Annotated in this window: 94 protein-coding genes, 1 tRNA gene and 1 other RNA gene (1 of these 96 cut by a window edge); 55 read left to right on the top strand and 41 right to left on the bottom strand. The window is 70.9% G+C overall.

Annotated features, from left to right (window positions below; genetic code table 11):
* The 4 genes from fabF to ACUKCB_RS11100 form a co-directional block, all read right to left on the bottom strand.
* Positions 1-893, bottom strand: the 5' portion of a protein-coding gene (gene fabF / locus ACUKCB_RS11115; protein ID WP_473040434.1) for a beta-ketoacyl-ACP synthase II. It extends 346 nt beyond the left edge of the window; only the first 893 of its 1,239 coding nucleotides appear in the window; its start codon is at positions 891-893; its stop codon lies beyond the left edge, outside the window.
* A gap of 134 nt (positions 894-1,027) precedes the next feature.
* Positions 1,028-1,267 (bottom strand): acyl carrier protein, encoded by a 240-nt coding sequence (locus ACUKCB_RS11110; RefSeq protein WP_017589705.1) that lies wholly within the window; start codon positions 1,265-1,267, stop codon positions 1,028-1,030.
* An 83-nt stretch (positions 1,268-1,350) separates the two neighbouring features.
* On the bottom strand, positions 1,351-2,307 hold the full coding sequence (locus ACUKCB_RS11105) for a beta-ketoacyl-ACP synthase III (RefSeq protein ID WP_473040433.1): 957 nt from the start codon (positions 2,305-2,307) through the stop codon (positions 1,351-1,353).
* A gap of 2 nt (positions 2,308-2,309) precedes the next feature.
* Complete coding sequence (locus ACUKCB_RS11100; protein WP_473040975.1) at positions 2,310-3,218, bottom strand: ACP S-malonyltransferase; 909 nt, start codon at positions 3,216-3,218, stop codon at positions 2,310-2,312.
* A 330-nt stretch (positions 3,219-3,548) separates the two neighbouring features.
* Here ACUKCB_RS11100 and ACUKCB_RS11095 point away from each other — a divergent pair, with 330 nt between their 5' ends.
* Both ACUKCB_RS11095 and ACUKCB_RS11090 read left to right on the top strand, forming a co-directional pair.
* Positions 3,549-4,790 carry a PucR family transcriptional regulator gene (locus ACUKCB_RS11095; RefSeq protein WP_473040432.1) on the top strand — a complete coding sequence of 414 codons (1,242 nt, stop codon included), beginning with the start codon at positions 3,549-3,551 and terminating at the stop codon, positions 4,788-4,790.
* 302 nt (positions 4,791-5,092) lie between these two features.
* Positions 5,093-6,043, top strand: coding sequence for a hypothetical protein (locus tag ACUKCB_RS11090; RefSeq protein WP_473040431.1), 951 nt, complete (start codon positions 5,093-5,095; stop codon positions 6,041-6,043).
* Positions 6,044-6,155: 112 nt separating this feature from the next.
* Here ACUKCB_RS11090 and ACUKCB_RS11085 read toward each other — a convergent pair whose 3' ends face one another.
* A complete protein-coding gene (locus ACUKCB_RS11085) occupies positions 6,156-7,844 on the bottom strand; it encodes an alkaline phosphatase D family protein (RefSeq protein WP_473040430.1) in 1,689 nt (562 codons plus the stop codon).
* Between the two features lie 128 nt (positions 7,845-7,972).
* Between ACUKCB_RS11085 and ACUKCB_RS11080 the strand changes: the two genes are divergently transcribed.
* From ACUKCB_RS11080 to ACUKCB_RS11065, 4 genes are all read left to right on the top strand, one after another.
* The gene (locus ACUKCB_RS11080) at positions 7,973-8,383 is read left to right on the top strand and encodes a secondary thiamine-phosphate synthase enzyme YjbQ (RefSeq protein WP_473040429.1); all 411 of its coding nucleotides are present in this window, start codon (positions 7,973-7,975) and stop codon (positions 8,381-8,383) included.
* Between the two features lie 181 nt (positions 8,384-8,564).
* Positions 8,565-8,990 carry a DUF3052 domain-containing protein gene (locus ACUKCB_RS11075; protein ID WP_473040428.1) on the top strand — a complete coding sequence of 142 codons (426 nt, stop codon included), beginning with the start codon at positions 8,565-8,567 and terminating at the stop codon, positions 8,988-8,990.
* Between the two features lie 132 nt (positions 8,991-9,122).
* The gene (locus ACUKCB_RS11070; RefSeq protein WP_473040427.1) at positions 9,123-9,590 is read left to right on the top strand and encodes a peroxiredoxin; all 468 of its coding nucleotides are present in this window, start codon (positions 9,123-9,125) and stop codon (positions 9,588-9,590) included.
* A 53-nt stretch (positions 9,591-9,643) separates the two neighbouring features.
* Positions 9,644-9,717: transfer RNA gene (locus ACUKCB_RS11065), tRNA-Val, on the top strand.
* 445 nt (positions 9,718-10,162) lie between these two features.
* On the opposite strand, the gene ACUKCB_RS11060 is transcribed toward ACUKCB_RS11065, so the two are convergent.
* Complete coding sequence (locus tag ACUKCB_RS11060) at positions 10,163-10,741, bottom strand: hypothetical protein (protein ID WP_473040426.1); 579 nt, start codon at positions 10,739-10,741, stop codon at positions 10,163-10,165.
* Between the two features lie 155 nt (positions 10,742-10,896).
* Between ACUKCB_RS11060 and ACUKCB_RS11055 the strand changes: the two genes are divergently transcribed.
* Positions 10,897-11,349: a MarR family winged helix-turn-helix transcriptional regulator gene (locus tag ACUKCB_RS11055; RefSeq protein ID WP_473040425.1), complete on the top strand. Its 453-nt coding sequence runs from the start codon at positions 10,897-10,899 to the stop codon at positions 11,347-11,349.
* A 724-nt stretch (positions 11,350-12,073) separates the two neighbouring features.
* Positions 12,074-14,803 (top strand): pectate lyase family protein, encoded by a 2,730-nt coding sequence (locus ACUKCB_RS11050; protein WP_473040424.1) that lies wholly within the window; start codon positions 12,074-12,076, stop codon positions 14,801-14,803.
* Between the two features lie 113 nt (positions 14,804-14,916).
* On the opposite strand, the gene ACUKCB_RS11045 is transcribed toward ACUKCB_RS11050, so the two are convergent.
* The gene (locus tag ACUKCB_RS11045) at positions 14,917-17,352 is read right to left on the bottom strand and encodes a M14 family zinc carboxypeptidase (RefSeq protein WP_473040423.1); all 2,436 of its coding nucleotides are present in this window, start codon (positions 17,350-17,352) and stop codon (positions 14,917-14,919) included.
* A 372-nt stretch (positions 17,353-17,724) separates the two neighbouring features.
* On the opposite strand from ACUKCB_RS11045, the gene ACUKCB_RS11040 reads away from it, so the two are divergent.
* The 3 genes from ACUKCB_RS11040 to ACUKCB_RS11030 all read left to right on the top strand — a co-directional run bounded on the left by ACUKCB_RS11040 (position 17,725) and on the right by ACUKCB_RS11030 (position 24,752).
* Positions 17,725-18,390, top strand: a complete 666-nt coding sequence (locus ACUKCB_RS11040) for a GyrI-like domain-containing protein (protein ID WP_473040422.1) — start codon at positions 17,725-17,727, stop codon at positions 18,388-18,390.
* Positions 18,391-18,629: 239 nt separating this feature from the next.
* Positions 18,630-24,113: an ATP-binding protein gene (locus ACUKCB_RS11035; RefSeq protein WP_473040421.1), complete on the top strand. Its 5,484-nt coding sequence runs from the start codon at positions 18,630-18,632 to the stop codon at positions 24,111-24,113.
* A gap of 90 nt (positions 24,114-24,203) precedes the next feature.
* Positions 24,204-24,752 (top strand): VanZ family protein, encoded by a 549-nt coding sequence (locus ACUKCB_RS11030; protein ID WP_473040420.1) that lies wholly within the window; start codon positions 24,204-24,206, stop codon positions 24,750-24,752.
* 26 nt (positions 24,753-24,778) lie between these two features.
* On the opposite strand, the gene ACUKCB_RS11025 is transcribed toward ACUKCB_RS11030, so the two are convergent.
* Complete coding sequence (locus ACUKCB_RS11025) at positions 24,779-25,342, bottom strand: dihydrofolate reductase family protein (protein WP_473040419.1); 564 nt, start codon at positions 25,340-25,342, stop codon at positions 24,779-24,781.
* Between the two features lie 333 nt (positions 25,343-25,675).
* Between ACUKCB_RS11025 and ACUKCB_RS11020 the strand changes: the two genes are divergently transcribed.
* The 3 genes from ACUKCB_RS11020 (at position 25,676) to ACUKCB_RS11010 (ending at position 36,305) form a co-directional block, all read left to right on the top strand.
* Positions 25,676-29,158, top strand: coding sequence for a LamG-like jellyroll fold domain-containing protein (locus tag ACUKCB_RS11020; RefSeq protein ID WP_473040418.1), 3,483 nt, complete (start codon positions 25,676-25,678; stop codon positions 29,156-29,158).
* 80 nt (positions 29,159-29,238) lie between these two features.
* Positions 29,239-35,748: an RHS repeat domain-containing protein gene (locus tag ACUKCB_RS11015; protein ID WP_473040417.1), complete on the top strand. Its 6,510-nt coding sequence runs from the start codon at positions 29,239-29,241 to the stop codon at positions 35,746-35,748.
* Between the two features lie 185 nt (positions 35,749-35,933).
* On the top strand, positions 35,934-36,305 hold the full coding sequence (locus ACUKCB_RS11010; RefSeq protein WP_473040416.1) for a hypothetical protein: 372 nt from the start codon (positions 35,934-35,936) through the stop codon (positions 36,303-36,305).
* Positions 36,306-37,186: 881 nt separating this feature from the next.
* On the opposite strand, the gene ACUKCB_RS11005 is transcribed toward ACUKCB_RS11010, so the two are convergent.
* On the bottom strand, positions 37,187-37,375 hold the full coding sequence (locus tag ACUKCB_RS11005; protein ID WP_452543706.1) for a DUF397 domain-containing protein: 189 nt from the start codon (positions 37,373-37,375) through the stop codon (positions 37,187-37,189).
* 28 nt (positions 37,376-37,403) lie between these two features.
* The gene (locus ACUKCB_RS11000) at positions 37,404-38,258 is read right to left on the bottom strand and encodes a helix-turn-helix domain-containing protein (protein WP_473040415.1); all 855 of its coding nucleotides are present in this window, start codon (positions 38,256-38,258) and stop codon (positions 37,404-37,406) included.
* Positions 38,259-38,544: 286 nt separating this feature from the next.
* Between ACUKCB_RS11000 and ACUKCB_RS10995 the strand changes: the two genes are divergently transcribed.
* Positions 38,545-39,006: an ATP-binding protein gene (locus tag ACUKCB_RS10995; protein WP_473040408.1), complete on the top strand. Its 462-nt coding sequence runs from the start codon at positions 38,545-38,547 to the stop codon at positions 39,004-39,006.
* A gap of 199 nt (positions 39,007-39,205) precedes the next feature.
* Entirely contained in the window at positions 39,206-39,472 is a 267-nt protein-coding gene (locus tag ACUKCB_RS10990; protein ID WP_473040409.1) for a hypothetical protein, read from the top strand.
* A 108-nt stretch (positions 39,473-39,580) separates the two neighbouring features.
* On the opposite strand, the gene ACUKCB_RS10985 is transcribed toward ACUKCB_RS10990, so the two are convergent.
* From ACUKCB_RS10985 to ACUKCB_RS10960, 6 genes are all read right to left on the bottom strand, one after another.
* Entirely contained in the window at positions 39,581-40,243 is a 663-nt protein-coding gene (locus ACUKCB_RS10985) for an SRPBCC family protein (RefSeq protein WP_473040414.1), read from the bottom strand.
* Complete coding sequence (locus tag ACUKCB_RS10980) at positions 40,240-40,581, bottom strand: ArsR/SmtB family transcription factor (RefSeq protein WP_452543715.1); 342 nt, start codon at positions 40,579-40,581, stop codon at positions 40,240-40,242. Before ACUKCB_RS10980 ends, ACUKCB_RS10985 begins: the two co-directional genes overlap by 4 nt.
* 129 nt (positions 40,582-40,710) lie before the next feature.
* Entirely contained in the window at positions 40,711-41,811 is a 1,101-nt protein-coding gene (locus ACUKCB_RS10975; RefSeq protein WP_473040413.1) for a cytochrome P450 family protein, read from the bottom strand.
* Entirely contained in the window at positions 41,793-43,124 is a 1,332-nt protein-coding gene (locus tag ACUKCB_RS10970) for a cytochrome P450 family protein (RefSeq protein ID WP_473040974.1), read from the bottom strand. Before ACUKCB_RS10970 ends, ACUKCB_RS10975 begins: the two co-directional genes overlap by 19 nt.
* Positions 43,125-43,355: 231 nt before the next feature.
* Complete coding sequence (locus ACUKCB_RS10965; RefSeq protein ID WP_473040412.1) at positions 43,356-43,631, bottom strand: hypothetical protein; 276 nt, start codon at positions 43,629-43,631, stop codon at positions 43,356-43,358.
* 214 nt (positions 43,632-43,845) lie between these two features.
* Positions 43,846-44,004: a hypothetical protein gene (locus ACUKCB_RS10960; RefSeq protein ID WP_473040411.1), complete on the bottom strand. Its 159-nt coding sequence runs from the start codon at positions 44,002-44,004 to the stop codon at positions 43,846-43,848.
* A gap of 97 nt (positions 44,005-44,101) precedes the next feature.
* Here ACUKCB_RS10960 and ACUKCB_RS10955 point away from each other — a divergent pair, with 97 nt between their 5' ends.
* Entirely contained in the window at positions 44,102-44,254 is a 153-nt protein-coding gene (locus ACUKCB_RS10955) for a hypothetical protein (protein ID WP_473040410.1), read from the top strand.
* A gap of 128 nt (positions 44,255-44,382) precedes the next feature.
* Here ACUKCB_RS10955 and ACUKCB_RS10950 read toward each other — a convergent pair whose 3' ends face one another.
* Both ACUKCB_RS10950 and ACUKCB_RS10945 read right to left on the bottom strand, forming a co-directional pair.
* Positions 44,383-44,649, bottom strand: a complete 267-nt coding sequence (locus ACUKCB_RS10950; RefSeq protein ID WP_473040409.1) for a hypothetical protein — start codon at positions 44,647-44,649, stop codon at positions 44,383-44,385.
* A 199-nt stretch (positions 44,650-44,848) separates the two neighbouring features.
* Complete coding sequence (locus ACUKCB_RS10945; protein ID WP_473040408.1) at positions 44,849-45,310, bottom strand: ATP-binding protein; 462 nt, start codon at positions 45,308-45,310, stop codon at positions 44,849-44,851.
* Positions 45,311-45,536: 226 nt separating this feature from the next.
* On the opposite strand from ACUKCB_RS10945, the gene ACUKCB_RS10940 reads away from it, so the two are divergent.
* Together ACUKCB_RS10940 and ACUKCB_RS10935 are read left to right on the top strand one after the other, a co-directional pair.
* Entirely contained in the window at positions 45,537-46,397 is an 861-nt protein-coding gene (locus ACUKCB_RS10940; protein ID WP_473040407.1) for a helix-turn-helix domain-containing protein, read from the top strand.
* A 30-nt stretch (positions 46,398-46,427) separates the two neighbouring features.
* On the top strand, positions 46,428-46,616 hold the full coding sequence (locus tag ACUKCB_RS10935) for a DUF397 domain-containing protein (protein ID WP_473040406.1): 189 nt from the start codon (positions 46,428-46,430) through the stop codon (positions 46,614-46,616).
* Positions 46,617-47,089: 473 nt separating this feature from the next.
* On the opposite strand, the gene ACUKCB_RS10930 is transcribed toward ACUKCB_RS10935, so the two are convergent.
* Together ACUKCB_RS10930 and ACUKCB_RS10925 are read right to left on the bottom strand one after the other, a co-directional pair.
* On the bottom strand, positions 47,090-47,536 hold the full coding sequence (locus ACUKCB_RS10930; protein ID WP_473040405.1) for a hypothetical protein: 447 nt from the start codon (positions 47,534-47,536) through the stop codon (positions 47,090-47,092).
* 99 nt (positions 47,537-47,635) lie between these two features.
* Entirely contained in the window at positions 47,636-50,011 is a 2,376-nt protein-coding gene (locus ACUKCB_RS10925; RefSeq protein ID WP_473040404.1) for an RHS repeat domain-containing protein, read from the bottom strand.
* Between the two features lie 527 nt (positions 50,012-50,538).
* On the opposite strand from ACUKCB_RS10925, the gene ACUKCB_RS10920 reads away from it, so the two are divergent.
* From ACUKCB_RS10920 to ACUKCB_RS10910, 3 genes are all read left to right on the top strand, one after another.
* Positions 50,539-52,074 (top strand): flavin-containing monooxygenase, encoded by a 1,536-nt coding sequence (locus ACUKCB_RS10920; protein ID WP_473040403.1) that lies wholly within the window; start codon positions 50,539-50,541, stop codon positions 52,072-52,074.
* Positions 52,071-53,042: an alpha/beta fold hydrolase gene (locus tag ACUKCB_RS10915; RefSeq protein ID WP_473040402.1), complete on the top strand. Its 972-nt coding sequence runs from the start codon at positions 52,071-52,073 to the stop codon at positions 53,040-53,042. Before ACUKCB_RS10920 ends, ACUKCB_RS10915 begins: the two co-directional genes overlap by 4 nt.
* 171 nt (positions 53,043-53,213) lie before the next feature.
* On the top strand, positions 53,214-54,440 hold the full coding sequence (locus ACUKCB_RS10910; protein ID WP_473040401.1) for a PucR family transcriptional regulator: 1,227 nt from the start codon (positions 53,214-53,216) through the stop codon (positions 54,438-54,440).
* Positions 54,441-54,704: 264 nt separating this feature from the next.
* Here the strand turns inward: ACUKCB_RS10910 and ACUKCB_RS10905 are convergent, their stop codons facing one another.
* Positions 54,705-55,670, bottom strand: a complete 966-nt coding sequence (locus ACUKCB_RS10905) for an alpha/beta fold hydrolase (RefSeq protein WP_473040400.1) — start codon at positions 55,668-55,670, stop codon at positions 54,705-54,707.
* A 262-nt stretch (positions 55,671-55,932) separates the two neighbouring features.
* Between ACUKCB_RS10905 and ACUKCB_RS10900 the strand changes: the two genes are divergently transcribed.
* Positions 55,933-57,162: a PP2C family protein-serine/threonine phosphatase gene (locus ACUKCB_RS10900; protein WP_473040399.1), complete on the top strand. Its 1,230-nt coding sequence runs from the start codon at positions 55,933-55,935 to the stop codon at positions 57,160-57,162.
* A gap of 63 nt (positions 57,163-57,225) precedes the next feature.
* Here the strand turns inward: ACUKCB_RS10900 and ACUKCB_RS10895 are convergent, their stop codons facing one another.
* The gene (locus ACUKCB_RS10895; protein ID WP_473040398.1) at positions 57,226-58,026 is read right to left on the bottom strand and encodes a cyclase family protein; all 801 of its coding nucleotides are present in this window, start codon (positions 58,024-58,026) and stop codon (positions 57,226-57,228) included.
* Positions 58,027-58,233: 207 nt separating this feature from the next.
* Between ACUKCB_RS10895 and ACUKCB_RS10890 the strand changes: the two genes are divergently transcribed.
* From ACUKCB_RS10890 to ACUKCB_RS10865, 6 genes are all read left to right on the top strand, one after another.
* Positions 58,234-59,907, top strand: coding sequence for a glycoside hydrolase family 13 protein (locus tag ACUKCB_RS10890; protein ID WP_473040397.1), 1,674 nt, complete (start codon positions 58,234-58,236; stop codon positions 59,905-59,907).
* Positions 59,908-59,979: 72 nt separating this feature from the next.
* Complete coding sequence (locus ACUKCB_RS10885) at positions 59,980-61,131, top strand: FAD-dependent oxidoreductase (RefSeq protein WP_473040396.1); 1,152 nt, start codon at positions 59,980-59,982, stop codon at positions 61,129-61,131.
* Between the two features lie 263 nt (positions 61,132-61,394).
* On the top strand, positions 61,395-62,432 hold the full coding sequence (locus ACUKCB_RS10880; RefSeq protein ID WP_473040395.1) for an iron-siderophore ABC transporter substrate-binding protein: 1,038 nt from the start codon (positions 61,395-61,397) through the stop codon (positions 62,430-62,432).
* 10 nt (positions 62,433-62,442) lie between these two features.
* On the top strand, positions 62,443-63,459 hold the full coding sequence (locus ACUKCB_RS10875; protein WP_473040394.1) for a FecCD family ABC transporter permease: 1,017 nt from the start codon (positions 62,443-62,445) through the stop codon (positions 63,457-63,459).
* Positions 63,460-63,608: 149 nt separating this feature from the next.
* A complete protein-coding gene (locus tag ACUKCB_RS10870) occupies positions 63,609-64,628 on the top strand; it encodes a FecCD family ABC transporter permease (RefSeq protein WP_473040973.1) in 1,020 nt (339 codons plus the stop codon).
* Positions 64,607-65,458, top strand: coding sequence for an ABC transporter ATP-binding protein (locus tag ACUKCB_RS10865; RefSeq protein WP_473040393.1), 852 nt, complete (start codon positions 64,607-64,609; stop codon positions 65,456-65,458). The genes ACUKCB_RS10870 and ACUKCB_RS10865 overlap by 22 nt, the downstream gene beginning before the upstream one ends.
* A 32-nt stretch (positions 65,459-65,490) precedes the next feature.
* Here ACUKCB_RS10865 and ACUKCB_RS10860 read toward each other — a convergent pair whose 3' ends face one another.
* Positions 65,491-66,051 carry a GbsR/MarR family transcriptional regulator gene (locus tag ACUKCB_RS10860; RefSeq protein ID WP_473040392.1) on the bottom strand — a complete coding sequence of 187 codons (561 nt, stop codon included), beginning with the start codon at positions 66,049-66,051 and terminating at the stop codon, positions 65,491-65,493.
* A 37-nt stretch (positions 66,052-66,088) separates the two neighbouring features.
* Positions 66,089-66,703 (bottom strand): TetR/AcrR family transcriptional regulator, encoded by a 615-nt coding sequence (locus ACUKCB_RS10855; RefSeq protein ID WP_473040391.1) that lies wholly within the window; start codon positions 66,701-66,703, stop codon positions 66,089-66,091.
* A 75-nt stretch (positions 66,704-66,778) separates the two neighbouring features.
* Here ACUKCB_RS10855 and ACUKCB_RS10850 point away from each other — a divergent pair, with 75 nt between their 5' ends.
* Together ACUKCB_RS10850 and ACUKCB_RS10845 are read left to right on the top strand one after the other, a co-directional pair.
* Positions 66,779-67,192 carry a VOC family protein gene (locus ACUKCB_RS10850; protein WP_473040390.1) on the top strand — a complete coding sequence of 138 codons (414 nt, stop codon included), beginning with the start codon at positions 66,779-66,781 and terminating at the stop codon, positions 67,190-67,192.
* 124 nt (positions 67,193-67,316) lie between these two features.
* Positions 67,317-67,931, top strand: a complete 615-nt coding sequence (locus ACUKCB_RS10845; protein ID WP_473040389.1) for a TetR/AcrR family transcriptional regulator — start codon at positions 67,317-67,319, stop codon at positions 67,929-67,931.
* Between the two features lie 147 nt (positions 67,932-68,078).
* On the opposite strand, the gene ACUKCB_RS10840 is transcribed toward ACUKCB_RS10845, so the two are convergent.
* The 4 genes from ACUKCB_RS10840 to ACUKCB_RS10825 are packed head-to-tail and all read right to left on the bottom strand — an operon-like array spanning position 68,079 to position 71,844.
* Positions 68,079-69,290: an acyl-CoA dehydrogenase family protein gene (locus tag ACUKCB_RS10840; RefSeq protein ID WP_473040388.1), complete on the bottom strand. Its 1,212-nt coding sequence runs from the start codon at positions 69,288-69,290 to the stop codon at positions 68,079-68,081.
* Positions 69,291-70,304 carry a phosphotransferase family protein gene (locus ACUKCB_RS10835; RefSeq protein WP_473040387.1) on the bottom strand — a complete coding sequence of 338 codons (1,014 nt, stop codon included), beginning with the start codon at positions 70,302-70,304 and terminating at the stop codon, positions 69,291-69,293.
* Complete coding sequence (locus tag ACUKCB_RS10830) at positions 70,301-71,083, bottom strand: SDR family oxidoreductase (RefSeq protein ID WP_191271265.1); 783 nt, start codon at positions 71,081-71,083, stop codon at positions 70,301-70,303. The genes ACUKCB_RS10835 and ACUKCB_RS10830 overlap by 4 nt, the downstream gene beginning before the upstream one ends.
* A gap of 5 nt (positions 71,084-71,088) precedes the next feature.
* The gene (locus ACUKCB_RS10825; protein ID WP_191271263.1) at positions 71,089-71,844 is read right to left on the bottom strand and encodes an SDR family oxidoreductase; all 756 of its coding nucleotides are present in this window, start codon (positions 71,842-71,844) and stop codon (positions 71,089-71,091) included.
* Between the two features lie 150 nt (positions 71,845-71,994).
* Between ACUKCB_RS10825 and ACUKCB_RS10820 the strand changes: the two genes are divergently transcribed.
* From ACUKCB_RS10820 to ACUKCB_RS10805, 4 genes are all read left to right on the top strand, one after another.
* A complete protein-coding gene (locus ACUKCB_RS10820; protein WP_473040386.1) occupies positions 71,995-72,288 on the top strand; it encodes a GNAT family N-acetyltransferase in 294 nt (97 codons plus the stop codon).
* Positions 72,289-72,334: 46 nt separating this feature from the next.
* A complete protein-coding gene (locus tag ACUKCB_RS10815; protein WP_473040385.1) occupies positions 72,335-73,234 on the top strand; it encodes an LLM class flavin-dependent oxidoreductase in 900 nt (299 codons plus the stop codon).
* 94 nt (positions 73,235-73,328) lie between these two features.
* Entirely contained in the window at positions 73,329-74,120 is a 792-nt protein-coding gene (locus ACUKCB_RS10810; RefSeq protein WP_473040384.1) for a tyrosine-protein phosphatase, read from the top strand.
* A gap of 196 nt (positions 74,121-74,316) precedes the next feature.
* On the top strand, positions 74,317-74,904 hold the full coding sequence (locus tag ACUKCB_RS10805) for a helix-turn-helix domain-containing protein (RefSeq protein ID WP_473040383.1): 588 nt from the start codon (positions 74,317-74,319) through the stop codon (positions 74,902-74,904).
* 25 nt (positions 74,905-74,929) lie between these two features.
* Here ACUKCB_RS10805 and ACUKCB_RS10800 read toward each other — a convergent pair whose 3' ends face one another.
* Complete coding sequence (locus tag ACUKCB_RS10800; RefSeq protein ID WP_473040382.1) at positions 74,930-75,889, bottom strand: quinone oxidoreductase family protein; 960 nt, start codon at positions 75,887-75,889, stop codon at positions 74,930-74,932.
* A 285-nt stretch (positions 75,890-76,174) separates the two neighbouring features.
* Here ACUKCB_RS10800 and ACUKCB_RS10795 point away from each other — a divergent pair, with 285 nt between their 5' ends.
* Positions 76,175-77,677, top strand: coding sequence for a carboxylesterase/lipase family protein (locus ACUKCB_RS10795; protein ID WP_473040381.1), 1,503 nt, complete (start codon positions 76,175-76,177; stop codon positions 77,675-77,677).
* Between the two features lie 131 nt (positions 77,678-77,808).
* Entirely contained in the window at positions 77,809-78,552 is a 744-nt protein-coding gene (locus tag ACUKCB_RS10790) for a GTP pyrophosphokinase (protein ID WP_473040380.1), read from the top strand.
* A 21-nt stretch (positions 78,553-78,573) separates the two neighbouring features.
* Here the strand turns inward: ACUKCB_RS10790 and ACUKCB_RS10785 are convergent, their stop codons facing one another.
* The gene (locus ACUKCB_RS10785) at positions 78,574-79,269 is read right to left on the bottom strand and encodes a hypothetical protein (protein WP_473040379.1); all 696 of its coding nucleotides are present in this window, start codon (positions 79,267-79,269) and stop codon (positions 78,574-78,576) included.
* A gap of 225 nt (positions 79,270-79,494) precedes the next feature.
* Between ACUKCB_RS10785 and ACUKCB_RS10780 the strand changes: the two genes are divergently transcribed.
* The 7 genes from ACUKCB_RS10780 (at position 79,495) to ACUKCB_RS10750 (ending at position 86,385) form a co-directional block, all read left to right on the top strand.
* Entirely contained in the window at positions 79,495-79,998 is a 504-nt protein-coding gene (locus tag ACUKCB_RS10780) for a 2Fe-2S iron-sulfur cluster-binding protein (protein ID WP_473040378.1), read from the top strand.
* On the top strand, positions 79,995-80,984 hold the full coding sequence (locus ACUKCB_RS10775; RefSeq protein WP_473040377.1) for an FAD binding domain-containing protein: 990 nt from the start codon (positions 79,995-79,997) through the stop codon (positions 80,982-80,984). The genes ACUKCB_RS10780 and ACUKCB_RS10775 overlap by 4 nt, the downstream gene beginning before the upstream one ends.
* Positions 80,981-83,068 carry a xanthine dehydrogenase family protein molybdopterin-binding subunit gene (locus ACUKCB_RS10770; RefSeq protein WP_473040376.1) on the top strand — a complete coding sequence of 696 codons (2,088 nt, stop codon included), beginning with the start codon at positions 80,981-80,983 and terminating at the stop codon, positions 83,066-83,068. Before ACUKCB_RS10775 ends, ACUKCB_RS10770 begins: the two co-directional genes overlap by 4 nt.
* 177 nt (positions 83,069-83,245) lie before the next feature.
* On the top strand, positions 83,246-84,286 hold the full coding sequence (locus tag ACUKCB_RS10765) for an acyl-CoA dehydrogenase (RefSeq protein ID WP_473040375.1): 1,041 nt from the start codon (positions 83,246-83,248) through the stop codon (positions 84,284-84,286).
* Positions 84,270-85,037 (top strand): PIG-L deacetylase family protein, encoded by a 768-nt coding sequence (locus ACUKCB_RS10760; RefSeq protein ID WP_473040374.1) that lies wholly within the window; start codon positions 84,270-84,272, stop codon positions 85,035-85,037. Before ACUKCB_RS10765 ends, ACUKCB_RS10760 begins: the two co-directional genes overlap by 17 nt.
* Positions 85,034-85,645, top strand: coding sequence for a class I SAM-dependent methyltransferase (locus tag ACUKCB_RS10755; protein ID WP_473040373.1), 612 nt, complete (start codon positions 85,034-85,036; stop codon positions 85,643-85,645). The genes ACUKCB_RS10760 and ACUKCB_RS10755 overlap by 4 nt, the downstream gene beginning before the upstream one ends.
* Positions 85,642-86,385 carry a glycosyltransferase gene (locus ACUKCB_RS10750; RefSeq protein WP_473040372.1) on the top strand — a complete coding sequence of 248 codons (744 nt, stop codon included), beginning with the start codon at positions 85,642-85,644 and terminating at the stop codon, positions 86,383-86,385. Before ACUKCB_RS10755 ends, ACUKCB_RS10750 begins: the two co-directional genes overlap by 4 nt.
* A gap of 125 nt (positions 86,386-86,510) precedes the next feature.
* Here ACUKCB_RS10750 and ACUKCB_RS10745 read toward each other — a convergent pair whose 3' ends face one another.
* On the bottom strand, positions 86,511-88,937 hold the full coding sequence (locus ACUKCB_RS10745; RefSeq protein WP_473040972.1) for a Tex family protein: 2,427 nt from the start codon (positions 88,935-88,937) through the stop codon (positions 86,511-86,513).
* 366 nt (positions 88,938-89,303) lie between these two features.
* A complete protein-coding gene (locus tag ACUKCB_RS10740) occupies positions 89,304-89,648 on the bottom strand; it encodes a hypothetical protein (RefSeq protein WP_473040371.1) in 345 nt (114 codons plus the stop codon).
* Positions 89,649-89,828: 180 nt separating this feature from the next.
* Between ACUKCB_RS10740 and ACUKCB_RS10735 the strand changes: the two genes are divergently transcribed.
* Positions 89,829-90,512, top strand: coding sequence for a helix-turn-helix domain-containing protein (locus ACUKCB_RS10735; RefSeq protein ID WP_473040370.1), 684 nt, complete (start codon positions 89,829-89,831; stop codon positions 90,510-90,512).
* 34 nt (positions 90,513-90,546) lie between these two features.
* Positions 90,547-91,929 carry an MFS transporter gene (locus ACUKCB_RS10730; RefSeq protein WP_473040369.1) on the top strand — a complete coding sequence of 461 codons (1,383 nt, stop codon included), beginning with the start codon at positions 90,547-90,549 and terminating at the stop codon, positions 91,927-91,929.
* Positions 91,930-91,963: 34 nt separating this feature from the next.
* Here the strand turns inward: ACUKCB_RS10730 and ACUKCB_RS10725 are convergent, their stop codons facing one another.
* The 3 genes from ACUKCB_RS10725 to ACUKCB_RS10715 all read right to left on the bottom strand — a co-directional run bounded on the left by ACUKCB_RS10725 (position 91,964) and on the right by ACUKCB_RS10715 (position 95,242).
* Complete coding sequence (locus tag ACUKCB_RS10725; RefSeq protein WP_473040368.1) at positions 91,964-92,845, bottom strand: deoxyribonuclease IV; 882 nt, start codon at positions 92,843-92,845, stop codon at positions 91,964-91,966.
* A gap of 84 nt (positions 92,846-92,929) precedes the next feature.
* Positions 92,930-93,751 carry an alpha/beta fold hydrolase gene (locus tag ACUKCB_RS10720; RefSeq protein ID WP_473040367.1) on the bottom strand — a complete coding sequence of 274 codons (822 nt, stop codon included), beginning with the start codon at positions 93,749-93,751 and terminating at the stop codon, positions 92,930-92,932.
* A gap of 81 nt (positions 93,752-93,832) precedes the next feature.
* A complete protein-coding gene (locus ACUKCB_RS10715) occupies positions 93,833-95,242 on the bottom strand; it encodes an FAD-binding oxidoreductase (protein ID WP_473040366.1) in 1,410 nt (469 codons plus the stop codon).
* 53 nt (positions 95,243-95,295) lie between these two features.
* On the opposite strand from ACUKCB_RS10715, the gene ACUKCB_RS10710 reads away from it, so the two are divergent.
* The 6 genes from ACUKCB_RS10710 to ACUKCB_RS10685 all read left to right on the top strand — a co-directional run bounded on the left by ACUKCB_RS10710 (position 95,296) and on the right by ACUKCB_RS10685 (position 99,614).
* Positions 95,296-96,276 carry a helix-turn-helix transcriptional regulator gene (locus ACUKCB_RS10710; protein WP_473040971.1) on the top strand — a complete coding sequence of 327 codons (981 nt, stop codon included), beginning with the start codon at positions 95,296-95,298 and terminating at the stop codon, positions 96,274-96,276.
* 52 nt (positions 96,277-96,328) lie between these two features.
* Positions 96,329-97,201, top strand: a complete 873-nt coding sequence (locus ACUKCB_RS10705; protein WP_473040365.1) for a Nif3-like dinuclear metal center hexameric protein — start codon at positions 96,329-96,331, stop codon at positions 97,199-97,201.
* Between the two features lie 105 nt (positions 97,202-97,306).
* Positions 97,307-98,068, top strand: a complete 762-nt coding sequence (locus ACUKCB_RS10700; RefSeq protein ID WP_473040364.1) for a zinc ribbon domain-containing protein — start codon at positions 97,307-97,309, stop codon at positions 98,066-98,068.
* Positions 98,065-98,730 (top strand): histidine phosphatase family protein, encoded by a 666-nt coding sequence (locus tag ACUKCB_RS10695; RefSeq protein ID WP_473040363.1) that lies wholly within the window; start codon positions 98,065-98,067, stop codon positions 98,728-98,730. The genes ACUKCB_RS10700 and ACUKCB_RS10695 overlap by 4 nt, the downstream gene beginning before the upstream one ends.
* 10 nt (positions 98,731-98,740) lie before the next feature.
* Positions 98,741-99,123, top strand: an RNA gene (gene rnpB / locus ACUKCB_RS10690) — RNase P RNA component class A.
* A gap of 350 nt (positions 99,124-99,473) precedes the next feature.
* The gene (locus ACUKCB_RS10685) at positions 99,474-99,614 is read left to right on the top strand and encodes a hypothetical protein (RefSeq protein ID WP_191271220.1); all 141 of its coding nucleotides are present in this window, start codon (positions 99,474-99,476) and stop codon (positions 99,612-99,614) included.
* Here the strand turns inward: ACUKCB_RS10685 and ACUKCB_RS10680 are convergent.
* The 3 genes from ACUKCB_RS10680 to ACUKCB_RS10670 form a co-directional block, all read right to left on the bottom strand.
* The gene (locus tag ACUKCB_RS10680) at positions 99,572-101,932 is read right to left on the bottom strand and encodes a SulP family inorganic anion transporter (protein ID WP_473040362.1); all 2,361 of its coding nucleotides are present in this window, start codon (positions 101,930-101,932) and stop codon (positions 99,572-99,574) included. The genes ACUKCB_RS10685 and ACUKCB_RS10680 overlap by 43 nt on opposite strands.
* A gap of 382 nt (positions 101,933-102,314) precedes the next feature.
* Entirely contained in the window at positions 102,315-104,612 is a 2,298-nt protein-coding gene (locus ACUKCB_RS10675) for a hypothetical protein (RefSeq protein WP_473040361.1), read from the bottom strand.
* 506 nt (positions 104,613-105,118) lie between these two features.
* A complete protein-coding gene (locus ACUKCB_RS10670; RefSeq protein WP_473040360.1) occupies positions 105,119-105,730 on the bottom strand; it encodes a YbhB/YbcL family Raf kinase inhibitor-like protein in 612 nt (203 codons plus the stop codon).
* A gap of 257 nt (positions 105,731-105,987) precedes the next feature.
* On the opposite strand from ACUKCB_RS10670, the gene ACUKCB_RS10665 reads away from it, so the two are divergent.
* On the top strand, positions 105,988-109,275 hold the full coding sequence (locus tag ACUKCB_RS10665) for an ATP-binding protein (protein WP_473040359.1): 3,288 nt from the start codon (positions 105,988-105,990) through the stop codon (positions 109,273-109,275).
* A 48-nt stretch (positions 109,276-109,323) separates the two neighbouring features.
* Here ACUKCB_RS10665 and ACUKCB_RS10660 read toward each other — a convergent pair whose 3' ends face one another.
* Positions 109,324-110,151 (bottom strand): ABC transporter permease, encoded by an 828-nt coding sequence (locus ACUKCB_RS10660; protein WP_473040358.1) that lies wholly within the window; start codon positions 110,149-110,151, stop codon positions 109,324-109,326.
* Positions 110,148-111,122, bottom strand: a complete 975-nt coding sequence (locus ACUKCB_RS10655) for an ATP-binding cassette domain-containing protein (protein ID WP_473040357.1) — start codon at positions 111,120-111,122, stop codon at positions 110,148-110,150. Before ACUKCB_RS10655 ends, ACUKCB_RS10660 begins: the two co-directional genes overlap by 4 nt.
* Positions 111,123-111,257: 135 nt before the next feature.
* Here ACUKCB_RS10655 and ACUKCB_RS10650 point away from each other — a divergent pair, with 135 nt between their 5' ends.
* Both ACUKCB_RS10650 and ACUKCB_RS10645 read left to right on the top strand, forming a co-directional pair.
* The gene (locus ACUKCB_RS10650) at positions 111,258-111,839 is read left to right on the top strand and encodes a PH domain-containing protein (RefSeq protein WP_473040356.1); all 582 of its coding nucleotides are present in this window, start codon (positions 111,258-111,260) and stop codon (positions 111,837-111,839) included.
* Entirely contained in the window at positions 111,839-113,704 is a 1,866-nt protein-coding gene (locus tag ACUKCB_RS10645) for a PH domain-containing protein (protein WP_473040355.1), read from the top strand. The genes ACUKCB_RS10650 and ACUKCB_RS10645 overlap by 1 nt, the downstream gene beginning before the upstream one ends.
* Before the next feature lie 167 nt (positions 113,705-113,871).
* On the opposite strand, the gene sepH is transcribed toward ACUKCB_RS10645, so the two are convergent.
* Positions 113,872-115,272 carry a septation protein SepH gene (gene sepH / locus ACUKCB_RS10640; protein WP_473040354.1) on the bottom strand — a complete coding sequence of 467 codons (1,401 nt, stop codon included), beginning with the start codon at positions 115,270-115,272 and terminating at the stop codon, positions 113,872-113,874.
* Positions 115,273-115,343 lie beyond the last annotated feature (71 nt).

Raw genomic sequence — 115,343 nt, 5'->3', positions numbered from 1 at the left:
ACGTGCACGATGTCGCTGGGCTCGAGGTCGGCGTCGGCCAGGGCCTGGGTGATGGCGCGGGCCTGGCCGGCGCCCTCCGGGTCGGGCTGCACGATGTCGTAGGCGTCGTCGGTGTAGCCGACGCCCGCGGCGTGGGCGTACACCCGCGCACCGCGCTTGGCCGCGTGCTCGGCCGACTCCAGGATCAGGATGCCCGCGCCCTCGCCCATGACGAAGCCGTCGCGGTCGGCGTCCCAGGGGCGGGAGGCGCCCTGTGGGTCGTCGTTGCGCGTGGACAGGGCCCGCATCGAGGCGAAGGAGGCGATGTTCAGGGGGTGGATCGCGGCCTCGGTACCGCCCGCGATCACCACGTCGGCCCGGCCTGCGCGGATCATGTCCACACCGTTGGCGATGGCCTCGGCACTGGATGCGCAGGCGCTGACCGGGGCGTGCGCCCCCGCGCGGGCGGTGAACTCCAGGGCCACGGCCGCGGCCGGGCTGTTGGGCATGAGCATGGGCACGGTGAACGGGGAGACCCGCTTCCAGCCCTTCTCACGGAAGGTGTCGTACTGCTCCAGGATGGTGAGGATGCCACCGATCCCGCTGGAGACCACCACTCCGAGGCGGATGGGGTCGATCTCGGGAGCGCCCGCGTGGTCCCACGCCTCCTGAGCGGCGATGAGCGCGAACTGCTGGGTCCGGTCGAGGCGGCGCAGGCGCGGGCGCGGCAGCTTCTCGGAGGGCTCCTGCGCGATCTGCCCCGCGAAGTGCACCGGGAGCTTGTCGTGCCAGTCCTCCGGCAGGGTGCTGATCCCGGAGCGGCCGTCGAGGAGCGCGGACCATGTGGTCGCGACGTCACCCCCGAGGGGGGTGGTGGCGCCGAGGCCGGTGACGACGACATCGGTCTTGGACATGATCCGATCGCCCTTCTCGTGGGTCGTTCCCGGCCGTGTGCGCCGGGAGGCGTGGCGGATGGTTCGGTCTGGGTGTCCGGGGTGCGGACGGGTGGGCCGCCGGGACCGGGTGGGCCCCGGCGGCCCGGACACAGCTACTTCTGGATGAAGTTGATGACGTCCTGGACCGTCTTGAGGTCCTTGAGCTGGTCGTCGGGGATCTCCACGCCGAACTTGTCCTGCGCGGCGACGGCGATCTCCACCATGGACAGCGAGTCGATGTCCAGGTCGTCCACGAAGCTCTTCTCGGGCGTGACGTCGGAAGGCTCGGTGCCGACGATCTCCTCGACGATTTCGCCGAGGCCGGCCAGGATCTCCTGCTCGCTGAGGGCCATGTCTTGTTTCTCCTTGCTTGACGAATGTGGTGTCGGGAAACGGTCCCGTGTGGAACGGGCGCACCCGGGCTGCCGGGGTCGGATCAGGGGATACGGATCACCTGTGCGGCGTAGACCAAGCCCGCACCGAATCCCAGGGTGAGCACGGTGCTCCCCGACGGCAGTTCCCCGCGTTCGATCATGCGCGACAGCGCCAGAGGGATCGAGGCGGAGGAGGTGTTGCCAGCGGTGACGATATCGCGGGCCACGAGTGCCTGGGGCGCACCCAGCTTGCGCGCGATGGACTCGACGATCCGCAGGTTGGCCTGGTGGGGCACGAAGGCGGTGAGCTCGGAGGGCTCCACGCCGGCCCGCTCCAGGGCTTGCAGGGCCACCTTGTACAGCTCGGTGGTGGTCCACCGGAAGACTGCCTGGCCCTCCTGGTAGAGGTACTTGCCCTCACGCAGGTAGATCTTGTCGGCGCGCTCGCCGGAGGAACCCCACACGACCGGACCGATGCCGTGGTCCTCGGTGGCGGAGACCACGGCCGCCCCGGCACCGTCGGCGAAGATCACACAGGTGGAGCGGTCCTGCCAGTCCACCCAGTCGCTGAGCTTCTCCGAACCGATCACCAGGACGTTGCGCGCGCTGGCGGCCCGGACGGAGTCCGAGGCCAGCCCCAGGGCGTAACAGAAGCCCGCGCAGGCGGCGTTGACGTCGAAGGCGCCCGGGGCGGTGATGCCGAGCCGGGCGGCGACGGTGGCGGCGGTGTTGGGGATCTGGTCCTGCACGGTGCAGGTGGCCACGATCACCAGGTCGATGTCCTCGGGGGAGAGCCCGCCGGCCGCCAGGGCCTTGCCTCCGGCTGCCACGGCCATGCTCGCCACGGTGTCCTCGGGGCCCGCGATGCGGCGCTCCTTGATGCCCACCCGGCTCTGGATCCACTCGTCGGTGGTCTCGACACGGGCCTCCAGGTCGGCGTTGGTCACCACGCCGGACGGCTGGTACTCGCCGAAGGAGAGGATCGCGGCGCCGCCGGGCACGTTCGGGGACTTGAACATGGTCAGCCTTCCTGCTGGGTGCTCGCGGAGGAGGCGGTTCCCGCGTGCTCCTTGATGAGGGCGCCTGCGCGATCGAGGTCGTCGGGGGTCTTCACCGCGAGGAGTTCGACACCGCGCAGCGCGCGTTTGGCGAGGCCGGTGAGCGTGCCCGCGGGCGTCAGCTCGATGAGCGCGCTCACCCCCAGGTCGGCGAGCGTCTGGGTGCAGGCGTCCCATCGGACGGGGGAGGAGACCTGGGCGATCAGGCGCTCCAGGTATTCGGAGCCGCTGCCGACCACGGCACCGTCGGCGTTGGACAGCAGCCGCACCGCGGGGTCGGCGGGCTCCAGCCCCCGGGCGGCGGCCCGTACCCGTTCCACGGCCGGGGCCATGTGCTCGGTGTGGAAGGCACCCGCGACGGACAGGGGGCGGAGCCGGGCCCGTTCGGGCGGGTTCTCGGCGAAGGCGGCCAGTTGCGCGGTGGTGCCCGCGGCCACGATCTGGCCGGAGCCGTTGTCGTTGGCCGGGGTCAGTCCGGCGGCCTCGACGGCGGCCAGGACGTCCTCGCGTTTGCCGCCCAGGACCGCGGTCATGCCGGTCTCGGCCTGCGCGGCGGCGTCGGCCATCCCCCGGCCGCGTTCGGCGACCAGCGCCAGCGCGTCCTCGGGGGAGAGCACGCCCGCGATCGCGGCGGCGGTGAACTCGCCGACGCTGTGCCCCGCCGTGGCGTCCACGAGCGAGGGGTCGGCGGGCAGCGGGGCCCCGGGGACGGACGGCGGGCCGAGCACGGCGGAGGCCGCGGCGAGGCCGGCGCTGACCAGCAGGGGCTGGGCGACGGCGGTGTCACGGATCTCTTCCGCGTCCGCGGTGGTGCCGTAGCGCACCAGGTCGAGGCCGGTCACCTCGGACCACGAGGCGAACTTCTCGGTCATGCCGGGGAGTTCGAGCCACGGTGAGAGGAAACCGGGAACCTGGGCGCCTTGGCCGGGAGCAACGATTACAAGCACGACATCAACCTTGCCCTGTAGGAGATCACCAGTTGGATAGGGAGAGACACGAAGTTAGGAGGAGACCGTTTGTAGGTACTCCACAAAACGGCGTCCGAGCTGTGCCCGCAAGCCCGAAACGGGTGGAGGAGATCACTTTCCGACGTTACGCGGGCCCCTCCGGGCGCCGTCCGCGGACCCCGCTCACCTGGAGGGTGACGGCCGACACGGGGGTGAACCCCGGGGCGGGACCGGAGAGGATGCGAACCTGGACGGGTGAACACCGAATCCCAACCGACTGAGGACGGCCCGGCCGCGCCGTCCGCCTCCGAGGCCGCACAGGACCAGACCCGCGCGGAGACCGTCCGGCGCCTGGAGCGCTCCATGGGCGTACTGGGCACCGCCGCCGTCAACCGGATGGAGGAGCGGCTCGGCTGGTTCCGCAGGATGTCGGCCCAGGACCGCTCCTGGATCGGGTTGGTGGCCCAGTCCGGGGTCGCCGCCTTCGTGGACTGGTTCCGCAACCCCGGGCGGGGCCGGCCCGCGATCACCGTGGAGGTCTTCGGCACCGCCCCGCGCGAGCTCACCCGCTCGGTCTCCCTCCAACAGACCGTCGACATGATCCGTGTGGTCATCGACGTGGTGGAGAGCCAGGTCGAGGAGCTGGCCGCACCCGGCGGTGAGCAGCAGCTGCGCGAGGCCATGCTCCGCTACACCCGCGAGGTGGCCTTCAGTTCCGCGAAGGTCTACGCCCGCGCGGCCGAGGCGAGGGGGGCCTGGGACGCGCGCCTGGAGGCACTGATCGTCGACGCCCTGCTGCACGGCGACCAGGTGGAGGGCCTGCAGACCTGGGGTTCTGCGCTGGGCTGGTCGCACACCCCGGTGATCGCGGTGGCCGGGGACGTCGGCGAGGACACCGGCGGCAAGGTCCTCGACGATCTGCGCTCGGCCGCCCGCCGCCTCGGTTACGACGTGCTGGCGGGCACGCAGGGGCGTCGCGTGGTCGTGGTGATCGGCGTGGGCGACCGGTACCCGGTCGACGAACTTCCGCTCGCCGCCGCCGAACCCCTGGCCGGGCTCTTCGGGGACGGGCCCGTGGTGGTGGGGCCGACCGTGCCCGACCTGCACGCGGCGGGGGCCTCGCTGCGCGCGGCCGTGAGCGGTCTCCGGTCCGCCGTGGCCTGGCCCGACGCGCCGCGCCCGGTGCTCGCGGACGACCTGCTGCCCGAACGCGCCCTGGAGGGCGACGCCGAGGCCCGCCGCCAGCTCGTGACCGAGGTCTTCCTCCCGCTGCGGAGCGCGGGCTCCCCGCTCCTGGACACGCTGTCGGTGTACCTGGAGCACGCCTCCTCGTTGGAGGCCACCGCGCGGATGCTCTTCGTGCATCCGAACACGGTGCGCTACCGGCTCAGCCGTATCTCGGAGCTCACCGGACACATCCCCTCCGACGGTCGGGGCTCGTTCGTACTCCGGATCGCGGTGGCCCTCGGAAGGCTGTCCGAAACCCGGGAGGGATGATTCGCCTCACCGGTATCAGGCATAACCGTGACGGAGCCCGCCGGGACGTCGTAATCTTATCGTTGCCTGCTATTTCGGCTGCCTTATGGAAGTTTCACCAGCGCCGGGTATGCCTGTAACTGACCGTGTGCGCCCGGGGACCAGGCGAAAGAGATAGCTTTGATACGGGCGGGCTGCAGGTGGAGCCAAGAGGCGACGAAAACCCTCGGGCGACGCTCCCCGCACCGCCTCGTCACGACGTTCTTGGGGGGTCCAACGCTGTGGTCGAGCGACCGAGGAAGAGGTTCCGGATACTACGCCCGGTGATCGATTTCGTTCTCCAGCCCACTCAGGAGGGCGAGCTGCGCAGACGGGTGCTGTTCTGGGTCCCCGCGCCGATCCCGGTCCTGGGGCTGGTCTACCTCATGGTGGGAGGGACGTTCTCCGCCGCCGGATGGACGATCCTGCTCGCCGCCAGCGTGGGGGTGGGAACGATGCTGCTCGCCATGCTCGTGCAGCCCACACCGCTGCCGGAGGGCCTGGCCCCGCCGGTGTCGGCCCGCCGTTCCCTGCACCGCTTCCGCCAGTTCACCCAGCTGCGGGTGGCGCTGGCCCTGGTGCCGATGGCGATCGGTGCGGCCGCCGCGGTCGCGGGCGGCGGCATGTACCCGCTGTTCGCCGCGCTGGCCCTGGCCTGGCCGCAACTGCTGCTGGCCGTGCCCACCTTCTTCACCATCACCAAGGCGCGCCGCGCCATGGAGGCCTGGGGCACCACGGCCTACCTGTGGCACGCGCTGTCCCGACCGGCCAGGGTCACCTGGCCGGTCGCCACCCCGCTGGCCCGCTCCTACCGTGCCTGGCGGGCCGACCGGGACCGCCGTCTGGCCCAGCAGAAGGAGCAGGACCAGCAGCAGGAGAAGGCGTGGCAGGAGGCCGTGCGGGAGGAGAAGCTCAACCCGACCGGGACCGCGGCCCCCGAACCGGAGGCGTCCGGCAGCGAATCCGGCACCGGGGAGTCCGGGCTCCAGCGGACCCGCAGGCTCCACGCGCTGCCGGAGGAGACCGGTAACGAGGACAACGAGCCCACCGCGCTCCTTCCCAAACCCGAACCGGCCGCTTCCGAGGGCGCTCCCGCACCGGCCGCCGGGACCCGCGGCACGGTGCACCGGGCCGCCCGGCAGATCCTCGAACAGGGCGGCGCACTCGGCCTGGGAGTCCGGCGCAGGCGCCGCGGCCCCCACACCACCCGGCCTCCCCGCTCCAACAAGCCCTGACCGGTCCGGCGGCGCCCCGTCCGGGCGCCGCCGGGCGTCGTCCGCCGACCGGTCGTCCTCGGAGTCCCTGGCGTCGGTCGGCGGGAGAGCGGTTCCGGCCAGGCGGCCGCGATCACACCCGGGCGCGGCGGTGCACCTCGGGCAGGGCTTCGCCGCCGCCCTGCGGGCAGTGGTACCAGCGCGCCTCGGCCTCACGGCCGTCGAAGGCCACCTCACCGATGGTGTTGCCGAAGTACGGGCGCCCGGCCAGACGCCACGACAGCGGGCTGCGGCGCACCCCGGCCAGCCTCGTCATGACCAGTCCGGCCAGATGGAAGGGCCGGCTCGCGGACAGGGCGGCGGCGCGGCGGAAGTTCAGCGGGAGCTGGTTGCACAGCGCGGAGGAGACCAGCTGGGTCACCCGGGACGTCGTCCCTCCCGCGCGGGCACGGGCGCGGGCCAGGTAGGAGAAGTGGACGTCCCCGCCGAGCAGGAGGACGGTGGCGGGGGCCGGGCCGCGTCCGCCCCGGGCGACGTCGAGCAGCGCGTCGGCGAGGCGGTGGAAGGAGTACTGGAAGGCGCCCCAGTGCTCCAGGTCCAGGGCCTGGCGGAGCCTTTCCGCGGGGCCGCGCGCCGCCGCACCCCAGGCGCCGCCGCAGACCGCCTCGTTCCAGGCCTCCAGGTGGTGCACCGGCGGCGGCAGCAGGACCGGGACGGTGGAGGCCACGACGATGTGCTCCGGGCCGCCGGTGAGGTTCTCGTCGAGCCAGTCGTGTCCCTCGGAGCCGAGGATGGACCGGGAGCCGTCGGAGGGGTCGCCCTCGCCCAGGGCCCGGTTGCAGCGGGTGTCGGCCACCAGGATCCGGACGCCGCCCACGTCGTGGCGGTGGCTCCACCGGTAGGAGGACGGTTCCTCGTGGGCCCGCCAGGCGAAGGAGTCGAGGGTGTCCCCGGCATCGGTGCCGCGCTCCCGGTGGTCGCGGACCGCGGCCCACAGCGGGTCCTTGGCCCGCGCGTCGGGGGAGAGGTTCCCCACGTGCTGGTACACCCAGTAGGCGCCGAGCCCGCTCGTCACCCGGGTACGCCACCACGGATGCTCGTCCATCTCGCGCCGCCAGGCCGCCGAGGTGTTCCAGTCGTCGCGGATGTCGTGGTCGTCGAAGACCATCAGGGTGGGGACGGTCGACAGCAGCCACCGCACCTGGGGATCGGACCAGGCCTGCCGGTAGAGCTCGGCGTACTCGTCGTAGCGCACCACCTCGTCCTCGGGTGCGTCGTCCCCGGACGCGTCGTCACCGGAGTCGGTGCGGCGCACCTGCCCGAGGAAGGCGCGCATCGGCTCCTGGACCTCGTCGGCGTAGACCTGGTCGCCGATCAGCAGCAGCGCCAGGTTCTCGTCGGCGGAGTCGAAACCCTCCCGTGCCAGCCGGCGCGCGCTCGCGCGGAGCATGTCGGGCCCGTAGCGGACCAGCCCCTCGGGTGTGTCCCCGGTGGGGGTGCGGCAGGAACCGTACAGGAGCCGGGTGGGCGCCTGCGGGGAGAGCGTGCGCAGGACGCTCGGCGGCAGGGGGCTGTCGGGCTCGGGCCAGACCCGGTCCTCGCCGAGGAAGACCTCGTAGGGAAGGACCGCACCGGTGGGGAGGCCGTCGATTTCGCACACGGCGTAGTGGTGGCCGTGGACCGTGAAGGTCCGGGCGGTGTGGACCGCCCCGCCGTCCACACGGATCCGGACGTCACAGGGCGCGTCCGTCTCCACCCACACCGTTGCGGTGGTGGGTCCCACATGCCGCAGCATGGGGCCCAAACATAACGAGACAGTCACCCTTTTCCCTTCTTTCGACCAGTTTCACACACGTCGACGACGAGTATGGACCCTCCGCGCAGCTCGCGGCCACGCACGGTTGACATGGGATGGTTGCGCCCGGGGCCCGGCTGCGCGAAGGTGGCGCTATGCGGACACAGATCCTTGAGCTGCACACCGGCGGATCGGAGAGCATCACCGACATCACCGGGCAGTGCAGCGACTTCGTCGCCAGTAGCGGAGGCGACGGCCTGCTCAACGTCTTCGTCCCGCACGCGACCGCGGGTGTGGCCATCATCGAACTCGGGGCGGGGTCCGACGACGACCTCCTGGCCTCCCTGGACGACCTGCTGCCGGCCGACGACCGGTGGCGCCACAAGCACGGCTCCCAGGGACACGGGCGTTCGCACGTGATGCCGGCGTACGTCGCTCCCCAGGCCACGGTGCCCGTCCTTTCCGGCAGACTCGAGTTGGGAACGTGGCAGTCCATCGCGTTCGTCGACCTGAACGTGGACAACCCGGACCGACGGGTGCGGTTGTCCTACCTGAGGTCGGAATGAACGGAAGCCGACGCGTGCCGGGTTCGGCCGCGCGTTGACGGGAGATGCCAGTAGCGTGTGAACTAGGCCATCAGCGATGGTTACGGACCCACGTGACGGGCGACCGAAAAGCCCGGCATCGTTGTGACAACTGCTTCGTGCAGGCAAGATTGAGAAAAACCATCTGTGGAGGAGAACTTTCGTGAGCGCGACCGCGGGCCAGGCACAAAGCGAACGCGGCTTGGCTGACCGACTCGGAATCAAGCCGGGTCAGGTGGTGCAGGAATTCGGGTTCGACGACGACGTCGACGAGGGACTGCGCGCATCCATCGCCGAACTCACGGGCGAGGCGCTGGTCGACGAGGAGTACGACGGCGACGTCGACGCGGCCCTGCTGTGGTGGCGGTCCGACGAGGAGGGCGACCTCACCGACGCACTGATGGACACGGTGACCACCATCGCCGACGGCGGGACCATCCTGGTCCTGACCCCGAAGGCCGGGCGTGATCTGCACGTGTCCCCCAACGACGTCGCGGAGGCGGCCAACACCTCGGGGCTGTCCCAGACCAGTGCGGTCAGCATCGGCGCCGACTGGTCGGGCACCCGCCTGGTCGTCCCCAAGAGGTGACGGTCGGCACCCGCACCGGGTGAGACGTCCGGTGCCGCGCGTCCCGGCAGAACAGACGCGCGGCGCTGAAGGGCGCCCGCTGAACGGCGGGCGCCGATACCGGCCTGTACGCCGACGAACGCGAACGCGAGTATGACCGACACCGTCTCCGCGGGTGCCAGCGCACCCGAGATCGCCCTCCGGGACCAGTACGGCCAGGAGGTCCTCCTGAGTTCCCTGCGCGGCGGGCCCGTGCTCGTGGTCTTCTACCCGCTGGCCTTCTCCGGTGTGTGCTCCGGCGAGCTCGCCGAGCTCAGCGAGCACCACGCCGAGTTCAAGGAACTGGACGTCACCGTCCTCACGGTGTCCGTCGACTCCACCTTCGCCCTGCGCACCTGGTCCGACCGGGAGGACTTCCCGTTCGCGCTGCTGTCCGACTTCTGGCCGCACGGCGCCACCGCCCGGGACTACGGGGTCTTCGACGAGCAGCGCGGGGTCGCCCGCCGGGGCACCTTCCTCATCGACGGCCACGGCACCGTCCGCTGGACCGTGCACACCCCCGCCGGCGAACCCCGGGACGTCACCGAGTATCTTCGCCAGGCCCGGGAGCTGGCCGGATAAATCAGGCGCGAGGACCACCGAGAAGCGGTATGATCGCTCGCGACGCACACACGGGGCGCGTAGCTCAGTTGGTTAGAGCAATTGCCTTACAAGCAATAGGCCAGGGGTTCGAGTCCCTTCGCGCCCACTCCACTCAGGACGACCCTGCTCGGGGGCCTTCGGCCGCCTCGCCGGGTCGTCCTTCGTATTTCCCGGGGGAGACCCCCCGACCCCCCGAGGTACCCCCCTGTGGCCGGGGCCGCGCCGATCGGCAGGGCGGGCGGGGCATTCTCTTGCATCGCGAGGCTGTGCCTCGGGGGTTGTAGTTGGCTTGCCCAGGGCCTACTCCACTCCGGGACGACCCTGCTCGCGCGTGACCGCGCTCGCCGGGTCGTTCCGTCGTTTCTTCTGGGGGGGCGACCCCCCCAGACCCCCGGTGTGGGGCTTCGCCCCACGGGTTGTAGTTACGTTGCCCAGGGTTCACTCGACTCTGGGACGACCCGGTTCGGGGGGCTTCATCCTCATCGCCGCGGTCCGCTCCTGCTTTCCGGGGGAGGCCCCCGGTGTGTACTCGTCATCACCCCCGTTCGGACTCACCGCGTCCACGGGTAGCGCGTCGTCACCGGCTCGGGGGCCGGCAGCGCCTGGGGCGTGGCTGAACCGCTCGGTCGCGGAGCGGGGCCGACCCGCAGAACGGACGTGCGTTCGCCGACCCGTACGCCGATGAAGGACCCCCGGTCCGGTACCTCCTCGGGGATCGCGATGGCATGGGTGCCGGGCGACCGTTCGCCGCTGCTCACCGTGATCTCGTGGGGGATCGGCTCGGGCGGCACAGCCTCCGTCCAGAGTCCGGTGACCACGACGCGGGCCGCGCCGGAGAGCGTCAGGTGCAGTGTTCGCCTGTCGTGGTCGTAGACGGCTCCCGGTGCCGCTCCGTGGGTGTACTCCTCGACCTGTGCGGCCAGCAGCGGTGCGAGGCCGCCCAGTCCGCTGAGGAACCGTGCCCGCGGGTTGCGCTCACTGATCGCCGTTTCCAGATGTGCTCGCACCGCGGGCGGTACCTGGCCGCCGAAGATCACGAGATCGAGTTCGGTGGTGTCGTAGTCGTCGAGGACCCGGTCGAACTGGTTCGTGGCGTTCGCGGCGTAGCCCCGGGCCCGAAGTAGTTCCACGGCTCCGGTCAGCGGCAGGGCGCTGCGTCCGATGATGAGTGTCCGCGGTCTTGCTTCAGTGGTGATCAGGAACTCCTTATGTTGGCCAAACCAATATTGGCAAGGCCAACATACACTGTTGGGCTTGCCAACATAAGACGCGTAGGATGACCGGAATGAGCGACTACGGTGAACCCGGCCGCACCCCGGACCGGCTCAAGGACCGCCCGAGTTGGCTGCTCGGCCGCGCGGCCGCGCGCTCTTCGGCGCTGCTGAGAGAAGGCTTCGCCGAGCACGGCGGGGGACTGCGCGGCTACCACTACCGACTGCTGGCCGCGCTCGAGCAATGGGGGCCGGCGAGCCAGGCGGAGCTCGGGCGCGACACGGGCATCGACCGCAGCGACGTCACTGCCGCGCTGCTGGAGCTGGAGTCGCTCGGGCTCGTCGAGCGGGAGGTGGATCCGTCGAACCGTCGGCGCAAGATCGTTTCGATGACGGCCTGCGGAGCCGACCGGTTGCAGAGCCTCGATGCCGTGCTCGACGGGATCCAGGAGTCGTTGCTCGCCCCGTTGACCTCGACACAGCGTCGCCAGCTCGTGACGATCCTGGCGAGTCTCACCGGTCGGTGAGTACGGCGCTTGACCACCGGTTCGGGCAATGACCGCAGCCGTACAGCGTCAGCGCCGGTCGGTGCCGTTGGGGAGCCGGGTGCCCGTCGGCGGCAGAACCGGACGGGGCCGCGGGTTCCGGATCGTCGCGTGCTCCGGTGGCCAGCACGGGCGGCCGGCGCCTGTGCGCGGCGGCCCGGCGTCCGAGGGGTGGCGCTGTCGGTGCGGGCAGCTCACGAAGAACAGCTTCGAGCTTGGCAGTGAGCCATGCAGGGTTGTCGTCGGTTTGCCCAGGGTCCACCCCATTCCGGAACGACTCTGCTCGGGGGCTTCGGCCGCCTCGTTGCGTCGTTTCCCGGCTTGTTCTGAGCTCAGGAAGCAGACTCGGGAAAGACCCTTTCTCAGGGTGTGCGTCACCCGCCGACGGCGCCTTCCCCGACCATCCGGGCGAGCACGGCTGTTCCGCTTCCACCGTGCTTCCGGGTGACCCCTGCCCGTTACCCGGACGTCCGAGTCCGGTCCGCCGTGTATCGGCGAGGTGTCCAAGCGGTTGCAGAATTTTGGGTACCCGGTTCCGAATTCGGCGCCCGATTCCGGTGAATCCGCAGTACACGGGCTTGTGAAGCCGTAGGGGCGTCCGATCGCTCTGCAAACGGTTGCATTAACACCCCTTGACATGGAAAGCGCTTTCTCTACTCTCAGGTAAAGCACTTCAAAGCTCATGCCCCACTACGAAGGGTAAGCAGTGAGACGAACAAGCACCCGTCGACTCCTGTCGACGCTGGCCGTCGCGGCCATGGTGGCGGCCGGTCTGGGCACGATGTCCTCGGCATCGGCGCAGACCGGCGACGCCACGGGTTACGCGAGCGAGAACGGCGGAACCACCGGCGGCGCGGGCGGGCAGACGGTCCGGGCCACGACCGGAACCCAGATCCACGAGGCCCTGTGCGAGCGGCCCGACACCGACACCCCGATCATCATCGAGGTGGAGGGGACCATCAACCACGGCAACACCTCCAAGGTGTCGGGCGACGGTTGCGACACCGCGGACGACGTGATCGAGCTCAAGCGGATCAGCAACGTCACGATCGTCGGCACCGGCGGCGGAGCCGTGTTCGACCAGCTGGGCATCCACATCCGCGAGTCCAGCAACATCATCATCCAGAACGTGACCGTCCGGAACGTCAAGAAGTCCGGCTCGCCCACCTCCAACGGCGGTGACGCCATCGGGATGGAGAGCGACGTCCGCAACGTCTGGGTCGACCACGTCACCCTGGAGGCCTCGGGCGGGGAGTCGGAGGGCTACGACGCCCTCTTCGACCTGAAGAACAACACCCAGTACGTCACCCTCTCCTACAGCACCCTGCGCAACTCCGGCCGCGGCGGCCTGGTCGGGTCCAGCGAGAGCGACCGCTCGAACGGCTACGTCACCTACCACCACAACCTGTACGAGAACATCGACTCGCGCGCCCCCCTGCTGCGCGGCGGCATCGGGCACATGTACAACAACCACTACTCGGAGCTGCACAAGTCCGGCATCAACTCCCGGGCCGGGGCCAGCGCGAAGGTGGAGAACAACTACTTCAAGGACTCGAAGGACGTCCTGGGCACCTTCTACACCAACGAGAAGGGCTCCTGGGAGGTCAGCGGCAACGTCTTCGACAACGTGACCTGGTCCGGCGAGGGCGACAAGAACTACCCCGCCGGCCCCGATCCGCAGTCCAACACCTCGGTGAGCATTCCGTACTCATACGAGCTCGACGACGCCGGCTGCGTGCTGGAGGTGCTGGAGCAGACCGCGGGCGCGGGCAAGGGCAACCGGACCTCGGACGGCGACTGCGAAGCGGAGGAGCCGACCGAACCGACCGACCCGGACCCCACCGACCCGGTCGACCCGGACCCGACCGACCCCTCCGAGCCGGAACCGACCGATCCCCCCGACGGGACCAACCTCAGCATCGGGGCCGGCGCCGACGGCTCCGGCAAGGCCGGCGGGACCAGCTACGGGAACGTCATCGACGGCGACATGAGCAGCTACTGGTCGCCGACCGGTTCGACCGGCCGTATTTCGGTCAAGTGGGGCTCCGACACCACGGTGTCCACGATCAACATCCGCGAGGCGGCCGGAGCCGAAGGCAACATCGGCTCCTGGCAGGTCGTGGAGCACGACAGCGGTGACGTCCTGACCACCGGTAGCGGAGCCGGCGTCATCACCTTCGATCCGACGGCGCTGCGAAAGATCAACTTCGAGATCACCAGCTCGAACGGCACGCCGCGCGTCGCCGAGTTCGAGACCTACGCCGGCTCGCCGCAGGACGGCGGAGGGGACACCCCGCCGGATGACGGCGGCGGCGACACGCCTCCGGACGGTGGCGGCGACACCCCGCCGCCCTCGGGCGACGAGCTCTTCGTGGCTCCGGGCGGCAGCGACGGCGCCGACGGCACCGAGTCCGACCCGACCACGCTCCCCTCGGCGATCGACCGGATCGAGCCCGGTGGGTCGATCTACATGCGCGACGGCACCTATGACTTCTCCGAGACGGTGCACATCGAGCCGGGGAACGACGGCCTGTCGAGCGACCGCAACGAGCTGTTCGCCTACCCCGGTGAGACCCCCGTACTGAACTTCTCCGCCCAGAGCGAGGACTCCGCCAACCGGGGACTGGCCATCGGCGGCGACTGGTGGCACATCAACGGCATCGTCGTCGAGCGCGCCGGCGACAACGGCATCCTGCTGGGCGGCAACGACAACGTCATCGAGAGGGTGACCACCCGCCACAACCGCGACACCGGACTGCAGCTGTCGCGGTACACCGCCGGCGCCCCCAAGGCGGAGTGGCCCTCGAACAACCTGATCGTCAGCTCGGTCTCGCACGACAACGCCGACTCCGACGGTGAGGACGCCGACGGGTTCGCCCCCAAGCTCACCGTCGGGGAGGGGAACGTGTTCCGCCACACCGTGGCCTACAACAACATCGACGACGGCTACGACCTGTACACCAAGTCGGACACGGGCCCGATCGGCGAGGTGACCATCGAACACTCGCTGGCGTTCGGCAACGGCTCGCTCTCGGACGGCTCCCAGCACTCGGACGGCGACCGCAACGGCTTCAAGCTCGGCGGTGCGGGCATCGAGGTGGACCACGACGTCCACCACAACATCGCCTTCGAGAACGGCAAGCACGGGTTCACCTACAACTCGAACCCCGGCACCATGACGGTCTCGAACAACCTGAGCATCGGTAACGAGGAGCGCAACTTCCAGTTCGACGGCGGCGACTCGGTGTTCCGCGGCAACACCTCGTGCGACAGCGGCTCGACCGACCGCTACAGCGGCGACGCCGACGGCTCGAACCAGTTCTGGGACGGCTCCAACGGTTCCCGCTGCGCCCAGTACTCCGGGGACCTGGACTGGAGCTTCGACTCCGACGGCCGCCTCGTGGTGACCATCGGCGGCAGCGAGGTCGACCTGTAACCGATCCCGGCCGACAGCGCCGAAGCAGCCTGGACGCCGGCCGGCCCGCCCGATGCATTCGGGCGGGCCGGCCGTTCCGGATGCGGCCCGACCGACCCCGGACCGCGACGGACTCAGTCCACGATCGTCCAGGTGCCCCTGCGGTGGTTCCGGGCCCTACCGTCGGGGTCGTAGCCGCCCTCGACGTTGCCCGCCACGTCCACCGCGAACCAGTGGACGGTGGTGGTCTCCTCGATCAGCAGGGTCTCCCGCTCCCCGCGCACGCCCGTCAGCTCCAGCTTGGGGGAGTCGAAGTCCGGACGGCTGCCGTCGAGGGTGTAGTGGATCTCGGCGGGTTCGCTGGTCTCGAAGACGACCTCCACCGGTCCGGTGTGCCCGCCGTGACGCGGCGAGACCCCCGAACGCGGGCGGAACCGGTCGTTCTGGTGCGCCAGGGCCACCTCCAGCATGGTGTACAGCCCGTTTGAGTACTCCATGCCCTGGGCGTGGGCCTCCTCCCACGGCGGCTGGAACCCCGCCTGGCCCAGTTCGAAGTTCCAGGCGAAGATCCCGTTCTCGTACCAGAGGTGGTCGCCGGAGTTGCCCGCCGCGGAGTACAGCACGTCGATGATCGGACCGGTGCGGGCCGGGGTCACCACGGTGCCGCGGTGCTCCTTGATCGCTCCCAGGATGCTCGCCGAGGACTCCCAGAAGTAGGCCTCCTCCATCGCCGTCGGCCGGGGGGTGGAGACGCGCCCGTCGGCGACGTAGGCGCCCGGGGACCACATGAAGTAGTCGCCGGAGGAGTGGATGTTCATCGAGAAGTCGATGTTGTCGTGGGTGTCGACCAGCCACACCAGGTTCTGGTTCTCCGGCTGCGACAGCGGCCCCAGCTCCTCGGGGCCGGCGAACGTCGTGGCGGTGCAGTTGAACGAGGCCCCGGAGTAGCCGTCCCACAGGGTGTAGGCGCCGTAGTTGCGGTTGTTGTCCACGCCCCACTGCGCCCCCCGTTCCACGGCCCACTGGTCGCGGGCGCCGTCGGTGCCGCAGTAGTTGGTCATGTTCTTGCGGTGCAGCGGTACGTCGTGGAACGAGTAGTTCGCGCCGTCGGGGTTGAACGAGGGCATCAGGAAGATGTCCAGCTCGTCCACCAGCTCGGTGGTGGTGTCGTGGACGCCGTAGTTGCGCACCAGGCGCTCGGCGGTCTCGATGGTCACCAGCGGGGTCTGCCACTCCCGTGCGTGTTCCTGGGCGTAACCCAGCACGCCGGTCCTGGAGCCGTCCCGGGTGGAGCCGATGCGCAGCGCGTAGACCGGCGCCGGTTCGCGGGAGACGTCCTCGGGGGCGTCGAGGAAGTCGCCGGCACGCACCATCTCCGGCTCCACCACCCCGTCTCCGGGGTTGCCCCGGAAGGTGAAGGCGCGGACCAGGTCGCCCGCCCCGGCGTTGACCGCGTCCACGACCTGGGCCGCGGTCGTGATGACCGCGCCGCTGTCGTCGGTGGCCAGGGACACGGTGATCTCCTCGCCCGCAACGCCCACCGACAGCTCGGAGTCCGGTGTGCCGGGGGCCGCCAGGTCCACGACGATCTCGTTTCCGCCCTCGTGGCCGTACGCGAGTGACTCCACGACGACGCCGCGGTCGGCGTTGCGGCCGTCGACGCCCACGCCGAGGATCGCCTGGGCGTGGCGGCGGTAGCCGTTGGTCCGGTGGGGCAGTTCGACGACCTCGGCGATGTCGGGGAACTCGTCGGCGATCTGGTGGATCCGGTCGTAGAGCTCGTCCGGTGTCATGTAGGCGTTGAGGAAGTCGGTGTGGGGCAGCGGGTCCCCGGGGCTGTCGGGGTCCGGCAGCCACTCGTTGACCTCAGCGACGGCGGTACCGCCGTTCGGGCTGGTGACGAGGATGCGTTCGGGCCGCTCAGCCACCTCCGCCTGGCCGCGGTGGTACATGTACACCCCGACGTCGACGAAGCGGTTCAGCGTCTGGGTGCCGCCGTCACCGATCTCGGTGCCGGGCCCGGCGTCGCGTTCCACGGTCAGCTGGAAGTTCCCGCTCTGCCCGGAGCTTGAGTCGACCTCCACGGACAGGTAGTCGCCGTTTCGGCCCTCGAAGTAGTCCGCCCGCAGGACCCGCAGCTCGTCGGTGTCGGAGAGCGTGCCCACCCCGTCGTCGGACCCGTTCTCGGCCCGTAGCCGTTCGATGGTCGCCTCGCGTTCGTCGAGGCGGTCCCGGGAGTCGGACTCGGTGAAGAGTACGTCGCCGAAGGTGAACCCGGCGTCGTTGTAGGTGTCCAGGTCGAAGGGGCCGATCACGGTCTGGGCGACGAACCCGTGCTCACCCGACGGGTCCAGGCGGGCGATGTCCCCGCCCAGCTCCACGAGCCGGTCGAGCTCGTCCCGGTCGTCGAGGAGGACCTCCACCACCGATGTCTCGTCGATTTCCAGTACCGTCGCGTCGGGTTCGGCCGCGGCCGGCACCGCCGTCGGCAGCAGCAGCGCGGCGGCCGCCCCGACGACGAGTCCGGTGCGGCGCGCACGCCGCGACCCGCTCCATGTCGCTTGTCCCATTCCGGTCCTTTGCGCTCAGCGCGGAGCGGGCGGGTGGCCCGGCGTCCGCGGCAAGTGGCGCCACCGCCGTTCGGGCGGGGGCGGACGGGTACGGTCGGACCGGCCGCGGGACCACTGGACAGCACTCACACCGTCGGGATCAACGTGCTCGGTGACGGGGGTTCGGGTCGGGGGAGGGGGTACGGGGGGAGGCGCCCGGGTGGACGGCGCGGCCGTCGTCACGTACCCGGATCTGGTTGTTGCTCAGAGGCTGTCGTGCTGCCAGGGTCGCGTCAAGGACGGTAAGGCGGGAAATGTTGACGGAGTGCCGGAGCGGACCCGGGATGGACCCGCTTCCTCCGGCGCCCCTCGGAGTAGGAGCGCGGACGGCCGATGACGGACAAGACCGACTTCAAGAGGAGCCTCGACTCCTACCGGGCCGGACGCGGCCGGTTCCGGATCCTGGACGTCCCCGACCTGCGGTACCTGATGGTGGACGGCCACGGCGATCCGAACACCTCGCCGGTCTTCACCGAGGCGGTCGAGTCGCTCTACCCGGTCGCCTACAAGCTGAAGTTCGCCAGCAGGCAGGAGCTGGGCCGTGACTACGTGGTCCCGCCCCTGGAGGGCCTGTGGTGGGCCCCGGACATGGACTCCTTCACCGTCTCGCGGGACAAGTCGCGGTGGCTCTGGACGCTGATGATCATGGTCCCGGACTGGATCGGCCAGGACATGGTCGCTGCCGCCGTCGAACGGGCCGGGGCGGGGAAACGGCCGCCGCGGCTCGACGACATCCGCATGGAAGCGCTTTTTGAAGGCCGCTGCGTGCAGACGCTGCACGTCGGGCCCTTCGACGAGGAAGCGGACGTACTCGCGCGGATGCACGACGAGTTCATCCCGGAGAACGGGCTGCGGATGGTCGGCAGGCACCACGAGATCTACCTCGGCGACTTCCGAAGGGCCGCACCCGAGAAACTCCGCACCATCCTGCGGCAACCGGTCGCCTCCGCCGCCTCCGGCTCCGGTGGCCCCCTCCGGGAGGATTCGGTCAACCCCTGACCGGGGGCGCACCGACCCCCCGCATCCGGCGGATTGTGGCAAACCTCGCGTGAAACGGTGGTCCGGCGGTGCGGTGCGGGGCACTTTTTGTGGAGATCCCACAAAGCAGCGGCTCCGGCGTGAGCAATTCGGGACATTGGTGTACCTGGAGGTAATCCAGCAAGCTGGATACCAGGCCAGGCGGCGCTCCGGGACCCGGACGTCGCCTTCTGTGTGTTGGTACTTGGGAGGGGCATCCGGTGTTCAGTCGTGTCGCCATCGTCAACCGTGGGGAAGCCGCGATGCGGCTCATCCACGCCGTCCGGGACCTCTCGGCGGAAACAGGGGCGCGGATCGAGACGGTCGCCCTCTACACCGACGCCGATCGCAACGCGACCTTCGTCCGCGAGGCCGACGTCTCCTACGACCTGGGACCGGCCTCCGCACGCCCCTACCTGGACCTCGCCGTCCTGGAACGGGCCCTGCTGGAGACCGGGGCCGACGCCGCCTGGGTCGGCTGGGGCTTCGTCGCCGAGGACCCGGCCTTCGCCGAGTTGTGCGAGAAGATCGGCGTCACCTTCGTCGGCCCGAGCGCCGAGGCGATGCGCAAACTCGGTGACAAGATCGGCTCGAAGCTGATCGCCGAGGAGGTCGGCGTCCCCGTCGCGCCGTGGAGCCGCGGCGAGGTCTCCACCCTCGAGGACGCCCTGCGCGCCGGGGACGAGATCGGCTACCCGCTGATGCTCAAGGCCTCCGCGGGCGGCGGCGGCCGGGGCATCCGGATGGTCGCCTCCGCCGAGGACCTGACCGAGGCCTACGAGCGCACCAGCCAGGAGGCGCTGCGCGCCTTCGGCTCCGGCGTGGTCTTCCTGGAGCGCCTGGTCACCGGCGCCCGGCACGTCGAGGTGCAGGTCATCGCCGACGGGCAGGGCACCGCCTGGGCGCTGGGCGTCCGGGACTGCTCGGTGCAGCGGCGCAACCAGAAGATCATCGAGGAGTCCGCCTCCCCGGTCCTGGAGCCCGACCAGGCCGCCGAGCTCAAGACCTCGGCCGAGCGGCTCGCCGTGGCCGTCGGCTACCGCGGCGCCTGCACCGTCGAGTTCCTCTACCACCCCGGCGAGCGGCTCTTCGCGTTCCTGGAGGTCAACACCCGGCTCCAGGTCGAACACCCGATCACCGAACTCACCACCGGCACCGACCTGGTCCGCATGCAGCTGCACGTGGCCGGAGGCGGCAGGCTGGAGGGCACCCAGCCGGAGGAGTCCGGGCACGCCGTCGAGGCGCGCCTCAACGCCGAGGACCCCGACCGCGACTTCGCGCCCGCCCCGGGCCGCATCGCCCGGCTGAGCATGCCCGCCGGGCCCGGCATCCGAGTGGACACCGGTGTCCGCGAGGGCGACAGCATCCCCGCCGACTTCGACTCGATGATCGCGAAGATCATCGCCTACGGCCGCGACCGCGAACAGGCGCTGGGCCGCCTGCGCCGCGCGATGGCCGAGACCACGGTGATCATCGAGGGCGGCGCCACCAACAAGAGCTTCGTGCTCGACCTGCTCGCCCAGCCCGAGGTGATCGACGGCAGCGCCGACACCGGCTGGATCGACCGGGTGCGCGCCGAGGGCCGCCTGGTCACCCACCGCCACTCCGCCATCGCCCTGGCCGCGGCCGCGATCGAGGCCTACCAGGACGAGGAGGAGGCCAGCCGCCAGCAGCTGCTGTCCACCGCGCACGGCGGCCGCCCGCAGGTGCAGCACGACACCGTCCGCCCCCTGGACCTCAAGCTCCGTGGCGTCGGCTACCGGGTGAACGTGGCCCGGACCGGGCACGATCGGTTCCGCGTCGGCGTCTGCGGCGGCGGCGACGTGTACCCCGCCGACGTCGAGGTGGAGCGGTTCGACACCCACAGCGGCAACATCACCGTCAACGGCCGCCGGTTCCGGATGGTCTCGGCCACCCACGGGCCGATCCACCTGGTCGAGATCGACGGCGTCACGCACCGGATCAGCCGTGACGAGGGCGGCGTCGTCCGTTCCCCCGCACCCGCCCTGGTGGTCGCCACACCGCTGGCGGTCGGCGACGAGGTCGAGTCGGGCGCCCCCATCCTGGTGCTGGAGAGCATGAAGATGGAGACGGTCCTGCGCGCCCCCTTCCGGGCCCGGGTCCGCGAGTGCCCGGTGGCGGTCGGCGGCCAGGTCGAGACCGGCGCACCGCTGATGCGGCTGGAGCCGCTGGCCGAGGAGGGCGCCGAGGACGCGCAGGCGGCCACCGAGGCCGTCGAGATCGATCTGCCCGAACAGCCCCCGGCCGCCTCCGCCGCCGCGCGCGCCGAACAGGGCCTGCGGGACCTGCGCGGCCTGCTGCTCGGCTTCGACTACGAACCCGCCGAACGCGAGCGGGTGCTCTCGGACTACCTGGCCGCGCGCGCCGAACTCGGTTCGCGGCAGGTCGAGGGCGAACTGGACCTGCTCACCGTGTTCGCCGACCTGTCCGAACTGAGCCGCAACAAGCCGGGCGGCGCCCTGGAGAGCGCGCAGGACAGCCGGGTGCACAGCCCGCGCGAGTACTTCCACAGCTACCTGCAGAGCCTGGACGTGGAGCGCGCGGGCGTCACCGAGGGCTTCCAGACCAAGCTCACCCGGGTCCTCGCCCACTACGGCGTCACCGACCTCGACCGCACCCCGGAGCTGGAGAACGCGGTCTTCCGGATCTTCCTGGCCCAGCAGCGCATGGGCGCCTGCGTCACCATCGTCTCGGAGCTGCTGCGCCGGTGGCTGGCCGACGCACCGCCCCAGGAGGCGGTGGGCGAACGCGCCGGGCTCGTCCTCGAACACCTTGTGGAGGCCACCCAGGTGCGCTTCCCCGCGGTCTCCGACCTGTCCCGGGGCGTGGTGTTCCGCTGGTTCACCCAGCCGCTGCTGCGCCGCAACCGCGCCAGGGTCTACGCGGCGGTCCGCGACGAACTGCGCCACCTCGACCGCGACCCGGACGCCCCGGACCGCGCCGAGCGGATCCAGACCATGGTCGCCAGCTCCGAACCGCTGGTCCGGCTGATCGGCCAACGCATCGGCCGCCCCGGCAAGGACCACGCACCGCTGCTGGAGGTGCTGACCCGCCGCTACTACGGCAACCGCGGACTGTCCGGGGTCACCGAGCTCCGGGCCGCGGGCAGCCAGCTGGTCACCGCCGAGCACACCGGCTCCGAGGGCACGGCCCGGGTGGTCACCACCGCCGTGGACATCGCCGCCCTGCCCGACGCGCTGGGGGCCGTCGCCGGACTCGCCGCCGACGCATCCGAGGGCGGCCTGGTCGCCGACCTGTACCTCACCTGGGAGGACCAGCCGGAGGCCGACGCCATGGCGGTGCGGCTCGGGGAGATCCTGGCGGAGCGCGTGCTGCCCGAGGGGGTGCGCCGGATCACCGCCACCGTCGCCGGTACCAGCGGCGCCGTCATGCACCACCACTTCACCTTCCGCCCGCAGGACGGCGGGCTGGCCGAGGACCGGCTGATCCGCGGCCTGCACCCGCAGATCGCCCAGCGGCTGCAGTTGGAGCGCCTGCGCGAGTTCGACCTCACCCGGCTGCCGTCCGCGGACGAGGAGGTCTACCTGTTCAAGGCCGCGGCGCGCAGCAACCCCGCCGACGAGCGGCTGTTCGCGATGGGCCAGGTCCGCGACCTGACGCCGCTGCGGGACGCCGAGGGCCGACTGGTCGCGCTGCCCGCCGTGGAGGGCACGCTCGCCGCCTGCCTGGACGCGATCCGCAACGTCCAGGCGCAGCGGCCGCACAACAAGCGGTTCGACACCAACCGGATCCTGATGTACGTGTGGCCGCCGGCCGAGCTGAGCATCGACGAGCTCAACGCGCTGGTCGAACGCATCCTGCCGACGACCGAAGGCGCCGGGCTGGAGGAGGTCCAGTTCGTGGCCCGCCAGCGCACCGACGAGGGCGAGCTCACCGAGACGGCCGTGCGGATCACCCTCGACCCGGGCAAGGGCGCGAGCGTGCACGTGGATCGGCCCTCGACCGAACCGGTCCAGCCGTTGGACGACTACCGGCAGAAGGTGCTGCGCGCCGCCCGCCGCGGAACCGTCTATCCGTACGAGCTGACCGGCATGCTCGCCGGGCCCGAGGGCACCTTCACCGAGCACGACCTCGACGAACACGGCGCGCTCGTCCCCGTGGACCGGCCCAGGGGCCGCAACACCGCCGCGATGGTGGCGGGCGTGGTCACGACCCCGACCGAACGGCACCCCGAGGGCGTCACCCGGGTGGTGCTGCTCGGCGACCCGACCAAGGCGCTGGGCGCGCTGTCGGAGCCGGAGTGCACCCGGGTGATCGCCGCGATCGACCTGGCCGAGCGGATGCGGGTGCCGCTGGAGTGGTTCGCGCTCTCGGCGGGCGCACGGATCTCGATGACCTCGGGTACCGAGAACATGGACTGGGTGGCGGCCGCCCTCAAGCGGATCGTGGAGTTCACCCAGGACGGCGGCGAGATCAACATCGTGGTCGCGGGCATCACCGTCGGCGCCCAGCCGTACTGGAACGCCGAGGCGACGATGCTGATGCACACCAAGGGCATCCTGGTGATGACGCCGGACTCGACCATGGTGCTCACCGGCAAGCAGTCGCTGGACTTCTCCGGCGGCGTGTCGGCCGAGGACAACTTCGGTATCGGCGGCTACGACCGGGTGATGGGCCCGAACGGCCAGGCGCAGTACTGGGCGCCGAACCTGCCGGCCGCCCGCGACGTGCTGATGGCGCACTACGACCACACCTACGTCGTGCCCGGCGAGGGGGCACCGCGCAAGGCGGTCACCAGCGACGCGGACGAGCGGGACGTCTCCGACTTCCCGCACGCCATCGAGGGCAGCGACTTCACCACCGTCGGCGAGATCTTCTCCGCGGAGCACAACCCGGACCGCAAGAAGCCGTTCGACATCCGCACGGTGATGCGGGCCCTGTCCGACCAGGACCACCCGGTGCTGGAGCGCTGGGCGGGCATGGCCGACGCCGACACCTCGGCGGTGCAGGACGTGCACATCGGCGGCTGGCCGGTCTGCCTGATCGGTATCGAGTCGAAGTCGGTGCAGCGGCACGGGTTCCCGCCCACCGACGGGCCGGACACCTACACCGCGGGCACGCTGTTCCCGCGTTCGTCCAAGAAGACCGCGCGGGCGATCAACGCGGCCTCCGGCAACCGGCCGCTGGTGGTGCTGGCCAACCTGTCCGGGTTCGACGGCTCCCCGGAGTCGATGCGCAAGCTGCAGTTGGAGTACGGCGCGGAGATCGGCCGGGCGATCGTCAACTTCGACGGCCCGATCGTGTTCTGCGTGATCTCCCGCTACCACGGCGGTGCGTTCGTGGTGTTCTCCAAGGCGCTCAACCCGAACATGACGGTGCTGGCGCTGGAGGGCTCCTTCGCCTCGGTACTCGGCGGCGCCCCGGCGGCGGCGGTGGTCTTCTCCGGTGAGGTGAACAAGCGCACCGCCACCGACCCGAGGGTCACCGAGCTGCAGACCCGGGTGTCGGAGGCCGGGGCCGGGGAGCGGGCCGAGCTCAGCGCCGAACTGTCCGAGGTGCAGTCCGCGGTCCGCGCGGAGAAGCTCGGCGAGGTCGCCGCGGAGTTCGACAGCGTGCACAGCATCCAGCGCGCGGTCGAGGTGGGTTCGGTGGACGCGATCATCAGCGCCGCCGAGCTGCGCCCGAGCATCATCGAGGCCATCGAGCGTGGCATGAAGCGCTAGGGGACCGGACAACGCACGAACGGCCGGCCCTTGCGGGGGCCGGCCGTTCGTCCGTGTGCAGGGGAGTGCGGGGACCGTTAGGTTGGCCCGATGGGTTTCTCCTCGGTCACCGGACTGTTCCCCCTCCTGCTCGTCCTGCTGCCCGTGGTCGCTGTCCTGGTCCTGGTGGTGTCCCTGGTCCGCCTCGGCCCGGGACACGGCTGGCGCGGGGCGCTCTCCCGCGCCGTGCCCGACGTCCTGGTGGTCTTCGCCCTGGTGCCGGTGGTCGTCCTCACCCTGGTCAACCCGGGTGGCCCGCACGGCGTGGAGCTGGTCCCGTTCGCCGACATGTGGAGCACGGGGGTCAACTCGACCACCCTGTACCAGAACGGCGGACACATCGCGCTGTTCGCCCCGTTCGGAGCCCTGCTGCCCCTGGCCTTCTCCGGGGCGTTCGCGTCCTTCGCCCGGGTGGCCCTGGCAGCCGCGGGGATCGCGATCACCATCGAGATCCTCCAGTACCTGAGCGAGGACAGCTGGGTGACGTCGACCGACGACGTCATCCTCAACGTTCTCGGCGCCCTGGCCGGGGCGGCGCTGACCTGGCTCTGGTGGCGTCCCGCCGGGGGCCGGGCGGCGGCCCGGCCCGGACGGTCCTGAGGCCGCGGCGCCCCGGCGGTCCGGGTTCAGCGCACGACGTCGAAGACCTGCTTCTGGACGCCGTTGGAGTACACCGCGTGCTCGACCAGGTCCAGTTTGGTGGCGTCCTTGTCGGTGTCGCTGAACAGGCGCTTGCCCGCGCCCAGGAGCAGCGGGAAGACCAGCAGGTGGTAGCGGTCGACCAGCCCGGCGTCGGCGAGTGAACGGCCGAGCGTGGCGCTGCCGTGCACGGAGATGGGGCCGCCCTCGGTCTCCTTGAGTTCGGCGACGTCATCCAGCGTCCGCAGGACGGTGGCGGGCCAGCGCGGGTCGTCCTCGGTGAGCGTGGTGGAGACGACGTAGCGGGGCATGGCGTTGTACCCGGCGAACTCGGACATGGAGGGCCACACGGGGGAGAAGGCCTCGTAGCTGCGCCGCCCCAGCAGGAGGGCGGTGGCCTCCTCCTGTTCGCGGCCCTTGATCTCGTAGGCCGCCTCGTCCATCTCGACGGCGTTGACGGTCCAGCCGGAGTTCCGGTACCCGGGTTCCCCGCCGGGAGCCTCCATGACTCCGTCGACGGACACGAACGCGGTGACGATCAGGGTGCGCATGCTCGGTTCCTCACTGCTCGGTTGCCCTTACATCCTCTCGACGAACGGCCTGGTCCGCGTTCGACACGTCGGGAGGTTCTTTTTCGTCCGGGGGCGGTCCCGGGGCTGTGCCATGGCTCTGTGGCCGGATGCGGACAGCAGAGTTTCCTCGCAGATCAGAAGTGGGTCTGAGTACCAGTTTTTTGCGGACGAGCTCCGTGTGAACTATGTCCTGTTTGTTGTGGTCAGGGTGTTTTTGTTAAGGTCCCTTCCGGATCACGGGTGTGAGTCATCACCCAGTGGTTCCCACATCCCCTGACAACTGACTGAACGGCATCCCCCATGCGTCGCTCCATGCCCCGCGCGACGGCGGTCTCGACCGCTGCTGCTGTGGCTCTCTCGTTGCTTTTCGTGCCCCCTGCGGCTGCTGAACCCGAACCGCCGGACCCGGCCACCTCCGAGGAACAGCAGGAGCTGGACGCTCTGGCGTTGGCGGAGCAGTCCGGTGAGCGGGTGGAGATTCCGGGGCTGACCGATGAGAAGACCCAGCACTTCGCCAACCCGGACGGGTCGTTGACCGCGGAGATCTCGGCCCTGCCGGCGCGGGTGCGCGCCGAGGACGGTTGGGTCGATGTGGACACCACTCTGGTCAAGGCCGAGGACGGGTCGGTGCGTCCCAAGGCGGCGGGGATGGACATCGCCTTCTCCGGAGGCGGGGATGACGCGATGGCCCGGATCGGGATCGGTTCCAACAGCGTCTCCCTGGGGTGGGAGGGTGAGCTTCCCGAACCGGTGCTGGACGGGGATCAGGCCACCTATGCCGATGTGCTGCCGGACGTGGACCTGGTGCTGACCGCGGGGGTGGAGGGGTTCACCCAGGTGCTGGTCGTGCATACCGCCGAGGCCGCCCAGCTGCCCGAGTTGGCTGAGTTGGACCTGCCGTTGGACACCACCGGTGTGACCATGACGGCGGACGAACACGGCAACCTCGACGCGACGGGTGATGCCGGTGGGCAGAGCGTGTTCTCCGCCCAGTCACCGTCCATGTGGGACTCGGCCGGAGAGGAAGAGCGGAGCCAAAGCGAGGATCCGACAGTGGCCGCCCCTTCGGGTGCTCGCAGGGAGCTGGTGGAGACCTCGGTGGAGGTCGACCGGCTCCGTTTGGTACCCGACCAGGGCATGTTGGTGGACGAGGCCACAGAGTTCCCGGTCTACATCGACCCCTCGGTGAGTGCCAGCCGACCTAACTGGGCCTACGTCGATCGGGCTTATCCCAACCAGCCCTACTTCAACCCCTCCGACGGCAAACCAGTAGCAGTGGGGCGATACTCCGATCACACCGGCACCTTCACCCGCCGTGCGTTCTTCCAGTTCACGATGATGGGTCGCACCATGCACCCGAACACCATCATCAACTCCGTCACGTTGCGCACCGAGGTTGACTGGGCCTACAGCTGCCACAGCGACTCCTACGTCCAGTTGCAGCGGGTCAGCGCGTTCAACAGCAAGACCACCTGGAACAACCAGCCCTCCACCCGGGGCGGTGTGCTGGACACCCAGAACGTCACCGGCGGCTGGGCGACCTGTCCCTCGACCAGCGGGGTGGAGTTCGACGCCACCGACGCCTACAAGTGGGGCCTGGACAACGACGCCTCGCACATCTACCTGCGGCTCAAGGAACGCGACGAGTCCGGTATCTCCGCCTGGCGCAGGTTCGATGTGAAGGACAAGCCCCCGGTACTGGTGGTGGACTACAACCACCCTCCGCAGAAGCCGGTCACCTCCACCCTCTCCGACTCCCTGGGCGGAGTGTGCTCGACCGACGCCGACCAGCCCAGGTTGGTCAACGACACCGAGATCAGGTTGAACGCCCAGATCCGCGACCGCGACTCCTACTGGGTCGGGCAGCAGGTCAAGTCCCGGTTCGAGTGGAAGAGCGTCGAAGACGACGCCCCCGTGGGCTCAGCGGACTCGGCCTATGTGACCGTGGGCAAGTGGTCGGGCGGCAGCTACCGACCGGTCACCGCCTCCGACCTGCCAGAGAAGGAACTACTCGCCTACCGGGTCCGCGGCTACGACCGGTCCGACTGGGGGCCGTGGTCGTCCTGGTGCTACATCAAGATCGACACCACCAAACCCGACTCCGGCCCCGAGGTGACCTCGACCGACTACCCGGCCGGGGACGAGGTGCACGGATCGGTGGGCCGCTCGGGCGAGTTCACCTTCGCCAACAACGGTGTCGAGGAAGCCACCAGCTACCACTACAGCGTCAATGACGCTTCCTGCTCCACCGAGGTCGAACTCGACGAGCCCGGCCAGAGCGTGACAGTGGCGCTCACCCCGACCCGGGACGGCCCCAACCTGCTCCACGCCCGCACCGTGGACGCCTACGGCAACTCCTCCGAGTGCGGTCTGGCCTACACCTTCACCGTGGATTCCCCAGCCGAACCGGTCTCCTACTTCCCTCTGGACGAGGGGCAGGGGGAAACCGTTGTTGACCTGCGTGAGTCCGGACGTACTGCGACAGCCTCCGGGAACCTGGACTGGACCCGAGGCCGAGTCGGTTACAACGACGCGGGTTCCTACCGGATGGAGGAAACGGCGGCGGACCTTGACGGTGACACGCTCCTCACCACTGAGGGACCGGTCATTGACACCACCGAATCATTCGCGGTCTCGGCCTGGGTGTTCCTGGACGAGCTCCCTCACGGAAATGCCACCGCGGTCTCGCAGGCAGGTGAATTCCAGTCCGGTTTCCATCTGGGCTACCAGGGCTACAACGCACAGGCATGGACCTTCAAGATGGCTCCGCACGACGACGAGCCCACCGAAGGTGACTCCGGGTGGACCTATGCCTACGCGAGCGATCCGGTGGAACTCGGGGTGTGGACTCACTTGCTGGGTACCTACAGCCCCGACACCGGAGAGCTCGCACTGTACGTCGACGGGGTGGAGCAGTCTCGGGTCCAGCACCCCACGGCTTGGAACGCTGAAGGCAAGCTCACCCTCGGTGGGGGCCAGCACCGGGGAGACCTGACCTACCACTGGCCCGGCGGCATCGATGACGTTCGAGTATGGGACCGCTCGATCCTGGACGATGTGGTGCATGAGGACGACGAAGAGCACCTTGAGGTGTGGGAGCTCGCCAACCGTCCTGCGGCTTTGGAAGGACGCTGGCGCCTGGACGAAACCGAGGGAACGGTCGCGGCCGACGCCTCCGACCACGCTCTGGACGCCACCTTGGAGGCCGACCCGCTCACCGCCTGGAACCAGGCCCTGAACGAGGTCACCTTCGCCCCCGGCGTCAGCCTGAACATGGACCACAAGGAACACCTGCACACCGACGCCCCGGCGGTGCGCACCGACCGCAGCTACAGCGTCGCCGCCTGGGTCCGGTTGGACGAGGTCGGCCACAACGCGGCCGCGGTGGCCCAGAACGGCACCGACCACAGCGCCTTCTACCTCAGCTACCAGCACACCTACGACTGGGACAACTGGGTGATGAAGCTGCCGCCCGAGGACCGGGCCGGGGCCAGCGGCTGGCACCGCTCCCTGTCCGAGCACGCCCCCGAGTTCGGCAGGTGGACCCACCTGGCAGCCACCTACGACCACACCCTGGGCGAGGCCACCCTCTATGTGGACGGTGTGGCGCAAGAGCCCGTGGAGGTCCCCGACGCTTGGCACGCGAACGGCCCGGTGGTGATCGGCGCCTCCCAGTTCGAGTCGAATCTCAACGGTGAGTGGGCCGGCGACATCAGCGACGTCCACCTCTACCAGGGCGTGTTGAACGAGGCCGATATCAGCGACGTCATGTTGGGATACCTGCCCGTGTCCTGACACCCCACCAGCCCCCGCCATCCCCCGAGCCCTGTGATCTGCCCGGCAGGCGCGCACCTGCCGGGCGGGAGGAACCCCCTGTGTCTGACATCCCCCAGGCCCCCGCGACCCGTCGTCGCCGGAAACCGATCGTCTCCTTCGTCTCGCTGTTGCTGGTGACCGGACTGGTCTCGGCGCTGCCCGCCTCCGCGCTGGGATACAACACCCGCCCGGAGGTGGATCTGGGGGAGTCGGTGGACGGCCATGCCGTTACCCAGGCCGCGATCGCCGCCGACAGTGCGGTGGCCGATGCCGCGGTGTCCTCGTTGGAGGAGGCCACCTGGCCTGAGCCCGGCAGCGTGGCCTTCGATGAGCGCAACCTCGCACCGCAGGCCCGCAGCGGCGCTGCTGGGGGCGAGCCCGTGCGGGTCGAGGGCACTGACGCTGAGGAGTTCGAGGACTGGGTCTCACCGATCCCGGAGGAAGAGGAAGCAGCGGCGCCTGAGCCGGAGGCCGACGCGGGGCGGACCAGTGAACGCAGGGCACCGGCCGAACCTGGGACGGAGGAGTCCGAGGACGCCGGGGACACCGAGGCACAGGTCCCCGAAGAGGAGGCCGGGGAGTCCGACGATCCTGATCCTGGAACACCCGAGTCGGACCCACAGACGGAGGACGGCTCCGACCAGGACGTCGAGTCCGAGCGCGAACCCGAACCTGCCCCGGAACCCGAAGAAGAGGAACAGCGGGAAGAGGAGCCACAGGAGAGCAGTGCCCCGGCGGGCCCTGTGACCTCGGCCGAGGTGGAGGTGTTGGACCGCGCCGAGGCCGCCGAGCTGGGGCTGTCCGGTCTGGCCCTGCGCGTGCGCCGCACCGACGACGCCGAGGAGGCGGGTCCGGTGCGCGTTGAGGTCGACTACTCCGGATTCGCTTCCGCCTACGGGGCCGACTACGGGGCACGGCTGGACCTGGTCGCGCTCACCGAGTGCGAGGCCGAAGAAGGCTCGGGGTGCTGGTCCACCCACGAGCTGGACTCGGAGAACGACACCGAGGCCCAGGCGCTGTCTGCTCTGGCTCCGGCCACCAGCGGCGGGGTCCTTCTGACCGCTGCGGCCTCGGGGGAGAGCGAGAGGGAGTCCACCGGTGACTACACCGCTACCTCCTTGAGCCCCTCCTCCACCTGGAACGTGGGCACCCAGTCCGGCGGGTTCTCCTGGAACTACCCGGTCCAGGCCCCGAACGTCGCCGGTGGCCTGAAACCCGAGGTCAGCCTCGGCTACTCCTCCCAGTCGGTGGACGGGCGCACCTCGAGCACCAACAACCAGACCTCCTGGATCGGTGAGGGCTTCGACTACCACCCCGGCTACATCGAACGCCGTTACCAGACCTGCCAGGAGGACGACACCGAGATCCCCGACCAGTGCTGGTCGCACCACAACGCCACGTTGAACCTGGGCGGCCGTGCCACCGAGCTGGTCTACGACGACGGCGAGTGGACCCCGAAGAACGACGACGGCGCCAAGATCGAACGCCTGACCGGGGCCACCAACGGTGACGACGACGGTGAGCACTGGAAGGTCACCACCACCGACGGCACCCAGTACTACTTCGGCCTCAACCGCCTGCCCGGGCACTCCTCGGGCGACGACGAGACCAACTCGGCCTGGACCGTGCCGGTCTTCGGCAACGACTCCGGCGAACCCTGCTACGAGTCCAACCTGGACGACGCCTGGTGCGACCAGGCATGGCGGTGGAACCTCGACTACGTCGTCGACGTCCAGGGCAACGCCCTGGCCCACTACTACCAGGCCGAGACCAACAACTACGGCCTCAACTTCGAGTCCGACCCGGTCGAATACGACCGCGGCGGCTACCTCAAGCGCACCGCCTACGGGCTGCGCGACGACGACGCTCAGGCCACCGCCCCGGCCCAGGTGCTCTACACCACGGGCGAACGCTGCGTGGACACCGACTTCGGCTGCAAAGCAGCCGACCGGGACGAGGATAACGCCGAGTACTGGCCCGACACCCCACTGGACCAGGAGTGCGACGACGACTGCGCCGGCCAGCACAGCCCGACGTTCTGGACCACCAAGAAGCTGAACAAGATCACCACCCAGCTCCACGACGGCGACGCGTACGTGACGGTGGACTCCTGGGAGCTGGAGCACTCCTTCCCCGAACCGGGGGACGGCACCGACCCCGCGTTGTGGTTGGACTCCATCACCCACACCGGGCACACCGGTGGGGACAGCAAGACCAAACCGGCGATCACCTTCGCCGGCACCCCGATGCCCAACCGCATCGACTCCACCACCGACGGCCTGGCGCCGATGAACAAGTGGCGCATCACCGCCATCTACACCGAGACCGGCGCCCAGGTGGACGTGTCCTACGCGGACCCGGGCTGTGACCCCGAGGACCTGCCCGAGGCGCACGAGAACACCGGGTTGTGCTTCCCGGTCATCCGCTCCCACCGCCCGGGGGCCGATGACATCACGGACTGGTTCGCCAAGTACGTGGTCACCGACCTGGTCGAGGTTGACCTGGTCGGCGGAGCCCCGGACGTGGTCACCAGCTACGACTACGTGGGTGACGGTGCCTGGGCGTACATGGACGAGGACGGGTTCGTCGACGAGGACAAGCGGACCTGGTCCCAGTGGCGGGGCTTCGACCGGGTGATCGAGCGCAAGGGCCACCCCGACGAGACGCGCACCGAGGTCGAGCACCTGTTCTACCAGGGCATGGACGGCGACCACCAGCCCTCCGGGACCCGCACGGCGAGCGTGACCGACTCCACCGGCACCAGCGTGGACGACGACCCGGTCTTCAACGGGCAGGTCCGCGAGACCATCGTCCGCAATGGTGTCGAAGGGGAGGTGGTCTCCAAGACCATCAGCACCCCCTGGAAGAGGCGCACCGCCTCCACCTCCCACGACTGGGACCTTGAGGCACACCTGACCAACACCGAGCAGGTGGACGCCTACACCGCCCTGGCCGACGGCGGGTTCCGCCAGACCCGCACGGTCAACACCTTCGACGAGTTCGGCATGGTCACCTCGGTCCACGACCAGGGCGATGTGGACGAAGCGGGTGACGACTGGTGCACCACCACCACCTACGCCCGTAACACCGACCTGCACCTGCTCACCCCCGTGGCCCGGGAACAGAAGGTGACCGCGGCCTGCGGGGAGGACGCCTCCTACCCCGGCGACGTCGTCAAGGACGAGCGCACCCTCTTCGACGGGGGCGACTTCGGCGACGCGCCGACCAAGGCCCGGCCGACCGAGACACAGCGGGTCGCTGACTACGACGGCGCCACCCCCGTCTACCAGACCCTCACCCGGACCACTTTCGACACCTACGGGCGCGCTCTGGAGATGACCGACGCCGAGGGCAACACCACGGTCACCGACTACACCTCCGACGTCGCAGGCGGCCCCGACACCGAGGTGAGTACCACCAACGCCCTGGGCCACACCAGCACGGTCGAATACGACGAACGCTCCCAGCCGGTGGCCGAGATCGACGCCAACGGCAACCGCAGCGAGATGGCCTACGACCCCCTGGGCCGGATGACCGAGGTGTGGCTGGCCGACCGGCCCCGCGACCGCGACTTCTCCCCCTCGATGCGGTTCGAGTACCACCTGTCCAAGGACGAACCCACCGTCGTGGTCACCCACGCGCTCAACGCCTCCGGTGACTACACCACCAGTCACAAGATCCTCGACGGGATGCTCCGCGAGCGTCAGAGCCAGGCCCCGGCCCCGGGCGGCGGGCGCGTGCTCACCGACACCTTCTACGACAGCCGCGGCAACGCCATCATCTCCCGGGAGCCCTACTTCAACGAGGGCGACCCTGGTGGGGAGCTGTTCGAGGTGGCCAACCACGACGAGGTTCCCCGCTGGACCCGTACCGTCCACGACGGTGCGGGCCGGGTCACCGATGCCGTCCAGATGGCCCGCGGGGTGGAGCAGCACCGCACCAGTACCCAACACCAGGGCGATCGCACCCTGGTGAGCGAGCCTGAGGGCGGCACCGGTACCACCGCCATCACCGATGCCCGCGGCAACACCGTGGAGCTGCGCAAGCACCATGGCCCCGCAGCCGAGGGCGAGTTCGACTCGACCTTCTACACCTACACCGCCCGCGCCGAACTGGAGACGGTCACCGACCCGGGCGGCAACACCTGGACCTACGACTACGACCTGCGTGGTCGAAAGGTCAGCGAGAGCGACCCCGACACCGGGGTGAGCGAGATGGTCTACGACGACCTGGACCGCCTGGTGGAGACCACTGACGCACGCGGCCAGACCCTGCAGACCGTCTACGACGAGCTGGGACGTCAGGTCGAGCTGCGTGATGGCGACGGAGACCTGCGGGCCGAATGGACCTTTGACAGCGTGGCCATCGGCCAACCCGCCGCCTCCACCCGTTACCAGGACGGACAGGCCTACACCACCCGAGTCCTGGGCTACGACCCGGTCAACCGGCCCCGCGCCCACCAGATCTCCATCCCCTCCAGCGAGGGAGAGCTCGCGGGCAACTACCTGTTCCGGACCCTCTACTACCCCGACGGCAGCGTGCAAGCCACGGACATGCCCGCAGCCGGAGGGCTACGCGCCGAACCGGTCAAGTACGGCTATGACGACCTGGGCAACCCCACCACGCTCTCGGGGTCGGACCACATCGTCACCGAGACCGTCTACTCCAAGATCGGCAACCTCGTCCAACGCGAGTTCCACCTCGGGTCCCTGGGCGCCAACCGCACCTGGCAGAGCTTCGACTTCGACGAGAAGACCAACCGGCTCGACATGGCCAGCGTCGTCCCGCAGTTGGGCGAGGGTTCGCTCTCGACCCAGACCTACGACTACGACGACCGGGGTAACCTGCTGTCCATCAACGATGAGCCCACCGACACCGAGCGCGCGTCCGACGTGCAGTGCTTCGACTACGACCACCTGCGCCGCCTGAACCAGGTCTGGACCCCCGATGCGACGGGGGAGGAGGCCTGTGCGGCCCAGCCGCAGGTGAGCGAGCTGGGCGGGGCGGCCCCGTACTGGCACGAGTTCACCTATGACGAGGTCGGCAACCGGGTTCAGGAGGTCCAGCACGGTCCCGGTGGGGGTATCACCCGCGACTACACCAGCCCAGAGGATGGTGAGGGGCCGGCGCACGCCGTCACCCAGGTCGCGGAGTCCGGCAGCTCGGGTAACAGCACCCATTCCTACGACTACGACCAGGCCGGGAACATGATCTCTCGGGCTGATGGTGAGCATGACCAGACCCTGGAATGGGGCCCTGAGGGTGAGCTGACCAAGGTCACGGGCGATCTGTCCACGACCGAGTACGTCTACGACGCCGATGGCGAACGTCTCTTGCGCCGCGCCAACGGTGCGACCACCCTGTACCTGCCCGGGATGGAGGTGACCTGGGACGAACCCGCGGGAACCGAGGAAGCGACCCGGTACTTCTCCCATGCGGGGGAGACGGTGGCGGTGCGGGAGAACGATGGTTCCCTGCACTGGACGATGCCGGATCACCATGGCACCGGTCAGATGAGTGTCGCCGCGGTGGGAGATGAGGTCACCCAACGGCGGATGACGGTGTTCGGCCAGGAGCGTGGCACCACGGGGACGTGGCCGGGCGAGCGCGGGTTCGTGGACGGCATGATCGATGCCTCCACTGGGCTGACCCAACTCGGAGCCCGAGCCTATGATGCTGATCTGGGCCGGTTCATCTCCGTGGATCCGTTGATGGACCTGGTCGACGCGCAATCGATGAACGGATACGCCTACGCCAACAACAGTCCGGCGACCTATTGGGATGGTTCGGGTCTCTCCGCTTGTACGCCTGCGGATGGGGTCTGCTTGACCCCTGGAGGCGGGGCGACCGTTGTTTGGTCGGACGGGAAAGGGACCGGCGGCCAGCAGAATTGGAACTACAGCAGTAGTAGCGGATGGAAGCAGACATCAGGAGTGAAGTACCGTCCGGCTTCGGGTGGTGCTCACCAGACGAACCACTACAATTCCTCCAGCGGATGGAGTGGGTGGAGTACGGTCAAGTCGGCCCCCAAAGAAAATCCTTTTGCGGGCGTAAGCGTAACCGTTTCGACAGAAGACCAGGCCCTAAACGAATCCAACTGGTTTCAGGAGCGATACTCAAACCAGGGAGATGGCCCGCACTGGGGAAATATTCTTGGTGACGCTGGTCTAGCTCTCGGTGTCGTTGGGATGGTTGCCTGCCCAGTTTGTGCCGCTGTTGGTGCAGGTCTTTCTATGGCCTCAGGGGCGTGGCACTTTAGTCAGGGTAATACTGGGGCAGGAATTTGGGGCCTCCTTGGTGGGGTGCCAATTGTAGGCGCGGCGGGCGTGCGTGTCGTATCTTCGGTTAGAGGTGTTAGGGCGCAAAGGTCATGGTGGTCTAATATTACTACGAATAACGGAGTTATTCGAAATAGACAGCGCGCCCACCAGTGGGCGGATAGGCAGCTGGTTTCCGCTGAACAATCGATCTCCAGGGCGTCGGATTCTTTTAATTCTGCTCTATCACATGTTGGTACCCACATCACCATTGGGGGTGTCGCATACAATGAAGCGAACGCATTTCGCTAAAAAACTAGCTCTCGCCCTGGCTGATTTTGGACTTAGGTGGGAATATGGGCTTGAGTCATAGTGTATGGATCCGGTTCCTGCTGAGTTTTTTTGGACTCCGTTGGGTTGGGGTTTTTCGGGTGGGGGCCGCCGCTACGGCTGCTCTTGTTCCGTCCTCACGTAGTTTTTTTGCTGATGTTCGGGAGATGAGAATAGAAGCCAGGTCGGGTGATCTTGATGCTGAAGAGGTAGGGCACTTGTGTGCCCTTGACGGAATTGCTTCCGCGGCATATGGAATATTTTTCTCTTTGGCCTCAATGTCAATCCACTTTCTATTGTTTGAAGTGTTTTATTTTCCTGGTTCGGAGGTGTACAAGACATTTTTTTGGGTTGTTCTCGCTGCTCTTCTTGCCACTGTGGCGGTTGAGTCTTTGGAGTATTTGAGGGTTTACGCAACGACATGGATTAAAGGCGAAGGGGTGGTCGTCCGGCTTGTTGGTCATAGAGTTTATTTGCTTCTTTATGTTGGTTCCTTCCTTCTTATCTCTCTGGTTTTCAGTTCATGGTTTTCTAGATGATGGAAATAATTTTATTTAAGAGATCATCTTAAAAGCCATCGGCATGACTGGTAAGGTGCTTGTAGCAGGTGCAGGCGATGTCGAGCATGGCCAGAAAGTTCGGGGCTTTGGGCTTCCCAAGGCCCCGGAGTTCTCAAGGTTCAGCTCCATGCAGGCTGGCCTGGGATGATGCTGTGGGGTTCGAGGACCTTGACTGGGCCGGTGTGGCTCTGCGCTCTGACGCGAGATTCTTCCACTCCGCGGCGGTCAGCGCCTGACGGACGATATCGTCAAATCCCCCAGTACGACCGGGGTGGCCCCGGTACGGGTGCGGCGGGCATCCTCTTTGGAGGTCAGGTCCCGCACGTAATACACCCGGTTCTCCGCCGCCCGAGGACCACGGACATGAACGGCCAACTTCGCAGGTCAAACCTGGTGAGCGTCCAGGTTGGGGGCGGCGAAGGCCATCTCGCGGCTGCCCTCTTCCTTGTCGTGCGGGCGGCGGTGGCACTCGATGTGCACCATTTGGCACGCCCCGGGGATGCCAGCCCACCCGCTGCAGTGACTTTGAGAAAGTGGTGTTCCTTCCTCCTATGGGCGTGGGTGGGCTCCTCGGCGTGGGCTGGTGGGCTGACCGGAAATGTTGCTGGTGTGAGCCAGGGGGTCTCCTCCCCAGTGACGCTTCTATGTCAAGCGGCGGGCTGAAGAGAGACAACAGCCCGCCGCTTGACATAGAAGCGTCACCGCAAGAAGGGCCCGGTCCGGCGAACCCTTGTGGCCACCGCACTAGGTTGCGCCAGTCGGCCTTGATGTCTTCGTTGCTGCTGCCGACGGAGTAGCTGGACGGCGCTGTTTCCGGAGGAAGGGGTACCCCGGATATGGCGCGGGGGTACCCGTTCGCGTCAGCGCTGGAGAGTGGTCAGGAGATTGGCCCACTCGGTGCTCTGGAAGGCGAGGTGTCCGTGCTCGCGGTGTTTGGTGTCGCGGACCAGGACGCGTTGGCCTTCCGCGACCTCCACGCAGTTCCCTTGGCCTCCGGTGTACGAGGAGACGTGCCACGTGAGCGGTGCGGGGTCTTCAAAGGACTTCATGTCACCATCCATCTTGTCTGCGGTGCTGCTAGTTGATGCGCTGAATCGCATCCTTGATGAGGCCTTCTGTCTCGGGCAGCGATGCCGCGTCCTGCCACAGGCTGTCGAAGATACGGCTGTGCAGGGAGATCTCGTCTTCCGCTTCGAGGTAGAGGGCGCCCCCGGAGTACTCGACATAGGCCAGGGCGTAGTCCTTGTTGACCACGGTGTAGTCGAGTAGGACGAACGCACCGTAACTGGCCGCGTGAGCGCCTGAGGCGAAGGGCAGCACCCTGACGTTGAGGTTGTCCCGCCGGCTCATCGCCAGGAGGTACTCCATCTGTTCACGGTGTGTGTCGGGGCCGCCCACCTGGCGGTGCAGGGCTGACTCGTTGATGACCGCCAGAAGGGCCGCGGGGTCGTCTCCGGTCAGTTTCTCCTGTCTGCGCTGACGAAGGCTCACCGCGTCCTGAACCTGCTTCTCGACTGAGGGGACCTGGACGTCCTTCTCGACGAGTGCTCGGGAGTATTCAGGGGTTTGCAGGATGCCGGGGACCAGCTCCGGTTCATAGGTGCGGATCTTGTGCGCGGCGCTCTCCACGCCGACGAACAGACTGAACCAGTCGGGGAGCGCCGACTTGTAGCGCTGCCACCAGCCCGGCTGCTTCGCGGCATAGGCCAGGTCGGCGAAAGATTCGATCAGATCCGAGGGGACTCCGTAGTGAGTCATGAGGAGCCTGGCGTCACCTGGGGAGACGGTGGTTTCTCCGCGCTCCACGCGAGACAGCGTGGCCTTGCTGAAACCGGCCACGGCGGCTGCTTCCGCGGAGGAGCGTTTGCCCCTGGCTTCCTTGAGGAAGTTGGCCAGGCCGAGCCTCGCCACCATCGGGCTTCCGACTGACACCGAAGTCCACCTCTCGACACGGACGCATGACCTCATCAGTCTCGCGCATCCAGTGAGCGGCGACAACTTTCTGCAAATCTCCTTGTGAGATTTTCACTATGAGGCTTGCAGTTCGTGCGGTCTCAGGGCACTATCGAAGCTAGCAGGGAGTAACGAGGTGCATACCGAAGTTGCGGAAACCTGTGCTGTGCCTGGCTGGGCGTGGCGTTGATCTGGGTGCTTCGTGTTCTTGGAGGGCGTTGTGAGTGGTGGTCGGATACCTGGGCCTCGGCGGCCTGGTGGTGGGGTGGGGTGGTCGTCCGCGGCGTGGTGCTACCTGGGTGGGACCTGCGCCGATGTGGCGCGGGCCCGTGCGTGGTTCGTGCGGGATCGGCGGCTCCAGGGCGGGCGCGGGTCCTGGGTGGAGCTGGTCGGCAGCGAGCTCGCGACGAACGCCGTGCGGCACACGGCGAGCAGTGAGAAGTGCGGGCGGATGGGGCTCTCGTTGGAGTTCCTGGGGGAGCGGACCGTGCTGTTGGGGGTGCTGGACCAGGGGCCCAGGTTCGGCGGGCCGGTGTTGGTGCCGCAGGTGGTGGACCGTCAGCCCGGGGAGCTGAACCCGGGCGGGCGTGGGCTGTGGCTGGTGGACCGGATCGCGGACTTCTGGTGGTGGGAGGGACAACGCGGCCAGCCGTTGTTCCTGCGGGCGATCATCCGTCTGGACCGGGAGCCGGACCTGGGCGAGATCGGCCTGGACCTGGCCAGCTGAGGGCACGGAGACGGTTCGCGGACTGGGCGGGAGCGACGGGAAGCGCAGCCCCGGGGCGCGCAAATGCGACGTGCACCGGGGCCATTGACACCCGGGCGCCCCCGTGGAACGCACCAGAACAAGAAGCAGTGTGCCCGGGCCGGTGCACCAATCACCGGCCCGGGCCGATCAACCACCTGAAAAGAGCAGGGGATCGACCATGCAGAACTCTAACGGTGGCCGTCACCGCAGGCCCCGGGAATCGATGACCGCACGCCTGTGGTGGGTGTTCGCCTCGGCACTGGCCTGGACCCTGGCCCAGGTGATCGGCGCCCCGACACGGAGCGAACCGAGGATCGCGCTGGCCCCGGCACCTCGGCGGCTGGAGCTGTCCGGCAGGGCCCAGGGAGCGGGATCGGGAAGTGACTGGGTCCACCCCGACCGGGTGGCGGGCGCCCTGGTGCGGCCCTACATGCTGCGGGAGTGAGCCGGGGTAGAGCACTGAACGCCGGGGCCCGGGCCCGCACGCGGGAGGCCGCCACGACAACGGGATCGTGGCGGCCTCCCTCCGTGTCCGAGCCCCGGCGGCCCCCGCTCAGCCCTCGGCGGGCGGTTCCTCGCCCAGGTAGAAGGCGGTGGTCCGCTCCCGGGCGGCCTCGGCGTCCGCACGCGGGGTGCCGAGTTCCACGTTCGCCTCGGCCCAGGCCGCGCTGCTCCCGGAGATGAACTGGCGCCCCTCCTCCGTGGCCTCCCAGCCCTCGGCCTCCTGGGGCTTGGCCGCCCCCGAGTGCAGGTGCTGCGCCAGCCCGAGGAAGGCCAGGTCCCAGCCCACCCCGGTCGCGCCCGGGCCGAACTGCTGCCAGAACTCCGACTCGGTGTCGGCGGGCGCGGTGTGCTTCAGCGTCAGCCGTGCCCCCTCGTCCTCCGGGTCCACCCGGACGGTGATCCAGCTCGTGTTGCCGCCGAACTCCCAGGTGGCGCTGAAGGAGTGGGGCGCCGTGCAGGCCTCGATCGTGCCGCTGGCGTTCCCCTCCACCTGGTACTCCCCGCCCAGGCGGAGGTCACCCGTCACCGGGGCGAACCAGCGGCGGAGGCGCTCGGCCGAGGTACACGCCTCCCACAGGTCCTCGACCGTGGTGTCGTAGCGCTGGCTGATCGAGGACACCATCGTCTGTTCCCCGTCGCGCTCCCCGGCCTTCAGCTCCCGGGACACGGCCCGGATCTGCCCGTCCACGTCGACGGCTGTGCTCTCGCTCATTGCTCCTCCTGGATGCGTCGTTGCCGCTTCCCCCGGGCGATCTCGGTCTCCAGCGCGGCCAGGCGCGGCCCCCAGAACCGGCGGAACGGGTCCAGCCATTCGTCCACCGGGCGCAGGGCCCGGGCGTCGACCGAGTACAGCCGCCGGGTGCCTTCGGCGCGCACGGTCGTGAACCCGTGTTCGCGCAGGACCCGCAGGTGCTGTGAGACGGCGGGCTGGCTGATCCCGAACTCCTCGCGGACCACCGCGGTCAGTTCGCCCGAACTGAGCTCGCCGTCGGCGAGGAGTTCCAGGAGGCGCCGCCTGACCGGGTCACCGAGAACGTCGAAGGCGTGCATGGCTCCACGGTATCAATGAGGACTTATATAAGCGAGGATTGATGGAATCTGTCCGTGGCCCCGGACAGGGAGGAGCCCCGCGCACGGGGTACGCGGGGCTCCGAAGGCGCGGCCGGGCCGGGAAACGGGTCAGCCGAGGACGACCGGCAGTCGGGCGCGGCCGCTGGCGACGATCGAGGGCGCCTCGGGGACCTCCTCGCCCTCGGCCAGACGGATGTCCGGGAACCGGGAGAACAGCGCCTCCAGGGCGGTGCTGCCCTCCAGCCGGGCCAGCCCCGCGCCCAGGCAGAAGTGCGGGCCGTGCGAGAAGGCCAGGTGCCCCTTCTGCTCCCGCTTCAGGTCGAAGACGTGGGCGTCCGAACCGTGCTGACCCGGGTCCCGGCCGGCGGCACCGAAGCCCACCAGCAGGGCCTCGCCCTTGGGCACGTGCACCCCGGCCAGGGTGAGGTCCTCGGCGGTGTAGCGCAGCGGCAGGTACTGGATGCTGGCGTCCCAGCGCAGCGTCTCCTCCACCACGTCGGCCCAGGACGCCTCGCCGCTCCGGACCAGCGCGAGCTGCTCCGGGTGGGTGAGCAGGGCGTGCGCCGCGTTGCCGATGAGGTTCATCGTGGTCTCGTAGCCGGCGCCGATCATCAGGATGAGCGTCCACACGAGTTCGCTCTGCGAGAGCCTCTCGTCGCCCTCGGCGCGTGCCGCCAACAGGGCGCTGGTCAGGTCGTCGCCGGGGTTCTTCGCCTTCTCCTCGGCCAGGCCGCCCAGGAAGGTCTGCATGTCGGCGTTGGTCCGCGCCGCCACCTCCGGGGTGGTGGTCGCGTCGAAGACCCGGTTGATCAGCGTGTGCAGGGCGTCGCGGTGCTCGGGGGCGACCCCGAACAGCTCGGAGATCACCGTCATCGGCAGGGGCAGCGCCAGCGCCGCCTTGAGGTCGACCGGCTCGGGCCCCGCAGCCTCGGCGGCGTCCAGCAGCTCCGCGGTGATCTCCTGCACGCGCGGGCGCAGGACCTCCACCCGGCGGGGCGTGAACGCCTGGGACACCAGGGTGCGCAGGCGGCGGTGCCGGTCCCCGTCCGCGGTGAGCATGTTGTCCGGGGCGACCCAGGAGATGAGCGGCCAGTCCATCGGGATCTCGCCCTGGGCCCAGGGGCGCCAGTGGCGCGCCTCCTTGCGCACGTCGGGGTGGGCGAGGGCCTCCATGATCACGTCGTGTCCGGTCAGCGCCCGAACAACCACGCCACCAGTGATTTCAACTTCGACGACGGGGCCTCGGTCGCGGAGTCCGGCTGTCTGCCGGTGGAGGTCGTAGGGGTGGAGGACGGGGATGTCTGCTGCCATGGCGGCGTGCTGCCTTTCGGGGAGTCGGGGGTGAAGGTGACCGGGAGCTGGGCCAGTGCCAGAGCGAAGGGGGCGGGGCGCCACTGGAGGGTGTCCTGGGCCGTCCGCAGACTGGGGAGCCGCTTGGTCAGGGTCTCGACCCCGACCTGGGCGATGGCGTAGGCGAACCCCTGGGCCGGGCAGCGGTGTGGGCCCACCCCGAACGCCAGGTGTGCACGGTTGCCCTGTTCGAGGTCCGGGCCGCCCCCGGACATGGCGGCGTGCGCGGCCGCGTAACCGAGCAGGATCGGCTCACCCGCCCTGATCAGGGTCCCGGAGCTGGTCCGCACGTCCTTCACCGGGTAGAGGACGGGGTAGTTGTTCACCGGGGGGTCGCGCCAGAGCACCTGGTCGATCGCCTCGCTGACCCCCACCCGGGCGCCCCGGAACGCCTGGCGGACCTCGTCGTCCACCAGGAGCGTGCGCGTGGTGCCGGAGATGAGGTTGGCGGTGGGTTCGGCCCCGGCCCCGATCGTCACGACGAGCTGGGCCAGCAGCTCCTCGTCGGTCAGGCCCGCACGGTGCTGGAGCATCCACGAGGTGATGTCGTCCCCGGGCGCGGCGTGCTTGGCGGAGATCGCGTCGGACAGGGCGCGCTCGTACTCGCCGTTGGCCTTGGCGGCGTCGACGCCGTCCCACAGGTCGCTGAGGGAGTTCAGCACGCGCTGGCCGACGTCGGGGGAGAAGCCGAAGAGGTCGCACAGCACCAGCAGCGGCAGCAGGCGGGCGTACTCGGAGACGAGTTCGGCGCGGCCCCGCGTGCAGAAGGCGTCGATGAGGGTGTCGGCGTGCTGGCGGGTGATGTCCCCGACCCGGCTCTCGGGGACCCGGCCCAGCGAGTCGACCACGGCGCGCTTGAGGCGGGCGTGCTCGTCACCGTCGGCGTAGAGCAGGTTGGGCCGGTGGCCCATCATCGCCAGTGCCGGGGCGTCGTCGGGTATTCGGCCCTCGCGCCAGTCGAGCCACAGGCGCGAGTCGCGGCGGAAGGTGCGGGTGTCCCGGCACCAGGCGGTGATCAGCGTGTAGTCGGCGACCACCCAGGCCCTGATCCCCGGGAAGATCTCGGCGGGGAAGACGGGCCCGTGGTCTCGGACCATCTGCTGGTTGACCGCGTGCGGGTCGGCCTGGAAGTCAGCGGAGTGGAGTTCGGCGTACGGGCAGCGGGGGGCCACAGGCATCCTGTCATGGGGAGGTTACGGGGCGCTCAGTCTAGTGACATACCAAGGGTTTCCGACACCTGGGGCCACACCTGGAACTCCTGTCCCGTAGGGCTTCCCGGACCCCGGAGTCGGCGCCGGGGCGCTGTCCGGGCCGGGCCCCGGGCACGGAGGAGGCCGCTGACCTGTGCGGGCGTCCGGGGAGGGCGGTTGCGGGCCTCGCCCGGCCACGGGGCCGCCCAGCGGTCAGGTGCGGGGCGGCGGGCTCAGGGAGACGGCGGCGGGAAGGGCGTCGAAGGCGGCCACCAGCTCGGTGACCAGCGTCTCGCCGTCCCCGGTCCGTTCCGCGGTCCGGTTGGCCCGGAGCCAGTTCTTGCTGCCGTAGCGCACGGCGGAGAGCGTCATGTCCGCGGCCAGGCGCAGTCGCACGTCCTGGCGGCCGTCGGCCCCGAACGCCTCCTCCAGCGCCTCGGTGATCCGTGCCCGCAGGCGGCCGTCGGCGTCCGTGTGCTGGTCGTGCACTGCGGGGCCCGGCCGCCAGACCCCCGGGCGGCGGGGTAGCGCCCGGCCCAGTCCCCGGGCATCTCCCGCACCGAACGGGGGTAGCGGTCCCGTAGTCGGGCGGTGTGCCGGGGGCGAACCCGGTCAGCCGCCGGTAGTCCTTCCACGGTTCGCCCACCGCGGCCATGGCGACCTCCTCCTTGGAGTAGTAGCGGAAGAAGGTCCGCACCGACACCTACGCGTGTTCGGTCAGCTCGTCGAGGGTGACGTTCTCGTAGCCGTGCCGGAGGAAGAGCCGGAGCGCGGTGTCGGCCAGGGTACGGCGCGTCCTGAGTTTCTTGCGCACGCGCAGGGGCAGGTGCTCTTCGGTCGGTCCGTGGGACTGCGTGGTCATCGGGCCAGGGTAGCGAGCCCGGAACGGAAAACCCCTTGCTTCCGGGCAAGCTCCGTGAAAAATTGCCAGTCGCTGGCATTTTATGAGGGGTGTTGTCATGACGGACGAACCGGACACGAACGAGGGCCAGCACATCGAGGCACTGGGCGACCAACTCGTCAAGGTCCACGACATGCTGCGCGGGCAGCTGGTCGGCGCTGGCGGGGTCGGGTATGGGACCAGGTGGCGGGCCCTCGGCCTGGACCTGTAGCTCCGCAAGCAGTGTCTGTCGTTCTGCGAGTTCCTGCTCGGACACGGAGGGAGGCCGCCACGATCCCGTTGTCGTGGCGGCCTCCCGCGTGCGGGCCCGGGCCCCGGCGTTCAGTGCTCTACCCCGGCTCACTCCCGCAGCATGTAGGGCCGCACCAGGGCGCCCGCCACCCGGTCGGGGTGGACCCAGTCACTTCCCGATCCCGCTCCCTGGGCCCTGCCGGACAGCTCCAGCCGCCGAGGTGCCGGGGCCAGCGCGATCCTCGGTTCGCTCCGTGTCGGGGCGCCGATCACCTGGGCCAGGGTCCAGGCCAGTGCCGAGGCGAACACCCACCACAGGCGTGCGGTCATCGATTCCCGGGGCCTGCGGTGACGGCCACCGTTAGAGTTCTGCATGGTCGATCCCCTGCTCTTTTCAGGTGGTTGATCGGCCCGGGCCGGTGATTGGTGCACCGGCCCGGGCACACTGCTTCTTGTTCTGGTGCGTTCCACGGGGGCGCCCGGGTGTCAATGGCCCCGGTGCACGTCGCATTTGCGCGCCCCGGGGCTGCGCTTCCCGTCGCTCCCGCCCAGTCCGCGAACCGTCTCCGTGCCCTCAGCTGGCCAGGTCCAGGCCGATCTCGCCCAGGTCCGGCTCCCGGTCCAGACGGATGATCGCCCGCAGGAACAACGGCTGGCCGCGTTGTCCCTCCCACCACCAGAAGTCCGCGATCCGGTCCACCAGCCACAGCCCACGCCCGCCCGGGTTCAGCTCCCCGGGCTGACGGTCCACCACCTGCGGCACCAACACCGGCCCGCCGAACCTGGGCCCCTGGTCCAGCACCCCCAACAGCACGGTCCGCTCCCCCAGGAACTCCAACGAGAGCCCCATCCGCCCGCACTTCTCACTGCTCGCCGTGTGCCGCACGGCGTTCGTCGCGAGCTCGCTGCCGACCAGCTCCACCCAGGACCCGCGCCCGCCCTGGAGCCGCCGATCCCGCACGAACCACGCACGGGCCCGCGCCACATCGGCGCAGGTCCCACCCAGGTAGCACCACGCCGCGGACGACCACCCCACCCCACCACCAGGCCGCCGAGGCCCAGGTATCCGACCACCACTCACAACGCCCTCCTCAACACACCAACCACACGACAACAGCTTGTTCTGCTGCCCTCCGCCCCAAGCATGGACCGCCAAAACTAAAACTGCAATACTGCAGAAAGAAGTCATGCTGTTTACGTAGATTGATTGTCGAATCATGCTGAGTGATACGGTTCACGAAGATCAAGGGAGGTCAGACAGCATGGCCGTACGTCTCAGCCCCACCGCCCGCCAGCGACGCCTCATGGCCGAACTGAACCGGCTACGCGACAACTCAGGCCTCTCCAGAGCCGAGGTCGCCGAACGAATCGGAAGCACCGACAGCACGCTGTGGCGCTACGAGACCGGCATGACCCGCCCCAAGCCCGGAGATGTGGCCATCCTCCTCGACGTCTACGGCGTGCACGGGGCAGAACGCGAAGAACTCATCGAGATGGCCAAGCACGCGCGCAAACGCGGCTGGTGGCACCGGCACCGTCAGACTCTGAAGCCCGGTTTCGACAGCTACATCGGCTTGGAGGCCGCCGCCTCGGTGGTGCGCACCTTCCAGACCGCTGTGGTACCCGGCATCCTGCAGACCGAGGCCTACGCCCGCGCCGTCATCGAACAGACCGCCATCACCTCGGCTCCAGACATGGTGGACGAAAAGGTCCTGGTCCGCCTGTCACGCCAGGAACTCCTCACCCGCGAGGACGCCCCGCTTCAGGTCGTCGCGATCCTGGACGAGGCAGTCCTGTGCCGCCAGGTCGGCGGGCCCGAAACGATGCGTGGACAGGTCCAGCACCTCATCGACCTGGCCCAGCGCCCCAACGTAACCATCCGCGTGGTGCCGTTCTCCCATGGTGCCCATCCCGGACTGGACGGACAGTTCAACCTTCTCGAGTTCCCCGAGCAAGCCGACCCGGATCTGGTCTACCTGGAACAAGCTGGTAGCGGTCTGGTTCCGGAGGACCCGGAAGAGGTACGCAGGTATACGCTGATGTTCGGGAGCCTGTTGGGCAAGGCCCTCAAGGCCGACGAAACCCTCTCCTTCATGCGCGGGCTCCTGCCAGACGACCAGTAAGCCCCCCTCGAACGATGAGGAGGCCCGGAGATGTCCGCGCCACGCACCCCCGCTCACACCTCATGGCACAAGAGCAGCTACAGCACCAACGGCGGCGACTGCGTTGAGGTGGCGGAAGGCCAAAACGTCCTGGTCCGCGACACTCAACACCGCGAGCACGGACACCTCGCCTTCCAGAGCACCGAGTGGGCCAATCTCCTGACCACTCTTCAGCGCTGACGCGAACGGGTACCCCGCCCCATATCCGGGGTACCCCTTCCTCCGGAAACGGCGCGTGCGTTGGGTCAAGGCCAGCGCGAGCACCAGCGCACAGGGCTACGCACAGGTCAGATCCGCCCGCGAAAGTGCGACCGAGATCGAGGACACCAAAACCCCGAAGGCCCCACCCTCACCGCCCCCACGCCGCCTGAGACCACTTCCTCGACCAGGTCTCCATCGGCCGCACCACCCACGGACGCCTACGCCCCGAGTCCCTGCCTGCCGGAGGCTTCACCCTCACCGCCACCCCGAACTCCCCCACCCTCGTCTATCCCAAGGCAGAGTGGGACGCCTTCAAGCTCGGAGCCCGGCCAGGAGAGTTGCGCGACCCCGTCCCCAGGGCGTCCCTGTGAACTGACGGGTAATCGACATCCCACCCTCGCCACCCTTAGAAGTCCACGAACCCCCGAGGGCTATAGTGCACCCATTCGCCATCAAATACCAGCAGCACCTTCATGTGAGACCCAAGAAATAAAGACCAAAGAGATAAAAATAAATGAAATTAGATAAAGCAGAATATAAACAGTGGGACCAGTCAGTTTGACCGGACGCGATCCCTCGTGGAAAAAATTCACACAAGAAATTTTTGCAAAATCAATCAGCTCCACCAAGGTCGTGGCCAAGAGCGTGGCACAGACAAGCAACAATGCAGTCTTGTAAGCCTCACCCCCAGAGAATTCTAGAAATTCAAATATCAGATAATGGAATACCATTCCAGGGATTAGGACGAATATCGAGTAACCCACTGAAAAAATTCCGTCAACGACACAGAGATTTCGAACCTCCTCTAAGTCCAGCTCACCCGACCTACCCTCCATCCTTAAATCTTGAACATCGGAAAAGAAATCACGCAGCCCGGAATGGAAAAACCCAACGACCATGGGAACTATCCGAACCACTCCCACCCACCAAATAAACGAGCGCCCCACTAAGAACCCCTAAGCACATAAGATCACAAATTTTCAGCAGATCAATCCCACCTAACTCACCTTAACTAGAGCCTTCCCTGGGCGATCAAATGCTCCTTCATTGTAGGCCACTCCGCCCACAGTAATATTCGTACCGACATGACCAAGCAAACTATTAACATCACTGGACATGCCAGCAATTGAATCCTCGGCAGCCTCAAGCTTTGCATTTGCCCATTTATGAGCCTTTGCCCTCTTCCTGACAACTCCATTGTTCGTGGTAATGCTTTTCCACCATTTGCTCTTCGCCGACGCTCCCCTAGCAAACGCCGCTGTACGAACTCCTACTGCACCAACGATTGGAACCCCACCTAGAACTCCCCAAATTCCGGCACCCGTATTTCCCTGAGTGAAATTCCACACGCCCGAACCCACAGAGAGAGCCGCACCAGCCATTCCACATACTGGGCAAGCAACCATTCCAGCAACCCCCAACGCCAGCCCAGCGTCACCAAGAATATTACCCCAATTTGCGCCGCCATCGTGGCTCAAATAGCGCTTCTCGAACCAATTAGCTTCTTCAAGCGATTTTTCCTCTGGAGTCTTCACAGGCTTCGGAGGTGCAGTTATTTCCTCAAACATCCTCTGGACATTCGAAGACGGTGGCGCATATCCGCGCGCAGGATGCCATGAAGGAGGCGATCCGTAATTCGGCATCGGTTCATACCCACGAGCCGGATGCCAAGAACGATTCGGTGTGGACACGCTACTGGAAACGCTGATAGGTGCATACCCACGAGCCGGATGCTTCGAAGACTCCGAACTATCGCCAGGCATAGGCGCGTACCCGCGAGCAGGATGCCAACTCAACCCTGAAGGGTCAGTGAAAACGGTCGGGCTATTGTTCGAATACACATACCCGTTCATCGATTGCGCGTCGACCAGGTTCATCAACGGATCCACCGAGATAAACCGGCCCAGATCAGCATCATAGGCTCGGGCTCCGAGTTGGGTCAGCCCAGTGGAGGCATCGATCATGCCGTCCACGAACCCGCGCTCGCCCGGCCACGTCCCCGTGGTGCCACGCTCCTGGCCGAACACCGTCATCCGCCGTTGGGTGACCTCATCTCCCACCGCGGCGACACTCATCTGACCGGTGCCATGGTGATCCGGCATCGTCCAGTGCAGGGAACCATCGTTCTCCCGCACCGCCACCGTCTCCCCCGCATGGGAGAAGTACCGGGTCGCTTCCTCGGTTCCCGCGGGTTCGTCCCAGGTCACCTCCATCCCGGGCAGGTACAGGGTGGTCGCACCGTTGGCGCGGCGCAAGAGACGTTCGCCATCGGCGTCGTAGACGTACTCGGTCGTGGACAGATCGCCCGTGACCTTGGTCAGCTCACCCTCAGGGCCCCATTCCAGGGTCTGGTCATGCTCACCATCAGCCCGAGAGATCATGTTCCCGGCCTGGTCGTAGTCGTAGGAATGGGTGCTGTTACCCGAGCTGCCGGACTCCGCGACCTGGGTGACGGCGTGCGCCGGCCCCTCACCATCCTCTGGGCTGGTGTAGTCGCGGGTGATACCCCCACCGGGACCGTGCTGGACCTCCTGAACCCGGTTGCCGACCTCGTCATAGGTGAACTCGTGCCAGTACGGGGCCGCCCCGCCCAGCTCGCTCACCTGCGGCTGGGCCGCACAGGCCTCCTCCCCCGTCGCATCGGGGGTCCAGACCTGGTTCAGGCGGCGCAGGTGGTCGTAGTCGAAGCACTGCACGTCGGACGCGCGCTCGGTGTCGGTGGGCTCATCGTTGATGGACAGCAGGTTACCCCGGTCGTCGTAGTCGTAGGTCTGGGTCGAGAGCGAACCCTCGCCCAACTGCGGGACGACGCTGGCCATGTCGAGCCGGTTGGTCTTCTCGTCGAAGTCGAAGCTCTGCCAGGTGCGGTTGGCGCCCAGGGACCCGAGGTGGAACTCGCGTTGGACGAGGTTGCCGATCTTGGAGTAGACGGTCTCGGTGACGATGTGGTCCGACCCCGAGAGCGTGGTGGGGTTGCCCAGGTCGTCATAGCCGTACTTGACCGGTTCGGCGCGTAGCCCTCCGGCTGCGGGCATGTCCGTGGCTTGCACGCTGCCGTCGGGGTAGTAGAGGGTCCGGAACAGGTAGTTGCCCGCGAGCTCTCCCTCGCTGGAGGGGATGGAGATCTGGTGGGCGCGGGGCCGGTTGACCGGGTCGTAGCCCAGGACTCGGGTGGTGTAGGCCTGTCCGTCCTGGTAACGGGTGGAGGCGGCGGGTTGGCCGATGGCCACGCTGTCAAAGGTCCATTCGGCCCGCAGGTCTCCGTCGCCATCACGCAGCTCGACCTGACGTCCCAGCTCGTCGTAGACGGTCTGCAGGGTCTGGCCGCGTGCGTCAGTGGTCTCCACCAGGCGGTCCAGGTCGTCGTAGACCATCTCGCTCACCCCGGTGTCGGGGTCGCTCTCGCTGACCTTTCGACCACGCAGGTCGTAGCGGAGGACGCGCAGGTGTTCCCGGGGCTGGCCGCCAGCCACCCCGGACTCGCGCCCGTGCTGGAGCGGCTGACGCGGGAGCACTCCGTGATCAGCCGAACCCTGGACCGGATCCAGGAACTGGCCTCCGGCCGGAACGGCTCGCCGCTGAGGTCGGGGCCCACCTCGACTACGAGGAGGCCCAGATCGTCGAGGTCCTCAACTCCTACGGCCCCGTGACGCTCCGACCCCCTGCCGGGGCGGGGCCGCCACGGCCGTCGTGTTCCGGCGATCCGGACGCCGTCGCGGAGTCTGATCGAGTCCTCGCCCCGCCGATGCCCGGCACCGTTCGATGACCGGGACGGCTGCGGTGGCGATCCGGTAGTGCACCTCGCACCATGTGGAGTTCGAGATGGTGCAGATCGCCACTGGCCGCTTGAGCTCCCATGCTTCACGATGGTGGAGTCCGCACGCCGTCGCCTGGAGTCGCCATGTCCTCTGCCCCGCCCTCCCCGGGTCCAGCCGCAGCCGAGCACCTCGACGTCCTGATCGTCGGCGCCGGGATCTCCGGGATCGGAGCCGGTCGCTACCTCAAGGCCGAACTCCCCTCGAAGTCCTTCGCGATCCTGGAGGCGCGGGCGGCCTCCGGCGGCACCTGGGACCTGTTCCGCTATCCGGGTGTCCGGTCCGACTCGGACCTGCACACCTTCGGGTACGAGTTCAAGCCGTGGCGGGACGAGGAGTCCATCGCATCGGCGCCGCGGATCCTGGACTACCTGCGCGAGACCGTGGCCGAGAACGGCCTGGACCGCCACATCCGCTACCACCACAAGGTGGTCTCGGTGTCCTGGTCGAGTGAGCAGGCGCGGTGGACCGTCCTGACCGAGCGCACCGACAGCGGCGAGCAGGCGACGCTGACCTGCTCGTGGCTGTTCGCGGCCGGCGGCTACTACCGCTACGACCAGGGGTTCACCCCGAACTTCGAGGGCCGGGAACGCTTCCGCGGCACGATCGTGCACCCGCAGCACTGGCCCGAGGACCTCGACTACGCGGGCAAGCGCGTGGTGGTCATCGGCAGCGGCGCCACCGCCGTCACCCTGCTGCCCGCGATGGCCGAGACCACCGCGCACGTGACGATGCTGCAGCGCACCCCCTCCTACATCATGGCGGTGCCCAAGAAGGACGCCGTCGCCAACGCCCTGCGCGGGCTCTTCGGGCCGGAGCGCGCCTACGCGCTGACCCGGCGCAAGAACATCGCCCAGCAGCGCCTCGTCTGGTCTCTGTGCCAGCGCTACCCCAAGGCCGCGCGCCGGTTCATCCGCTGGGCCAACACCAGGCAGCTGCCCGAGGGCTATCCGGTCGACGAGCACTTCAACCCGCCCTACGACCCCTGGGACCAGCGCCTGTGCGCGGTGCCCGACGGGGACCTGTTCAAGGCCATCCGGGAGGGGAGGGCCTCGGTCGTCACCGACCGGATCAGCACGTTCACCGAGAACGGGGTGCTCCTCGAATCCGGCCGCGAGCTGGAAGCCGACGTCATCGTCACCGCCACCGGCCTGAACGTGCAGGCGTTCGGCGGGATCGGGATCACCGTGGACGGCGAGCAGGTCCGCCTGCCCGACACCGTCGCCTACAAGGGCATGATGCTCTCCGGGGTGCCCAACCTGGCCTTCTCGATCGGCTACACCAACAGCTCCTGGACGCTGAAGGTCGGCCTGCTGTGCGAGCACTTCTGCCGCCTGCTGGCGCACATGGACGCCCACGGCCACGACGTGGCCCGACCCGAGGTCTCCGACCCGGCGATGCCGACCCGGCCCCTCCTCGACTTCGACGCGGGCTACGTCAAGCGGGCGATCGACCAGCTGCCCCGGCAAGGAGACCGGATGCCGTGGCTGACCTCGATGGACTACCGATCGGACGTCAAGCTGCTGCGCGCCGACAGCGTCCTGGACCCGGAACTGCACTTCAGCCGGGCCGGGGCCGCGCGCACCGGCTCCGCGCGCACCGGGACGGCGGCCACCCGATGAGCGCCGAGCACACCGAGAACGAAGCCGCTGACCCGGCGCTCGCGCCCGCGGAGGCGTCCGGTGACCGGTTCGCGGACCTGCCCGGCGGGATCCGGATCTGTTACCGCGTCGACGGCCCCGCCGACGGAACCCCGCTCCTGCTCGTCGCGGGCCTGGCCCTGGACCTGACCTCCTGGCCCCAGCGCATGGTTCAGGGTTTCGTGGACCGCGGGTTCCGGGTGATCCGGTTCGACAACCGCGACGCGGGCCGCTCCACCCGGATGGCCGCACCGCCGCCGGGGCGGCTGCGCCAGCTGCTGGCCCGGCCCCGGAGGGACGCCTACGACCTCACCGACATGGCCGCCGACACCCGCGGCCTCCTCGACCACCTCGGCGTCGACCGCGTCCACCTGGTCGGCATGTCCATGGGCGGCATGATCGCGCAGACCCTCGCGGCCCGGCACCCCGACCGTGCGGCCACCCTGACCTCCATCTTCTCCACCACGGGCAACCGCAGGGTGGGCCAGCCCTCGACCTCGACCCTGATCCGGATGGCCAGGCCCGCGGCCCGCACCGCCGCGGAGTCGGTGGAACGGCACCTGTCCCTGCTCGCGCACATCGGGTCCGCGGTCTACCCGCCCGACGAGCAGCTGGAGCGGACCTGGGCGCGCGCCGTCTGGGACCGCCGCGGCGGTCCCCGCAGCGGCGCGGAGGTGGCCCGTCAGATCGGCGCCATCCAGGCGTCCGGCGACCGCACCGCGCAGGTGCGCCGGATCACCTCGCCCACGCTGGTCGTCCACGGGGACGCCGACCCCATGGTCCACCCCAGCGGAGGCCGCGCCACGGCCCGGGCGATTCCCGGGGCCCGGCACGTCCTCATCCCGGGTATGCGCCACCATCTGGCCCCCGGGGTCCTCGACCATCTGGTCGACCTCACCACCGGCCTCGCCCGCACAGAGCGCGCCAGGGGCGAGGACCGCGAGGGCTGAGCTCGCCGACGCCCGCGCCCTCGATGCCCTCGTCCGTATCCTGCCCACCGGTCATCAGCGCCTCTTCACCGCCGCGGTGCGCTCGCGCCGTAGCAAGGGCTGAACGGCATGGGCGGATCATCATGGCCAAAACGCCTCATCCGAGCTGCTTGGGAGGTATAAAATCCACCGGTGAAAGACGACTGGGATCCGCCTTCCCCACGGGCGCGCGAGGTCATCCGCAAGGGTGCCGAACAGGCGCTGGACCCTCAGGAGGAATGGCTCGACGAGCTGTTCGACGCGGTCCGGCACGCCAGCGGCACGTCCCCCGCGCACGTGGACCCGGTGCTGGAGGACGGCGCCCGCCGGGCCAACCTCTCCAACCTCCTGCACTGGGCCGCCGCCAACATCCAGTGCCCGGGGGCCCGGGTCAGCGCCAACCTGAGCCCCGAGCTGCTGGAGTCCGTCCGGGACATGGTCCGCCGTGACCTGGACGAGAAGGCCCTCGACATCTGGCGGCTGGGCCAGAACGTCGCCTGGCGCCGCTGGATGGAGATCTGCTTCGGCCTCACCTGCGACGCCGAGGTCCTGCACGAGGTGCTCGCCCTCACCTCGCGGTCGATCTACACCTTCATCGACGACACCATCGACGCTGTCAGCGAGGTCATGCGCCAGGAGCGGCGGGAACTCGGCCAGGGCACCCACTCCGAACGGCTGACCACCGTGTCCCTGATCCTCGAAGGCGCACCGGTCTCCCGTTCCAGCGCCGAATCACGCCTGGGCTACCACCTGACCGGCAGCCACCTGGCCGCCATCATCTGGGGAAACGACGTCACCGGCGACCAGCTCGAACAGGCCGCCGAGCTGGTCCTGGCCGCCGCCGGAACACCGCGGCGCCTCACCGTGCCGGCCACCGGTTCGTCGATGTGGCTGTGGCTCCCGGTCTCCACCGCGCCGCGCACCGAGGACCTGGAGTCGGGGCTCGCCGCCGTTCCCGCGGTCCGGGTCGCCCTCGGCCGCCCGCGGGCGGACCTGGACGGTTTCCGGCAGAGCCACCTGGAGGCCGCGGCCGTCCAACGCATGATGGCCCGCCTGAGTACCTCTCGTCGTGCGGGCGGTTACACGGACGCCCAGCTGGTGGCGCTGCTCAGCCAGGACGTGGGCCGGGCGGACGAGTTCGTCGCGGACACCCTCGGCGAGCTGGCACGCGCCGACCCCGTCCTGCACCTGACCCTGCGTACCTACCTCGACCAGCAGTGCAACGCCGCCCGGGTGGCCGAGCGCCTGTACACCCACCGCAACACGGTGGTCCGGCGGCTCGCCCGCTGCGACGAGCTGCTGCCGCGCCCGCTCGCCCACGACCCGGTCAGCGTCGGCGCGGCCCTGCACCTGCTGTCCTGGAGCGGACCGAAGGAGTGATGGCCCGGGGCTGTGCGGGGCCTGGTCGAAACAGGCTTGGCGGAACACGGGTGCGGATCGCGGCTGAGATCCCAGCGCGGCGGGAAGCGCAGCTTCGGTGCACAGGGGCCCTTGACACCCGCGCACAGGATCACGGTGATCGGCGCACCCCTGAAAAGCACAGTGCCCGGGTCGGTGCGACAACCACTTGATCCCAGGGCGCCTACGTCGCTTCCGGTAGCAAGAACACCAAGAAGACCCCGCTGGGGAGAGGGACGGGAGCCTTCACAGGGTGGCGAGGAAGTCCAGCAGGGCGGCGTTGACCTCCTTGGGGCGCTCCTGCTGGGTCCAGTGGCCGCAGCCGGGCAAGGTGACGTCGGCGTGCAGCTTCGGAGCGATCAGCGGCAGCATCTCGCGCAGCTCCGGCACGCCCTCCAGGATGGTGACCATGTCCCTGTCGCCTGCCACGTACAGGGCCGGGACCTCGATGCGCAGGCCGTGGAAGGCCGACATCAGGCCCTGGTTGCGGTCGATGTTGCGGTACCAGTTGAGCGGGCCGGTGAACGCGTCCGGCGCCGAGTAGTCCTCGGCGAACACGGCGACGTCCTCGGCGGTCAGCCAGTCCGGTAGCTCCGCCGGTTCGGGCATGCCGTCCAGCAGCGCCTCGCCCTCGTCGACGATCCAGGGGCGGGGTGCGTCCTCGTCCGGGTTGTCGCCGGAGGCACCGACCAGCAGGCGGCGCACGGTCGCGGCCGGGTCCGCCGCCAGTTCGGCGTCGGCCCTGCCGGGCTCCTGGAAGTAGACCTGGTAGTACCCCTTCCCGTAGGTGCGCCGGGACGACCCGATCGAGGGCATCCCGGTGGGCGGAAGCGGCGGCACGCTCAACCCCGCCACGGCGCGCACCAGGTCCGGGCGGAGCAGCGCCGTGGTCCAGGCGACCGGGGCGCCCCAGTCGTGCCCGACCAGCACCGCGTCCTCGGCGCCCAGCGCGCCGATCAGCGCGGTGACGTCCCCGACCAGGTGCGGCAGGGTGTACTCCTCGACGCCGGCCGCCCGGTCGCTGCGGGCGTAACCGCGCTGGTCGGGGGCGACCACCCGGTACCCGGCGTCGGCCAGGGCGGCGAACTGGTGCCGCCAGGAGTACCAGCTCTCGGGGAAGCCGTGCAGCAGCAGGACCAGCGGGCCCTCGCCCTGTTCGGCGACGTGCAGACGGAGGCCGTTCACCTCGACGTGGTGGTGCTTGACGTTCAACTCGACTCCTCTCGCCGCCCCGCCGGGCGCCCCGCAGGGGCCGGGCCGAGGGGACGGCCCAGGTGGGTTGGACCGGCGGAGCCAGCGTAGGGGAGCGGGCACGGCGCGAACAGGGCCCGTGGGCCCGAGAGGGCGGCGCCCGCAGTGGAGGGTCCACCCGGCCAGGGCCGATACATCCGGTTTGACCTGCTAAGGGACACGCGGGCCGAAGGCTGGGCCGGAGCTTTCGCCGGTGTGACACTGAGACCTTCGGGGGTGGGACATGCAGGAGCCGGGAGTGGCGGAAGTGACACCGCTCAGCAGGAGTGAGCTGCTGTTCCAGGAGCTCGTCAGGTCCGTGCACGAGAGTGGGCCCATCGAGGTCCTGGAGGCCGCCGGCCGCTACGGCATGGCGATCGGCCTCACCAAGATCACCGTGCACCTGGTCGACCTGCAACAGCGCCTGCTCGTCCCGCTCACCGGCGGGCCCATCCTCGACGTCGACTCCAGCGTCGCGGGGGAGGCCTACCGCTCCGACACCCTGCGGCTGGCCGAGGGCGGCGCCGACGAGCTCAGCCTCTGGCTGCCGCTCAAGGACGGCGCCGACCGGGTGGGGGTCCTGCACATCCGCACGCCCCGGATCGACGAACCCATACTCCGCCGCTGCCACACACTCGCCTCGCTGCTGGCCCTGGTCGTCACGTCCAAACGCGCCTACAGCGACACCTACGTCCGTCGCACCCGAACCCGCGACGTGCAGCTCCGCACCGAGATGCTGCGCGCCTTCCTCCCGCCCCGAACCCTGGGGGCCAGGCGCGGGGTCTCCACCGCGGTCCTCGAACCCGCCTACGAACTGGGCGGCGACGCCTTCGACCACTCCATCACCCGCGACACCCTGCACGCCGTCATCCTCGACGCGATGGGGCACGACCTCGCCTCCGGGCTGACCGCGTCGGTGGCCATGGCCGGTGCGCGCAGCGCCCGCCGCAACGGCGCCGACCTGGCCGAACTCACCGACAACGTGGAACACGCCCTGGTCACCTGGCTGCCGGAACGCTTCTGCACGGCGGTCTTCGCCACCCTGGACCTGGCCACCGGGGTGTTCTCCTGGGTCAACTGCGCCCACCCCGCGCCCCTGCTGATCCGCGACAGGCGACTGGTCGAGGGGGCGATGGAGCGCACCCCCGAACTCCCGCTCGGCCTGGACGGGGTCTTCACCGACGTCTCCCCGCGCACCGTCCACGAGTTCGCCCTCGAACCCGGCGACCAGGTCCTGCTCTACACCGACGGCGTCACCGAGGCGCACGACAGCGACGGGCAGATGTTCGGTCTGGAACGCTTCACCGACTTCGTCATCCGGGCCGCCTCCGCCGACGAACCCGCCCCCGAGACCCTGCGGCGCCTGATCCACGCCATCCACGACCACCAGCGCGGCAGCTTCACCGACGACGCCACCATCATGCTGCTGGAGTGGACGCCCGACCGCGGTGTCCCGCGCCCGCGGGCCGACTGACCGGCCGGATCAGCCGACCGGCTGCCCCGACCCGGCCGACCGGCCGTCCCGTCCCCCGAAAGGTCACCACAGGGCGAGCACCCGGCTCGGGCCGCCGGAGGCGTCCAGACCGGGCAGTACCCCCACCGTGATCACCGCTCCGCTCGGCGGCAGCTGCTCCAGCCCGGTCAGGGCCTCCAGCCCCCACCGGTCGGCGCGCCCCACCACCTCGTGGGCGGGGAACTCGGTGGAGTTCCCGGGGTCGGTGCTCAGCGTGTCCACGCCCGTCCCGGCGATGCCGCGCCGGGAGACCAGGAACTCACAGGCCTCGGGGGAGAACCCGGGGAAGTGCCACGAACCGTCCTCGGCCGCGCCCCGGACCCGCTCGTCGCCCTCCGCCCAGCGGGCGCTCCACCCCGAACACATCAGGACCGCCGCCCCTGCCGGGATGCGGCCGTGCGCGCGCTCGAAGGCGCGGACGTCGTCCACGGTCACCGTGGTGTCGGGGTCCTGTGCGGCCCGGGCACGGATGTCGATCACGGCGGCCGGGGCGACGAGTTCACCCGGGTCGATGTCGGGCACCAGCCGACCACCGCCGATCACGTGCCCGGGGGCGTCCAGGTGGGTCCCGGTGTGCTCGGACATGCTCCACCGCTGCACGTAGAACCCGAACTCCCCCTCGGGGGCGGGCGGTGCGAGCGTCTCCCGGACCGGCTTGTCCTCGTCCCAGGACGGCATTCCGGGGGAGAGGGTGTGGCTCAGGTCGGCCACCCTGTGGAACCCCTTCGGCCAGGGGCGGTGTGCGGCGGGCGGGGCCGGTGGTCCGGCGGGCGCGGAGCCCTCGGCTCGGGCCCTGACGGTCTCACCGGTTCCGTGCAAGCACATGGGGTCCCCTTCGTCTGGTCTCTCCTGTGGTCCTATGCCTGGCGGGCCGGGTGCGTCAACTTCCACCCCGGCTCCGGCACGCGGCCCTTCCCGGGCCGCACGCGGCGCGCAGGAGGGCACCGAAGCGGATCCGCCACGCGTTTCCCCTGCCGTCACGGGCCCGGGAACGATTGAATGGTGAGCCGACCACGAGCGGAGAAGGAACCCATGCCCGAACCCAGCGCCGACTGGTGGAAGTCCAGCGTCGTCTACCAGGTCTATCCGAGCAGCTTCAACGACAGCGACGGCGACGGCGTCGGCGACCTGCCCGGAGTCATCGAGAAACTGGACTACCTGAAACTGCTCGGTGTGGACGTGGTGTGGCTGTCACCCGTCTACCCCTCGCCGTGGCACGACAACGGCTACGACATCAGCGACTACACCGGCATCGACCCCCGGTTCGGGACCCTGCAGGACTGGGACCGGCTCCGGGACGGGCTGCACGAGCGCGGTATGCGCCTGGTGATGGACCTGGTCGTCAACCACACCAGTGACCGGCACCCCTGGTTCACCGCCTCCCGGGCGGGCGACGACGACAAACGCGACTTCTACTTCTGGCGTCCGGGCCGGGACGGGGGGCCGCCCAACAACTGGGGCTCGGTCTTCTCCGGGCCCGCCTGGACCTACGACGAGGAGCGCGGCGAGTACTACCTGCACCTGTTCAGCCCCTCCCAGCCGGACCTGAACTGGGAGAACCCGCGGGTGCGCGCGGCCGTGCACGAGGTGGCCCTGTGGTGGCTGGCCCGCGGCGCGGACGGGTTCCGGCTGGACGTCATCAACTTCGTGTCCAAGAACCCCGAGCTCCCGGACGGGCCGGTGGTCGGCGACCACGGTGTCTTCACCGAACACGCCGTCAACGGGCCGCGCCTGCACGAGTTCCTGCACGAGATGCACGAGCGGGCCTTCGCCGGGCGCGACGTGCTCACCGTGGGGGAGATGCCCGGGGTGGGCGTGGAGCAGGCGCGCATCCACACCAACCCGGTCAACCGGGAACTGAACATGGTGTTCCAGTTCGAGCACGTGGACCTGGACCACGGCCCCGGCGGCAAGTTCGACCCCCGACCGCTGGACCTGGTCCGGTTGAAGGCCTCGCTCAACCGCTGGCAGGTGGGCCTGAACGACCGTGGCTGGAACAGCCTGTACTGGAACAACCACGACCAGCCGCGCGCGGTCTCCCGGTTCGGCGACGACGGCCGGTACCGGGTGGAGTCCGCGACCGCGCTGGCCACCACGCTGCACATGATGCAGGGCACCCCGTACGTCTACCAGGGCGAGGAACTGGGCATGACCAACGCCCACCTGGACGACATCGCCGACTACCGGGACCTGGAGACCCTCAACTACCACCGAGCCATGGTGGAGACCGGCAAGGTCGACGCCGACGCCGCCATGGCCGGCATCGCCCGGATGAGCAGGGACAACGCGCGCACCCCGATGCAGTGGGACGCCGGTGAGAACGCCGGGTTCACCACCGGGACGCCGTGGATCGGGGTGAACCCCAACCACACCGAGATCAACGCCGAGGCCGCGATCGCCGACCAGGGGTCGGTCTTCCACCACTACCGGCGCCTGATCGAGCTGCGCAAGGAGCACCCGGTCGTCTCGCACGGCAGCTTCACCCCGCTGCTGGAGGACGACCCCCGGGTCTACGCCTACACCCGCAGGTTCAACGGACAGGTGCTGCTGGTGCTGGCCAACTGGAGCGACCGGACGGCGCGGGTGGACCTGCCCGGGGACGTGGCTGGACCCGAACCCGAACTGCTGCTCGGCAACTACCCCGCGCCCGAACACGCCCTGGCCCCGCTGCGTCCCTGGGAGGCCCGTATCCATCTGGCCCGCTGACCGCGCCGCCCCTCGCGGAGCGGGGCCGTGAGTACTGTGTTGGCAGCCGAGCGAGCGGAATTGGGGCTTTTCATGAGGATCGTCATCATCGGAGCCGGTACGGGCGGACTCGCCCTGGCTCGTGGGCTCATCCGGCAGGGGCACGCGGTCGAGGTCCACGAGCGGGCGGCCGACCTCCGTTCCGACGGTGTCGGGCTCGGCCTCCACCCCAACGGCACCGCCGCCCTGAGCGCCCTGGGCGTGGACGCCGGGGGGATCGGACGCCGTCTCGACAGTGTGCGCAACCGTGACCCCTCGGGGCGGGTGCGCCGCACGCTCGACACGGACACGGCCCGCGACCACTACGGCTTCGGGAGCCGGACGGTGCCCGGGCACGCGCTTCTGGAGTTGCTCGCCGAGGGGCTGCCCGAGGGCACGGTGCGCTTCGGTCGGGCCTGTACCCGGGTACGGGTGAACCCCGACGGCACCGTGAGCGCGCTCTTCGGTGACGGCAGCAGCGCCACGGGTGACGTGGTGGTCGGTGCCGACGGGGCCCGCTCGGCGGCCCGGCGCGACCTGTGGGACCGGGATCCCGCCCGCCCCACCGGGTGGGCGAGCTGGCAGGTGCTCGCCCCGGTGCCCGTGGGCCTGGCGGCGGGCACCGACGCGGCCCTGGTCCAGGGGAGGCAGGGCACGTGCGGGATGGCCCCGGCCGGGGACGGGCTCGTGCGGTGCTGGTTCGACGTGCGCTGGCGTCCGGGCACCCCCCGCCCCGAGTCCCCGGCGGCCGTGCTGCGCAGGCTGTTCGGCGACTGGACGGACCCGGACGTGCGCACGGTGCTGGAACACGTCCGGGACGAGGACCTGGTGCTGACCGAACACGTCCGCCACCGGGTGCCCAGGGTCTGGGGCAAGGGCGGTGCGACCCTGTTGGGCGACGCCGCGCACGCCTTCCCGCCCTCCGCGGCGCAGGGGGCCGACCAGGCGTTGGAGGACGCGTGGGCGCTGAGCCTGGCGCTCGCGGAGGAGGGGGCCGCCGCCGATCCCGCCGCCGCGCTGCGCCGGTACGAATCGGTCCGCAAAGGGCCCGTCTCCCTGGCGCTGCTGGCCTCGGGGGCGGAGGCGGTCCTGCGCCTGTCCGCGCCCCGTGTCCTGGGCCGGGAGCGGGCCGGTGCCCTGGCCGCCCGCCGGTACGTCGGCTATCTGGGCGGGGTGAGCAATGTGCTCACCGACCGCCGTCCCTGAACCGCGACTCCCGAACCGCGACGCACGACGGGCGCCCCTCCCACCGGGACGGGCGCCCGTCGTGCGTGCGGGACCGGGCGAGTCGGCACGCAGGTTTCATATTTTTTGAAATCCTCTCAAGTGAGGTTAGACTAACCTATGTTCCTATTGGGGATTTGCCCCGATATGCCTGGATTTTGTGCTGCCCGTACCCGGGCGTCCCCCCTGCAAACGGCCCGCCGAAGACGACGCGGCCGCTCCCCGTGACGAAGAAAGCAGTGAGCATGAACCCCACCCTGCGCCGTGTCGGCGGTATCGGACTCACCGCGGCCCTGGCCCTCGGCCTGGCCGCCTGCGGCAGCGGCGACGAGAGCGCCGAGAGCACGGAGGGCGGCGCGACCTCCGCCGAGGGCACCTTCCCCGTCAGCATCGAGAGCGCCCTGGGCACCGCCGAGATCCCCGACCGGCCCGAGCGCGTGGTCACCCTCGGCCAGGGCTCCGCCGAGACCGCCATCGCCCTGGGCACCGTGCCGGTCGGTATCGAGAGCTACGAGTGGGGCAGCGATGACACCGGCTACCTGCCCTGGATCCACGAGGCCGTCACCGAGTCCGGCGAGGAGCTCCCCGAACAGTTCGCCGGCGCCGACGACATCGACTTCGAGGCGATCATCGAGCTCGCCCCCGACGTCATCCTCGCCCCCTGGTCCGGTGTCACACAGGAGCAGTACGACATCCTCAGCGACATCGCCCCCACGGTCGCCTACCCCGACCTGCCCTGGAGCACCGACTGGGACCAGCAGATCGAGATCATCGGCGAGGCGCTCGGCCGGCCCGAGGAGGCCGGAGAACTGGTCGTCGAGATCGAGGAGCGCTTCGAGCAGGCCGCCGCCGACCACCCCGACTTCGCCGACCTCACCTTCTCCTACATCTACACCGACGGCCCCGGGACCCTCGGGGTCTTCATGCCCGACGAGCAGCGCGTGGCCATGGTCCGCAGACTGGGCCTGGAGGTGGACCCGGTCGTGGAGACCCTCCCCGAGGCCGAGGGCACCGACTCCGCCATCATCGGTCTGGAGAACGCCGACAAGCTCGCCGACAGCGACCTCGTCTTCACCTTCTACAGCGACCCCGAGACCCGTGCCGAGATCGAGGGCCAGGACCTGTACGCGGCCATCCCCGCGATCGAGCGGGGCGCCGTGGTCACCAGCGACGACACCTCCTTCGTCACGGCCTCCTCACTGATCAACCCGCTCACCGTCCCCTGGGTCATCGACCGCTACGTGCCCCTCATCGAAGAGGCCGCAGACCAGCTCGACGACTGACACACCCCAGGTGAACGTGAAGACGACGACCCCGAAGGCCGGGCCCGCCCGCGCCGTGCTCGTGCTGAGCGCGGGCGCGGCGGCCCTGGCCGGGGCGGTCCTGCTCAGCCTGGTCGCGGGCAGCAAACCCACGGCCCCCGCCGAGGTGTGGCGGGCCCTGGCCGGCGGCGCCGACCCCTACACCGTCACCGTGGTGCAGAGCCGGATCCCCAGGACCCTCGTCGGGGTGGTCGCCGGGGCCGCCCTCGCGGTGGCCGGGACCCTCATGCAGGGCATCACCCGCAACCCGCTGGCCGACCCCGGGCTGCTCGGCGTCAACGCCGGGGCGGCCGCCGCGGTGGCCACCGCCACCGCCGTGCTCGGCCCCACCTCGGTCACCGGAACGGTCTGGTGGGCGCTGCCCGGCGCACTCCTGGCGGGACTGGCCGCCTACACCGTGGGCACCAGGGGCGGCGACGGCGGCATGGTCCGCCTGCTCCTGGCCGGGGCGGTGGTCTCGGCCGTCCTGACCGCCTACGTGCAGGCCGTCGCGCTGAGCATGCCCGAGGTCTTCGACAGCTACCGCTACTGGGTGGTGGGCTCCCTCGCCGGACGCGGCACCGACGTGGTGACGGCGGTCCTGCCGGTCCTCGTCCCCGGCCTGCTCATCGCCCTGGCCGTCATGGGCGGCCTCAACGCGCTGGCCCTGGGCGACGAGGCGGCCGTGGCCACCGGCGCCAACGTCACCGTCACCCGTGCCGGGGGGCTGGTCGCCGGGGTCCTGCTGGCCGCCGGGGCCACCGCGGCGGCCGGCCCCATCGCCTTCGTCGGCCTGGCCGTCCCGCACGTGGTGCGTGCCCTGGTGGGGGCGGACTTCCGGCTCCAGGTGCCCTTCGCGCTCCTGGCCGGCCCCACGCTGCTGTTGGCGGCCGACGTCCTCGGTCGCACCGTCGTGCGGCCGATGGAACTGATGGTCGGCGTGGTCACCGCCTTCGTGGGCGCCCCGGTACTGCTGTACGTACTGCGCAGGACGAAGGGGGCCGCATGAGCCGGACGATCCCGAGGCACCCGTCTCCCGGAGCGGAGCCCCCGGAGCCGGAATCCCCGGACACGAACCCCTCGGATACTGGCCTCTCGGGTACGGACCCCTCGGGCAGCGGACCCTTCCCGACCCCGGACGTGCGTCCCACCGGGCGCGTGCTGCGGATCGGTCGCGTCCTCGCCCTGCCGGTGCGCCCGCGCTCGGTCGCGGCGACCCTGCTGGTGCTGGCGGGCCTGGCCGCGGCTGCCGTCGCCACGCTGAGCCTGGGGCGCCTCGGCGTTCCCTTCGCCCAGCTGCCCGCGGTGCTCGGCGGACAGGGCGAGGCCACCCACCTCTTCGTGCTCGAACGCCTGCGCGGCCCCCGACTGGTCGTCGCGGCGGGCACCGGGGTCGCCCTGGGCCTGGCGGGCGCCCTCTTCCAGTCGGTCACCCGCAACCCCCTGGGCAGCCCCGACGTGATCGGACTCGCCCCGGGCGCCGGGGCGGGGGCCGCCGTGGCCGCCCTGATGCTGCCGGGCGTGGTCCCGGTGCCCGTGGGCGCCCTGGCCGGCGCGGTCCTGGCCATCGTCACCGTGTACCTGGTGACCGGCACCGGGCTGCGCGACCCCGGTCGGCTGATCGTCGCCGGGATCGGCGTGGCCGCCATGGCCACGGCCTTCACCCACTTCGTGGTCTCGGTGATGGCCCGCGACCAGGCCAGCGTCCTGTCCGCCTACGTCAACGGCAGCCTGGGCGCGCGCTCCTGGGACCATGCCGCCACGATCTGGCTGGCGGTGGCCCTGACACTGCCGTTCGTGCTGGCCCTGGCCGGGCCGATCACCGTGAACGAAATGGGCGACGAGCTCGCCGACTCCCTGGGCGCCCGCGCCACCGCCACACGCACCGGGGCGGTCGCCCTCTCCGTGGTGCTCTCGGCCGCCGCGGTGAGCGTCGCCGGGCCGATCGCGTTCCTCTCGCTGACCGCACCGCAGATCGCCCGCCGGCTGAGTGCCGCGCCGGGACCCAACCTGGTCCTGTCCGGGGCGGTGGGCGCCCTGCTGCTGGTCTGCGCCGACCTGGCCGTCCAGCACTCGCCCGTCGGGGACGGACTGCCGGTCGGCCTCTTCACCATGGCCCTGGGCGGCGTGTACCTGGGCTACCTGTTGATCCGTGAATGGCGAAAGGGAACTCTTTGAGCAGCGAGGACGTGCGTCAGGAAACCACACCGGTGCTGTTCGCCCAGGGGCTCACCCTCGGCTACGGGGGCGACCCGGTCGTGCGCGAGTTGGACCTGGGTATCGAGGAGGGCGAGTTCACCGTCATCGTGGGCCCCAACGGCTGCGGAAAGTCCACCCTGCTCAAGGCGTTGGGGCGGGTCAACAGGCCCGAATCCGGCCGGGTGCTCCTGCACGGCCGCGACATGCGCTCCCAACGGCCCAAGGCGGTCGCCCGCCGACTGGCGCTGCTGCCGCAGAGTCCCCTCGCGCCGGAGGGCATCACCGTCCGGGCTCTGGCCGCACGCGGCCGGTTCCCCCACCACACGCTGCTGCGCCAGTGGACCCCGCAGGACGAGACCGCCATCGCCCGCGCCCTGGAGCTCACCGGGCTGTCCGAGCTGGCCGGGGCCCGGGTGGGGTCGCTCTCCGGCGGTCAGCGCCAACGAGCCTGGGTGGCGATGGTCCTGGCCCAGGACAGCGAGACCCTGTTGTTGGACGAACCCACCACCTACCTGGACATCGCCCACCAGTACGACCTGCTGGAGCTGTTCGCGGAGCTGCACCGGCGCGGCCGCACGGTCGTCGCGGTCCTGCACGACCTGGCCCAGGCGGCCCGCTTCGCCACCCGCCTGGTGATGATGGACGGGGGAGCGGTGGTCGCCGACGGCGCACCCGCGGACGTCGTGACGGCCGAGCGGGTGGAGACGGTGTTCGGGCTCGCCTGCGACGTGGTCCCCGACCCCCGGACCGGCACCCCGTTGGTCATCCCGCACGAGCGCGCCCTGCGGGGTGAACGCGCCGGCCGGTGAGTCCTCCGGTCCCGCGCCCTCCGCGGACGGGGTCAGCGGGGAGCGGACCCCGGGCCCTCGCGCTCGGGCCGGGCCGCCTTGTACTCCTCCCAGCGCTCCAGGAGGACGTCGTGGTAGCCGTCCAGCCAGGTCATGTAGTCGTACATGTTGCGCAGCCGGGTGCGGGAGGACGCGCCCAGATCGGGGAGGCGTTCCAGGGCGCCGGCGGCGAGATCGCGCTGCCGGCGCAGGTAGGAGCGCTCGTTGCGGAGGAAGCCGCCCCACACGTCCTCGTCCATGCTGATCAGCCGGGAGCGCCGGCCGGGCACCTCGACCAGGGTCACGAAGCCCAGCTCGCGCAGGCGGCGCACCGACTGTGACACCGAGCCCCGGCTGACCCCGGCCCCCTCGGCGACCTCCTCGGCGCTGACCGCGTCCCGGTCGGCCACCAGGAGGTAGCCCACGATGCGCCCCTCGGTCCTGGGACGGCCCTGGGAGTTCCAGTACTCGGAGAAGCGTCCGACGAACTCGTCCCTGAACCGGTCCGCCTCCTCCCCGGACCCGCGGGCCGGATCCGCGCCCGACGGTCGTTCCTGTTGTGCCCCCTGCGCCATGGGGGCCACGATATCGCCCCGCCCGGGCGCTCCGGTGTCAGTCACGGCGCCGGGACTCCGAACGGCGCTGGGACTCCAGCAGGCGGGACAGCGCCGACCACACGTCCTCCAGGTCCTGTCCGTTCCCCGACTCGGCCAGCCACAGGGCCGCCTCGTTCATGGCACCCGACAGCAGACGGGCCAGGGGGGCGACCGGCTGGGGGCGCAGGATCCCCGACTCGGCCAGCGCGGTGAGCGACTCCTCCAGGTGGCGGGCGGAGGAGGACTCGTCGAGTGCGCGCCACTGGTTCCACCCCAGCACGGCGGGGCCGTCCACCAGCATGATCCGGCGTACGTCGGGTGCGGTGCTGGCGGTGAGGAAGGCCCGGCACCCGGCGATCAGCTGCTCCCACGGGTCGGTTCGGGCCTCGGCGGCCTCGGCCACGGTGGCACCCACCTCCTGTTGGACCTGTTCCAGGACGGCGCGGAACAGCGCGGGCTTGCCGTCGAAGTGGTGGTAGAGCGCGCCCTTGGTGACCGCCGAGGCGGCCACGATCTCGGCCAGGCCCACCCCGCCGTACCCGTGTTCGGTGAACAGGCGGCGGCTCTGAGCGAGCAGTGTCCGTCTGGTCCGGGCGCGCTGTTCGGCCCGGGCCCCGGTGTCCTTGGGCAACGGTCCTCCTCTTGACATACCGATGGTACGTCAATAGCGTAACTCGACATACCGTTGGTATGTAAAAGGAGAGCCATGAGACTCAAGAGCTTCTATCCCGTCCTGTGCACACCCCGGCTCCAGGAGAGCCACGCCTTCTACAAGGAGTGGTTCGGCTTCGAGGACGCCTTCGTGGCGGACTGGTACGTCAGCCTGCGCCACCCAGGGTCGCCCGGCTACGAGCTCGGTTTGCTGGAGGCGGGGCATCCGACCCTGCCCGGGGGCCACCGGGACGCGGCCCGGGGCGTGCTGCTCAACTTCGAGGTCGCCGACGTGGACGCCGAGTGGGAACGGCTCGTGGTCCGGGGCGGCCTCGAACCCGTGCTGTCCCTGCGCAGCGAGGACTTCGGCCAGCGGCACTTCATCGTGACCGACCCCGCCGGGACCCTGGTGGACGTCATCACCCCGATCGAGCCCTCCGGCGAGTACGCGGAGCAGTACCTCGACTGACCGCTTCCGATCCCCGTTCCCGAAGGGCCCGTGCCCGTACGTCGGGTACCATCCGGTCGGTATGCTGTCTCGGTCGGTGGCCGAATCACCACCGAGGGAACGGGGGCACGACGTGAGGCGGGACATGGTACGAGAACAGCGGACGGCCGAAACCGGAGCCGAGCGCGGGACCGTGCCCGAACGCCTGCTGGGGGCCGCCACGCGGCTCTTCGCCGAGAAGGGGTTCGAGAGCACGTCGGTACAGGAGGTCGTGGCCGCCGCGGGCGTCACCAAGGGCGCCATGTACCACTACTTCGGTTCCAAGGACGACCTGCTCCACGAGATCTACGCCCGGGTCCTTCGGATGCAGACCGACCACCTCGTCGAGATCTCCTCCCGCGAGGCGCCCGTCGCCGAACGCGTCCACGCGGCCGCCGCCGACGTCATCGTCACCAGCATCGCCAACCTCGACGACAGCAAGATCTTCTTCCGATCCATGCACCAGCTCGCCCCGGAGAAACAGCGCAGCGTCCGCGCCGAGCGCCGCAAGTACCACGAGCTCTTCCGGGCCATGATCGGGCAGGGTCAGAGCGAGGGCGTCTTCCGCGACGACGTGCCCGCCGAGCTGGTCGTGGACTACTTCTTCGGCTCGGTGCACCACCTTGGCACCTGGTACCGGAGCCAGGGAGAGCTCTCCGGCACCGATGTGGGCCGCCACTTCGCCGACCTGCTCCTGGCGGGCCTGCGCCCCGGGGTCTGACCTCCGGGGCCGCCCGGGCCCGGGCGGCCCCGGAAGAACGATCCGGCACCGGGCGGGGCCGGACCGGCACCGGGTACGGCCGAAGGGCCGGGGGCACCGACCACCCCCGACCCTTCGGACCGCGCCGTTCCCGGCCGTCGACGACCGCTACGCGTACTTGCGCAGCTCCGCACGGGCCAGCGAGCGCAGGTGCACCTCGTCGGGACCGTCCGCCAGTCGCAGCGAACGGATCCCCGCCTGCCAGGCGGCCAGCGGCAGGTCCTGGCTGACACCGGCGGCGCCGTGCGCCTGGACGCACTTGTCCAGGATCCACTCCACCGTGCGCGGGGTGGCGATCTTGATCGCCTGGATCTCGCTGTGCGCACCCTTGTTGCCCACGGTGTCCATCAGGTAGGCGGTCTTGAGCACCAGCAGGCGCAGCTGCTCGATCGCGACCCGGGCCTCGGCGATCCACTCACGGACCACCCCCTGCTCGGCCAGGGGCCGCCCGAAGGCCACCCGGTCCAGCACCCGCCTGCAGGTCAGCTCCAGGGCCCGCTCGGCGACGCCGATGGAACGCATGCAGTGGTGGATGCGGCCCGGGCCCAGACGGGCCTGCGCGATCGCGAACCCCTCACCCTCACCGCCGATCAGGTTCTGCGCGGGGACGCGCACGTCGTCGAAGAACACCTCGGCGTGGCCGCCGTGGTCGCTGTCGTCGAAACCGAACACGCTCATGCCGCGACCGATCCGCAGACCCGGGGCGTCGCGCGGTACCAGCACCATGCTCTGCTGCCGGTGCCGCTCGGCCTCGGGGTCGGTCTTGCCCATCACGATCAGGATCTCGCAGGCCGGGTTGAGCGCCCCGCTGATGAACCACTTGCTCCCGTTGATCACGTACTCGTCACCGTCCCGGACGATGCGGGTGGTGATGTTGGTGGCGTCGGAGGAAGCGACGTCGGGCTCGGTCATGGCGAAGGCGGAACGGACCCTGCCGTCCAGGAGCGGCTCCAGCCACTGCTTCTTCTGCTCCGGGGTGCCGAACATGGTCAGCACCTCCATGTTCCCGGTGTCGGGGGCGGCGCAGTTCAAAGCCATGGGGGCCAGGCGGGAGCTGCGCCCGGTGATCTCGGCCAGCGGCGCGTACTGGAGGTTGGGGAGCCCGCCGTGTTCGGGGTGCCCGGCCAGGAACAGGTTCCAGAGCCCCTGCTTGCGGGCCTCGGCCTTGAGGTCCTCGACGACCGGGGGGATCGCCCAGGGGTCCGTGCGCTCCTCCAGTTGGGCCTCGAACACGGGTTCCGCGGGGTAGACGTGTTCGTCCATGAAGGTCAGGAGCCGCTGGCGCAGTTCCTCGGTCTCGGCGTCGTAGGCGAAGTCCATCTAGTCCTCCTTGAGCATGGTGTGGGCGCGCTCAACCAGAGGGGCGACGACGTCGCCGATCCCGTCGAAGCCCGCTCCCACGGTGAGTCCCCGGCTGTGCCGGTAGTGGATGCCCTCGGCGATCACCGCGAGCTTGAAGCAGCCGAAGGCCACGTACCAGCCGAGCCGGGACACGTCCCGACCGGTCGCGGCCGCGTACATCTGGACCAGTTCGGGGGAGTGGGGGAAACCCTCGACCGAGGTGGCGGGCAGGCCGCCGCCGGTGACCGGCTGCTCCCGGTAGACGAGCATCAGGCCCAGGTCGACGAGGGGGTCGCCGAGGGTGGCCATCTCCCAGTCCAGTACCGCGGTGAGCCGTCCGTCCCCGTCGACGAGCACGTTGTCGAGCCGGTAGTCGCCGTGCACGATCGCGGGCGCGGACTGTTCGGGCAGCGAGGCGGCGAGCCGGTCGCGCAGCTCGTCGATCCCGGGGATGTCCCGGCTGCGGGAGGCCTCCAGCTGCTTGCTCCAGCGCCGCACCTGGCGCTCCAGGAAGCCGGCCGGGCGGCCGAAGTCGCCCAGGCCCACCTCCTCGGGGTCCACCGCGTGCAGGTCGCCCAGCGTGGTGACCAGCCCGTCGGCGACCCTGCGCACGCCCTCGGCCCCGAGCGGAGCGATCTCGTCGCGGGTGCGGAAGGGGGTGCCCCGCACGTGCTCCATGACGTAGAACGGTGCTCCCAGCACCTCGGTGTCCTCGCACAGCAGGTGGGTGCGCGGCACCGGGACGGCGGTCTCGTGCAGGGCGGTCATGACCCGGTACTCGCGGGGCATGTCGTGCGCGGTGGCCAGTACGTGCCCCAACGGCGGGCGGCGCACCACCCAGGATCCGGTGCCGTCGGTGACCACGTAGGTCAGGTTGGACTTGCCGCCCGCGATCACCTCCCCGCTGAGCGGACCCGAGACCAGCCCGGGGGCTTCGCCGTCCAGATGGGAGCGGAGTCGGTCCAGGTCCAGGCCGGGAAGTTCGTCGCTCATGCCTGCTCCTCGTCGCTGAACACCTTGGCCTGGAGGCGGCGCATCCCGGCCAGCCAGGCGTCGGTGTCGGTGGCCCTGGCCGCGTAGTAGTCGGCGGCCTGGGGGTGGGGCAGGATGAGGAAGCGCCCGTCGGCCAGCCCCGCCATCACGGCGTCGGCGACCTCCTCGGGGGTGATGGCGTCCCCGGACAGGATGGCCTGGCCTCCCGAACCCGAGTCGTCGAGCATGTTGGTGCGCACGCCCAGGGGGCACACGCACTGTGTGGTGATGCCGCGGTCCCCGTAGGTGGCCGACATCCACTCGCCGAAGGCCAGCGCCGCGTGTTTGGTCACCGAGTACGGGGCGCTGCCCAGCATGGTGAGCAGGCCCGCCGCGGACACGGTGGTGAGCAGGCGACCGCGGCCACGCTCCAACCAGCCCGGCAGCAGCTCCCGGGAGGCGCGTACGTGCGCCATCACGTTGACCTGCCAGGACAGGTCCCAGTCCGCCTCCGGGGCCTCGGGGCCGCCGCTGACGGCGACCCCGGCGTTGGCCATGTACAGGTCGATCCCGCCCAGGTGGGCCCCGGCCTCGGCGATCAGGGCGGTGACGCCCTCCTCGCTCGCGGCGTCCCCGGGGACGGCGATCCCGCCGATCTCGCTCGCCACGGCCTCGGCGGCGTTCGCGTCCAGGTCGTTGACCACGACGCGGGCCCCGGCCCCGGCAAGCCGGCGGGCGACCGCCGCGCCGATCCCGTTGCCGCCGCCGGTGACCACGGCTCCGATGTCGTTCAGCTCCATGCCGTTCACACCCCTCCGGTGAGGGTGACGCCGCCGTCCAGCACCAGGGTGCGGCCGGTGACCCACGCGGCGTCCTCGGAGAGCAGGAACGCGACCGCGCCCGCGACGTCCTCGGGCAGGCCCAGGCGGCCCAGTGGGTACTGAGCGGCGACCTTCTCCTCGCGCCCCTCGTACAGGGCCTCGGCGAAGCGGGTCTTGACCACGGCCGGGGCGACGCCGTTCACCCGGATGTCCGGGCCCAGCTCCACCGCGAGCTCCTCGGTGATGTGGCTGAGCATGGCCTTGGTGGCCCCGTAGAAGCCGATACCCGGGGCGGGCTTGGTCCCGGCGACGGAGGAGACGTTGACGATGGCGCCGCCGTGCTCGGCCAGCCAGGCCTTGTGGACCTTCTGCACCCAGGAGATCGCCGAGAGCGCGTTGACCTCGAAGATCTTGCGGGCGGCGTCCAGGTCGAGGTCGACCATGCGGCCGTAGACCGGGTTGATCCCGGTGTTGTTGACGAACAGGTCGACGCTGCCGAAGGCCTCCAGGGTGGCGGCGATCGCCGCGTCCTGGTGCTCGGGGTCGTCGGCGCGGCCGGGGACGCCGATGGCGTGCTCGGGGCCGCCGAGGGCCTGGACCGCCTCCTGGAGGGTTTCGGGCTTGCGCGCGGTGATACACACGCGGGCGCCCTCGGAGACGAGCCGTTGGGCGATGGCCAGGCCGATGCCGCGACTGGCACCGGTGATGATGGCGGTGCGCCCGCCGAACCGCGAAGTCATGCGTACTCCTTAGACCGACTGGTCGGTATGTCAGGGAGACTCTATGTCCGCGAAGGTGCGTGCCGCAAGGGGTACGCGGGCAGGTCAAGGGGCGAGAATGGCTCGGACGCGGGCAGGGGCGCCCGCACCGGACACACAGGAGGTGCCGCCATGGCCACCGAGGTCACCGACGTTCCCGACAAGCGCCGCTACGAGGTCAGAGCCGACGGTGAGGTCGCCGGATACGCCGAGTACATCCTCACCGACGACCTCATCACCTTCACCCACACCGAGATCGACCCCGCCTTCGAGGGCAAGGGGATGGGCAGCGTCCTGGTCCGCGAGGCGCTCGACGACGTACGCGGCCGCGAGCTGGCCGTGCTCCCGTTGTGCCCCTTCGTCAAGGGGTGGATCGAACGCCACCGCGACTACGCCGACCTGGTGTACCGCTCCCCGGACGAGTGAGTGCCCCGGGCCCCGACCATCCGTCACCCGTCACAGGAGGCCGAGAGTGAGCATCGACTACGGGCGCGAGATCGGCTTCGGTGTCTTCCCCTCACCCGAGGCCGCCGCGTTGGAACGCACCCTGGCCGTGGTCGACGCCGCCGAACGCGGCGGACTCGACTTCGCCGGAATCCAGGACCACCCATACCAGCGGCGGCACCTGGACACCTGGAGCCTGATGGCCACGGTCCTGGCCCGCACCGAACGGCTGCGGGTCTTCCCCGACGTGGCCAACCTCCCGCTGCGCCCGCCCGCGGTCATGGCCAAGAACGCCGCGAGCCTGGACGTCCTCTCCGGAGGCCGGTTCGAGCTGGGGTTGGGCGCCGGCGGCTTCTGGGAGGCGATCGAGGCCATGGGCGGGCCCCGGCGCAGCCCGCGCGAGGCCGCCGACGCCCTGCTGGAGGCGGTCGAGGTGATCCGCCTGCTGTGGTCGGACCAGCGGTCGGTGCGTTTCGAGGGCGAGCACTACCGCCTGGCCGGGGTCAAGCCCGGACCGCGGCCCGTGCACGACATCGGGATCTGGCTGGGGGTGCTGGGTCCGCGCCTGCTCGGGGAGGCGGGCAGGGTGGCCGACGGCTGGGTGCCCTCCTACGCCTTCGCCGGCCCCGAGAAGCTGCCCGGGATGCACGAGCGCATCGACGAGGGCGCGGCCCGGGCGGGGCGCGACCCCGCCTCGATCCGCCGGGTGTACAACCTGTGGGGGACCATCGGGGAGACGGGCGCCTCGGACAACCCCCTGGACGGCCCGGTGGGCAAGTGGGTGGAGCAGCTGACGGAGTTCGCGGTCGAGTACGGGATGGACACGTTCGTCCTGGGCCCCGCGCAGGACTCACCCGAGCAGGTGGAGCTGTTCGCCGCCGAGGTCGCTCCGGCGGTGCGGGAGGCCGTCGGCCGGGCCCGGGGCTGAGGGGCCGCGGTGAGAGCGCACGAAGGCCTCCCGGGCGGTGTTGCCGCGCCGTCAGGGGGAACGATCGCTCCCGCGTCCGGTTCCTACGGGGGGAGTGGCCCTGGTTTCCACGAGCGACAGCAGGCAGATCACCTGGGAAGGCTTCTTCAACACCCGTGACCTCGGCGGCCTCCCCACCCGCCACGGCCGGACCACCCGCCCCGGGGCCTTCGTCAGATCCGCTGACCCGCGTTTCGTCACCGCTCAGGGGTGGCGGGCCGCCCGTGCCGCCGGTGTGCGCACCATCGTGGACCTGCGCAACCCGGACGAGATCCGGCCGGCTCCGGGCGAGGGACTGACGGGCCGGGGAGGATCCGCCTCCTTCCCCGCGACGACGCCCCGGGCGCCCCTCCCCTCGGGGATGACGCGTCTGGAGGTGCCTCTGGACCACGTCGAGGACGTCGAGTTCTGGCAGGAAATCAACCGTGGGCGGCTGAACGGGACCCCGCTCTACTTCCGTCCCTTCCTCGAACGCAAGGCCGAACGGTGCGCCGCGGTGATCACCGCGCTGGCACGGTCCGGGCCCGGCGGCGTCCTTTTCCACTGCGGAGCCGGACGCGACCGCACCGGCCTGGTCACTCTGCTGCTGCTCGCCCTGGCGGAGGTCGAGGCCGACGCGATAGCCGAGGACTACGCGCTGTCCACCGCCGCGCTCGGCCCCCTGTTCGCCGCGATGGGGCGTAAGGACCAGGGGCCGGTGGTCGAGTCCCTGCTGGCCGACCGCGGACTGACGGTGCGCGGCAGTGTCCTCGACGTCCTCGGAGACCTGGACGCGTGGGCCCGCCTCCTGGAGGCGGGGGCCGCCGAGGAGGACCTCGCCCGGGTCCGGGACCGGCTCCTGGTCTGACCGGGCCTGCGGGACCAGCGTGAGCCGGATCCGAGAAATGTCGGATATGTGATCTACGTCGTCAAGGTGAAGCTTGTCGGTGTCTGACGGCAAGCTGAGGGGTCACCACACCGGCACCGGCGAACGCCCGCCCCCGGAATTGGGAAACCGACAACGGACTTTGCGCGGGCGGCAAGCCCGTGGTTACTGTCGAAGGGTGAACGACGACTTCGAGACCGTGCTGGACGCGGTCGGTCCGAGGCTCCGTGCGCTGCGCCGCCGGAGCGGAAGCACCCTGGCCGAGTTGTCCGAGGCCACGGGTATCGCCGTCAGCACGCTGTCCCGGCTGGAGTCCGGTCAGCGCAAACCGGGGCTGGAGCTGCTCCTACCCCTGGCGAAGGTCTACCAGGTGCCGCTGGACGAACTCGTCGGCGCCCCGGACAGCGGTGATCCGCGGGTGTTCCCCCGGCCTTTCACCCGCAACGGCATGACCGTCGTCCCCCTCACCCGCAAACCGGGCGGGCTGCAGGCCTTCAAGCAGATCCTTCCGCCAGGGCCGGACGAGCCCCTGGCGGAGCCCCGTTCGCACGAGGGCTACCACTGGCTCTACGTGCTCAACGGGCGCCTGCGCCTGATCCTCGGCGACCAGGACTTCGTGCTCGCCGCGGGTGAGGTCGCCGAGTTCGACACCCACCTGCCGCACTGGTTCGGCAACGGAGGCGCACAGCCGGTCGAGTTCCTGAGCCTGCTGGGCCCCCAGGGCGAGCGGTTCCACATCAGGGCCCGTTACCGGCCCTCACCGTAGCCCCGGGGGCACGCGGACCCCGACTCTAGGCCGAGGTGTCCAGGGTCAGTTTGCCGACGGTCCCGCGGCCGCGCAGGTCCTCGTGGGCGCGACGGGCCTCGGACAGCGGGTAGCTCTGGCCCAGGACCGGCCGCAGGCGGCCCTCGGCGACCAGGGCGAACATCTCGCGCATCGCACCGCCGACCACGTCGCCCGGCAGTAGCCAGGCGTGCGGCAGCCACATGCCGCTCACGGTGGTGGAGAAACGCATCAGGTTCGGCAGCTGTACGGACTTGGGCTGCTCGCGCGAGGCCATCCCGTAGAAGGCCAGCCGACCGAAGGGTGCCAGCGCACGCACGCTCTCGTCGGTGACGCGTCCGCCCACCATGTCGAGTACGACGTCCACCCGGCGGCCTTCGTTGGCCTCGATCAGGGCGGCGGTCATGTCGGGGGCGGCGGAATCCACGGCGGCGTCCGCGCCCAGGTCCAGGGCCAGCTTGCGCTTCTCCTCACTGCTGGCGACCGCGATCACCCGGCCCGCGCCGAAGTGCTTGGCCAGCTGTACGGCGAGCGTGCCCACACCGCCGGCGGCGGCGTGCACCACCACCGACTCACCGGGCTCCATGCGCACGTTCTTGCGCAGCAGTACCCAGGCGGTCGCCCCCTGCACGACCAGGGACAGCGCGGCCTCGTCGGAGACCCCCTCGGGGATCTCGAAGAGGGTGTTCGGGTCGGCGGAGGCCTTCTCGGCGTAGCCGCCGCCCCCGGTGAGCAGTCCCACGACCCGGCGGCCGTCCGCGGTCCGCCCCGCGATCTCGGCACCCGGGACCATCGGCAGGGTGGAGGGCGCCAGGTAGGTGTTCTCGGCCTGGTGGGTGTCCGCGTAGTTGACGCCGCTGCGGGCGACGTCGACGAGGATCTCGCCGGGGCCCGGTTCCGGGTCGGGCAGCTCGGTGGGGGTGAGGACCTCGGGTCCGCCGAACTCGGTGATCTGGATGGCACGCATGGTGGGCCCTTCCTACTGGTTGAGCGGCATCAGCAGGCATCATACCGACCAGGTGGTATGCCCTGGGGTGCGGCCTGGTGGTCGGATCGGATCTCGCTCGCACGGCCGGGACCCTCGCGGCTGCGGGTCCGTCCGTGCACCGCGGGGCCGCCCGTGGGCCCCTCCGCCGCCGCTGCGGCCCACCTGGTGACCGGGCCGGGTGCGCTCCCGGGTCGTGGCGAGGTCTTGCGCGGTCAAAACTAACGGTGTTAGGTGGATGTGCTACCGACTCCCAAGGAGGCACACGTGGACGCCGAACACACCGTGACGACCGTGAACGGCCGGGTCCGCGGGGTCCCCTCGCCGCGCTCCCGAGACGGTCGGGTCACGGTCTACCGGGGCATCCCCTACGCCGCCGCCCCCTTCGGCGAGCACCGCTTCGCCGCGCCCGCGCCCGCACCCTCCTGGGAGGGAACGCGCGACTGCGCCGAATTCGGCCCCCCGCCGCCCCAGGGCAACCAACTGATCGGCGCGGCCCACTGGGACCCGGACACCTCCCTGGACTGCCTCGTCCTCAACGTCTGGACCCCGGCGACGGCAGGGGAGGACGCCCCGGTCCTGGTGTGGATCCACGGCGGCGCCTACATCGTCGGCTCCGGGTCCGAGGCCCTCTACGACGGCACCCGGCTGGCCGAAAGCGGCCTGGTCGTGGTCAGCGTCAACTACCGCCTGGGCTTCGAGGGCTTCGGCCACGTTCCGGGCCGCCCCGACAACCGGGGCCTGCTCGACCAGGCGGCCGCCCTGCGCTGGGTACGCGACAACATCACCGGGTTCGGCGGGGACCCCGGCAACGTCACCATCGCGGGGGAGTCCGCGGGCGCCGGCTCCGTGGTCTGCCTGATGACCTCGCCCGAGACGCGCGGGCTCTTCCACCGCGTCGTCGCGCACAGCGTCCCCGGCGACATGGTCACCGTCGACGTCGCCCGCTCCGTCTCCGAGGCCGTGGCCAAGGCCGCCGGGGTGCCGCTGGAGGCCGAGGCACTGGCCGCCCTGGCACCGGAGAAGATCCTGGAGGCCACCGACGAGGTCCTGTCCGGCAGCGGCCAGGAGGGCAAGGGCGTGCGCACCAAGGCGTTCACCTGCTACGCGCCCGTCATCGGCGGCCCCGAACTCCCCGAACCCCCGCTGGAGGCGGTCGCCCGGGGCACCGTCGCCGAAACGGACCTGCTCGTCGGACACAACACCGAGGAGTACCGGCTCTTCACCGAACTCGGACAACAGGTGCAGATCGACGACGAAGAGGCCCTCGCGCACACCGCGAGCCGCCTCGGCCTGGGTGAGGGCGCGGTCGAGGCCTACCGGTCCGTGTACCCCGACGCCTCCCTGCGCGACCTCTTCAACGAGATCCGCGGCGACGCCCTGTTCTGCGAGTACTCCGTCCGGCTGGCCGAGGCGCACGCGGCGGGCGGCGGCAGCGCGTACTTCTTCCGGTTCGCCGCCCAGAGCCGGGTGATGGAGGGCCGACTGGGGGCCTGCCACGCCTTCGACCTGCCCTTCGCGTTCGGCAACCTGGACTGCGACCTGGCGGTGTTCCTCTGCGACGGGGAGCCGGACGCGGATCTGCGTGCGCTGTCCGAACGCATGGTGGCGGCCTGGAGCGGTTTCGCCGCCACCGGCGACCCGGGGTGGCCCGCGGTCCGTCCCGGCACGACCGTGGTGCGCATCTGGGACACGGAGGACTCGTTGGTGGAGGGTGACGCCTCCCCCGTGCGCGCCCTGTGGGCGGACGTGCCGATCCCCTCCCGTTAGGGCGCGGCCCCGACTCCGAGAGCGTGCGCGACGCCTCGCGGCAGCCCCCGTCGCACACCGGCTCCCGACCGGTATCCGGATCGATAACATGCGGATACGGGGTCGGTTACTGGTGTGACGGGGGTTGTTTCATGGTGGAGGACGTTCCGGAAGCGCTGCTGTCCGCCCGCGACGACGTCGCGCGCTTCCTCATGTCCTACAAGTTCGCCATCGACACGGTGATGGCGAAGGTGAACATCCTCAACGAGGAGTTCCGCTACACCCACGACCACAACCCGATCGAGCACGTCGGCTCCCGGCTCAAGACCCCCGCGAGCATCATGGAGAAGGCACGCCGGCGCGGGGTGCCCTACGACCTGAACCAGATCCGCGAAGCCATCCTGGACATCGCCGGAATCCGTGTGACGTGCAGTTTCATCTCGGACACCTACGAGATCCGGGACATGCTGGCCGGGCACGAGGACATCACGGTGATGGAGGAGCGCGACTACATCCGCAACCCCAAACCCAACGGTTACCGCAGCCTGCACCTGCTGGTGGAGACGGCCGTGCGGATGTCCGACCGCACCCTGGACGTGCCGGTGGAGATCCAGATCCGCACCATCGCGATGGACTTCTGGGCCAGCCTGGAACACAAGATCTACTACAAGTACGCCAAGTCCGTACCCCAGGGACTGCTCGACGAGCTCCGCGAGGCGGCCGAGACCGCCAACCGGTTGGACGTGACCATGGAGCGCCTGCACGCCGAGGTCCGGGAGCAGGGCGACCGCGCCGGAACCCCGCTGCCGGGGCCGGAGGAACTGCGCAAGCTGCCGCTGGCCGACGAGCTGTTGATCGCCCTGGCCGAGCGGGTCAACTCCGGGCGCTCCGACTGACCTCGGGCGCGGCGCCGGGGATCAGTCCGCCTCGGTGCGGGAGGTGACCTCGCGGGAGAGCAGGATCCGTTTCTCCCGGGTGTCGGCGGTGAGCACGGTGAGGAACTGGCTGCCGTTCTGCACGACGTAGGCGTGCACCACCTCGTCGTCGAGTTCGATGCGTTCGGCGGGCACCCACACCTCGTCGACGACGGCCGCCCCGAGGAGGACCGCGGCCAGGGCGAGGATCCCGACCCGGGCGACGAGGCGGTGGAAGAACCGGCGGACGGGGCCGCTGCGCAGGTCGACGAGGACCAGGAACGCGAACCAGGCCAGAGCCGCGGCCAGGGCGGGCCACGCGGAGAAGGAGAGCACGGCGGCCGCGAACACGACCGCGAGGGCCACGACGACCAGCAGGGAGCCGGGGGAGCGGTTGCCCTCGCGCAGGTGGCGCAGATGCCCGGCCGCGGTCAACGGTACGAAGAACGCCATCAGCCACAGGGTGATCCGCTCCGCGCCGAGGAAGGTCCCCACCACGATGGTGACCGCGTCGCCGAAGTCGATCGCGTCGGCCAGCCCGAACGCGGTCCGCCAGTCGTAGTGGGTGACGGCCATCAGACGCAGCAGGACGAACACGAAGGCGGCACCGGCCGCCGTGGTGCCCGCGGACCACAGGTGCGCGTCGCCCTGCTCCTGCCGCGGCTCGGTTCCGGTACCCGCCTCGCTCGTCCCGCCCATGGGCCCTCCGTGGTTCGTGTGGCGGACCGGCGACCGTCGGGGCGGCCCCGATCCCGGTGCTCACGCTAGTGACAGGCGGCCTGACATGCGTCGATGCCGCACCGGTGGAAGCGGTACCGACCGGTTGGCGCGCGGGATCGGGTTTCGGGGCGAGCGCACCCGGATAGTCGAGGGTCAGGACCGGGGCCCGCCAGGGCCGGGCAGCGCTGCGGAAGGTCATCACCGGTGGACACCACGATCACCCTGCACGTGGACGGCGAGGAGCGGGTGCTCACCGTCGACACCCGAACCACACTCCTGGACGCGCTACGCGACCGGCTGGGGGAGACCTCCCCGAAGAAGGGCTGCGACCACGGCCAGTGCGGCGCCTGCACCGTCCTGCTGGACGAGCGCCGCGTCCTGTCCTGTCTGAGCCTGGCTGTCGCACACGACGGTGCCCGGGTGAGGACCGCCGCCGGTCTGGCCGCCGGGGGCGGACTTCATCCGGTCGCCCGGGCGGTGCTCGACCACGACGGTCTCCAGTGCGGTTACTGCACGCCCGGTCAGGTCTGCTCGGCCGTGGGGATGCTGGCGGAGGTCGAGGCGGGGTGGCCGAGCCACGCCACCGAGGACCTGACCGCCACCGTCGAACTCGACGACGCCGAGATCCGCGAGCGGATGAGCGGCAACCTCTGCCGCTGCGGAGCCTACGCCGACATCGTCGCCGCGATCCGGGAGGTGTCCGGGTGAGACCCTTCGACTACGAGCGCCCCGCCCGCGCCTGTGAAGCCGTCGCCGCGGTGGCCGCCGACCCCGGCGCCCGCTTCCTCGCCGGCGGTACCAACCTCGTCGACCACCTCAAACTGGGGGTGAGCGCCCCCACCGCCCTGGTGGACGTGCGCGACGCCCTCGACGACACCGTCGAGACGCTGGGCGACGGCGGTGTCAGGATCGGCGCCGGGGTCCCCAACAGCGACCTCGCCGCGCACCCGGAGATCCGGCGGCGCTATCCGGTACTCAGCGCGGCCCTGCTCGCCGGGGCGTCCGGGCAGTTGCGCAACATGGCCACCACCGGCGGCAACCTGTTGCAGCGCACCCGGTGCGTGTACTTCCAGGACGTGACCACGCCCTGCAACAAACGCGAACCCGGGTCCGGCTGTTCGGCACTGGAGGGCCACGGCCGCGACAACGCCGTCCTGGGGGCCTCGGAGTTCTGCGTGGCCACCCACCCCTCCGACATGGCGGTGGCCCTGTGCGCACTGGAGGCCCGGGTCAGGGTCCTGGGCCCCGACGGGGAGCGCACCGTCCCCCTCGATCACTTCCACCGGCTGCCCGGTGCGGCCCCGGAGCGGGACACCGTCCTGTCCCACGGCGACCTCGTCACCGCCGTCGAACTCCCGCCCCTGCCGGAGGCCGCGCGTACCTCCTACCGAAAGGTCCGGGAGCGTGCCTCCTACGCCTTCGCGCTGGTCTCCGTGGCGGCCGTCGTCCGGGTGCGCGGCGGCCGGTTCGTCGACGCGCACATCGCCTTCGGGGGGCTGGCCCACGCTCCCTGGCGGGCCCGCCGTGCCGAGGAGGCACTGCGCGGCAGGCCGGTGACCGAGGAGGCCTTCCGGGTGGCGGCCGACACCGAACTCGCCGGGGCGCGTCCCGGCCGTGACAACGCCTTCAAGGTGCCGCTGGCCGTGAACACGCTCGCGTCGGTCCTGCGCGAACTCACCGAGGAGGTTCGATGACCGAACCACGGACACCGGCGGTCGGCGCCCCGACAGCCCGGCTCGAGGGCCGTGCCAAGGTCACCGGCACCGCACCGTACGCCTACGAGCACCCGGCCGCCGACCCGCTGTACCTGCACCCCGTGCTCTCGACCGTGGCCCGCGGCCGCGTCACCGTCGTGCACACCGCCGAGGCCGAGCTGCTCAAGGGCGTTCACGCCGTTCTGACCAGTGCGAACGCGCCGCGTCTGGCCGACACCGAAGACGCCGAGTTCGCCGTCCTGCAAAGTGACGAGGTGGCCTTCCGGGGCCAGTTCGTGGCCGCGGTCGTGGCGGACGGCCCCGAGACCGCGCGGGAGGCGGCCGCCCTGGTGCGGGTGGAGTACGAGGAACGGCCGCACGAGGTGGCGCTGGACCCCGGTCACCAGGACCTGCACACGCCGCGGGAGAGCGACATGGAGTCGCCTCCCGACACCCGTCAGGGCGACGTCGAGGCCGAACTGGCGCGTGCGGCGGTCCTGGTCGACGAGGTCTACCGGACGCCCCGGCAGGACAACAACCCCATGGAGCCGCACACCACGGTCGCCCTGTGGGAGACCCTTCCCGACCGGCTCACCCTGTACGACTCCACCCAGGGCGTGCACACCGTCCGGGAGACGATGGCCGCCGTGTTCGGCCTGGACCCCGAGAATGTGCGCGTCACGGCGCCCCACGTCGGGGGCGGGTTCGGCGCCAAGGGCGCGGCCAAGGCGCACAACGTCCTGGCCGGGCTCGCCGCGCGTGCCGTGCCCGGCCGCACCGTCAAGTTCGCGCTCACCCGGCGGCACATGTTCAGCCTGGTCGGCTACCGCTCGCCCACCGTCCAACGGATCCGGCTCGGCGCGGACGCCGAGGGCCGCCTGGGCGCGGTGGTCCACGACTCCACGGGGCTGACCTCGAGGGTCAAGGAGTACGTCGAACAGAGCGGGCTGTGCTCACGGATGATGTACGCCGCACCCGCCCGTGCCACCACCCACCGGTTGGCCGCCCTGGACGTTCCGATCCCGTTCTGGATGCGCGCGCCTGGCGAGGCGCCCGGCATGTTCGCGCTGGAGACGGCCATGGACGAGCTCGCCGAGGCGTGCGGGGTGGACCCCGTCGAACTGCGGGTGCGCAACGAGCCCGGGGCCGATCCGGAGACGGGGCGGCCGTGGTCGGGGCGCCGTCTGCTGGAGTGCCTGCGTGAGGGCGCCGAACGTTTCGGCTGGTACGGGCGGGATCCGTCCCCGGGGCCGCACCGGGACGGGCGGTGGCTGGTCGGCACCGGGGTGGCCTCGGCCGTCCACCCGCGGGCGAACAACCCGGGGTCGGTGGCCGAGGTCGAGTACGGGGCCGACGGCCGGTACACGGTCTCCATCGGTGCCGTGGACATCGGTACGGGTGCCCGGACGGCGCTGACCCAGATCTCCGCCGAGGCTCTGGACTGTCCCGTCGGGCGGGTGCGGCTGCGGATCGGTGACTCGGACCTGCCCAGGGCCACCGTCGCGGGCGGTTCCTCGGGGACCTCCTCGTGGGGGACGGCCGTCTTCGAGGCGGTCCGCGCCTTCCGTGACGAACACGGGGCCGATCCCGTGCCGGGGGCGCGCACCCGGGCCGAGGCCTCGCACAACCCGGACCTGGAGCGTTACGCGATGTACTCGTTCGGGGCGCACTTCGCCGAGGTGCGGGTACACGCCGACACGGGGGAGGTCAGGGTGCCCCGGATGTTGGGCGTGTTCTCGGTGGGCAGGGTGATCAATCCGCGCACGGCCCGCTCGCAACTGGTGGGCGGCATGGTCATGGGGCTGTCGGCGGCCCTGCACGAACACAGCGTGGTGGACCCGCGCCACGGCCATGTCGTCAACGGCGACCTGGCCGGATACCACGTGGCGACCAACGCCGACGTGGGCGATGTGCAGGCCCACTGGCTGGACGAGACCGACCCGCACCTGAACCCGATGGGTGCGGCGGGCGTCGGTGAGATCGGCATCGTGGGGATGCCCGCCGCCATCGGTAACGCCGCCCGCCACGCGACGGGTCTGCGGGTACGCGAGCTCCCGCTGACCCCGGACCGCTTCCTGCACTGACCCGCGGAGGACCGGCTCCGCACGGGTGCCGCGACGGTGTCGCCACCGGCTCGACCACCGCCATCGGCTCAGCGGCCACCACCGCAAGGCACGACCACCGCACGACCACCGACACCACTGCCGCAACGGCGACCGGGGCACGCGTTCCCGCTCCCGGGGCGTCGCACAGGAGGCAACATGAACGGAGCGACCTCGCGGGCGCCCGAGGCCGACCGGAGGACGCCACGACCCGGCGGGGCCGACGACGCCCACCACGCATGGGTCGCCGACGAACTCACCCGGGCCGTCGGCACCGGGGAACTCGACCTTCCGTTCCCGGGCGGAGGCGACACCCGGAAACGCTGGCGGGCACTGCGGGACCTGGCCGAACGCGACCTCTCCCTGGCGCGGTTGGCGGAGGGCCACACCGACGCCGCCGCGATCCTGGCCGAGCTCGGGGCGAGGCAGCCCGAACCCGGACAGGTGTGGGGGGTGTGGGCGGCACACCCTCCCGGTGCCGTGCTGACCGCGGTGCCCGCGGACGGCGGATGGCGCCTGCACGGCACCAAACCCTTCTGCTCCGGGGCGCACACGTGCACCCGCGCGCTGGTCAGCGCCGAGGTCGACGGCGGTGAACGACGGCTGTTCGCGGTGGACACCGGCGGTACCGAACCGGTCGAGGGGACGTGGGCCTGCGCGGGTATGGCCGCCGGCGACACCCTGACCGTCGCCTTCGACGGCGTCCCCGCCGATCCGGTGGGCCCCGCGGGCGCCTATGTCCGACGGCCCGGCTTCCACCACGGCGGCGCGGGGGTGGCCGCCTGCTGGTTCGGCGGCGCACTGGCCGTGGCGGCGCCGCTGGCGGCCCGCGCCGTCCGGGACTCCGCCGACGTGCACACCCGTACCGCGTACGGGGCCGTGGACCGTGACCTGCATGCCGCGGGCGCGGTGCTGGAGCTGGCGGCGGACGAGATCGACGCCGACCCGCAGGACACCGGGGGAGGGGCCGCACTGCGGGCCCGACGGGTGCGCGCGGTGGTCGCCCGCGTCTGCGGCGACGTCCTGCGCCGGACCGGTGAGGCGTTGGGGGCGGGACCGCTCGCCGCCGACGCCCGGCACGCCCGCGCCGCGGCCGACCTCGCGGTCTACCTGCGCCAACACCACGCTGATCGCGACCTGGCCGTTCTGGGCGGCCAGGCCGCAGGAGAGGAGGGGGACACACATGGGCTCCGAAGGTGACACACCCGCACAGGTGCATCCGATCGACGCCGAGGGCACGCCCGAGCGCCGATGGCGGGAGTGGGGCGACCTGGAACGGCTGCCGCGCCTGGACCTGGGCGGAACCACGCACGCGGTGGTCGTCGCTCCCCACCCCGACGACGAGACCCTGGGGTTCGGGGGAGGCCTCGCACTGCTGGCCGACCAGGGTGCCGCCGTCACCGTCGTGGCGGTGACCGACGGCGAGGGCTCCCACCCGGGCAGCAACGCCCTGACCAGGGCCGGAATGGTCGCCGCGCGGGCGGTCGAACGCGGGCGCGCGCTCTCCTCACTCGGTGCGCGCGGCGTCGAACTCCTCCGGCTGGGCCTTTCGGACGGGGACGTCGCGGCGCGCGAGGACGAGCTCACCGAACGCCTCGCCGCCGTGTGCGCCGACGCGGACCTGTGCGTGGCGCCCTGGGAGGGCGACCTGCACCCCGACCACGAGGCCACCGGTCGCGCCGCCCGCGCAGCCGTCCGGGACCAGGGCGCACGGCTGCTCTCCTACCCGGTGTGGATGTGGCACTGGGCGAGCCCGGAGGACGAGGCGGTGCCCTGGTCCCGGGCGTACCGGATCGACCTCACACCGGATGTCCAGGACCGCAAACAGGGGGCGGTCGGCGCCTTCACGACCCAGACCGCCCCGGTCGGAGCGTTGCCCGAGGACCGCGCCGTCCTGACCCCGGACATGCTCGCCCACTTCTCCCGCGATTACGAGGTGGTCTTCCGGTGAGCGTCGAAGGCGTCTACTTCGAGGCCGTGTACGCGGACTCCGAGGACCCGTGGGGGTTTCGCACCCGGTGGTACGAGCGGCGCAAACGGTCACTGACGCTGGCCTGCCTGCCCCGGGAGAGGTACGTGCGCGCCTTCGAACCGGGGAGTTCGATCGGTGTCCTGACCCGCGGCCTGGCCGACCGGTGCGACTCGCTCCTGGCCTGGGAGGGGGCGCCGGAGGCGGTCGCCCGGGCCCGTGCGGACCTGGCCGAGGTCCCCCACGTCGAGGTGGTGCGGGCCAGGGTCCCCGAGCGGTGGCCGCGGGGTGCGTTCGACCTCGTGGTCCTCTCGGAACTGCTCTACTACTTCGACGACGGCGACCTGGGCGTGTTGTTGGACCGCACGGTGGAGTCGCTCGCCGGCGGGGGGACACTCCTCGTCGTGCACTGGCGCCACCCGGTCGCCGACCACGTCCGTTCCGGGGACGACGTGCACCGGGTGGTCGCCGCGCGGGCCGAGCTGGCCCGCACGGCCCGCCACGAGGAGCGGGACTTCCTGCTGGAGGTGTACGAGGCCGTTGGCGGGGGCGCGCCGCGTTCGGTGGCCGAACGGGAGGGGCTGGTGTGACCGGCGCCGTCGTCGTGGTGGTTCCGGCACACGAGGAGGCCGCGTCGATCGTGCCGTGCCTGCGCGCCGTGCACGCCTCGCTGCGCCTGTGCGGTGTGGCCCCGGAGCGTCGCCACTCGGTGGTGGTCGCGGACGACTGCACCGACGCGACCGCCGCCCTGGCCCGGCGGGAGGGCGCCCGCGTCGTCGAGGTCGCCCACCGCAACGTGGGCGCGGCCCGGCGTGCGGGCGCGGCCCGGGCGTTGGAACTGGTCCGGCCCCGGGCGATGGAGGACGTGTGGCTGGCCACCACCGATGCCGACACCCTGGTCCCCGTGCACTGGCTGCCCGCACAGCTGGCCCTGGCCCGCGCCGCGGACGCGGTGGTGGGGACCGTGGAGGTGCGGGACTGGTCCGAGCGCCCGCCCTGGCTGGCCGAACACTTCGCCCGGACCTATCCGGTGGCGCGGGCGGACGGGCACCCCCACGTGCACGGGGCCAACCTCGGTGTGCGCGCCTCGGCCTACCTCGCCTGCGGCGGGTTCCCCGAGCTGGCCCGAGCGGAGGACCACGCCCTGGTGGCCGCGTTGGCCGCCGGGGGCTACCGGGTGAGCCGTCCCCGCGACCTGCGGGTGGTCACCTCCGCCCGCAGGGTCTCCCGGGCCGCCGGAGGGTTCGGGGACTGTCTGAGCCGGATCGGCGGTCCCGACCCCCTCCGTTCCGGGGCCGGGGCAAAGAGGGGGGAGCCTGGCCCGGGCTGAGCCGGTCCGGCGACGGAACCGCTCACGGGCCTTCCGGAGCCGGGCCTTCCGAGGCTGGGCGGGGCCGGGTCTTCCGGGAGGGAGGCGGAGGGGTGGGGCCCTCCGCCTCCTCGTCCGCGGCCCGGTCAGCCCTTGGTCAGACCGGCGCGGCGCAGCGCGTCGGCCATGGCGCCCGAGGCCGCCGGGGCGCTGTCGCGGCCCCCGCGGCCGCCGTTGCCTCGGCCACCGTTGTTCTGGCGGCCGTTGCCGCCGCCGCGGCGCTGCTCACCGCCCCTGCCGCCGTTGGCCCGGCGACCGTTGTCGCCCTGTCCGCCGCGGCCGCCGCGCTCACCCCGGCCGCCTCCCTGACCGCCGGAGGCCGGGGCCTCGTCGTCCAGGCGCATGGTCAGCGAGATGCGCTTGCGCGGGATGTCCACGTCCTGGACCTTGACCCTGACGATGTCGCCCGGCTTGACGATCTCGCGCGGGTCCTCCACGAACCTGTGCGAAAGGGCCGACACGTGCACCAGGCCGTCCTGGTGCACACCCACGTCCACGAAGGCGCCGAAGGCGGCCACGTTGGTGACCACGCCCTCCAGGACCATGCCCTGCTCCAGATCGTCCAGCTTCTCCACACCCTCCTTGAAGGTGGCGGTGGTGAAGGCGGGGCGCGGGTCGCGTCCGGGCTTGTCCAGCTCGCTGAGGATGTCGGTGACGGTCGGCAGCCCGAACTTGTCGTCGACGAACTCCTCCGGGCGGACGGCGGACAGCGCCTTGCTGTTGCCGATCAGCGACGGCAGGTCGCTGCCGGTCCGGTCCAGGATGCGCCGGACCACGGGGTAGGCCTCGGGGTGCACCGCGGAGGCGTCCAGCGGGTCGTCGCCGCCCGGCACCCGCAGGAAGCCCGCGCACTGTTCGAAGGCCTTGGGGCCCAGCCGCGGCACCGAACGCAGGGCCTCACGGGTTCGGAAGGGGCCGTTGGCGTCGCGGTGCGAGACGATGTTGCGGGCCAGGGTGGAGGTCACACCCGAGACCCGGGTCAGCAGCGGCACGGAGGCGGTGTTGACGTCCACGCCCACACCGTTCACACAGTCCTCGACCACCGCGTCCAGGGAGCGGGACAGCTTCGCCTCGGCCAGGTCGTGCTGGTACTGGCCCACGCCGATGGACTTGGGGTCGATCTTGACCAGCTCCGCGAGGGGGTCCTGCAGGCGCCGGGCGATGGAGGCGGCCCCGCGCAGGGACACGTCCAGGTCCGGCAGCTCCTCGGTGGCGTAGGCCGACGCCGAGTACACCGACGCGCCCGCCTCCGACACCATCACCTTGGTGAGCCCGAGTTCGGGGTGGCGTTTGATCAGGTCGCCCGCGAGCTTGTCCGTCTCCCGGGAGGCGGTGCCGTTGCCGATGGCGACCAGCTCCACACCGTGCGCGGCGCACAGCTTGGCGAGGCGGTCGATCGACCCGTCCCAGTCGCGGCGCGGGGCGTGCGGGAAAACGGTGTCGGTGGCCACGACCTTGCCGGTCGGGTCGGTGACGGCGACCTTCACCCCGGTCCGCAGACCCGGGTCCAGGCCCAGCGTGGCGCGGCTGCCCGCGGGGGCGGCCAGCAGCAGGTCGCGCAGGTTGGCGGCGAAGACGTTGACACCGTCGTCCTCGGCCTGCTGCCACAGGCGCATCCGCACGTCGATGTCGAGCCGGACCAGGATGCGGGTGCGCCAGGCCCAGCGCACGGTGTCCTGGAGCCAGCGGTCGGCGGGGCGGCCCCGGTCCACGATCCCGAAGTGGGCGGCGATGGCGTTCTCGTAGCTGCTGCGCGGCACGGTGCCGTCGGGGCCCGCCTCGGGGGTCTCCTCCGGCTCCAGGGAGAGGGTGAGGACCTCCTCCTTCTCGCCGCGGTACATGGCCAGGACGCGGTGCGAGGGGAGCGCGGTGAGGGGTTCGGAGAAGTCGAAGTAGTCGGCGAACTTGGCTCCGGACTCCTCCTTGCCCTCGCGGACCGCCGAACCCAGGCGCCCCTTCTTCCACAGGCGTTCGCGCAGGTGACCGGTGAGGTCGGCGTCCTCGGCGAAGCGTTCCACGAGGATCGCGCGGGCGCCGTCCAGGGCGGCCTTGACATCGGCCACGCCCCTGTCGGCGTCGACGTAGGAGGCGGCGAGCGCCTGCGGGTCCTGCTCCGGGTCCCCGAACAGGGCCTCGGCGAGCGGTTCGAGGCCGGCCTCGCGGGCGGTCTGGGCCTTGGTGCGGCGTTTGGGCTTGTAGGGGAGGTAGATGTCCTCCAGGCGGGCCTTGGAGTCGGCCGCGTTGATGCGGGCCTCCAACGCCTCGTCCAACTTGCCCTGGGAACGGATCGACTCCAGGATCGCGCTCCGGCGTTCGGCCAGTTCACGCAGGTAGCGCAGGCGTTCCTCGAGGGCGCGCAGCTGGACGTCGTCCAGCGCCCCGGTCGCCTCCTTGCGGTACCGGGCGATGAAGGGCACGGTCGACCCGGCGTCGAGCATGTCGACGGCGGAGCTGACCTGGTGCGCGCTGACGCCGAGCTCCTCGGCGATGCGCTGGTCGATCGTGGGTGTCACCATGTTTTTTGGGCGTGCAGACCCGGTCCCTCAGAACCGGGAGGAAACGCCCTCCTCCTTCTTCCAGGTGTAGGCATAGCCGTCCGCCCGCTGGAGCAGACGCACGTGCTTGTGGTTGATCCCGGCCCTCCATGACCGGTGGTGATATCAAAGCTCCCCCTGGCCCGCACGAGGACACGCCCGGTGTGAGTGCCCGCACGTTTCCCAGAAGGCACGACGGCGCGGACATTCTCGCGGCGCGCGGGGGCGTTGTCACTCCGGCGCGTCGCCGTCCGCACTCCCAGGTTCCCGTACGGCGGTGCGTGCTCGGGCCCGGGGTGCTCGGGGCGGGTGGGGAAGGGCTGGGCCGGAGCGGGGAGGATCCGCTCAGTTGGTGCCGTCGAGGTAGTCGGGGGCGTAGTACTCGTCGACGGGCACGGGGCCGCGGTAGCCCTGGCACATGCACTGGCGGTAGGTGGAGTTGGCCTGCCCGGTCCAGCGGCCGGGGATGACGACCTGGGTCTGGCAGCGCTTGGTCTCCTGGTCGTGGAAGACCAGGTTGTGGCCGCAACCGCAGATCGGCTGGGGTGTCTGCTGGCCCCGGGAGAGGGCCCTGCGGCCGTTCTGGTGCTGCTGGAGTTCCTGCCTGGCCCGGCGGTTGGCCGTGTGACGGCCGGCCAGGAACCCGCCGATCGCGATCGCCACCCCGATGACCATGGAGAACGGCTCCATGCGGCAACACCCTCCTTTGCTCCGGGTCCGGCCCCACGTCGGCCCCCGTTCATTGTCACCCATGGGACGGCTCTTCGGGGAGGGAGGTTCCCGGCGCTCCGGTACGCGGCACCGGAAGTTTCACAAAGGAACCTCTGCAAAGTTATTTTTGCAAAGAAAGCTTTGTAGTATGGTGCGAGTATGAGCGACGAAGAGGACACGACGGAGCCCGACCCCGGCCCCATGGAGGTCGGCGCCGACGCCCTGCGCGGACTGGCCCACCCCCTGCGCGCCCGGATCCTGGACGAACTCTCCGTCCACGGGCCCGCGACCGCGACCATCCTCGGCAAGCGGCTCGGGGAGAGCAGCGGATCCACCAGCTACCACCTGCGCCAGCTCGCCCGGTACGGGTTCGTCGAGGTCGAACCGGGCCCCGGCCAACGCGACCGCTGGTGGCGGCTCCGCCCCGGCGGCTGGCGCATGCGGGGAACCGAACTCCTGCGCAGCCCCGCCACCCGCGAGGCCGCCGGGATCGTCCTGGACCGCTACTACGGCGGGCGCCGTGAACGGCTCCGTCAGTGGCACGCCCTCAGCGGCGAACGACCCGACGATCCGGAGGTGCGCCGCTGGATCCAGGCGGCACAGGACTCGGTCGCGCACGTGCGGATGAACCCGGAGGAGACCGAGGAGTTCGCCAGGGACCTCCAGGCCTTCGTCCGGGAGCGCTCGCTCCCCTTCCAGGGGCGCACGGCCCGGAGCCACCCCGACACCGAGTCCGTCGAGCTCCAGACCGACCTGTTCCCCAACCTCCTCGGACCGGAGGAGGATCCCGTCGTCCCGGACGCGCCCGCGGACGGCGACGACGGCACCCCCGACGACCAGTAGCCACCTGAACCCCCGCCCTCTTCAGGAGCCCACTGTGCCCACAGCCCCCGCCGGCACCGCCGACGCCGCACTCCCGAACACCCCGCCTCCGGACACCCCGCCCCCCACCGCCGCAACCGCCCCCCGTGACCGGCGCCTCAGCGGCACCTTCCACCGTTTCTGGGGCGCCGGGGTCTTCACCAACCTGGGCGACGGCATGATCCTCGTGGCCCTGCCGCTGATCGCCACCACCCTCACCCAGGACCCCCTCCTGGTCGCCGGACTGACCGCCACCCGTTTCCTGCCCTGGCTGCTGCTGGCTCCCCTGTCCGGGCTGCTCATCGACCGGGTGAACCGGATGCGTGCCATGGCGGTGGCCAACGCGGCCGCGGCCCTGACCATGCTCGCCCTTGCGGGAGCGATGTTCACCGGCCACCTCTCCATCTGGCTGCTGTACGCGGCCATGTTCGTGGTCATCGCCTGCGAGACCGTCTCCGACCCGGCCAGTCGCATCGCCGTTGTCGAACTGGTCCCCGCCCGGTTACTGGACCGGGCCAACAGCCGGCTGGAGGGCGGACGCCTGGTCGCCCAGGACTGCCTGGGCCGCCCGGTCGCCGGTTTCCTGTTCGCCGCCGGTGCCGTCGCACCCCTGCTGGGGATCGCCGGGGCCTACGCGCTGTGCGCCGTGCTGCTGTGCGCCATCCCGCTGGTGTGGCGCAGGCACACCCCGCAGCCGGGCCCCGACGGGGCCGACACGAGCGCCGGGGCCGACGCAAGCGAGGACCAGGAACGGCAGAGCTTCCTCCGCTCGCTCGGTGAGGGGTTCCGGATGGTCTTCACCGACCGCATCCTGCGCGGCAACATGCTCTGCAACGCCGGACTGATGATCGGCATGAACATGACCGCGTCCCTGCTGGGCCTCTACGCCCAGAACGCCCTGGGGGTCCCCATCACCCTCTTCGGACTCTTCCTGCTCTCCAGCGCGGTCGGCGGCGTCCTCGGCTCCCTCGTGGCCGCCCGCCTCCTGCGACGTGTCGGCCGTCGCACGGTCGTGACCAGGGGTTACGCCGGAGCGGGGCTGTGCCTGATCACGGCGGGCCTCGCCACGGAACCCCGCCTCGCCTTCCTCGCCCTGGCCGGGGTCGGTTTCTGCGTGGTCGTGTCCAACGTCGCCGCCGGACTCTACTTCCAGACGGTGGTCCCGAACGCGGTCCGGGGCCGGATCGCCGGGGCCAGCAAGACGATCGGCTGGGGGCTGGCCCCGGTCGGCGCTCTGCTCGGCGGCCTGCTCGGCCGGGTCGACCTGGCCCTGCCCTACCTCGTGGGCGGTGCCGTGATCCTGCTGGCCACCTTCCTGGCCCGGAGGATCATCGCCGAGACCGCACGGCTGGCCGACGAGGCCGCCGCCCGGCTCACCACGGAGGCTGCCGGGCGGTGACCGCCCGCACCGGAAACCGGGGCGGGTCCGGGCGTCAGGCCTCGGCGCGCAGCTTCTTGAGGATGGTCACGTCCTCGGCGTGCGGGCCCTCCGGACCCGGGGTCTCCAGGGTGATGGGGATTCCGGCGGTCACCGGGTGCCGGAACAGCTCCGCGAAGGGCGCGGCGCCGATGTGGCCTTTGCCGATGTTCTCGTGCCGGTCCTTGTTGCTGCCGCACGGAGCTTTGGAGTCGTTGCCGTGGATCAGCCCGAGCCGGTCGGCTCCCACCACCTCGCCGAAGCGGTCCAGGGTCTCGCGCATACCCCCGACGGTGGAGATGTCGTGCCCGGCCGCGAACAGGTGCGCGGTGTCCAGGCACACGCCCACGTTCGGGTGCCAGTTCAGGGCCTCGAAGTAGGGGACGAGGTCGTCGACGGTGGCGCACAGGACCTGCCCCTGACCGGCCATCGGCTCCAACAGCACCGGGGGGACGTCCTCGCCGAGCCTGTCCAGGAGCGGGAGCAGCCGGGAACGGACGCGCTCCAAGCCGGCCTCGCGACCACCGGAGACGGCCGAACCGGTGTGCATGACCACGCCCAGGGCGCCGATCTGCGCGCCGCGGCGCAGGGCGTGCTCCAGGGAGACCAGCGACTTGGCGGCGGTCTCCTCGTTGGGGGTGCCGGGGTTGATCAGGTAGGGGGAGTGCACGAACTTCGGCAGGTCGTTGCGCTCACGCATCATCGCGTCCTGCGCCGGGTCGCCGTCGTTGGTGGCCCACCCGCGGGGGTTGGACACGAACACCTGGACCGTCTCGGCGCCGATCCTCTCCGCGTAGGCCAGTCCCTTGACGGCCATGCCGCCCGCCACGGGTACGTGTGCTCCGACCGGGGTCCGCTCGGCCGGGGGCCGGGGCCGCTGTTGCTCAGTGTTGTTCATAGCCAACCAACTCTAGGCGCGGGGCCGGGGTGGGTCGGGCGTGCCCCACGGGGTGAACGGCCTCCCGCCCGGACGGGGCGCCGCTCAGGCGCGGTCGCGGAGTTCGCTGAGCAGACCGGGCAGCTCCCACAGCACGGTGACGTGTCCGTGGCCGGGCAGCACGCGCAGCTCCGCCCCGGGCACCAGGCCGGCGGTGTGCCGGGAGTGCGCGATGGGGACGACGGTGTCCTGTTCACCGTGCACGACCAGGAACGGCGCCTCGGCGGCCGCCGGGTCGAAGGACCAGGGGCGGCCCTGCACCCATGAGTCCTGTGTGTAGCCGCCCACTCCCTGGGCGAAGGCGTCCTTGGCCGCCGCGGCCAGGTGCGGGACGTGCTGTTCGGCGAACAGTTCCCGGTCGGGCTCGGGCCACTCGGAAGGGCGGTCTCCGAGGTTGCGCTCACCCCACTCCAGGGCGGCCTGTTCGTCGGGCAGACGCATCATGGCCTTCTCGTCCTCGACGTAGTCCTCCCAGGCCGGTTCCCACGAGAAGTCGGTGACCCCGCCCAGTACGGCCGTACCGCGCACCCGTTCGGGCAGCAGCGCGGCGGTGACCACCCCGTAGGGTCCACCGGAGGAGTGCGCCGCCACCAGGAAGCGGCCCAGGCCGAGGGCGTCGGCGAATCCGGCCATGTCCCCGGCCCAGCCGGTGAGGGTGCGTCCGGGCGCGGGGGAGGAGCCTCCGTACCCGGGGCGGTCCGGGGAGATCACCCGTAGCCCCGCTGCCGCGAAGCCCTCGTCCTGGTCCCCCAGGTTCCTCCGACTCATCGGCGCGCCGTGGAAGAACAGGACGGGGGTGCCGTCCGGGTCGCCGATGTCGGTGTAGGCGACCTCGCGTCCGTCGAGGACGACCTTCGTGTCCAGCATGTTCCGCACACCCGCTTTCGTGGTCAGTGTCTGAACGCTAGGCGGCGTCCGGACCGCGGGCAAACGGATCGAAGCGGCGGTTCAGCCCACGGCCGGGATCGGACGGTTCGAGTGGATCCGACGGTGCGGGTCCATCCGGTCCCGGATCCGTGCCAGACGCCGCAGGGTCGCGGGCTCGTACATGGCACCCACCTCGTCCTCGCCCACCGGGCCGAAACTCAGGTTGGCCGAACGGCCCAGAGTGTGCTCGGTGAAGAGCCCCGAGACCCCGGCGCGCAGCTCGGCCATGGCTGCGGTGTCGACGCCCTCGGCACCGGCGAAGGTGAGGGTGCTCAGCGCGTGGACGGCGCCCCGGTGGCCGACCGCGTCGGGGACCCGGGGCGGCCGGGCCATGGCCCCGCCCAGGTGGCGCAGCCAGACCACGCTCATGAAGGGGCGTTCGGCGGCGACCAGCCCCTGGAGCGCGGTCAGGGCCTCGGGCTCCAGGGAGTCCACCAGGATCCCCTCACCGCGGAACCCGGCCCGGTCGTCGTGCTCGTCGAACACGGACCCGGACTCGGCGTAGGGGAGTTCGCGCAGGGTGTCCAGGAGCACCGGGGCGACCGAACGCAGCTGCTCCACCAGGTCGGGCCCCCGCTCCGCAGGGCCGGACCAGACCAGGGAGACCTGGACGACCAGCCGCCCGCGCATGGGTTCGGGGACCTCCTCCATGTCCGGGTAGACCAGTGCCGACACCCCGGAGGTCAGCTCCTCGGGGCTCTCCTGCGCCCACCGCCGCCAGCCGTCCAGGGCCCGCGGGGCGTGGGTCGCGTCCAGGTACAGGCTGCCGCCGTACAGGCGCGCCACCGGGAACAGGTCGAGCTCCACCCCGGTGACCAGACCGAAGGAGCCTCCTCCGCCGCGCAGGGCCCAGAACAGGTCCGGGTCGGTGCCCTCGTCCACCCGCAGATGCTCTCCCCCGGCGGTGACCAGGTCCAGGTTCCGCACGTGGTCGGCGGCGTACCCGTACCGGCGTCCCAGCAGGCTCAGCCCTCCGCCGAGGGTGTACGAGACCGCACCCACCCCGGGTGCGCTGCCCGAGAGCGGGGCGAGCCCGTGCGGCGCGGCGGCGTCGACCACGTTCTGCCAGGTGGCCCCGGCCCCGATGCGGGCCGTACGCTTCTCGGGGTCGACCCGCACCCCCGACAGGCGTCGGGTGTCCACCAGGACACCGCCGCGCATCCCGGTCCCGTGGCCGTGCCCGGTGCGCTGCGCGGCCACGGGCAGATCCAGGTCGGCGGCGACCGCCACCGCGGCGCGCACGTCCTCGGCGGTGGCGGCCTCCACCACCGCGTCGGGTGCGTGCCGCTCCAGCTGCTGCATCCCCGAACGGCCCTTCTCGTGGCCCCTGCTCCCGGGTGCGTGCACCGGCCCGGACACCCTGGCCCGCAGTGCGTTCAGTACCTCGGTCGTCCTCGCGGTTTCAGTGCTTTCACGTCCGGTCTCACTCATGCGGCCACCGTAGGAACCAATGCGGTCACAACACGGCCGCAATGACTGGCAGCATGGGATCCATGGACCGGGAGAGCGCGGGGTCGGCACGGGGCACCCTTCCGCAGCGGCTGCTGCGCCTGCTGTCCCTGCTCCAGGTCCGCCGGGAGTGGAGCGGGGCCGAACTCGCCGAACGGCTCGGGGTCAGCGCCCGCACCCTGCGCCGCGACGTCGAACGCCTGCGCGACCTCGACTACCGGGTGGAGGGCACCCCCGGCGTGGCCGGCGGATACCGGCTGGTGTCCGGACGCGACCTGCCGCCGCTGCTGTTGGACGACGAGGAGGCGGTCGCGATCGCGCTCGCCCTGGCCACCGCCACCGGGGTCGAGGAGAGCGCCCTGCGGGCCCTGGCCAAACTCGAACGGGTTCTGCCCGCGCGGCTGCGGCCCGGCCTGGTGGCGGTGGGCAGGGCGGCGTCCGTCGTCCCCCACCCCGACGCCCCGGGGGTGGACCCGACCGTGCTGGGGGTCCTGGCCGCCTGCCGCCACGAACGGGCGGTCACCGACTTCACCTACCGGGACCGGGCGGGGAACAGCACCGAACGCCGCGTCGAACCCCACCACCTGGTGTCCCACGGCGGGCACTGGTACCTGCTCGCACACGACACCGCCCGCCAGGACTGGCGGACCTTCCGGGTGGACCGGTTGAGCGACCCGCGCCCCACCCACGGCCGGTTCCGCCCGCGCGAGCTGCCCGCGCCCGACCCAGCGACCTTCCTCACCCGGCTGTTCGTCCGGGGGACGTACCGGTACACGGCCACGGTGACCGTGGAACTGCCCGAGGAACAGGTCCGGGAACGGCTGTACGGCCCCCTGCCCGGCCGGGTCGGCCCCCGGGGCCCCGACCGCTGCGAGGTCCGGATCAGCGCGGACTCCCTGGACCTGGTCTGCCAGTACACGGCGGTGGTGCTGTCCCTGGGCGCGGGGTCCGCACTCGACGCCCCCGCCGAGGTCACCGACCGGCTGAGCGGGGCGGCCGCCCTTCTGGACCGGTGAGGAACCGCCGGCACCGGCGTTTTCACGCTCGGGCGGGGAGACCGTTAGTCTCGTGCCCGTGAGCACCTCGACCGCGCAGCCAGTCACCCTGTCCGACGTCACCGCAGCCTTCGAGGAGGTCTATCCGCCGCAGTGGGCGGCCTCCTGGGACGCCGTCGGCCTGGTCTGCGGTGACCCCGCGCAGCCGGTGGGCAGGATCCTGTTCGCGGTCGACCCGGTGGACGCGGTGGTCGACGAGGCCGTGACCTGGGGCGCCGACCTCATCGTCACGCACCACCCGCTGATGCTGCGCGGGGTCACCAGCGTGGCCGCCGACACCCCCAAGGGCCGGATCGTGCACCGCCTGATCCGCTCCGGAGTGGCCCTGTACACCGCGCACACCAACGCCGACACCGCCTCGCCCGGGGTGTCCGACGCCCTGGCCCGCGCGGTCGGGATCACCGGGCGGCTGCGCCCGCTGGAGCCCGACACCACCGACCCGGAGGGACGGCGCGGGATCGGCCGGATCGGTGAGCTCGACCAGCCGCTCGTCCTGCGCGACTTCGCCGAGCAGGTCGCCCGCGGGCTGCCCGCCACCGCGGGCGGTGTCCGTGTGGCCGGCGACCTCGACCGCCTCGTCAGTACCGTCGCGGTCTCCGGGGGAGCGGGCGACTCCCTGCTCGGCGCGGCCCGCGCCGCCGGGGTCGACGCCTACGTCACCTCCGACCTGCGCCACCACCCGGCGTCGGAGTTCGTCGAACGGCCGGGCGGCCCCGCACTGATCGACATCGCCCACTTCGCCGGCGAGTGGCCCTGGCTGGCCGACGGCGCCGACCACCTGAGTGACGCGCTCGGGCGCGCGGGCGGCCAGAATGGGGCTAACGTGGAGTTCCGAGTGTCGACCACCGTGACGGACGCCTGGTCACGGACCTTCCAGCACGTGTAGAGCGTGTGCGGGACCCGCTCCAAGAGATCCACCCAGAAGACCACAACTGCACAGGGCGCGGGCGGCCTCCCCGGCCTCCCAACCGCGATTCCCAGGAGACTCCAAGTGAAAGCCGAACCCGCCGCTCAGGCCAGACTTCTCGACCTCCAGGAGCTCGACTCCCAGCTCCACCGTCTGGACCACCGTCTCCGGAGCCTGCCCGAGATCGCCGAGGCGGCCGAGCTCAAGGAGCGCGCCGACGCCCTCGACGCCGAGCTGATCACCGCGCAGACCAGGGCCTCCGACGTCGCACGCCACCAGCGCAAGGCCGAGAGCGACGTCGACCAGGTGCGCACCCGTGCCGAGCGTGACGCCAAGCGCCTGGAGTCGGGGCAGATCACCAACGCCAAGGACCTGCAGAACCTGCAGTCGGAGATCGAGTCCCTGGGCCGCCGCCAGTCCGAGCTGGAGGAGGTCGTCCTGGAGGTCATGGAGCAGGCCGAGGCGCTCAACGCCGAGGTCAGCCGCCTGGCCGAGGAGCGCGAGGCCGCGGTGGCCAAGTTCACCGAGGTCACCGCCCGCCGGGACACCGCGGCCGCCGAGATCCAGTGGGACCGCACCCGCCTCACCCAGGACCGTCAGCGGGTCGCCGAGGACATCCCCGCCGACCTGCTGGGGCTGTACGACAAGCTGCGCGCCCAGTACGACGGCGTGGCGGCCGCTCCGCTGCGTTACGGCCGCTGCAACGGCTGCAAGCTGGCGCTGAGCACCGTGGAGCTCAACGAGATCCGCGCGACCCCCGCCGACGAGGTCGTGCGCTGCGAGGACTGCCGCCGCATCCTGGTGCGCACCGAGGAGTCGGGGCTGGGCTCCCCCGCCGCCGAATGAGCGGGGGGTGGGGCGGGCCGGACACCGAACCGACCCGTCTTGTCCTGCTCAGGCACGGCCAGACCCCGCTGTCCGTGGAACGCCGCTTCGCCGGACGCGGTGACATCCCCCTCACCGACGAGGGCCACGTCCAGGCCGAGGCGGCCGCCCACCGCCTGGCCGGGTGGGGGATCGAGGCGGTGGTCTCCTCTCCGCTGCTGCGTACCCGGCAGACCGCCGGGTACGCGGCGGACCTGCTGGGCCTCGCGGTGGAGGTGGACGAGGGGTTCGTGGAGACCGATTTCGGGGCCTGGGAGGGACTGACCTTCGGCGAGGCCCGGGAACAGGACCCCGAGCACGTCAGCCGGTGGCTGGCCGACCCCGAAACGGGGCCGCCCGGCGGTGAGAGTTTCGCCGAGGTGTCCCGCCGGGTCGGCGGGGCCCGTGACGCCCTGCTGGAACGCCACCGGGGCCGCCGGGTCCTGGTGGTCAGCCACGTCACCCCGATCAAGGTGGCCGTGCAACAGGCGATGCTCGCCCCGATCGGAGCGCTGTACCGGATGCACCTGGACACCGCGTGCCTGACCGAGGTGGACTGCTACGCGGACGGACCCCAGGTGGTGCGTTCCCTCAACGACACCGCGCATCTGGATCGGCGGACCTCCCGGGGAGCGGTAGGCTAGGGACAGAGGGGGAGTCGGCCAGACGGTCGCGGCCCCGCGCCCAGCGCGGGTTCGAGGAAAGTCCGGACTCCACAGGGCAGGGTGGTCGGTAACACCGACCCGGGGCGACCCGCGGGAAAGTGCCACAGAAAACAGACCGCCACCGCTCGCGGTGGTAAGGGTGAAACGGTGGTGTAAGAGACCACCAGCGGCCGGAGCGATCCGGTCGGCTAGGTAAACCCCACCCGGAGCAAGGTCAAAAAGGGAACCTTCGGGTTCCCGCGCGGATGTTCGAGGGCGGCCCGCCCGAGTCCGCGGGTAGACCGCACCGAGGTCGTCGGCAACGGCGGCCCCAGATGGATGACCGTCCGGTCTTCGGACCGACAGAATCCGGCTTACCGGCCGACTCCCTCCTCTCTACCTCTTCGCGCTCCGGGACCGTCCCTACGAGCGACCCGTCACCTTCTCCGAGGGTGAGGGCCGGTACCCGTCCCCCTCTGTTCACTCGACCCCCGTGGCCCAGGTCCTCTGCTCTGGTGGCAAGATCACGGCGGTTGGGCCTGCGGACACCCTGCCGGAGGGGTTTCGGCGGTCCGCGGATACACGGTTACAGCCTGCCGGTGATGGCTACATCCCCTGCGGCACCGGTAGATTGGGCCTGCGCTCCGTACCCCGGTTGCCTCCCGGAGCGCGAACGCCCGCGGGCCGACGTTTCCGGGGTCGGTGGTCCGGCGGGCATCCGCGTTCACGGGAATGGGTGACTCTTGTTCGACTCCACCGGCTTCTGGGTGGTCCTCTTCGGTCTGCCGATCCTGGCGATCGTGGCGATCATCCTGCTCGCCGCCTACCAGGCCTCAGGTGTTCAGCAGGACGGGCGTGACGACGCGCCCGAGGACGACGGCTGATCCCCCGCCGTGCCCTCCCGGGGGTACGGCACCGGTTCGGGCACGTCCTGGACGCCCTGTACGGGGGAGAACTCCCCGGTCTCGGCGTCCAGCAGGTGCACCTTGGCGGTCTCCAGGTCGTAGTACATCCCGGACAGGGTCAGCTCACCCGACTCCACCCGTTCGCGGACGACCGGGTACCCCATGAGGTTGCCGAGCTGCTCGACCACGTTCGCCTGGGCCAGACGGCGCAGGACCTCCGGGGCCGGAAGGCCCGCCAGCGCTCCGGCGTCCGCCCCGGCCCGCCGCAGGCTCCCCTCGCCGTTGGCCAGCCAGCGGCGCAGGTGCGCCGTCTCCGCCTCCTCCGGGCCCTGGTGGGTCTTCTCCGCCAGGGCCCGCATGGCACCGCAGTGGGAGTGCCCGCAGACCACGATCGAGGGCACCCGCAGGACGTTCACCGCGTACTCCACCGCCGCACCGGCGGAACCGTCGGTGCTGCCGTGCGGCGGCACCAGGTTGCCCACGTTGCGCAGGGTGAACAGGTCGCCCGGCCCGCTCGCGGTGATCAGGTTCGGCACCACCCGTGAGTCCGCGCAGGTGATGAACAGGGCGGTCGGGCTCTGGCCATGTGCGAGGCGGCTCATCACCGAACGCATCCGGTCCGCGGTTCCGGCGTGGTATTCGCGGGCCCCGGCGGTGAGCAGCCCCAGCGGGTTCACCTCCGGTGCGTCCCCCGACTCGCGGCGCATCCCCCACGGTGCCCACCAACGGCCCTTGGGGATGGTCTTGGCGGCCGGTGCGGACCTGGTGGAACTGCGCGCGTACCACTTCTCGTGGACCTCGTCGATGTCGACGCTGCCGCCGGTGCGCTCGTGGTCCACCCGCCAGGCGTGGATGGCCTCGAAGGCGGCGTGGTCCATGAAGTCCACGTGCAGGTCCAGGTCGACCGCGGCGCCCGCGGGGACGGTGCGCAGCACGTGCGCGAGCCGGGGGACGCCCAGGAAGGTCAGCGAACCGTGCACGGTGACGTGCACGCGGTCGGCGCGCTCCTCGGTGACCACGGTGAGCTTGGTCAGCCGGCGCAGGGAGACGACCATCGCCAGCGCGAAGCCGAGGAACACCCCCTCCAGCAGCCCGAGGAGCACCACACCGGCCAGGGTCACCAGGTAGACGCTGGCCTCGTGGTGCCGCCGGAGGTCGCGCAGGTGGGCGACGGACACCATCTGGGTACCGATGAACACCAGGAGCGCGGCCAGGGCCGCCATCGGGATCAGTTCGACCACGTGCGCGAACAGGGCGACGAACAGCAGGATCCAGACGCCGTGCAGCACCGTGGAGAGCGGGCTGTGGCCGCCCGCGCGCACGTTGGCGGTGCTGCGCACGATCACACCGGCGACGGGAAGGCCGCCCAGGGCGCCGCTGACGGTGTTGGCCGCGCCCTGGCCGAACAGTTCGCGGTTGAGCATGACCCGGCGGCCGCTGTGCAGGCGGTCCACCGCGATCGCGGCCAGCAGTGACTCGACGCTGGCGACCATGGCCACGGCGGCCACGGACAGGGCGATACCGTGCCACTGACCGGACTCGGGCAGCATCGGTCCGTTCCAGGCCTCGGAGATCGAGGCGGGCAGGGCGACGGTCTCGACCTCCCAGCGTCCCAGGGTGGCGATGACCGTGGCGGTGCCCACCGCGACCAGGGCGGCCGGGATCATCCCGGGGCGGAGCCGACCGATGGCGGGCAGGCGGTTCCAGCCGAACAGGATCGCGATGGTGATGACCCCGACCGCCACCGCGGCGGTGTGGTTGTGTGCGATCTGCTCCGGCAGGTCCGTGATGTTGGCCAGGGCCGAACTCTGCGGTTCCCCGCCCAGGACCACGTGCAGTTGGGCGAGGGCGATGGTGACGCCGACTCCGGCGAGCATGCCGTGGACGACGGCGGGGGAGACGGCCAGGGCGGCCCGCGCGATGCGGAAGGCGCCCAGGGCAAGCTGGACCAGTCCGGCCAGCAGGGTGATCAGGCAGGTGACCCGCCACCCGTAGGTCATGATCAGGTCGGCGACGATGATGGTCAGACCGGCAGCCGGGCCGCTGACCTGCACCATCGATCCGCCGACCAGTCCGGCGACGATGCCGCCGACGACGGCGGCGATGATCCCGGCTATCAGGGGCGCGCCGGAGGCGACGGCGATCCCCAGGGACAGGGGGACGGCGACCAGGAAGACCACGAGGGAGGCGCCGACGTCGGCGGCGACCCCCTTGCGATCCGTGTGGGTCCCGGGCAGCGGGGAGGAGGCGGCGGCCTCCGGCTGCTCGGGTGGTGCTCCCTGGGCGTCGTTGCGCATGGTTGCTCCGTTCGGGTTGGACCAGGCAGGTGTATGCGTGGGCGCACGGGGACAGCGGTGTCCGGGACGGGGCGCGGCTGGACGCGTGACGACAGCGGAACCGCGAAGGGTGCTTTGTCAATCACCGATTGTAGTCAATGGGGATGACCCTGTGTTACGAACTGTTGTGGTTTCGGTAACCATTTTCCCGGCTTCACACGTTCGCGGGGCAGAACGGGACATAACAAAGCCGAGGCTGCGGGGGTCTCCCGCAGCCTCGGCGGTGTGAAGCGGTGGGTGCCGGGCCCGAAAGCGCTCGGCGCGGTCGTCACTCCGGGTGGTGTGCCCGGAACGGGGGGGCGGTCCCGTTCCGGCCCCGAGGAGGCGGACCGGGGTGCGGGTCCTAGCGGAAGCGCCCGTCCTCGTAGCCGCCTTCGTAGTAGTCCCGGCCGGGTGCGGGCCGCCCGTAGGGGTCCTGGCCGTAGGGGTCCTGGCCGTAGGGGCCGTTCCCGTGCCGCTGGCCGGGCCCGCCCGGGCCCTCGGCCTCCTCGCCGCGCGGCTGCCAGCCTTCCAGAGGCGGGTAACCGTAGTCGGACTCGGGGGACTGCGGCGCGAAGCCGCCACTCAGGACATCGGAGTAGCCGCCCCCGGGGGGCGTCCCTTGACCGCCGGGGTTCATCGGGTGGCCGTAGGGGTCGCTCTGCTGGGTGTGGCCCGGGTAAGCAGTCGGCAGGTCCCCGCTGAACTGGCTGGACTGGTAACCGCCGGTCGGGTACCCCGGCGCGCCAGGGTGCCCGGGGCCGCCCTGGCCGGGGCCGTTCTGGCCGAGGGATCCGGGGCCGTGGCCGAACGGGGAGGACTGGTCGGGGGTCCGGCCCCCGCCCGGCATCGTCGGACGGCTCGCGGTCCCGAAGGCGCCGGTGTCGTCCTGGGCCCCCCACAACTGGTCGCTGCCCTGGGCGCTGGGGGCGCCGCCCGGGACGTTCGGACCGGAGGGTCCGCTCGGGTAGTCCGGTCGGGTGTGGGTGCCGCTGTCGTAGGGATTGCGTTGGTGGGTGCCGGTGTCGTAGGCGGGGCGGGCGAAGGGGTCGGTGTCGTAGGTGGGTCGGGTGTGTTGGCCGGTGTCGTACTCGGGGCGGGAGGGGGTGGGGGGTCCGCTCGGGTAGTCCGGTCGGGTGTGGGTGCCGCTGTCGTAGGGGCTGCGTTGGTGGGTGCCGGTGTCGTAGGCGGGGCGGGCGAAGGGGTCGGTGTCGTAGGTGGGTCGGGTGTGTTGGCCGGTGTCGTACTCGGGGCGGGAGGGGGTGGGGGGTCCGCTCGGGTAGTCCGGTCGGGTGTGGGTGCCGCTGTCGTAGGGGCTGCGTTGGTGGGTGCCGGTGTCGTAGGCGGGGCGGGCGAAGGGGTCGGTGTCGTAGGCCGGTTCCGATCGGAAGGAACCCGCCGGGTACCCGCCGGTCCGAGAGGCGGTGTCCCCGGGGAGGGGGTGTCCGGGCGTGTTCGGGCCGCCCATCGGCTGACCCGTGGAGGGCCGGGCGCCCGTGCCGGGGAAGGACGGGGCGCCGCTGCCCGTGTCCGGCCCGCTGCCGTAGCCGCCCGTCGAGGACAGGTCCGGGCGCTGGTGGGCGCCGGTGTCCATGCTGGACCAGATCGGGGAGTCCAGTTCCCTCTCACCCGAGGTCCCCGGACGGAAACCCGGGTCCAGCGGATCGGCGGGAACGGAGCGCTCCGTACCGCTCAGGGACGGGTAGTCGGAACGGTTCATCGACCCGCTCTCGTAGGGCGAGTGACCGCTGCCGCCCGAGGAGGAGCCCTCCAGGGGGTCCGGGGCGAGCGGATCACGCCGCTCAGTGGGCCTGAGGGGTTCGCGGCCCTCGAACGGGTCACCCGTCGAAGGCGGCCGGGGCGTCCAGGAGCCCGGCCCCAGGGGGTCGTCGTCGGAGGCGGCCCGGGGCGCCGCGGGCTGGACCGGCGGGAGCCCCTGCGTGGGCGGTAGGCCCTGGCCGGACGACAACGCCGACTGCCCCGGATCCGCGCCGGCCGGACGCGCTCCGGTGCCCCCGGTCCGAGGGGCCGGCTCCGAGGGCCACTGCTCCGCATGACGGGGAGCGGGTTCGGGCCGGTCGGGGGTACCGCCCTGGCCCAGACTGGCCAGCATCGCCAGGTCGGCAGTGGAACCCGCGCCCGCTCCGGGGGCTCCGGAGGTGCCTGTAGCGGAGGGCTGGGCGTTGGGCCCGCTGGGCGGCCCCTGCTCGAAGGGTTCCCGCCCCGCGGTCTCTTCGTGGTCGTCGTAACCGTCGTCGTACTCGTCGTCCGCGTAACCGTCCCCGGCGTCACCGCGGCGCCCCGACCTGCCGGGGTCCTCGTCGCTCAGGCTGGACCAGAAGTCGTTGTCGGAGAGCTCCTCGGGGCCGTCCTCCCAGTCGACCCCGCGCTGACGCCTACCCCTGGGGCGTCGCTCCGCCCGGCCCCCGCCCTGACGCGACCTGCGGGAACGGCCTCGCGGGGCCGCCTCCTCGTCCTCGGGGCCCTCTCCCCGGTCACGCCGGTCGTCCGGACCGCTGTCCTCGACGTCGTCGTACTCGTACTCGTCGTCGTAGTCGTCCTCCCGCGAGCCGAGGCTGAGCGCGCGCATACCCAACAGCAGGAGCACGAGCACGGCGAGCACGACGATGACGGCGATGATGATGATGACGGTGACGGTCATGATGTACGCACTACCTTGGGGAGGTCGGCCGCGCCCGGGGAGCGCCGGGGACCGGCCGGGCAGGGGCCGGTCGGGAAGAGGCGGCGGCCCGGTCCCGCGTGACCCCGTTGTGCTGAGCCCGTGTGCCTGGCAGGGTGCGGCCGCCGGTGTTCCGACGCGGTCTCAGGTCAGGGTGCCGCGGAGCGGGTGGACGGGAATCGGTCATCTGAAAAGGGGCGAGGGGCACAGCCCTACTGTATGTGCTGTCGTGCGCTATGTGCAGAGGGCGATAGGAGCTTCCTCGGTTAATCCCCGGGTCCTCCGTCAGGAGCGGCACCGTACGGGTCCGGGCCGACGGAAACGCTCGGTAAGGCCCGTTTCACCGTTGGCGGGGCGGGCAGCCGGGGCGTTCGCGTACGGGAGCGAACGGTGCCGATACGTCCGGAGAGGCGGTCTGCGCCGCCTCGGGAACCGGCCAGGGAGGAAGAACGCCGCCCCCGGAGCCGCCCGCCCGCGGTCCCGCGGCCTCAGTCGCCGGTGGTGGCCTCGCTGTTGGTGACCAGCGTCCCCCGGGCCACGGCCTGCTCCGCGATGGCCTCCAGCGTCAGCTCCAGAGCCGCACCCTCGGGCAGGCCGAGGGTCCCGTCCAACGCGTAGACGGTGAAACGGTACTCGTGCACGTCCCCCTTCTCCGGGCACGGTGCCCCGTAGGCGGTGTCTCCGGCGGTGTTCTGACCCAACTTCGCGTCGGCCGGAACGGTGTTCTGCCGCAGTTCGACCAGTTGCGGGTCCAGGTCGTAGACCAGCCAGAACACGACGGCGTCGCGCGGATCGTCCACCACCAGCGCGATCGAGCCGACATCGTCGGGCAGTCCCGACCAGCTCAGCGGCGGCGAGACCGGGTCGCCCTCGGCGCCGCAGGTGTACGCCACCGGCAACGGCTCCCCCTCCTGCATCATCGGGCTGCTCACGTTGATGTCGGTCGGCATCTCACCGCGCAGGTCCGAGGACAGCACCCCGCAGCCGGTCGAGGCGAGCAGGGCGGCCCCCGCCGCCACGGCTCCCACCCGGGCACCGGGGGACGTTCGGGCTGCGCCGCGCACGGCGGTGGTCCGGGTGGAAGGCAAGACCGGGAACAAAATGGGGCTCCTGCTGGACTTTCGGGCCAAAAGGCGAGACTCGCTGTGGACCGGACCCGGTACCGGGGCGGCCCCGGAGCGGTCACGGTGGAACCGCGTGCACGGGAACCACCACGGGTCCCGGAAAACGGTCCTGAGCGAACCCTACTGCGATCGGCCCCGGCCCCGGGATTCCGGGAGTTCGGCGTGCCCGCGCCGTGCCGGTGCGGGCACGCCGCCGACGGGCGCCCGCCGCCCCGATCGGTGATCATGGGTCGGTGCGGTTCTCCATTCTGGGCCCCCTCCAGGTGCACGACGCCTCGGGGCACCCCATCACCATCGGCGGCGCGCGTCTGCGCGCCCTCCTGATCCTGCTCCTGCTCCGCCCCGGCCAACAGGTGGCCAACGAACAGCTCACCGACGCGATCTGGGGGGAGGACGTCCCCGCGGCCGCGGGCAACGCCCTCCAGGCCCTCGCCTCCCGACTGCGCCGCGCCCTGGGCGAGCGGACCCGCCTGCACGGCGACGCCTCCGGCTACCGGTTGGACGTCGTACCCGACCAGGTCGACCTGCACGAGTTCGAGGACCTGGCCAGACGCGGAGGGGACCGGCTCCAGGCCGGCCGCCCCCGGGAGGCCGAACGCGCCCTGTCCGCCGCGGCCTCCCTGTGGCGCGGCCCGGCCCTGCCCGACCTCACCGCCAGGGGAGTCGCCGACGACATCGCGCTGCGCCTGTCCGAGACCTATCGCACGGTGCTGGAGGACCACCTGTGCGCCCGCATCGAACTGGGCCGATTCGCACAGGCCCTGCCCGAGGCGGAGGCCCTGGCCGCACGCGAACCGCAGCGCGAACGCCCCGTCGAACTGCTCATGCGCGCCCTGGCGGGCAACGGTCGCACCGCCGACGCCCTCGCCGCCTACGAGGAGTTCCGCAAACGGCTGGCCGAGGAGACCGGCCTGGACCCCTCCGCCCGCCTGAGCGAAACCCACCTGAGCCTGCTCCGCGGGGAGCTCGCCGCCGCCACGGCGTCCGGACCGTCCCGGCACCCGGATCCGCCCGAAGTGGTCCGGTTGCCCCGGCAGCTGACCAGTTTCGTCCCCCGCGAGGCCGAGGTGTCCGCCGCGGTCGCCCGCCTGTCCTGCGCCCGCATGGCCACGCTCACCGGACCCGGTGGCTCGGGCAAGACCCGTCTCGCCGTCGAGACCGCCGCGACCCTGGTCGAACGCACCCCCGAACTGGTCTCCGGCGGGGTCTGGTTCGTCGAGCTCGCCCCCGTACGACAGGGGGACGACCTGCCCGACGCGATCGCGACCGCACTGGAACTGCGTGGGCACACGGTGCTCCAGACACGTACCGGCACGGCGCCCCAGCCCTCCCTGGAAAGGGTCCTCGCCTTCCTGGGCGAGCGTGCGGGCCTGGTCGTGCTGGACAACTGCGAGCACCTGGTGGCCGACACCGCCCGCATCGCGCGGACCCTGCTGTCGCGCTGCCCGAACCTGCGCGTACTCGCCACGTCGCGGGAGCCGCTGGGGGTGGACGGGGAGAGCCTCCTGCCGGTGCCCTCCCTGGCCCTGCCTCCCGAGGACGCCGACGTCGAGGAGGCCCGTACCTACACCTCCGTGGTGCTGTTCACCGAACGCGCCGAAGCGGTGCGGCCCGGGTTCACGGTCGGCCCCGACAACGTCGCCCACGTCGTCCGGATCATGCGGGAGCTGGACGGCATGCCGCTGGCCCTGGAACTCGCCGCGGCCAGGCTCAGGGCGATGTCGCCCGCCCAGCTCGCCGCCCGCCTCTGCGACAGGTTCCGCCTGCTCACCGGTGGAAACCGCTCCGCACTACCCCGACACCGCACCCTGCGCGCCGTGGTCGACTGGAGCTGGGAACTGCTCGACGAACCCGAACGCCTCCTGCTGGGCCGTCTGGCGGTCTTCCCCGGCGGGGCCGACCTGGACGCGGTCGAGCGGGTCGGTTCCGACCCCGAGGGTACGCCGGGGACCGTCGCCGGGCACGACGTGTGGACCGTACTGTTCGCTCTCGTGGACAAGTCCCTCCTGATCGCGGAGACCTCCGAACGCGAGGACGCCCCTCCCCGCTACCGGCAGTTGGAGACGGTCCGCGCCTACGCGGCCGAGCGCCTGGTGCGGAGCGGGGAACAGGAACGGGTCCGGGACACCCAGGCCCGGTACGCGCGTGACCTGTGGAGACGGGCCGACCCCGAACTGCGCGGACACGACCAGGGAAGGTGGATCGAACGGCTCGGCCGGGAGGCCGACAACTGCGCGGCCGCCTTCCAGTGGGCGCTGGAGCGCCGGGACGCCGCCCTGGCCCTGGACCTGGTCGAGTACTCCCAGTGGTACTGGACCCTGGTCGGGGGCTGGCGGCAGGTCCACCGCTGGTCGGAGCAGGCGCTGGAGCTGGTCGGGGACCGGCCGCCCGCGGGGCGCGAGGTGGCCTACGCCAGCTGCCTGTTCCACACCTCCGGTGAGATGGGGTTGGGCCGCACCACCGTTCTGGCGCGGATCGCCCGGGTGGAGGAGGTACTCCGGAGCGTGGGGCGGCGGGTGGAGGACCACCCCCTGCTCATCCTCTGCCTGGTCTACCACGCGATGTCGGACGGCCGGCCGGACAGCCCGGCCCGCGCACGCCTGGAGGAGGCCCTCGAGGAACAGCCGGACCCCTGGGCCAGAGCGGCCACGTATCTGATGCTCTCGCTGCTGGACGCGGTCTTCGGGCAGGCGGAGCGCTCCCTGGAACGCGCCTCGACCGCACTGGAGGCCATGCGCGGGCTCGGGGACGTGTGGGGCCAGTGCCACGCGCTCATCCAACTGGTGGACATCGCCCGCTTCACCGACCTCGAACGGTGTCGGCGTCTGCTCGCCGAGGGCGTCGAGCTGGCCCGGGAGCGCGGGCTGGAGGGGATGGCGGCCGTCTTCCGGACCCGGAGGGCCCAGATCCTCGTCGACCTGGGCGACCTGGAGGGCGCCGAGCAGGACCTGAAGCAGCTCGCGGGGACCTCGGCGGAGGGCGAGCAGCTGGTGGTGCTCAGCCAGACCCGGGTCCAGTGGCTGCGCGCCGCGGGCCGTACCGACCAGGCCCGGAGGCTGATGGACCGAACCGAGCCGACCGTGGCCGGTCTGGGTGGTTTCGCCCCGGCCTACCTCGAACCCGCCTGGCGGCTCCTGGCCGCGGACCTGGCCTGGGACGAGGGTGACACCGGCCGGGCCTGGCGGGAGGCGGGCCGGGCCTGGTGGCTGTCCCGGCACGGGCTGGGGACGATCAGTGCCGATGTCCTGGACGCCTTCGCGGGCATGGTGGTCGAGCAGGACCCGGAGTGGGCCGCTCTCCTGCTCGGCTACGCCACCGCCCTGCGCGGTGTCGCGGACTCGGCCTCACCGAGGGGGCGCAGGGTCCGTGAGCGACTGGTGGAGCGGCTGGGCGAGGCCGGACTCCGGCAGCGGTCGGCCCGGGGCGAGGGCGCCGGGGCGGATGCGGTCCGCGCCCGGGTGGCGCGGTGGCTCGCCCCGATCGTGCCGGACGACGTCGACCTGGGTGACTGGGCGCGCTGAGTCCGCGGGGCGGCGCCGCATTCCGCGGCGCCGCCCCGCGGCGGTGCGTCAGGTGCGTCGGCGGTAGGCCCACACGGCCAGCGGGAAGAAGACCGCGGTGATCAGGACGGTCCAGACCAGGGTCCAGGCCAGGGGGCCGGCGACGTCACCGCCGAGCATCAGCCCGCGCATGGCGTCCACGACGTGGGTGACGGGGTTGTTCGCGGCGATCGGAGCCAGCCAGCCCGGCATGTCGTCCGGCGAGACGAAGGTCGAGCTGCCGAAGGTCAGCGGGAACAGCAGGATCATCGCGAACGACTGCACGGCCATGGGTGTGCGGACGATCATGCCCACGAAGGCCGACATCCAGCACAGCGCGAACGCGAACAGCAGCACCAGCGCGCTGGCGGTGACCACACCGGTCACCCCGCCCTCGGGGCGGAAACCGATGGCCAGTCCCACGAGCATCACCATGACCACGGTGATCGCGTAGCGCACCAGGTCGCCCAGGACCGCGCCGATCAGCGGGGCCGAACGAGCGATGGGCAGGGACCGGAACCGGTCGAAGATCCCCTTCTCCACGTCCTGGCTCAGGCTGAAACCGGTGCCCATCGTGGCGAAGATGACCGACTGCGCGATGATGCCGGGCATCAGGAAGTCGCGGTAGGCCTGCCAGTCGCCCATCATCGCCTGTCCGAAGACGAACACGAACAGGGTCACGAACATGACCGGCTGCAGCATGAGCCCGAAGACCTCTTCGGGGTTGGCCTTGATCTTCAGGATGCTGCGCCAGGTGAGCTGGAGCCCGTTCTGGACGGTGGTCAGCGGGGAGATGTTCGGCGGCGCCACCGGGGCGCCCCCCGCCACCGTTCGCGTCGGGGTCGTCACGGTGCTCATGCGGGGGTCCCTTCGGTCGCGGGCGTGCCCGTGGTCTCGTCTTCGGCGGTGTGCCCGGTGAGGGCGAGGAAGACCTCGTCCAGGCTCGGCTTGCGCAGGGAGAGCTCGGCGACGGACACCCCCTGCTCGTCCAGGCGGCGCACCGTCTCGGGCAGGACGCCGGAGTCGGTGACCGGGACGCTGAGGAGCATTCCGTCCGTGGTCGCCGGGGTACTGGTGACGGCCTCGACGATCCGGGTGGCCAGCGGTAGCTGCGCGGGGTCGACGGTGCGCAGCTGCAGTACCTGGTCGCCCGCCTGGTTCTTCAGCTCCTCGGGGGTGCCCCGGCTGATCACCCGGCCGTGGTCCAGGACCATGATGTCGTCGGCGAGCTGATCGGCCTCCTCCAGGTACTGGGTGGTGAGCAGCACGGTCACGCCGTCGTCCACGAGTCCGCGTACGACCTCCCAGAGGCCGATGCGGCTGTGCGGGTCCAGGCCGGTGGTCGGTTCGTCCAGGTACAGCAGGGTGGGCCGTCCCACCAGGCTCGCCGCCAGGTCCAGCCGTCGGCGCATTCCGCCGGAGTAGGTCTTGGCGGGGCGGTCGGCGGCGTCGGCGAGCCCGAAGCGCTCCAGGAGCTCCCTGGCCCTGGCCCGGGCGTCGGCGCGGCCGAACCCGAGCAGGCGGGCGATGAGCACCAGGTTCTGGGTACCGGTCAGTTCGGCGTCCACGGCCGCGTACTGCCCGGTCAGGCCGATCTGGCGGCGGACCTCGTGTGGTTCGCGGACCACGTCGAAGCCGCCGACGGTGGCGTGCCCGGCGTCGGGCCTGAGCAGGGTGGAGAGGATGCGCACGGTCGTCGTCTTCCCGGACCCGTTGGGCCCCAGGACGCCCAGCACGGCCCCCGACTCGGCCGTCAGGTCCACACCGTCGAGGGCGGTCTTGCCCTTGAAGTGTTTGACCAGCCCTTCCGCGCGGATGGCGTCAGTCATTGGTCCTCCGTTTCAACGTCTGTCCCCAAGTGTGCCGACCTGCACTGACAGAACGCTGACAGTCTGACTCGCCCCGCTCTGACACCATCGGCGTACGCCCCGTCCGGGACACCACGGCCTAGACTCGTGCAGGTGATGAACACCCCGCCGCATGACGCCATTCCCCCAGGGGGAGAGCCCCCGCAGCCACCCGAACGGACCGTCGGCGCACGGCTGCGCCCACCCGCACGGCGGGTGAGCGGACGCGCGATCGGGGTGTGGACGCTGCGGCTGCTCTTCGGGGCGGTCCTCAACCTGGTCGTGTTGAGCTTCCTCGCCTGGGGTGCGAGCTCGGCACCCTGGGCCTGGATCCCCGAGCGGGTGGCGGAGAACGCCTGGATGCTGCCGGTGGCCTACTCGGTGTACGCGCTGGCCAAGATCGCGATCGTGCCCTCTTGGCGGTACCGGGTGCACCGGTGGGAGGTCGGTGCGGACGTCATCTACACCCGGGCCGGGTGGATCAGCCGCACCTGGCAGCTGGTTCCGGTCAACCGGCTCCAGACCGTGGACCACACCCAGGGCTGGCTGGAGCGGGTCTTCGACGTGGCCACGCTCCAGGTCCAGACCGCCTCCTACGCCGGTTCCTCGACCATCGAGGGCCTGGACTCCGACGAGGCGCGCCGGCTCAGCGAGGAGCTCGCCGTGCGTGCCGGAACCCTGCGGGACGACGCGACCTGATGGACCCACGGCACGAACCCGAACCGAACCCCCACGGCGCCGAACCCACCGACCCCGCGACGGGCGGCTGGGTCGCGCCGGGCAGCACACCCTCCGGAACCGCGCGTGGACCGGAGCGGGGCGTGGCGGACACCCCCGAACCCGCTTCCGTACCCTCGGCCCCTGCGGGCGGCGCGTCCGCCGCCGACGCGCCCTCCGCCGCCGAACAGCCCCGTTCCTGGTGGAGTGAGGCGCCCGAGGGCGGGCCGCCCGCCGACCTCGGCGCGCGCAGTGCCCGCCGGCTCAGCCCGCGCAGCATGGTCGTCGGTCCGATCAACCAGCTCAGGAACCTTCTCCTGCCCGTCCTGGCCGGCCTGGTGGTCGGTGGGTTCAACCCCTGGCTGCTGGCGGCCACGGGAGCGGGTGTCGTCGCACTCCTGATCGGCGGGTTCGTCACCTGGCGGACGTTCCGCTACGAGGTGGAGGAGGACCGGATCGAGATCCGCAGGGGGCTCATCCGGCGTTCCCGGCGTACGATCCCGCTGGAACGCGTCCGCGGGGTGGACGTCACCAGCACCCTCCTGCACCGGATGCTCGGCGTCGCGGTGGTCCGGATCGAGGCGGCGGCCGGGTCGGCCGGGGCCACCGAGGACGGCAAGCTCGACGCGGTCTCCGCTGCCGAGGCCGAGCGGTTGCGCCGGGTACTGCTGCACCGCAGGGCCGTGCTCACTGGACGGGACGCGGCGGCGCGGCAGGGCCAACGGTCCGGGGACCCGGCGCAGGGCGCCGAACCCGGCCGGCACGCCTCCGGAGCGCAGGACCCACCGAGCGCGGACGAGGCCGCCGATGACACCGGCGACGCCGATGACGCCGTCACCCACTTCACGATGCCCCGGAGCTGGTACCTGTACGGGTTGCTCAGCCTGGGGTACCTGCTGACCCCGTTCGTCGTCCTGGCGACCCTGCTCGGCACGGTCCAGCAGTCTGCTGGGGAGGTGGCCACCGATTTCTTCGTCGACTGGGTGACCAGCACCGACCGCGCCTTCCTGGTCGTGTTCGGGACGGCGTCCGTGGGTGTGCTGGTGGCGCTGATGCCGGTGTTCGCGGTGGTCTCCTACTCCCTGACCCACTGGGGGTTCTCACTCAGGGACCGGGACGGCTCCCTGGTCGCCGAGCGCGGCCTGTTCACCCGGCGCAGCGTCACCTTGGAGAAGCGGCGCATCCGCGGGTACGAACTGCTGGACAACCCCCTCGAACGCACCCGCGGGGCGGTGGGGCTGCGCGCCATCGTCACCGGCCTGGGCGACACCGCCACCCGCGCGGTGCTGTTGCCGGTCGGCCCGAGGCCCCGGGTGGAGGAGGTCGTGGGCGGGGCCCTGGCCCTGTTCCGGGGGTCGCTGACCCGGCACCCCCGGGCGGCGTTGTACCGGCGGCTGATCCGTGCGGTGCTTCCCTTCGCCGCGGTGGCGGCCGTGGCCCTGGCCCTGGGCGCCGTGTGGCCGGCGGTGGCCGCCGGGGTCCTGGCTCTGCTGGGGGTGCCCCTGGCGGTCGACCGCTACCGTTCGCTGGGGCACGGCTACGACGGTGAACGGGTGAGTGTGCGCTCGGGGTCGCTGTCCCGTTCCCAGGCCACGGTGGAGCGGTCCGCGGTGATCGGGTGGACCTGGACCCAGACCCTCTTCCAACGCCGGTCCCGCCTGGCGGACCTCCAGGTCACCGTGGGTGCTGGTGCGGGTGGTTACACCGCACAGGACGCCTCCCTGGCGGAGTCCGTGGACTTCGCCGCCCGGATCACCCCCGAGATGGTGCGGCCCTTCCTGGCCCCGGACGGGGACGAGGAGGGCTGGGCGGACGATCTGCGAGGGCCGGGCCGGCGACCGGCCTGACACGATCCGGACCATCGGGGGCGCCTCCGGTAGGAGGTACCGGGACGGGGAGGAGGGCGGCCGCTCTCGTGCGACCGCCCTCCCACGGGGTGTGCCGGTGCGTCTCCGGCACCTCTGTTCCGTTCGGGGCGCCCCTGTGTTGTTCGGGGATCCCCTGTGCTGTTCGGTCAGTCGTTCTTCTTCGAGCCGAACATGATCTCGTCCCAGGAGGGCACCGAGGCCCGGCGCCCCCGCCCCTTGCGCTTGGCGGGACCGGCGGCGGTGGAGCCGTTGGCCACGGCCGGGACGGCCGCCGCGGGCGGCTGCTCCCCTGTGGCGCGGCGCGGAGTTCCGGCGTCGTTGAGGTCGATGGTGGCGCGGCGGCGGCGCGGCCGCTGCTGTGCGGGCTCCTCGGCCGCCGGGCCCTCCTCCTCCGGGTCGGTCCGTGGTGCGGCCGCCGGTGCGGGCGGGGCCTCCGACCACTCCGGTGCGCCGGCAGGCCCGGTCCGCTGCCTGGGTTCGGTGTCTTCGGGAGCCCGGCGGGCGGCGGGCCCGCTCTCCTCCAGGCCGTACCCGCGGGGTTCGGGGCGAGCGGGCGGGGCCTCGGTCGGTTCGGTGAACTGCCGGTGGACCGGCTCGGGCCGGGGCGCGACGGGCCGGTGCGTCTGCGGCAGGGGCGCCGCGGGCGGCGCCTCGTCCGGACGTTCCGCGAAGCGTTCGCTGGGGCGCTCCAGGGGGCGTCGGGGCGCGGGTTCCTGGGGTCGCGGCGCCTGGCGGTGGCGCTCCTCCCGGAGCGGGACACCGAACTGGTCGGTCTCGGGGCGCCGTGCCACGGGGTGCAGCGGTTCGTCCAACGGCGTGTCCTGCGCGGGCGACAGGCGGCGCGGGGCGACGTGGTCGTGACGTCGCTCGGCGGCGGACTGTGCGTCCAGGCGGGGCAGGTCGGTGGAGGCCTCGTTGCGGCGCGGGGCGAAGGGCGTGACGTTCGTGCCGGGGGAGGGCGGCGCGTCCAGGGGCTCGTTGGAGGAGAACCGGTCGGCCTCCTCGTCGGCGGGGACGACGCTGTTGTGTCTGGGCTCGTACAGCCAGTGGGCGACGCGCTCGTCGCCGCCGTGCAGGAAGACGAGCTTGAGCTGCCAGGAACGGTCCTCCCGCTTCCACGAGTCCCACACCGCGTCGCCGGTCTCCAGCTGGTGGGCGCCGATTCTTCTGGTGACCACCTCCTCCAGGGAGGGGCCCGGTGCGGCGTCACCGTGTGAACGCACGGTGGCGCGCTGGGCCTGCTGCGCGATGTACTCGCGCTCCTGGAGGACGGGGCCCTCGAACCAGCGCACCCGTTCGATGGGTATCCCGGAGATCTCGGAGATGGCCTCCGCGGTCTCGCCGGACCGGATGCGGGCCTGGATTTCCTTGGGGCGCAACGGATTCTCCACTTCGATCTCGTACTGGCCGAGCCGGGAGAACTGGCCGCGTACTGCGGCACGGAGGCGGTCGTCGACGGGCAGCATGAAGCGGGTTCCACGGCCGGTGCTGGCCAGCACCAGGTAGGTGCCGTCCTCACTCACGGCCACGAGGCGAAGCTCGTGCATCGCCCTCCCTTTCGTGTCCCGTCGAGAGCCGGTCCGGCGGACCGTCCCCCGCGTTCTCCAAGTCTGGTCGG

It is taken from the genome of Nocardiopsis moroccensis, from assembly GCF_055763695.1.
This window is presented reverse-complemented; position numbering and strand designations above follow the sequence as displayed.

Bases quoted from the DNA above. Each gene is read 5' to 3' on its own strand.
- ACUKCB_RS11110 (WP_017589705.1), bottom strand. From the start codon at position 1,267: ATGGCCCTCAGCGAGCAGGAGATCCTGGCCGGCCTCGGCGAAATCGTC.
- ACUKCB_RS11105 (WP_473040433.1), bottom strand. From the start codon at position 2,307: ATGTTCAAGTCCCCGAACGTGCCCGGCGGCGCCGCGATCCTCTCCTTC.
- ACUKCB_RS11100 (WP_473040975.1), bottom strand. From the start codon at position 3,218: ATGACCGAGAAGTTCGCCTCGTGGTCCGAGGTGACCGGCCTCGACCTG.
- ACUKCB_RS11080 (WP_473040429.1), top strand. From the start codon at position 7,973: ATGCGGACACAGATCCTTGAGCTGCACACCGGCGGATCGGAGAGCATC.
- ACUKCB_RS11070 (WP_473040427.1), top strand. From the start codon at position 9,123: ATGACCGACACCGTCTCCGCGGGTGCCAGCGCACCCGAGATCGCCCTC.
- ACUKCB_RS11055 (WP_473040425.1), top strand. From the start codon at position 10,897: ATGAGCGACTACGGTGAACCCGGCCGCACCCCGGACCGGCTCAAGGAC.
- ACUKCB_RS11045 (WP_473040423.1), bottom strand. From the start codon at position 17,352: ATGGGACAAGCGACATGGAGCGGGTCGCGGCGTGCGCGCCGCACCGGA.
- ACUKCB_RS11040 (WP_473040422.1), top strand. From the start codon at position 17,725: ATGACGGACAAGACCGACTTCAAGAGGAGCCTCGACTCCTACCGGGCC.
- ACUKCB_RS11030 (WP_473040420.1), top strand. From the start codon at position 24,204: ATGGGTTTCTCCTCGGTCACCGGACTGTTCCCCCTCCTGCTCGTCCTG.
- ACUKCB_RS11025 (WP_473040419.1), bottom strand. From the start codon at position 25,342: ATGCGCACCCTGATCGTCACCGCGTTCGTGTCCGTCGACGGAGTCATG.
- ACUKCB_RS11020 (WP_473040418.1), top strand. From the start codon at position 25,676: ATGCCCCGCGCGACGGCGGTCTCGACCGCTGCTGCTGTGGCTCTCTCG.
- ACUKCB_RS11010 (WP_473040416.1), top strand. From the start codon at position 35,934: ATGAGAATAGAAGCCAGGTCGGGTGATCTTGATGCTGAAGAGGTAGGG.
- ACUKCB_RS11005 (WP_452543706.1), bottom strand. From the start codon at position 37,375: ATGAAGTCCTTTGAAGACCCCGCACCGCTCACGTGGCACGTCTCCTCG.
- ACUKCB_RS10990 (WP_473040409.1), top strand. From the start codon at position 39,206: ATGCAGAACTCTAACGGTGGCCGTCACCGCAGGCCCCGGGAATCGATG.
- ACUKCB_RS10985 (WP_473040414.1), bottom strand. From the start codon at position 40,243: ATGAGCGAGAGCACAGCCGTCGACGTGGACGGGCAGATCCGGGCCGTG.
- ACUKCB_RS10980 (WP_452543715.1), bottom strand. From the start codon at position 40,581: ATGCACGCCTTCGACGTTCTCGGTGACCCGGTCAGGCGGCGCCTCCTG.
- ACUKCB_RS10960 (WP_473040411.1), bottom strand. From the start codon at position 44,004: ATGACCACGCAGTCCCACGGACCGACCGAAGAGCACCTGCCCCTGCGC.
- ACUKCB_RS10955 (WP_473040410.1), top strand. From the start codon at position 44,102: ATGACGGACGAACCGGACACGAACGAGGGCCAGCACATCGAGGCACTG.
- ACUKCB_RS10950 (WP_473040409.1), bottom strand. From the start codon at position 44,649: ATGCAGAACTCTAACGGTGGCCGTCACCGCAGGCCCCGGGAATCGATG.
- ACUKCB_RS10940 (WP_473040407.1), top strand. From the start codon at position 45,537: ATGGCCGTACGTCTCAGCCCCACCGCCCGCCAGCGACGCCTCATGGCC.
- ACUKCB_RS10935 (WP_473040406.1), top strand. From the start codon at position 46,428: ATGTCCGCGCCACGCACCCCCGCTCACACCTCATGGCACAAGAGCAGC.
- ACUKCB_RS10930 (WP_473040405.1), bottom strand. From the start codon at position 47,536: ATGGTCGTTGGGTTTTTCCATTCCGGGCTGCGTGATTTCTTTTCCGAT.
- ACUKCB_RS10925 (WP_473040404.1), bottom strand. From the start codon at position 50,011: ATGGTCTACGACGACCTGGACCGCCTGGTGGAGACCACTGACGCACGC.
- ACUKCB_RS10920 (WP_473040403.1), top strand. From the start codon at position 50,539: ATGTCCTCTGCCCCGCCCTCCCCGGGTCCAGCCGCAGCCGAGCACCTC.
- ACUKCB_RS10915 (WP_473040402.1), top strand. From the start codon at position 52,071: ATGAGCGCCGAGCACACCGAGAACGAAGCCGCTGACCCGGCGCTCGCG.
- ACUKCB_RS10900 (WP_473040399.1), top strand. From the start codon at position 55,933: ATGCAGGAGCCGGGAGTGGCGGAAGTGACACCGCTCAGCAGGAGTGAG.
- ACUKCB_RS10895 (WP_473040398.1), bottom strand. From the start codon at position 58,026: ATGTGCTTGCACGGAACCGGTGAGACCGTCAGGGCCCGAGCCGAGGGC.
- ACUKCB_RS10890 (WP_473040397.1), top strand. From the start codon at position 58,234: ATGCCCGAACCCAGCGCCGACTGGTGGAAGTCCAGCGTCGTCTACCAG.
- ACUKCB_RS10885 (WP_473040396.1), top strand. From the start codon at position 59,980: ATGAGGATCGTCATCATCGGAGCCGGTACGGGCGGACTCGCCCTGGCT.
- ACUKCB_RS10880 (WP_473040395.1), top strand. From the start codon at position 61,395: ATGAACCCCACCCTGCGCCGTGTCGGCGGTATCGGACTCACCGCGGCC.
- ACUKCB_RS10865 (WP_473040393.1), top strand. From the start codon at position 64,607: ATGGCGAAAGGGAACTCTTTGAGCAGCGAGGACGTGCGTCAGGAAACC.
- ACUKCB_RS10860 (WP_473040392.1), bottom strand. From the start codon at position 66,051: ATGGCGCAGGGGGCACAACAGGAACGACCGTCGGGCGCGGATCCGGCC.
- ACUKCB_RS10850 (WP_473040390.1), top strand. From the start codon at position 66,779: ATGAGACTCAAGAGCTTCTATCCCGTCCTGTGCACACCCCGGCTCCAG.
- ACUKCB_RS10845 (WP_473040389.1), top strand. From the start codon at position 67,317: ATGGTACGAGAACAGCGGACGGCCGAAACCGGAGCCGAGCGCGGGACC.
- ACUKCB_RS10840 (WP_473040388.1), bottom strand. From the start codon at position 69,290: ATGGACTTCGCCTACGACGCCGAGACCGAGGAACTGCGCCAGCGGCTC.
- ACUKCB_RS10835 (WP_473040387.1), bottom strand. From the start codon at position 70,304: ATGAGCGACGAACTTCCCGGCCTGGACCTGGACCGACTCCGCTCCCAT.
- ACUKCB_RS10830 (WP_191271265.1), bottom strand. From the start codon at position 71,083: ATGGAGCTGAACGACATCGGAGCCGTGGTCACCGGCGGCGGCAACGGG.
- ACUKCB_RS10825 (WP_191271263.1), bottom strand. From the start codon at position 71,844: ATGACTTCGCGGTTCGGCGGGCGCACCGCCATCATCACCGGTGCCAGT.
- ACUKCB_RS10820 (WP_473040386.1), top strand. From the start codon at position 71,995: ATGGCCACCGAGGTCACCGACGTTCCCGACAAGCGCCGCTACGAGGTC.
- ACUKCB_RS10800 (WP_473040382.1), bottom strand. From the start codon at position 75,889: ATGCGTGCCATCCAGATCACCGAGTTCGGCGGACCCGAGGTCCTCACC.
- ACUKCB_RS10790 (WP_473040380.1), top strand. From the start codon at position 77,809: ATGGTGGAGGACGTTCCGGAAGCGCTGCTGTCCGCCCGCGACGACGTC.
- ACUKCB_RS10785 (WP_473040379.1), bottom strand. From the start codon at position 79,269: ATGGGCGGGACGAGCGAGGCGGGTACCGGAACCGAGCCGCGGCAGGAG.
- ACUKCB_RS10770 (WP_473040376.1), top strand. From the start codon at position 80,981: ATGACCGAACCACGGACACCGGCGGTCGGCGCCCCGACAGCCCGGCTC.
- ACUKCB_RS10765 (WP_473040375.1), top strand. From the start codon at position 83,246: ATGAACGGAGCGACCTCGCGGGCGCCCGAGGCCGACCGGAGGACGCCA.
- ACUKCB_RS10760 (WP_473040374.1), top strand. From the start codon at position 84,270: ATGGGCTCCGAAGGTGACACACCCGCACAGGTGCATCCGATCGACGCC.
- ACUKCB_RS10740 (WP_473040371.1), bottom strand. From the start codon at position 89,648: ATGGAGCCGTTCTCCATGGTCATCGGGGTGGCGATCGCGATCGGCGGG.
- ACUKCB_RS10735 (WP_473040370.1), top strand. From the start codon at position 89,829: ATGAGCGACGAAGAGGACACGACGGAGCCCGACCCCGGCCCCATGGAG.
- ACUKCB_RS10725 (WP_473040368.1), bottom strand. From the start codon at position 92,845: ATGAACAACACTGAGCAACAGCGGCCCCGGCCCCCGGCCGAGCGGACC.
- ACUKCB_RS10720 (WP_473040367.1), bottom strand. From the start codon at position 93,751: ATGCTGGACACGAAGGTCGTCCTCGACGGACGCGAGGTCGCCTACACC.
- ACUKCB_RS10715 (WP_473040366.1), bottom strand. From the start codon at position 95,242: ATGAGTGAGACCGGACGTGAAAGCACTGAAACCGCGAGGACGACCGAG.
- ACUKCB_RS10710 (WP_473040971.1), top strand. From the start codon at position 95,296: ATGGGATCCATGGACCGGGAGAGCGCGGGGTCGGCACGGGGCACCCTT.
- ACUKCB_RS10695 (WP_473040363.1), top strand. From the start codon at position 98,065: ATGAGCGGGGGGTGGGGCGGGCCGGACACCGAACCGACCCGTCTTGTC.
- ACUKCB_RS10680 (WP_473040362.1), bottom strand. From the start codon at position 101,932: ATGCGCAACGACGCCCAGGGAGCACCACCCGAGCAGCCGGAGGCCGCC.
- ACUKCB_RS10675 (WP_473040361.1), bottom strand. From the start codon at position 104,612: ATGACCGTCACCGTCATCATCATCATCGCCGTCATCGTCGTGCTCGCC.
- ACUKCB_RS10660 (WP_473040358.1), bottom strand. From the start codon at position 110,151: ATGAGCACCGTGACGACCCCGACGCGAACGGTGGCGGGGGGCGCCCCG.
- ACUKCB_RS10655 (WP_473040357.1), bottom strand. From the start codon at position 111,122: ATGACTGACGCCATCCGCGCGGAAGGGCTGGTCAAACACTTCAAGGGC.
- ACUKCB_RS10650 (WP_473040356.1), top strand. From the start codon at position 111,258: ATGAACACCCCGCCGCATGACGCCATTCCCCCAGGGGGAGAGCCCCCG.
- ACUKCB_RS10645 (WP_473040355.1), top strand. From the start codon at position 111,839: ATGGACCCACGGCACGAACCCGAACCGAACCCCCACGGCGCCGAACCC.
- sepH (WP_473040354.1), bottom strand. From the start codon at position 115,272: ATGCACGAGCTTCGCCTCGTGGCCGTGAGTGAGGACGGCACCTACCTG.